Annotated in this window: 97 protein-coding genes, 2 pseudogenes and 2 riboswitches (1 of these 101 running past the window's edge); of the genes and pseudogenes, 41 read left to right on the top strand and 58 right to left on the bottom strand. The window is 70.3% G+C overall.

Going from position 1 to position 115,196, the window contains the following annotated elements:
* Positions 1 to 924 precede the first annotated feature (924 nt).
* Entirely contained in the window at positions 925 to 1,170 is a 246-nt protein-coding gene (locus ACIP8W_RS21345) for a LysE family transporter (RefSeq protein WP_401957926.1), read from the bottom strand.
* A 20-nt stretch (positions 1,171 to 1,190) separates the two neighbouring features.
* On the opposite strand from ACIP8W_RS21345, the gene ACIP8W_RS21340 reads away from it, so the two are divergent.
* Complete coding sequence (locus tag ACIP8W_RS21340; RefSeq protein WP_401957925.1) at positions 1,191 to 2,768, top strand: recombinase family protein; 1,578 nt, start codon at positions 1,191 to 1,193, stop codon at positions 2,766 to 2,768.
* Between the two features lie 65 nt (positions 2,769 to 2,833).
* Here the strand turns inward: ACIP8W_RS21340 and ACIP8W_RS21335 are convergent, their stop codons facing one another.
* Together ACIP8W_RS21335 and leuE are read right to left on the bottom strand one after the other, a co-directional pair.
* The gene (locus tag ACIP8W_RS21335; protein WP_401957923.1) at positions 2,834 to 3,604 is read right to left on the bottom strand and encodes a transposase; all 771 of its coding nucleotides are present in this window, start codon (positions 3,602 to 3,604) and stop codon (positions 2,834 to 2,836) included.
* Positions 3,605 to 3,899: 295 nt separating this feature from the next.
* The gene (gene leuE / locus ACIP8W_RS21330; protein WP_401957920.1) at positions 3,900 to 4,556 is read right to left on the bottom strand and encodes a leucine efflux protein LeuE; all 657 of its coding nucleotides are present in this window, start codon (positions 4,554 to 4,556) and stop codon (positions 3,900 to 3,902) included.
* 179 nt (positions 4,557 to 4,735) lie between these two features.
* Here leuE and ACIP8W_RS21325 point away from each other — a divergent pair, with 179 nt between their 5' ends.
* The gene (locus ACIP8W_RS21325; protein ID WP_401957939.1) at positions 4,736 to 5,644 is read left to right on the top strand and encodes a peptidoglycan-binding protein; all 909 of its coding nucleotides are present in this window, start codon (positions 4,736 to 4,738) and stop codon (positions 5,642 to 5,644) included.
* Positions 5,645 to 5,976: 332 nt separating this feature from the next.
* On the opposite strand, the gene ACIP8W_RS21320 is transcribed toward ACIP8W_RS21325, so the two are convergent.
* From ACIP8W_RS21320 to ACIP8W_RS21300, 5 genes are all read right to left on the bottom strand, one after another.
* Entirely contained in the window at positions 5,977 to 7,251 is a 1,275-nt protein-coding gene (locus ACIP8W_RS21320) for a hypothetical protein (protein WP_402204147.1), read from the bottom strand.
* A complete protein-coding gene (locus ACIP8W_RS21315; RefSeq protein WP_402204164.1) occupies positions 7,251 to 8,054 on the bottom strand; it encodes an RNA polymerase sigma factor in 804 nt (267 codons plus the stop codon). The genes ACIP8W_RS21320 and ACIP8W_RS21315 overlap by 1 nt, the downstream gene beginning before the upstream one ends.
* A 389-nt stretch (positions 8,055 to 8,443) precedes the next feature.
* The gene (locus tag ACIP8W_RS21310) at positions 8,444 to 9,085 is read right to left on the bottom strand and encodes a hypothetical protein (protein WP_402204146.1); all 642 of its coding nucleotides are present in this window, start codon (positions 9,083 to 9,085) and stop codon (positions 8,444 to 8,446) included.
* A 269-nt stretch (positions 9,086 to 9,354) separates the two neighbouring features.
* The gene (locus ACIP8W_RS21305; RefSeq protein ID WP_402204144.1) at positions 9,355 to 9,858 is read right to left on the bottom strand and encodes a hypothetical protein; all 504 of its coding nucleotides are present in this window, start codon (positions 9,856 to 9,858) and stop codon (positions 9,355 to 9,357) included.
* 188 nt (positions 9,859 to 10,046) lie between these two features.
* A complete protein-coding gene (locus tag ACIP8W_RS21300; RefSeq protein WP_402204143.1) occupies positions 10,047 to 11,681 on the bottom strand; it encodes a glycoside hydrolase family 20 protein in 1,635 nt (544 codons plus the stop codon).
* Positions 11,682 to 12,098: 417 nt separating this feature from the next.
* Here ACIP8W_RS21300 and ACIP8W_RS21295 point away from each other — a divergent pair, with 417 nt between their 5' ends.
* From ACIP8W_RS21295 to ACIP8W_RS21270, 6 genes are all read left to right on the top strand, one after another.
* A complete protein-coding gene (locus ACIP8W_RS21295) occupies positions 12,099 to 12,689 on the top strand; it encodes a 2-oxo-4-hydroxy-4-carboxy-5-ureidoimidazoline decarboxylase (protein ID WP_401957910.1) in 591 nt (196 codons plus the stop codon).
* A 168-nt stretch (positions 12,690 to 12,857) separates the two neighbouring features.
* Positions 12,858 to 13,238: a succinate dehydrogenase, cytochrome b556 subunit gene (gene sdhC, locus ACIP8W_RS21290; protein WP_401957908.1), complete on the top strand. Its 381-nt coding sequence runs from the start codon at positions 12,858 to 12,860 to the stop codon at positions 13,236 to 13,238.
* Between the two features lie 8 nt (positions 13,239 to 13,246).
* Positions 13,247 to 13,732, top strand: coding sequence for a succinate dehydrogenase hydrophobic membrane anchor subunit (locus tag ACIP8W_RS21285; RefSeq protein ID WP_401957906.1), 486 nt, complete (start codon positions 13,247 to 13,249; stop codon positions 13,730 to 13,732).
* A 22-nt stretch (positions 13,733 to 13,754) separates the two neighbouring features.
* Complete coding sequence (gene sdhA, locus ACIP8W_RS21280; RefSeq protein WP_401957904.1) at positions 13,755 to 15,509, top strand: succinate dehydrogenase flavoprotein subunit; 1,755 nt, start codon at positions 13,755 to 13,757, stop codon at positions 15,507 to 15,509.
* Entirely contained in the window at positions 15,509 to 16,297 is a 789-nt protein-coding gene (locus ACIP8W_RS21275) for a succinate dehydrogenase iron-sulfur subunit (RefSeq protein WP_401957901.1), read from the top strand. Before sdhA ends, ACIP8W_RS21275 begins: the two co-directional genes overlap by 1 nt.
* A gap of 129 nt (positions 16,298 to 16,426) precedes the next feature.
* The gene (locus tag ACIP8W_RS21270; RefSeq protein ID WP_402204140.1) at positions 16,427 to 16,993 is read left to right on the top strand and encodes a hypothetical protein; all 567 of its coding nucleotides are present in this window, start codon (positions 16,427 to 16,429) and stop codon (positions 16,991 to 16,993) included.
* An 81-nt stretch (positions 16,994 to 17,074) separates the two neighbouring features.
* On the opposite strand, the gene ACIP8W_RS21265 is transcribed toward ACIP8W_RS21270, so the two are convergent.
* Positions 17,075 to 17,572, bottom strand: a complete 498-nt coding sequence (locus tag ACIP8W_RS21265) for a peptidylprolyl isomerase (RefSeq protein ID WP_401957896.1) — start codon at positions 17,570 to 17,572, stop codon at positions 17,075 to 17,077.
* Between the two features lie 235 nt (positions 17,573 to 17,807).
* On the opposite strand from ACIP8W_RS21265, the gene ACIP8W_RS21260 reads away from it, so the two are divergent.
* From ACIP8W_RS21260 to ACIP8W_RS21250, 3 genes are all read left to right on the top strand, one after another.
* Positions 17,808 to 18,215 (top strand): hypothetical protein, encoded by a 408-nt coding sequence (locus ACIP8W_RS21260; protein ID WP_401957893.1) that lies wholly within the window; start codon positions 17,808 to 17,810, stop codon positions 18,213 to 18,215.
* Between the two features lie 152 nt (positions 18,216 to 18,367).
* A complete protein-coding gene (locus tag ACIP8W_RS21255; RefSeq protein WP_401957934.1) occupies positions 18,368 to 18,766 on the top strand; it encodes a thiol-disulfide oxidoreductase DCC family protein in 399 nt (132 codons plus the stop codon).
* A gap of 10 nt (positions 18,767 to 18,776) precedes the next feature.
* Entirely contained in the window at positions 18,777 to 19,508 is a 732-nt protein-coding gene (locus tag ACIP8W_RS21250) for a TetR/AcrR family transcriptional regulator (protein WP_401957891.1), read from the top strand.
* Between the two features lie 63 nt (positions 19,509 to 19,571).
* Here the strand turns inward: ACIP8W_RS21250 and ACIP8W_RS21245 are convergent, their stop codons facing one another.
* Together ACIP8W_RS21245 and ACIP8W_RS21240 are read right to left on the bottom strand one after the other, a co-directional pair.
* Positions 19,572 to 20,852, bottom strand: coding sequence for a metallophosphoesterase (locus ACIP8W_RS21245; RefSeq protein ID WP_401957932.1), 1,281 nt, complete (start codon positions 20,850 to 20,852; stop codon positions 19,572 to 19,574).
* A 33-nt stretch (positions 20,853 to 20,885) separates the two neighbouring features.
* Complete coding sequence (locus ACIP8W_RS21240; RefSeq protein WP_401957890.1) at positions 20,886 to 21,134, bottom strand: SCO4848 family membrane protein; 249 nt, start codon at positions 21,132 to 21,134, stop codon at positions 20,886 to 20,888.
* Between the two features lie 85 nt (positions 21,135 to 21,219).
* Here ACIP8W_RS21240 and ACIP8W_RS21235 point away from each other — a divergent pair, with 85 nt between their 5' ends.
* Positions 21,220 to 22,479, top strand: a complete 1,260-nt coding sequence (locus tag ACIP8W_RS21235; protein ID WP_401957887.1) for a D-alanyl-D-alanine carboxypeptidase family protein — start codon at positions 21,220 to 21,222, stop codon at positions 22,477 to 22,479.
* Here ACIP8W_RS21235 and ACIP8W_RS21230 read toward each other — a convergent pair.
* Positions 22,427 to 23,335, bottom strand: coding sequence for a YihY/virulence factor BrkB family protein (locus ACIP8W_RS21230; RefSeq protein ID WP_401957885.1), 909 nt, complete (start codon positions 23,333 to 23,335; stop codon positions 22,427 to 22,429). The two genes, ACIP8W_RS21235 and ACIP8W_RS21230, sit on opposite strands and share 53 nt — an antisense overlap.
* A gap of 133 nt (positions 23,336 to 23,468) precedes the next feature.
* Between ACIP8W_RS21230 and ACIP8W_RS21225 the strand changes: the two genes are divergently transcribed.
* Positions 23,469 to 25,028, top strand: a complete 1,560-nt coding sequence (locus tag ACIP8W_RS21225) for an FAD-binding protein (RefSeq protein WP_402204136.1) — start codon at positions 23,469 to 23,471, stop codon at positions 25,026 to 25,028.
* Positions 25,029 to 25,068: 40 nt separating this feature from the next.
* Complete coding sequence (locus ACIP8W_RS21220; protein WP_402204134.1) at positions 25,069 to 25,824, top strand: decaprenylphospho-beta-D-erythro-pentofuranosid-2-ulose 2-reductase; 756 nt, start codon at positions 25,069 to 25,071, stop codon at positions 25,822 to 25,824.
* Positions 25,825 to 26,071: 247 nt separating this feature from the next.
* Here ACIP8W_RS21220 and ACIP8W_RS21215 read toward each other — a convergent pair whose 3' ends face one another.
* Genes ACIP8W_RS21215 through ACIP8W_RS21200 form a run of 4 tightly spaced genes read right to left on the bottom strand, consistent with a single transcriptional unit; the run spans position 26,072 to position 29,105 of the window.
* On the bottom strand, positions 26,072 to 26,440 hold the full coding sequence (locus tag ACIP8W_RS21215) for a hypothetical protein (protein ID WP_402204132.1): 369 nt from the start codon (positions 26,438 to 26,440) through the stop codon (positions 26,072 to 26,074).
* Between the two features lie 46 nt (positions 26,441 to 26,486).
* Positions 26,487 to 27,065 (bottom strand): hypothetical protein, encoded by a 579-nt coding sequence (locus ACIP8W_RS21210; protein WP_402204130.1) that lies wholly within the window; start codon positions 27,063 to 27,065, stop codon positions 26,487 to 26,489.
* Positions 27,066 to 27,091: 26 nt separating this feature from the next.
* Complete coding sequence (locus ACIP8W_RS21205) at positions 27,092 to 28,942, bottom strand: alpha/beta hydrolase (protein WP_402204128.1); 1,851 nt, start codon at positions 28,940 to 28,942, stop codon at positions 27,092 to 27,094.
* A gap of 7 nt (positions 28,943 to 28,949) precedes the next feature.
* Positions 28,950 to 29,105 (bottom strand): hypothetical protein, encoded by a 156-nt coding sequence (locus tag ACIP8W_RS21200; RefSeq protein WP_402204126.1) that lies wholly within the window; start codon positions 29,103 to 29,105, stop codon positions 28,950 to 28,952.
* 73 nt (positions 29,106 to 29,178) lie between these two features.
* Here ACIP8W_RS21200 and ACIP8W_RS21195 point away from each other — a divergent pair.
* Positions 29,179 to 29,631 (top strand): annotated as a pseudogene (locus ACIP8W_RS21195) (SDR family NAD(P)-dependent oxidoreductase); the annotation flags it as partial.
* Between the two features lie 28 nt (positions 29,632 to 29,659).
* Here the strand turns inward: ACIP8W_RS21195 and ACIP8W_RS21190 are convergent.
* The 6 genes from ACIP8W_RS21190 to glyA all read right to left on the bottom strand — a co-directional run bounded on the left by ACIP8W_RS21190 (position 29,660) and on the right by glyA (position 35,959).
* Positions 29,660 to 30,139, bottom strand: a complete 480-nt coding sequence (locus ACIP8W_RS21190; RefSeq protein ID WP_401957877.1) for a hypothetical protein — start codon at positions 30,137 to 30,139, stop codon at positions 29,660 to 29,662.
* 91 nt (positions 30,140 to 30,230) lie between these two features.
* Positions 30,231 to 32,063, bottom strand: coding sequence for an alpha/beta hydrolase (locus ACIP8W_RS21185; RefSeq protein WP_401957875.1), 1,833 nt, complete (start codon positions 32,061 to 32,063; stop codon positions 30,231 to 30,233).
* Positions 32,064 to 32,072: 9 nt separating this feature from the next.
* A complete protein-coding gene (locus tag ACIP8W_RS21180) occupies positions 32,073 to 32,540 on the bottom strand; it encodes a hypothetical protein (RefSeq protein WP_402204124.1) in 468 nt (155 codons plus the stop codon).
* 284 nt (positions 32,541 to 32,824) lie between these two features.
* Positions 32,825 to 33,415, bottom strand: a complete 591-nt coding sequence (locus ACIP8W_RS21175) for a 2'-5' RNA ligase family protein (protein ID WP_401957870.1) — start codon at positions 33,413 to 33,415, stop codon at positions 32,825 to 32,827.
* A gap of 141 nt (positions 33,416 to 33,556) precedes the next feature.
* On the bottom strand, positions 33,557 to 34,570 hold the full coding sequence (trpS, locus tag ACIP8W_RS21170; protein ID WP_402204122.1) for a tryptophan--tRNA ligase: 1,014 nt from the start codon (positions 34,568 to 34,570) through the stop codon (positions 33,557 to 33,559).
* Between the two features lie 90 nt (positions 34,571 to 34,660).
* Positions 34,661 to 35,959 (bottom strand): serine hydroxymethyltransferase, encoded by a 1,299-nt coding sequence (gene glyA, locus ACIP8W_RS21165; protein WP_401957867.1) that lies wholly within the window; start codon positions 35,957 to 35,959, stop codon positions 34,661 to 34,663.
* A gap of 40 nt (positions 35,960 to 35,999) precedes the next feature.
* Positions 36,000 to 36,090, bottom strand: a riboswitch (ZMP/ZTP riboswitch).
* 112 nt (positions 36,091 to 36,202) lie between these two features.
* Here glyA and rocD point away from each other — a divergent pair.
* From rocD to ACIP8W_RS21120, 9 genes are all read left to right on the top strand, one after another.
* Positions 36,203 to 37,465, top strand: coding sequence for an ornithine--oxo-acid transaminase (rocD, locus tag ACIP8W_RS21160; protein ID WP_401957929.1), 1,263 nt, complete (start codon positions 36,203 to 36,205; stop codon positions 37,463 to 37,465).
* A 152-nt stretch (positions 37,466 to 37,617) separates the two neighbouring features.
* The gene (locus ACIP8W_RS21155) at positions 37,618 to 38,463 is read left to right on the top strand and encodes a hypothetical protein (RefSeq protein WP_401957865.1); all 846 of its coding nucleotides are present in this window, start codon (positions 37,618 to 37,620) and stop codon (positions 38,461 to 38,463) included.
* Positions 38,464 to 38,536: 73 nt separating this feature from the next.
* Complete coding sequence (locus tag ACIP8W_RS21150; protein WP_401956101.1) at positions 38,537 to 39,049, top strand: carboxymuconolactone decarboxylase family protein; 513 nt, start codon at positions 38,537 to 38,539, stop codon at positions 39,047 to 39,049.
* A gap of 567 nt (positions 39,050 to 39,616) precedes the next feature.
* The gene (locus ACIP8W_RS21145; RefSeq protein WP_401956100.1) at positions 39,617 to 40,153 is read left to right on the top strand and encodes a nucleoside 2-deoxyribosyltransferase; all 537 of its coding nucleotides are present in this window, start codon (positions 39,617 to 39,619) and stop codon (positions 40,151 to 40,153) included.
* A 51-nt stretch (positions 40,154 to 40,204) separates the two neighbouring features.
* Positions 40,205 to 41,092 (top strand): dihydroorotate dehydrogenase, encoded by an 888-nt coding sequence (locus tag ACIP8W_RS21140; protein WP_401956099.1) that lies wholly within the window; start codon positions 40,205 to 40,207, stop codon positions 41,090 to 41,092.
* On the top strand, positions 41,089 to 41,916 hold the full coding sequence (locus ACIP8W_RS21135) for a creatininase family protein (protein ID WP_401956098.1): 828 nt from the start codon (positions 41,089 to 41,091) through the stop codon (positions 41,914 to 41,916). Before ACIP8W_RS21140 ends, ACIP8W_RS21135 begins: the two co-directional genes overlap by 4 nt.
* Positions 41,897 to 42,283, top strand: a complete 387-nt coding sequence (locus ACIP8W_RS21130) for an ectoine synthase (RefSeq protein WP_401956097.1) — start codon at positions 41,897 to 41,899, stop codon at positions 42,281 to 42,283. The genes ACIP8W_RS21135 and ACIP8W_RS21130 overlap by 20 nt, the downstream gene beginning before the upstream one ends.
* A 22-nt stretch (positions 42,284 to 42,305) precedes the next feature.
* On the top strand, positions 42,306 to 43,649 hold the full coding sequence (locus ACIP8W_RS21125; protein ID WP_401956096.1) for a hypothetical protein: 1,344 nt from the start codon (positions 42,306 to 42,308) through the stop codon (positions 43,647 to 43,649).
* An 84-nt stretch (positions 43,650 to 43,733) separates the two neighbouring features.
* Complete coding sequence (locus ACIP8W_RS21120) at positions 43,734 to 45,224, top strand: MFS transporter (RefSeq protein ID WP_401956095.1); 1,491 nt, start codon at positions 43,734 to 43,736, stop codon at positions 45,222 to 45,224.
* Positions 45,225 to 45,312: 88 nt separating this feature from the next.
* On the opposite strand, the gene ACIP8W_RS21115 is transcribed toward ACIP8W_RS21120, so the two are convergent.
* Positions 45,313 to 45,759 carry an ATP-binding protein gene (locus ACIP8W_RS21115; RefSeq protein WP_402204118.1) on the bottom strand — a complete coding sequence of 149 codons (447 nt, stop codon included), beginning with the start codon at positions 45,757 to 45,759 and terminating at the stop codon, positions 45,313 to 45,315.
* A 261-nt stretch (positions 45,760 to 46,020) separates the two neighbouring features.
* Here ACIP8W_RS21115 and ACIP8W_RS21110 point away from each other — a divergent pair, with 261 nt between their 5' ends.
* On the top strand, positions 46,021 to 46,902 hold the full coding sequence (locus ACIP8W_RS21110; protein WP_401956093.1) for a helix-turn-helix domain-containing protein: 882 nt from the start codon (positions 46,021 to 46,023) through the stop codon (positions 46,900 to 46,902).
* 5 nt (positions 46,903 to 46,907) lie between these two features.
* On the top strand, positions 46,908 to 47,102 hold the full coding sequence (locus tag ACIP8W_RS21105) for a DUF397 domain-containing protein (protein ID WP_401956092.1): 195 nt from the start codon (positions 46,908 to 46,910) through the stop codon (positions 47,100 to 47,102).
* Between the two features lie 23 nt (positions 47,103 to 47,125).
* Here the strand turns inward: ACIP8W_RS21105 and ACIP8W_RS21100 are convergent, their stop codons facing one another.
* Positions 47,126 to 47,623 carry a VOC family protein gene (locus ACIP8W_RS21100; protein ID WP_401956091.1) on the bottom strand — a complete coding sequence of 166 codons (498 nt, stop codon included), beginning with the start codon at positions 47,621 to 47,623 and terminating at the stop codon, positions 47,126 to 47,128.
* A 210-nt stretch (positions 47,624 to 47,833) separates the two neighbouring features.
* Here ACIP8W_RS21100 and ACIP8W_RS21095 point away from each other — a divergent pair, with 210 nt between their 5' ends.
* Complete coding sequence (locus tag ACIP8W_RS21095) at positions 47,834 to 48,607, top strand: aminotransferase class IV family protein (RefSeq protein WP_402148502.1); 774 nt, start codon at positions 47,834 to 47,836, stop codon at positions 48,605 to 48,607.
* 75 nt (positions 48,608 to 48,682) lie between these two features.
* On the opposite strand, the gene ACIP8W_RS21090 is transcribed toward ACIP8W_RS21095, so the two are convergent.
* The 9 genes from ACIP8W_RS21090 to ACIP8W_RS21050 form a co-directional block, all read right to left on the bottom strand.
* Positions 48,683 to 49,645, bottom strand: a complete 963-nt coding sequence (locus tag ACIP8W_RS21090) for an ABC transporter substrate-binding protein (RefSeq protein ID WP_401956089.1) — start codon at positions 49,643 to 49,645, stop codon at positions 48,683 to 48,685.
* Position 49,646: 1 nt separating this feature from the next.
* Positions 49,647 to 51,605: an ABC transporter permease gene (locus ACIP8W_RS21085; protein ID WP_402204116.1), complete on the bottom strand. Its 1,959-nt coding sequence runs from the start codon at positions 51,603 to 51,605 to the stop codon at positions 49,647 to 49,649.
* Positions 51,602 to 52,822, bottom strand: a complete 1,221-nt coding sequence (locus tag ACIP8W_RS21080) for a glycine betaine/L-proline ABC transporter ATP-binding protein (protein WP_401956113.1) — start codon at positions 52,820 to 52,822, stop codon at positions 51,602 to 51,604. Before ACIP8W_RS21080 ends, ACIP8W_RS21085 begins: the two co-directional genes overlap by 4 nt.
* A gap of 56 nt (positions 52,823 to 52,878) precedes the next feature.
* Entirely contained in the window at positions 52,879 to 54,450 is a 1,572-nt protein-coding gene (locus ACIP8W_RS21075; protein ID WP_402148498.1) for a GMC family oxidoreductase, read from the bottom strand.
* Between the two features lie 174 nt (positions 54,451 to 54,624).
* Positions 54,625 to 56,127 carry an aldehyde dehydrogenase family protein gene (locus ACIP8W_RS21070; RefSeq protein WP_402148496.1) on the bottom strand — a complete coding sequence of 501 codons (1,503 nt, stop codon included), beginning with the start codon at positions 56,125 to 56,127 and terminating at the stop codon, positions 54,625 to 54,627.
* 200 nt (positions 56,128 to 56,327) lie between these two features.
* A complete protein-coding gene (locus ACIP8W_RS21065; RefSeq protein WP_401956085.1) occupies positions 56,328 to 57,317 on the bottom strand; it encodes a malate dehydrogenase in 990 nt (329 codons plus the stop codon).
* Positions 57,318 to 57,726: 409 nt separating this feature from the next.
* Entirely contained in the window at positions 57,727 to 58,740 is a 1,014-nt protein-coding gene (locus tag ACIP8W_RS21060; protein WP_402204113.1) for an XRE family transcriptional regulator, read from the bottom strand.
* 439 nt (positions 58,741 to 59,179) lie between these two features.
* On the bottom strand, positions 59,180 to 59,863 hold the full coding sequence (locus ACIP8W_RS21055) for a DUF3017 domain-containing protein (protein ID WP_401956083.1): 684 nt from the start codon (positions 59,861 to 59,863) through the stop codon (positions 59,180 to 59,182).
* Positions 59,864 to 59,895: 32 nt separating this feature from the next.
* Positions 59,896 to 60,759, bottom strand: a complete 864-nt coding sequence (locus ACIP8W_RS21050; protein ID WP_401956082.1) for a bifunctional methylenetetrahydrofolate dehydrogenase/methenyltetrahydrofolate cyclohydrolase — start codon at positions 60,757 to 60,759, stop codon at positions 59,896 to 59,898.
* A 16-nt stretch (positions 60,760 to 60,775) separates the two neighbouring features.
* Here ACIP8W_RS21050 and ACIP8W_RS21045 point away from each other — a divergent pair, with 16 nt between their 5' ends.
* On the top strand, positions 60,776 to 61,168 hold the full coding sequence (locus tag ACIP8W_RS21045) for a hypothetical protein (protein ID WP_402204111.1): 393 nt from the start codon (positions 60,776 to 60,778) through the stop codon (positions 61,166 to 61,168).
* A gap of 170 nt (positions 61,169 to 61,338) precedes the next feature.
* Here ACIP8W_RS21045 and purH read toward each other — a convergent pair whose 3' ends face one another.
* A complete protein-coding gene (gene purH / locus ACIP8W_RS21040) occupies positions 61,339 to 62,904 on the bottom strand; it encodes a bifunctional phosphoribosylaminoimidazolecarboxamide formyltransferase/IMP cyclohydrolase (protein ID WP_401956080.1) in 1,566 nt (521 codons plus the stop codon).
* On the bottom strand, positions 62,901 to 63,500 hold the full coding sequence (gene purN, locus ACIP8W_RS21035) for a phosphoribosylglycinamide formyltransferase (protein ID WP_401956112.1): 600 nt from the start codon (positions 63,498 to 63,500) through the stop codon (positions 62,901 to 62,903). The genes purH and purN overlap by 4 nt, the downstream gene beginning before the upstream one ends.
* Before the next feature lie 413 nt (positions 63,501 to 63,913).
* Between purN and ACIP8W_RS21030 the strand changes: the two genes are divergently transcribed.
* The gene (locus ACIP8W_RS21030; protein ID WP_401956079.1) at positions 63,914 to 64,837 is read left to right on the top strand and encodes a hypothetical protein; all 924 of its coding nucleotides are present in this window, start codon (positions 63,914 to 63,916) and stop codon (positions 64,835 to 64,837) included.
* On the opposite strand, the gene ACIP8W_RS21025 is transcribed toward ACIP8W_RS21030, so the two are convergent.
* Positions 64,827 to 66,701: a DUF6350 family protein gene (locus ACIP8W_RS21025; protein ID WP_402204108.1), complete on the bottom strand. Its 1,875-nt coding sequence runs from the start codon at positions 66,699 to 66,701 to the stop codon at positions 64,827 to 64,829. The genes ACIP8W_RS21030 and ACIP8W_RS21025 overlap by 11 nt on opposite strands.
* Before the next feature lie 116 nt (positions 66,702 to 66,817).
* Here ACIP8W_RS21025 and ACIP8W_RS21020 point away from each other — a divergent pair, with 116 nt between their 5' ends.
* On the top strand, positions 66,818 to 68,110 hold the full coding sequence (locus tag ACIP8W_RS21020; protein ID WP_402204106.1) for a sigma factor-like helix-turn-helix DNA-binding protein: 1,293 nt from the start codon (positions 66,818 to 66,820) through the stop codon (positions 68,108 to 68,110).
* 127 nt (positions 68,111 to 68,237) lie between these two features.
* On the opposite strand, the gene sucD is transcribed toward ACIP8W_RS21020, so the two are convergent.
* The 6 genes from sucD to ACIP8W_RS20990 form a co-directional block, all read right to left on the bottom strand.
* Positions 68,238 to 69,122: a succinate--CoA ligase subunit alpha gene (sucD, locus tag ACIP8W_RS21015; RefSeq protein ID WP_401956076.1), complete on the bottom strand. Its 885-nt coding sequence runs from the start codon at positions 69,120 to 69,122 to the stop codon at positions 68,238 to 68,240.
* A 21-nt stretch (positions 69,123 to 69,143) separates the two neighbouring features.
* Complete coding sequence (gene sucC, locus ACIP8W_RS21010) at positions 69,144 to 70,319, bottom strand: ADP-forming succinate--CoA ligase subunit beta (protein ID WP_401956075.1); 1,176 nt, start codon at positions 70,317 to 70,319, stop codon at positions 69,144 to 69,146.
* 281 nt (positions 70,320 to 70,600) lie between these two features.
* The gene (locus ACIP8W_RS21005) at positions 70,601 to 71,785 is read right to left on the bottom strand and encodes a VWA domain-containing protein (RefSeq protein ID WP_401956074.1); all 1,185 of its coding nucleotides are present in this window, start codon (positions 71,783 to 71,785) and stop codon (positions 70,601 to 70,603) included.
* Complete coding sequence (locus tag ACIP8W_RS21000) at positions 71,782 to 74,325, bottom strand: DUF5682 family protein (protein WP_402204161.1); 2,544 nt, start codon at positions 74,323 to 74,325, stop codon at positions 71,782 to 71,784. Before ACIP8W_RS21000 ends, ACIP8W_RS21005 begins: the two co-directional genes overlap by 4 nt.
* A 77-nt stretch (positions 74,326 to 74,402) precedes the next feature.
* Positions 74,403 to 75,587 (bottom strand): AAA family ATPase, encoded by a 1,185-nt coding sequence (locus ACIP8W_RS20995; RefSeq protein ID WP_401956073.1) that lies wholly within the window; start codon positions 75,585 to 75,587, stop codon positions 74,403 to 74,405.
* Positions 75,588 to 75,716: 129 nt separating this feature from the next.
* Complete coding sequence (locus ACIP8W_RS20990; RefSeq protein WP_401956072.1) at positions 75,717 to 76,148, bottom strand: MmpS family transport accessory protein; 432 nt, start codon at positions 76,146 to 76,148, stop codon at positions 75,717 to 75,719.
* Between the two features lie 133 nt (positions 76,149 to 76,281).
* Here ACIP8W_RS20990 and ACIP8W_RS20985 point away from each other — a divergent pair, with 133 nt between their 5' ends.
* Both ACIP8W_RS20985 and ACIP8W_RS20980 read left to right on the top strand, forming a co-directional pair.
* Positions 76,282 to 77,619 carry an SWIM zinc finger family protein gene (locus tag ACIP8W_RS20985; RefSeq protein WP_402204103.1) on the top strand — a complete coding sequence of 446 codons (1,338 nt, stop codon included), beginning with the start codon at positions 76,282 to 76,284 and terminating at the stop codon, positions 77,617 to 77,619.
* A gap of 79 nt (positions 77,620 to 77,698) precedes the next feature.
* Positions 77,699 to 79,390: a DUF5691 domain-containing protein gene (locus ACIP8W_RS20980; RefSeq protein WP_402204159.1), complete on the top strand. Its 1,692-nt coding sequence runs from the start codon at positions 77,699 to 77,701 to the stop codon at positions 79,388 to 79,390.
* Between the two features lie 15 nt (positions 79,391 to 79,405).
* Here ACIP8W_RS20980 and ACIP8W_RS20975 read toward each other — a convergent pair whose 3' ends face one another.
* Positions 79,406 to 79,819, bottom strand: a complete 414-nt coding sequence (locus ACIP8W_RS20975) for a cobalamin B12-binding domain-containing protein (protein WP_402204101.1) — start codon at positions 79,817 to 79,819, stop codon at positions 79,406 to 79,408.
* 343 nt (positions 79,820 to 80,162) lie between these two features.
* Here ACIP8W_RS20975 and ACIP8W_RS20970 point away from each other — a divergent pair, with 343 nt between their 5' ends.
* Both ACIP8W_RS20970 and ACIP8W_RS20965 read left to right on the top strand, forming a co-directional pair.
* Positions 80,163 to 81,182, top strand: coding sequence for an esterase/lipase family protein (locus ACIP8W_RS20970; protein ID WP_401956069.1), 1,020 nt, complete (start codon positions 80,163 to 80,165; stop codon positions 81,180 to 81,182).
* Positions 81,183 to 81,417: 235 nt separating this feature from the next.
* Complete coding sequence (locus ACIP8W_RS20965) at positions 81,418 to 83,052, top strand: M23 family metallopeptidase (protein ID WP_402204099.1); 1,635 nt, start codon at positions 81,418 to 81,420, stop codon at positions 83,050 to 83,052.
* A gap of 144 nt (positions 83,053 to 83,196) precedes the next feature.
* On the opposite strand, the gene pcrA is transcribed toward ACIP8W_RS20965, so the two are convergent.
* On the bottom strand, positions 83,197 to 85,752 hold the full coding sequence (gene pcrA / locus ACIP8W_RS20960) for a DNA helicase PcrA (protein ID WP_401956067.1): 2,556 nt from the start codon (positions 85,750 to 85,752) through the stop codon (positions 83,197 to 83,199).
* A gap of 360 nt (positions 85,753 to 86,112) precedes the next feature.
* A riboswitch (cyclic di-AMP (ydaO/yuaA leader) is annotated at positions 86,113 to 86,285 on the top strand.
* 7 nt (positions 86,286 to 86,292) lie between these two features.
* Between pcrA and ACIP8W_RS20955 the strand changes: the two genes are divergently transcribed.
* On the top strand, positions 86,293 to 87,732 hold the full coding sequence (locus ACIP8W_RS20955; protein WP_402204097.1) for a C40 family peptidase: 1,440 nt from the start codon (positions 86,293 to 86,295) through the stop codon (positions 87,730 to 87,732).
* Between the two features lie 147 nt (positions 87,733 to 87,879).
* Here the strand turns inward: ACIP8W_RS20955 and ACIP8W_RS20950 are convergent, their stop codons facing one another.
* Complete coding sequence (locus ACIP8W_RS20950; protein WP_401956065.1) at positions 87,880 to 88,233, bottom strand: hypothetical protein; 354 nt, start codon at positions 88,231 to 88,233, stop codon at positions 87,880 to 87,882.
* 263 nt (positions 88,234 to 88,496) lie between these two features.
* Between ACIP8W_RS20950 and ACIP8W_RS20945 the strand changes: the two genes are divergently transcribed.
* Together ACIP8W_RS20945 and ACIP8W_RS20940 are read left to right on the top strand one after the other, a co-directional pair.
* Positions 88,497 to 89,555 (top strand): NlpC/P60 family protein, encoded by a 1,059-nt coding sequence (locus ACIP8W_RS20945; protein ID WP_402153425.1) that lies wholly within the window; start codon positions 88,497 to 88,499, stop codon positions 89,553 to 89,555.
* Positions 89,556 to 89,708: 153 nt separating this feature from the next.
* The gene (locus tag ACIP8W_RS20940; protein ID WP_402204095.1) at positions 89,709 to 90,155 is read left to right on the top strand and encodes a hypothetical protein; all 447 of its coding nucleotides are present in this window, start codon (positions 89,709 to 89,711) and stop codon (positions 90,153 to 90,155) included.
* A gap of 11 nt (positions 90,156 to 90,166) precedes the next feature.
* On the opposite strand, the gene ACIP8W_RS20935 is transcribed toward ACIP8W_RS20940, so the two are convergent.
* Both ACIP8W_RS20935 and ACIP8W_RS20930 read right to left on the bottom strand, forming a co-directional pair.
* Positions 90,167 to 90,889, bottom strand: a complete 723-nt coding sequence (locus tag ACIP8W_RS20935; protein WP_401956062.1) for a LuxR C-terminal-related transcriptional regulator — start codon at positions 90,887 to 90,889, stop codon at positions 90,167 to 90,169.
* Between the two features lie 233 nt (positions 90,890 to 91,122).
* The gene (locus ACIP8W_RS20930; protein WP_401956061.1) at positions 91,123 to 92,421 is read right to left on the bottom strand and encodes a PspC domain-containing protein; all 1,299 of its coding nucleotides are present in this window, start codon (positions 92,419 to 92,421) and stop codon (positions 91,123 to 91,125) included.
* A 158-nt stretch (positions 92,422 to 92,579) separates the two neighbouring features.
* Between ACIP8W_RS20930 and ACIP8W_RS20925 the strand changes: the two genes are divergently transcribed.
* On the top strand, positions 92,580 to 93,953 hold the full coding sequence (locus ACIP8W_RS20925; RefSeq protein WP_402204093.1) for a PspC domain-containing protein: 1,374 nt from the start codon (positions 92,580 to 92,582) through the stop codon (positions 93,951 to 93,953).
* 156 nt (positions 93,954 to 94,109) lie between these two features.
* Here ACIP8W_RS20925 and ACIP8W_RS20920 read toward each other — a convergent pair whose 3' ends face one another.
* The 3 genes from ACIP8W_RS20920 to guaA all read right to left on the bottom strand — a co-directional run bounded on the left by ACIP8W_RS20920 (position 94,110) and on the right by guaA (position 97,916).
* The gene (locus ACIP8W_RS20920; protein WP_401956059.1) at positions 94,110 to 94,640 is read right to left on the bottom strand and encodes a DoxX family protein; all 531 of its coding nucleotides are present in this window, start codon (positions 94,638 to 94,640) and stop codon (positions 94,110 to 94,112) included.
* 154 nt (positions 94,641 to 94,794) lie between these two features.
* Complete coding sequence (locus tag ACIP8W_RS20915) at positions 94,795 to 96,090, bottom strand: hypothetical protein (RefSeq protein WP_401956058.1); 1,296 nt, start codon at positions 96,088 to 96,090, stop codon at positions 94,795 to 94,797.
* A gap of 242 nt (positions 96,091 to 96,332) precedes the next feature.
* The gene (gene guaA / locus ACIP8W_RS20910) at positions 96,333 to 97,916 is read right to left on the bottom strand and encodes a glutamine-hydrolyzing GMP synthase (protein WP_401956057.1); all 1,584 of its coding nucleotides are present in this window, start codon (positions 97,914 to 97,916) and stop codon (positions 96,333 to 96,335) included.
* Positions 97,917 to 98,260: 344 nt separating this feature from the next.
* Between guaA and ACIP8W_RS20905 the strand changes: the two genes are divergently transcribed.
* Entirely contained in the window at positions 98,261 to 98,575 is a 315-nt protein-coding gene (locus tag ACIP8W_RS20905) for a chorismate mutase (RefSeq protein ID WP_401956109.1), read from the top strand.
* A gap of 584 nt (positions 98,576 to 99,159) precedes the next feature.
* Complete coding sequence (locus ACIP8W_RS20900) at positions 99,160 to 100,239, top strand: LPXTG cell wall anchor domain-containing protein (protein WP_401956056.1); 1,080 nt, start codon at positions 99,160 to 99,162, stop codon at positions 100,237 to 100,239.
* A gap of 148 nt (positions 100,240 to 100,387) precedes the next feature.
* Here the strand turns inward: ACIP8W_RS20900 and ACIP8W_RS20895 are convergent, their stop codons facing one another.
* The 6 genes and pseudogenes from ACIP8W_RS20895 to ACIP8W_RS20870 all read right to left on the bottom strand — a co-directional run.
* Complete coding sequence (locus tag ACIP8W_RS20895; protein ID WP_402204090.1) at positions 100,388 to 102,286, bottom strand: GMC oxidoreductase; 1,899 nt, start codon at positions 102,284 to 102,286, stop codon at positions 100,388 to 100,390.
* A gap of 60 nt (positions 102,287 to 102,346) precedes the next feature.
* Positions 102,347 to 103,981, bottom strand: coding sequence for a succinic semialdehyde dehydrogenase (locus ACIP8W_RS20890; protein WP_401956054.1), 1,635 nt, complete (start codon positions 103,979 to 103,981; stop codon positions 102,347 to 102,349).
* Positions 103,982 to 104,144: 163 nt separating this feature from the next.
* Positions 104,145 to 105,878 carry a serine/threonine-protein kinase gene (locus ACIP8W_RS20885; RefSeq protein ID WP_402204157.1) on the bottom strand — a complete coding sequence of 578 codons (1,734 nt, stop codon included), beginning with the start codon at positions 105,876 to 105,878 and terminating at the stop codon, positions 104,145 to 104,147.
* Positions 105,879 to 106,260: 382 nt separating this feature from the next.
* Positions 106,261 to 109,530, bottom strand: coding sequence for a protein kinase (locus tag ACIP8W_RS20880; RefSeq protein ID WP_402204088.1), 3,270 nt, complete (start codon positions 109,528 to 109,530; stop codon positions 106,261 to 106,263).
* 260 nt (positions 109,531 to 109,790) lie between these two features.
* A complete protein-coding gene (locus ACIP8W_RS20875) occupies positions 109,791 to 111,647 on the bottom strand; it encodes a serine/threonine-protein kinase (RefSeq protein ID WP_401956052.1) in 1,857 nt (618 codons plus the stop codon).
* 372 nt (positions 111,648 to 112,019) lie between these two features.
* A pseudogene (locus ACIP8W_RS20870) lies at positions 112,020 to 112,205 on the bottom strand (glycerol-3-phosphate dehydrogenase); the annotation flags it as partial.
* Between the two features lie 188 nt (positions 112,206 to 112,393).
* Here ACIP8W_RS20870 and ACIP8W_RS20865 point away from each other — a divergent pair.
* Complete coding sequence (locus ACIP8W_RS20865) at positions 112,394 to 113,656, top strand: nucleotide sugar dehydrogenase (RefSeq protein ID WP_401956051.1); 1,263 nt, start codon at positions 112,394 to 112,396, stop codon at positions 113,654 to 113,656.
* Positions 113,657 to 113,853: 197 nt separating this feature from the next.
* On the opposite strand, the gene ACIP8W_RS20860 is transcribed toward ACIP8W_RS20865, so the two are convergent.
* Positions 113,854 to 114,978, bottom strand: a complete 1,125-nt coding sequence (locus ACIP8W_RS20860; RefSeq protein ID WP_401956050.1) for a GuaB3 family IMP dehydrogenase-related protein — start codon at positions 114,976 to 114,978, stop codon at positions 113,854 to 113,856.
* A 113-nt stretch (positions 114,979 to 115,091) separates the two neighbouring features.
* Positions 115,092 to 115,196: the final stretch of an IMP dehydrogenase gene (gene guaB, locus ACIP8W_RS20855; protein WP_401956049.1), read on the bottom strand. Its footprint extends 1,398 nt past the window's final position; 105 of the gene's 1,503 nt are visible here — the last part of the coding sequence; its start codon lies beyond the right edge, outside the window — the gene reads right to left on this strand; its stop codon occupies positions 115,092 to 115,094.

The following is a 115,196-nucleotide window of genomic DNA, read 5'->3' as shown; positions in this document are numbered from 1 at the left end:
ACGGCTCGAACATCTCCGCCGCGAAGTCCTCCAGATCACACCGGACCGCAGCCAACTCCTCACTCAGCACACCCGATCAACGACACGACCGATCAGGAGGACACGCCATCACAGACCGCACATGACCAAGCCCTACTAGGGACGGCCACCCCTTCGCGGTTCCACGACACCCCGCCGCGACGCCGCCTGCCGGGCTGTGGGCATGGCGCCGTCGCGCCAGTCACCACCGGCCGAAGGCCGCACATCCAGCCGGACCGCCCCCGGTCAGTCTTCTATTGTTTTCCGCAAAGCACTCGAAATATATTTGACATTGGAAAGGTTCTGCCCGAGATCGAACGGCGCCAGACGAAAACAGGGCCTGCCGCGAATCACCACCGACGTACCTTCTCCGCTTTCGCGAACTTCACGACCACGAGTTGCGCATACCCCGCCCCGTCCTGCGGTTTCCGAATAGCTCGAAGACTCCCCGAGAGGGACCCGGAATCAACAAAACGGAAATTACCCAAAGCATGCATGATGCTCAACGATATTTTCATCGCGCTCTTGGGAGATCCGGGGAGGGTGACGACCTCCTCATGACCGGAGGACATCGTTTCCGGCGTGACGGGGAACCCGAGGGATCGGATTTTACGCGCGTGCAGACAGCCGAACGTGAGCATGACCACGATAAACCCGGCCAGCAGGACACCGAAGGTGACCGCCGCGCAGCCCCCGCTTCACCGAGGGAGCGGAAACCCGCTTCGCCGGAGAAGCGGAAGAAAACGGCGATGAAACGCAAGGAACCCGGCGGCGTAGGCGGCTCCATACATCACGGAGCGCACGGCGACATAAACAAGAGACTTCATCATGATGATAAATCGATTCCCCGACATCGCCGGCCCGCACCGGGAAGGATCTCGGTGGACCGGGCCCCTGCGGACCGTCTCAGACGCCGCTCGCCGAGAGCTTCACCGCGAAGCCCAGGAACAGCGCACCCGCCGCCGTCGTCATGCCTGCCGAGAGGCGTTTGCGGCGGCGGAAGGCGGCGGCCAGGTGGGTGCCGCCGAATATCAGGGCGGAGAGGTAGAGCGCGCTGGCGATGTTGGCGACCAGGCCCAGCAGGACGAACGACAGCGCGGGGTGCGCGTAGTGAGGGTCGACGAACTGGACGAAGAACGTTCCAGAATCCAACTGCCTGTACGCTCGCGCCCATGACCGCTACGAAGACCGCTCCCGAGTGGACCCCTGACGAACTGGCAGAGCTGGCCGAACTCCAGGCCCGCAACGATGCGCTACCGGAGGGTGCGCCCCGTGGGCTCCTGTCGGTACGCCTGTCCATCCTCACGGAGGACACCACCAGCCCAGCGCGGCAGGAACTTGACCTTCGCCGCCATGCCATCCGAGAGGGCGTCAGGGTTGTCGGCGTGGCCAGGGACCTTGGGGTCTCCGCGACCAAGAAAGCGCCTTGGGAGCGTAAGGAACTTGGAGATTGGCTTAACAACCGGATACCTGAGTTCGACCTGATTCTGTTCTGGAAGCTGGACCGGTTCATTAGGCGAATTTCCGACCTACACGAGGTCATCAAGTGGTGCGAGAAGTTCGGGAAGAACCTGATTTCCCTGAATGACACGCTGGACCTGTCATCTCCCATGGCCCAGGCAATGGTGACATTCGTCGCGGCAGTTGCAGAGATTGAAGCCGCCAACACCAAAACCCGCGTTTCATCCCACTGGGAATACACTAAGCAGCAGGACCAATGGCGTATCGGTAAGCCATCGTATGGCTACAAGACTGGCAGGGTGCGCGGGAAACTCCGCCTAGTACAAGACCCCAAGCAAGCGCGGGCAGTGCGCTACATGTACCAAGCTGCGATGCGGGGGGTTCCGGCAAACCGAATCGCTAAGGTCCTAGACAGGGCCAAGGTTCCGACCTACAGCAACGGGAAATGGAACAACCAGCAAGTTCTCAGGACCCTTAGGAATCCTGCCGTCAAGGGGCTTCGCACCGAGGGAGGAACGAAGGCGGTCACCTACAAATCCACACCGGTACTGGACAAGAACGGTCAGGAAATCAGGGTCACGGATAACCCGATCTTGACTGATGAAGAGTTCGAGAACGTACAAGCAGCACTTGCCACCCGCTCGAAGAACAAGCGCCGTCATGAGAAGAACCGCCGTCCTACCAGGTTCCTCGGTGTCATGAAACACCAGTGCGGTAGAAACGTTAACGAAACGAACAACTACAAGGCACTTTCCACCGGCGAAGTGAAAGAGTATCGATATCTGCGATGCCCCGAGTGCCGGAAGCCAGGGTTTGTGACACCGGACCCTGAACATGTGTACTCGGCTCTGGCGCAAGCCGTCTTTGAGGCCCTGGGAGATTTCGAGGTGATCCGCCGCGAGTACGCCCGAGGCGACGAGAACAGGCGTGAGCGGAAGCGACTGGAAGACTCCATTGCCTACTACATGTCCGGGCTGGAGCCCGGCGGAAGGTTCGATAAGGCCGGATTCATTCGCGAAAAGGCAGATACCACGCTAGACGCTCTCATGAACGACTTGACGAAGATCGACCCGGAGTCCACAAAAGACAGGTGGGTCTACGAAAGCACCGGCATTACCTACAGCCAACATTGGAAGACCGGTGGTGTAGAAGCCATGGAAAAAGATCTACTGAGCGCCGGAATCACTTTTGAACTTGGAAAACAGGACGATGGTGAATTGTTGGGGCGATTGATCATTCCGCACGATGTTGAGAAGCGACTGATCAGGATGGACAACGACTGGACTTAAGGGCTGTCCCGTAAATGATCTTTGTGTTGTCTCGGGAGGAGTAGGCCGCGGGACGGCCCGCTGGCCTATCCGGCGAGGGCGAGGTTGTGCATCCGGGCGATGCCGAGCATGGCGTGGTGGACGCCGTCGCCTTTGAGGCGGCAGTCGCGGAGGATCTTCCAGGTCTTCATGCGGGCGAAGACGTGCTCGACACGGGCGCGTACATGTTTGTGGGACTTGTTGTGTCTCTCTTTCCAGTCCGGGAGTTCGGCCTGCCCGCGCTGTCTGCGGTGAGGGATGACGAGTCCGGTGCCCGGGTAGCCGCCGTCGGCGATCGTGAGGGTCTTGCCGACGGCGGCCTCGGCGCCGGATTCCTCCCACGCCTTGCAGTCGTTGCGGTTCCCGGCCAGCGGTCGGCCGACCACGACGACCAGGCGGGTGTCGGCGTCGATGACGACCTGGTGGTTGGTGGAGTACCGATAGTTCTTCGACCGCTCGGCGATCGTGTGGTCGCGGGTGGGCACCAGGGTGCCGTCGACGATGAGCACGGTGTCCTTGGCGAACCGCTTGCGGGGCTGGAGCGCGAGCATCGGCCCGAGGTGGTCGATGATCCGGTCCGCTGCCGACTTCGACACCCCGAACAGCGGCGCGAGCTGCCGCATGGTGAGGTTCGTGCGCCAGTACGTGGCGACCAACAACGCCCGGTCCTCCAGCGGAAGGCTCCACGGCCGGCCCTTGCGGACGGCTTCCGCACCCTCGCGTCGCAGCACGGTCACCAGCTTGCCGAACTGCCGCGGGCTCAGCCCGGTGAACGGGGCTATCCAGGACGGCTCCGACGCCGTGATCACACCAGCCACATCAAGATCATCTCACCCGTGACCAGCAGTTACGGGACAGCCCTTAGAGGGCTGGCAAAGCCTCTGAGAACTCAGGACGCCTCAGGGCCACTCACAGCCGTGACGGTGAGTGGCTGTCGCTTCCGCCTGCTGGGCGTGCTGACAAGGGCCGAGAACGGGGTGACCTTGGGGGGCTCCTGGGACTCCTTGGGGAGCCTCTTGGGCAGGCCGAGGGCTCCCAGTGCCTCATGCTGCTCTTGGAGGCCCATGCGGGCGAACAGGGCCGCAGCATCGTCAAGTTGAGACACGTCAGCCCCTACACGCTTGCCAGAGACAGCTTGACGGCGAACCCCAGGAAGAGCACCCCGGCGGCCGAGGTGGCCCCCGCACTGAGCGTCCTCCGACGACGGAACGCAGCAGCTAGACGAGACCCGCCGAAGATGAGCGCAGACAGGTACAACACGCTTGCCAACTGGGCGAGTACGCCCAGAGTCACGAAGCCCATGACCGGGTTGGACTCTGACACGAACTGCACGAAGAACGAGATGAAGAACAGGATCGCCTTCGGGTTGAGCAGGCTGATCACCAGGGCGCGCCGGTACGGGCGCTCGACCGCCGCCGTCTCCGGCGCCGCCTCCCGGACCGTTTCCGGGGTCGCCTGCTCGTTCCTCTCCCGCCACAGCGACCACGCCGAGCGGAGCATCCCGATCGCCAGCCAGGTCAGGTATCCGGCGCCCGCGTACTTGACGATGCCGAAGAGCAGCGCGTTGCCCTGGAGGAGCGAGGCGACGCCCGCCGCGGAGAGCACCATCAGTACGGTGTCGCCGCACCAGACGCCCGCGGCGGCCGTATAGCCCGCGCGGATCCCGCGCCGGGCCGCGACCGACAGCACGTAGAGCGAGTTCGGGCCCGGCAGGAGAACGATCAGAACGACGCCGACCAGGTAGGTCGGCAGGTCAGTGACACCCAGCATGGACCGGAGTGTGACATACACACCGGTCCGGATGTCAGGTGCGTCCGACCGTCGGACACCTGACCTCGATGGGTGCCCGCGCGTGAACATCGCCGAGTCCATGGGCCGCCGCCCCCGGAAGTGCTTCCCTTGTGTGCGTAGTGATGGTGCGTGTGATTTCCGAAGCGGAGGGGGACGAGATGCTCAGGACATCCGTACTGTGCAGAGGGCTCGCCACTGCCGCCGTACTGGCCGTGAGCGTCGGCTGTACGGTACGACCGGCCACCGCCGGTCCGGACGGCGACGCCAAACCGGGCGGAGGCGGGGCCGTGGGGGCGAACGTCGCCGCCACGCCCGTACCAGTTGAAGAGAGGGCAGAAGCGGCGGAAGAGGCCGAGACGCCTGCACCGACTCCCACGCCCACTCCTCCCCCTTCGCCCACCCCCGTCGCCGTGAAACCCGCCCCCACGCCCACCCCCGAAGCCCTCATGACCCCCGGTTCCACCAGCGATCAGGTACGGGAACTCCAGGCCCGGCTGCGGCAGATCGGTTACTTCGAGCGCTCCCCCACCGGCTACTACGGCACCCTCACCACCTCCGCCGTCGCCGCCTTCCAGGCCAAGCGCGGCCTTCCCCGTACCGGCGTGACCGATGTCGTCACCTGGCAGCGGCTGCTCGCCATGACCGAGGAGCCGTCCCGCGACGAGTTGCGGCCGCCCACCACCCAGCAGGTCGCCGCGCCGGATCCGCGGTGCGTGGAGGGGCGGGTGTTGTGCATCAGCAAGAACAGCAGCACGCTCTCCTGGATGGTCGACGGCACGGTGCTGTCGTCGATGGACGTGCGCTTCGGCTCGCAGTACACCCCCACCCGCGAGGGCGTCTTCAGCGTGGGGTGGAAGTCCCGGGACCATGTCTCGACGCTGTACGACACCCCCATGCCGTACGCGATGTTCTTCAGCGGCGGCCAGGCCGTCCACTACTCGGCGGACTTCGCGGCCCGGGGCTACACGGGCGCCTCGCACGGCTGCGTCAATGTCCGGGACCGGGAGAAGGTCGCCTCACTCTTCGACCAGGTCCGGGTCGGCGACAAGGTGGTCATCTACTGGTGAACGGCGCCGAGTTCGGAAGACCGCCGGCCCGCGCGCGACGACCGTCGCGGTGGAGGCCGGGGCCGTCACGGCCACCCGGATCACCCATGCCGGCCATATGCTGGCTCACTCCACGGCAGCGGCGACACACATCGGCGCGTTCTGGCCGTACTCACTTGTCTGCGGAGCTGATGAACTGATCCCGGAGACGGGAGAGGGCGCGGGCGGGACCGGGGGAACGTGTCCCGCCCGCGCCGAGTGCGCTGAGCCGCAGGTACGGGGGGAACCCCGGCTCGATGCGCCGCCGATGACCAGTCGGCTCACTCAGTACTGCGCCATGACCGGGAAAAACGTCACACCGGCCGGACGGACGGCAGGGGCCACGAGTCCTCCGGTACGTCCGGCATGCCCCCCGGATCGCCGCCCCGCGCGTCTTCGGGTGACCCCTCCGGGAGTGGCACGGAAGGCGTCGCGCTCACCGGTTCCGGCGCGGACGGCGGCGGGGAGTCCGACGGACGGATCGACGGGTGGTTCGGCGGTCCGGGCGGAGCCGGCCCGGGACCGCCCGGTGCGCCCTCGCCCTCTCCTTCCCCGCCGCCGCCCCTGTCCTCGCCGGGGCCGTTCCGGTCCCCGCCCCGGCCTCCGCCCGTACCCGTACCCGTACCGGTCGCCGGGTCGTCCAGCAGCCCGGCGCAGAAGAGCGCGGCGCCCCGGGGGCCGTCCGCCGCCGTCTCCAGGGCCTGCTTGCGCGCCCGGTCGAGGGCGCCGCTGCGGTAGACGCGGCAGACCTTGGCGTTCTCCCGGTACCACCGGCGGGCCTCGGCGTCGGCGCCGGGGCCCGGGCGGTCCCGGTGCCTTCCGGACGGGCCGATGGGGACGTCCACCGCACCGGGGCGCGCTTCGTCCGCAGCGCCGCTCTTCTCGGCCTTCCCGGACTTCTCGGCCTTCCCGGCCTTCCCGGCCTTCCCGGTGCGGCTGTCGTTCCCGGAGGGGGCAGAAGTACGTCCCGAAGAGCCACCCGCCCCGGGCACGGGCACATCCGCATCCCCAGCGACTCCCGTGCCCCCCGTGCCCTCCGCGGATTCCCTGCGGCCGCCCCCGCCCCTGCTCGCGTCCCCGGCCTCGGCCGCGGCCGCGACCTCCCGGTCCGGCGAGGTGGCCGCCGAGACGGAGTGGGCGGGGGCGCCGCCGGTCGCCGGGGAGAACAGCGCGGGGATCATGCCCACGGCCGCGGCCACGGCGACACCGCCCAGCGCGCACCCCACCACCAGCGCCCCCGGCGCCCGGCGCCGGGCGCCGCCCGGACCTCCGGGTCCGGGGGGCGGTGCGAGGGTCAGCCGTACGGTTCCCAGCAGATCCTGTACGGCCGCGCCCGGCCCGGACGTACGGCCGACCGCACTTCCACGGGCCGCGGCGGACTGCCGGAAGGCTGCCAGCGCGGCGGCTTCGCCGGGGAGTTCCCCGGCGTTCGTACCGTTTGCGTACGTAACGGACGCCATGTCCCGCAGGGCTTCGGAGAGCAGCTCCGTGCGGCCCCGGATACCGTCGTCCAGGGCCTCTACCTGCTCCCCGCGCAGCAGTCTTTCCGCCGCGTCTTTGTCGAGCCACGCGTCATGCTCGTCGGCCATCACATGTCATTCTGCGTCCGCAGGCGCGAATGCGTCACACCCGCGGACGCCGCGATCCCCTGGCTGAAGACCCGCCGCGGGGGTACGCCGCCGAGCCCCGCGCGACGGCCCCTGTCACCGTGGCCTGCCCGGCGGTTCGTATCGCCACCCATGTCGCCCATGTCGCCCGCGCCACCGGCCGAGCCGTCGTACGTACCGCTTTCCGAACCCGAAACCGCGTCCAGGCCCCCTCCCGAAGCCGCGCCCGGAACCTCGCCCGCCTCCAGCAGCTCCGCCAGCCGTTTGAGTCCCCGGTGCGCGGCCGTCCGCACCGCGCCGGGGCGTTTGCCCAGCGTCCGGGCCGCGCTCTTCGCGTCGAGTCCGACGACCACCCGCAGGACGACCGCCTCGGCCTGGTCCTGCGGCAGTTGCGCGATCAGCGCCATGGTCCGGCCGGTGGCCAGGGCCTCCATCGCCTCGTCCGCCGTGTCGGACTCGGCGGGCTTCCCGGCCAGCTCGGTCTCGTCGGCGCCGATGGCCGGGCGTCTGCCGCGCATCCGTATGTGGTCGAGGGCGCGGTTACGGGCTATCCGCGCCGTCCAGCCACGGAAACGGTCCGCGTCCCCGGTGAAGCGGCCGAGGTCGCGGGCGATCTGGAGCCATGCCTCGGAGGCCACGTCCTCGGCGTCCGCCTCACCGACGAGTGTCCGCAAATAGCCCAGAAGCCGCGGATGCACCGCGCGATACACAGTCCGGAAGGCGTTCTCGTCCCCGTCCTGTGCCGCGAGCACCGCGGCGGTCAGCTCCGCGTCGTCCCCCAGCACTCCCACAACCCGCCCTGAAACCCTGCCCAGCAGCCTGCCGCGCAAGCTGTCCTGAAATCGCGGTCGGTCACCGCCGCGCCCCCCTCGCGCCTACCCCATGCGCCCTCTGCACGCTACGGCCTCCCGGGGTCCGCGTCCACGCTTTGCACGCCGTTTGTACATATTTCAACAGCCTAGGGAACCCCTGGCACGACCCGCACCCGGGGGGTGGTGTGACAGAAAACGAGTCGCCGACGCTGTGTGGAGTACGGGGCCGTACTGCGGCTCCGGCGGAAGGCGACCGGGGTCTCTCCTGTGGGGGGTGGCGGCCCCGGTCGTCCTCCCTGCAACCCGGGCACATTCGTCCGAATACTTCCGGTCACACCCATTTACCTCACCCGCCTCTCGGTTCAGCTCCGCGCCCGCGCCCGTCGTGAGACCACCGCGCGCAGCACCCGCTGCCCCTCGACCGAGGTGTCCATGGCCTCGCGCAGTCCACCCGTGCCCTCCGTGTCGGCCAGGATCTCCAGGATCCGGATCTGCCTCCGCAGCTCCCCGGCGACCAGCGGGCCGATGCCGTCGCCCCCCTCAGAGGCGTCCACCGCGTCCGGCGCGCCCGCCACGTCCTCGCGCCGACGCGCCAGCTGATCCGGCGCGTCGGCGCCGCTGTCGCCCACCGCGTCGAGCTTCTGGTGGATCTCCAGCGCGACGACGGAGCAGGTGTCCGCCCAGGCGCGCAGCGGTTCGGCGGCCCAGTCGGCCGGCGCGGAGCCGAGCATGGTCCGTACGAGCGTGGTGGTGACGTCGACCGCCGCGGCATCGACCGCCGCGCCACCCTCGGCGATCTCGACGGCGATGGCGTCGTCCAGCGCTATCCGCGCGGCGGCCAGCCGCCGTGGCCAGTCGCGCTCACCGCTGACGACGGCCGCCCACAGGGGCCGCAGGACATCGGTCGCCTCGGAGAACAGCGGCAGACACCGCTCCAGGCAGGCCACGCCGCTCGCGGCGAGACCTCGCTCGTCGGCTTGTGCGATCAGCTTCACCAGGCTCATTCACATCTCCCGTCGCCTCGTGGGCGCAGCAGTGGCCAACACCGAGTCAGCACCGGTCACCGTCCGGGCCGCACCCGAGCCGTATCCGGGCAGCACCGCCTGGTACTGACCAGTACTGACCAGTACTGCGTCAAAGAGCGGGAAAACGTCACTCGCTCATCGCGCGTAGATCGTGTACAGACCACTCATACGTCACACGCAGACACCACGCAGCCGCCCCCGGGGCCCGCCCTCGCCCGCTCACTCAACAGCGGCGGACACACCGGGAGTTACCGGGACCCGGGAATCCCGAGCCCGTCCAGCAGCCGGAAGAACAGGTCCTCGGCGAGCGAGTCCGGCCACCGCGCGTGCAGTACGTCGAGGAGCGGGCCCGGATCGACCTCGCTGCCCGCCTCGACGGCCCAGTCGACGGCGCGCCGGGCCGCGTCCTCCTCGGGCAGGAACAGCTCTTCGAGCGCCATGCCGCTCGCGGAGAGGTGCCGGGCCATCGACTCCCTGGCCAGACAGGCGTACCAGGACCCGCTTCTGGGCGCCGCCGCCTCCACCGCCACGCACTCGCTGTCCATGACGAAGCCGAAGAGCACCGGCGATCCCATGGCGCGGGCCAGCGCGCCCATGTCGCCGACGTCGGGTTCGCTGGGGTGCTGCCACACCTGCCAGCCGCCCGGCCGCTGTTCGCGCAGGGTCAGCTCGCGGCGGACGGCGGCCAGCGCCGGCAGCTCGGCGAGCGGCCGCTCGCTCCGGCCGACGAGGAAGTAACCCCAGAACCCCATACCCGCCACTCCCCCGACTCCCCGCGCCCCACGTAGACGCTTCCACCCTCACCCGGGCGGGAACCGCCGGAATCCGGGCCGCGCGGACCTGCCACAAGGCCGACACCGGGCCATCACCCCGCATACGCAAGGGGAGGCGGGCCGTCCGCAAGAGGACGGCCCCCCTCCCTCACCCCGTACCGGACGCGTCACCCCGTACCGGCGCCGCCGCGCACCTTCCCCGCGAGCGCCGTGAACCCGCTCCAGCCCAGCGACGGCTTGTCCGGGTTCCAGGTCTTCTGCGCGACCGCCGCCAGCGGCAGCCTGATCCCCGCCGCCACCTGGTCCTGCGTCTGCGCGTTGGGGAAGTCGCCCCAGATCGCGAACATCCCGCCCTGTATCTGCTTCGAGTACGACGCGGGCACCGCCGCCGTCCTGCGCAGCACCAGCGGGGTCCACTGCTCGTAGATCCGCTGCCCGGTCGGGTAGACGAAGTTGTTGGGCTGGCCGAGCACGTAATACAGGTACTCGTCGTTGAAGTTCAGGACCTGGCGCCCGGCGCTCAGATACTCCTCCGGCGGCCGCATGCCCAGCTCCCTGCCAGTCCAGTACTGGACCTCCAGCGCCGGGTTCGCCTTGACGACACCGCCCCGGAAGAGGCCGTCGTTCCAGATCTTGAACTTCTTCTTGTACGAGGAGAGCGCCGCCGCCCGGTCGTTGGTCCAGCCGGTGGTCAGATCCTTGACCGTGGCGCCCTTCCCGTACTTCTGTACGGCGGCGGCCGCCAGCTTCGGGTACGACGCCTGCGGGTCACGGACCACCAGCGCCTGGTACTCGTCGGCGCCGAGGTTCCAGTACGGCCCCTTGAACAGGGCGGCGAACTCGCGGTCCAGCTCGTCCACGATCTTCGCCGACGCGGGCAGCGAGATGTCGATCGCGCCCTTCGTGGCCACCCCGTTGACATTGCGGAGCTGGAGGTCCGGGTGGGCGGCCAGCACCGCGCCGAGGTGTCCGGGCGAGTCGATCTCCGGGACGACGGTGATGTGCAGCTGGTCCGCGAGCGCCAGGATCCTCCGCACCTCGGCCTGGGAGAGATGTTGCGCCGAGACGATCTCGGGGTGGCTGGTGGACTCGATGCGGAAGCCCTGGTCGTCGGAGAAGTGCAGCCCCAGCATGTTCAGCTTGAGGTCGGCCATCTCGCGCAGCCGGGCCTCGATCCAGGCCGGGCTGTAGTACTTACGGGCGATGTCGAGGTTCAGCCCGCGCTGGACGCGGGCCGGGCTGTCGCGTACGACGCCCTCCGGCATCACGCCGTCGGCGCGTAGCGACTGCTTGAGCGTGCGGGTGCCGTAGAACACCCCCGCCTGGTCGGGCCCGGTGATCCGGACCCGGCCGCCGCTCGTGGTGAGGGTGTACGACTCGGCGATGCCCGCTCCGCTCGCGAGCGCCAGCTCCACATCACCGGCGCGGGCGGCGGCGGTGCCCCGGTAGGCGATCTTCAGCTCCTGGGAGAGCAGCTTGCCCTCGTCCGCCAGACCCTCGCTACCGGTGGCTATGACGACCCCGCTCTGCGCGCCGGGCCGCCAGCCGGGGCCACGGGCCGCCTCGTGGTTGCGTACGGAGGGAATGGCGCGCGGCGCGGTGGAGAGCGGATACGACCGGGTGGGCGAGGGCGGGGCGGCGGGGCCGGTGGTGGCCGCCGTGGCCTTGGACGCCTGTCTGTCGTCCGAGGCGGCGGGAGAGGAACCGGTGTTCCCACCTCCCGCGTCGCATCCCGCGACCGCGACGGCGGTGGCCAGCGCGACGACCGCGCCCGCCACCCGGGCTCCGGGGGATGACCGCATCACGTGAAACCTCCTGTGGACGATTTGGCGGCGAACGTGCGTACCGATTACGCCGAAGGTCCCACGCCGGCGCCCGCACCACGCACCTAAACGCTCCCATACGGGTGAAACGCGGGCGCCCGGAAGCGCGCGCCCAGGACCCTCCCGAACGCCCGCGCGCCCGCACAGCTCGCACCGGGCCCGCACACGGCTCGTACGGCTCGTACAGCTCGTACGGCTCGTACGGCGACACTCGCCCCCGTCGTACGGCGCCGGTCCTCCCGCTCAATGCGCCCAACTGCCCCTGCCCGCCCGTCCGTCCCTCTTTCAGCTGAACCCTCCCCCACCACGCAACCATCACCCCGCCGATCACGTCTGCCCATGCGTCCGGCCGGACGGCCGTTCAGCAGCCCCCCACGCCCGACACCGCCCCCCTCCGTGTCCGAGGAGCCCCCGCTGTCCCGCGCACCCCACTCCGGCGGCCCGAGCGGCCTCCGCCGTTTCAACACCGCCCCGCCCGACGCCGCCGAGGCCGCGCTGCTCACCTGTCTCGGCAGCCACCGCTGGGCCCAGCGGCTGGCCGCGCACCGCCCGTACCCGGATCTGGACGCGCTGCTCGCCGCGTCCGACGAGGCGGGGTACGACCTGTCGTTCACCGATCTCGCCGAGGCGCTGGCCGCCGAGTCCGCCCCGGGGCCGCCGCCGGGCGCCCCGTCCGCCGCGCGGACCGCGCTGAGCGCCGCGCACGCCGCGTACGAGAGCAGCTTCGGTCACGCGTTCGTGATCAGCCTCGACGAGCACCGTCCCGAGGAGTCCCTCGACCACGTGCTGGCCGGCATCAGGACCCGGCTCGGCCACGACCCCGATCACGAGCGCTCGGTCGCCGCCGACGAGCTGCGCCGACTCGCCCGAGGCCGGATTTCGCTGATGCTCGCGGAGGCGGAGCGGATCCACGAACAGCGTCGCGCCGGAAACGTGCGGGAATCGGACCATTCGGGATGCCCGGATAGCCCGTCCGTGGCCGTTTGATTGCCTGTTTGATCACACCTGGGCACCCGGCGTGAACGAACCGACAACTCGTCGCTACGATGGCCGGGGCCGGTGGACCGTACCCGGCCGGGCGCGACCGACACCACTGTGCTTGATTGAGTAGAAGATGGCGGCCGGCCCCGATCCCCGCTCCCGGAGGGTTTTTCCGTGCCGGCTGGAACGTTGTACCGCGGCCGGGAAGGAATGTGGTCGTGGGTGGCTCATCGAGTCACCGGCGTGCTCATCTTCTTCTTCCTGTTCGTACACGTGCTGGACACCGCTCTCGTCCGTGTCTCACCCGAGGCGTACGACGATGTCGTGGCAACCTACAAGACTCCGATCGTCGCGTTGCTTGAGTACGGCCTCGTGGCCGCAATTCTCTTCCACGCGCTCAACGGCCTGCGTGTCATCGCCGTGGACTTCTGGTCCAAGGGCCCGCGCTACCAGAAGCAGATGCTCTGGTCCGCCGTGGGCCTGTGGCTCGTCCTGATGGTGGGCGCCCTCTACCCCGTGCTCGGCCATGCCGTACGCGAAGTCTTCGGGAGCTGAGAGACCGCATGTCCACTGAGACTTCTTCCACGACTTCCGCGATCGGTTCGGTCGAGGGCGAGAGCCTGTACGACTCGGACTTCCCGGCTCCCATCATCGAGCCGCCGCGCAAGCGCACCTCGAAGACCCCGAAGTCGACCCGCGGCAACTTCGAGATGGCCGCGTGGCTCTTCATGCGTCTGTCCGGTGTCGTCCTGGTCGTACTGGTCCTCGGCCATCTGCTGATCCAGCTGGTGCTGGACGGCGGTGTGTCCAAGATCGGCTTCGCCTTCGTGGCCGGCCGCTGGGCCTCCCCGTTCTGGCAGGTCTGGGATCTGCTGATGCTGTGGCTGGCGATGCTGCACGGCGCCAACGGCCTGCGCACGATCATCAACGACTACGCGGAGCGCGCCAACACGCGCCTGTGGCTCAAGGGCCTGCTGTACACCGCCACGGTGTTCACCATCCTTCTCGGCTCGCTGGTGATCTTCACCTTCGACCCGAACATCCGCTAAAGCCGGGGCTGACGAGACTCTCATGAAGATCCATAAGTACGACACCGTCATCGTCGGCGCCGGTGGCGCCGGAATGCGCGCGGCCATCGAGGCCACCAAGCGCAGCCGTACCGCCGTGCTGACGAAGCTCTACCCGACCCGCTCCCACACCGGCGCCGCGCAGGGCGGCATGGCCGCCGCGCTCGCCAACGTGGAGGAGGACAACTGGGAGTGGCACACCTTCGACACGATCAAGGGCGGCGACTACCTGGTCGACCAGGACGCCGCCGAGATCCTGGCGAAGGAGGCCATCGACGCGGTCCTCGACCTGGAGAAGATGGGCCTGCCGTTCAACCGCACCCCGGACGGCACCATCGACCAGCGCCGCTTCGGCGGTCACTCCCGCAACCACGGCGAGGCCCCGGTCCGCCGGTCCTGCTACGCCGCGGACCGTACGGGCCACATGATCCTCCAGACGCTCTACCAGAACTGTGTCAAGGAGGGCGTGGAGTTCTTCAACGAGTTCTACGTCCTGGACCAGCTGATGACCGAGGTCGACGGGGTCAAGGTCTCCGCCGGTGTGGTCGCCTACGAGCTGGCCACCGGCGAGATCCACGTCTTCCAGGCGAAGGCCGTGATCTACGCGTCCGGCGGCACCGGCAAGTTCTTCAAGGTGACCTCCAACGCGCACACCCTGACCGGTGACGGCCAGGCCGCGTGCTACCGGCGCGGGCTGCCGCTGGAGGACATGGAGTTCTTCCAGTTCCACCCGACGGGCATCTGGCGCATGGGCATCCTGCTCACGGAGGGCGCCCGCGGTGAGGGCGGCATCCTCCGCAACAAGGACGGCGAGCGCTTCATGGAGAAGTACGCGCCCGTCATGAAGGACCTCGCCTCCCGCGACGTCGTGTCGCGCTCCATCTACACGGAGATCCGCGAGGGCCGCGGCTGCGGTCCCGAGGGCGACCACGTCTACCTCGACCTGACGCACCTGCCGCCGGAGCAGCTCGACGCCAAGCTGCCCGACATCACCGAGTTCGCGCGGACGTACCTGGGCATCGAGCCCTACACGGACCCGATCCCGATCCAGCCCACCGCGCACTACGCCATGGGCGGCATCCCCACCAACGTCCAGGGTGAGGTCCTCGCGGACAACACCACGGTCGTCCCGGGCCTGTACGCGGCCGGCGAGGTCGCCTGTGTCTCCGTGCACGGCGCCAACCGCCTCGGCACCAACTCGCTGCTCGACATCAACGTCTTCGGCAAGCGCTCGGGCATCGCCGCCGCCGAGTACTCCGCGAAGAACGACTACGTCGAGCTTCCCGAGAACCCGGCCGAGCAGGTCGAGGCCCAGGTCGAGCGGTTGCGCGAGTCCACGGGCAACGAGCGGGTCGCCGCGCTGCGCCTGGAGCTCCAGGAGACCATGGACGCCAACGTCATGGTGTTCCGTACGGAGCAGACGATCAAGACGGCCGTCGAGAAGATCGCCGAGCTGCGCGAGCGCTATCTGAACGTGTCCATCCAGGACAAGGGCCGGCGCTTCAACACGGACCTGCTGGAGGCCATCGAGCTGGGCAACCTGCTCGACCTGGCCGAGGTCATGGCCGTGTCCGCGCTCGCCCGCAAGGAGTCGCGCGGCGGTCACTACCGCGAGGACTTCCCGCACCGCGACGACGTCAACTTCATGCGCCACACCATGGCGTACCGCGAGGTCGGCGACGACGGCACGGCGTCGATCCGGCTCGACTACAAGCCGGTCGTCCAGACCCGCTACCAGCCGATGGAGCGTAAGTACTGATGGCTACCCCGACCATGGACAAGCTGGAGGCGCTGGAGGCGGACTCCACCTCCTCGCACCTCATCGCTGTCACCTTCCGCATCCGCCGCTTCAACCCCGAGGTCTCCGACGAGGTCCAGTGGCAGGACTTCCGGATCGACATCGATCCCAAGGAGCGGGTCCTCGACGCCCTCCACAAGATCAAGTGGGATCTGGACGGCACGCTGACGTTCCGGCGCTCCTGCGCGCACGGCATCTGCGGCTCGGACGCGATGCGGATCAACGGCCGTAACCGGCTGGCGTGCAAGACGCTGATCAAGGACCTGGTGTCGGTCGACAAGAACGGCGCGGTCACCAAGCCGGTCACGGTCGAGCCCATCAAGGGTCTCGCGGTCCTCAAGGACCTGATCGTGGACATGGACCCGTTCTTCCAGGCGTACCGGGACGTCATGCCGTTCCTGGTCACCAAGGGGAACGAGCCGACGCGTGAGCGCCTCCAGTCCGCCGAGGACCGCGAGCGCTTCGACGACACCACCAAGTGCATCCTGTGCGCGGCGTGCACGTCGTCCTGCCCGGTCTTCTGGAACGACGGGCAGTACTTCGGCCCGGCGGCGATCGTCAACGCCCACCGCTTCATCTTCGACTCGCGCGACGAGGCCGGGGAGCAGCGGCTGGAGATCCTCAACGACAAAGACGGCGTGTGGCGTTGCCGTACGACGTTCAACTGCACGGACGCCTGCCCGCGCGGTATCGAGGTCACGAAGGCGATCCAGGAAGTCAAGCGCGCGCTGATCACGCGCCGTTTCTGACGGTACGACAGGACGGCGCCGACTGCCGCTCCGGGGCCCGTTTCCGTACGTATCGCGTACGGGAACGGGCCTTTCCTGTGTCACGATCGAGGCTGCACGCAAGCAGGTTGAGGGGAAGCGGGGAGAAGAATGAGCGAGCCGAATCCGTACGCGGACGGTGAGTACAAGTGGGGACCGGCCCAGCCGCCGGGCACGCCCCCGCAGCCGTCGGGCGCGCCCGAGTACGACTTCCCCACCCCGCCCCTCGCCGACGGCCCCGCCCAGGGGTACGCGTACCCGCAGGGCCCGCCCGGGTACGGCTATCCGCAGTCCGGCACCCCGTACGCCCCGATGCCGGTGAGCGGGGGCGGCGCTCCCCTGCTCTCGCTCGGTGACATCAGCGTCATCGGCGACGCGATCATCACGCCCTCGGGGACGCTCCCGCTGCGGGGCGCGGTCTGGAACGCCACGGACATGTCCCGTACGGAGGAGAAGATCCCCACGGTCGCCATCGTGCTGGCGGTCGTCTTCGCCCTGCTCTGCCTGGTCGGTCTGCTCTTCCTGCTGATGAAGGAGAAGAAGACCACCGGCTTCATCCAGGTCATGGTGACCAGCGGAGGCAAACACCACTCGACGCTGATCCCCGCCCACCACCCGGGCGCGTTCCCGATGGTCATGGGCCAGATCAACTACGCCCGCTCGCTGAGCAGCATGTAAGCGGGCCTCCCGCCCGGGACGGACCGAGCGCGCCGGCCGACGGATGGACCCGTCCGATCGGCGCGCTCGTGGGGCTCTCGGTCAGAGCTGGCCGGAAGCGGCGATGGTGATCTTCGCGCTGGTCTTGCCGGACTGGGAACCGTAGCTCTCTATCTTCTCGACGAGCTTCATGCTGTCGTCGTCGGCCACCTCGCCGAAGACGACGTGCTTGTTGTCCAGCCAGCCCGTCACGATGGTCGTGATGAAGAACTGCGAGCCGTTGGTGTTCGGGCCCGCGTTGGCCATCGACAGCTGGCCCGGCTTGGTGTGCTTGAGCTGGAAGTTCTCATCGGCGAACTTCTCGCCGTAGATGCTCTTGCCGCCGGTGCCGTTGCCCGCCGTGAAGTCGCCGCCCTGGAGCATGAACTGCGGGATGACACGGTGGAAGGAGGAGCCGGCGTAGCCGAAGCCCTTCTCGCCCGTGGCGAGCGCGCGGAAGTTCTCCGCCGTCTTGGGAACGACCTCGTCGAACAGGTTGAAGTTGATCCGCCCGGCGGGCTCGTCGTTGATGGTGATGTCGAAGTACACGCGAATGGTCATGGGTCCATCCTGACACTTACGCCGAGCGGCCCGCCCACCCCCCTCGGTCACCCGCCCCGACGGCGCCGCCGTCCGGCCGTCCCTGGCCTGGGGCCCTTATACCCTCCCCGCTCGCCGCGACGCCGCACGCCCGAGCGCGTTTGAACATGTTCAAGGGCACGGCTTGAACATGTTCAAAAGGAGGTCTACAGTCCATGACGACGGGTTTTGAACACGTTCAAAGGGAGGGTGGGGCATGGACCTCACTGTTGTCGCGTACATCATCTACCTGGTGCTCAGCGTGGCGCTGACCGTGTGGGTGGCCAGGACGCTGAGCCGCAATGGGCGCATCTTTCTCTCCGATGTGCTCCAGGGGGACGAGAAGCTGGCGGACGCCGTCAACCATCTGCTGGTGGTCGGCTTCTACCTGGTCAACCTCGGTTTCGTCGCGCTGTATCTGAAGGCCGCCGACGGCGTCGGTGACGCCCGGGGGCTCTTCGAGGCCCTCTCGGTGAAGGTCGGTGTGGTGCTGCTGGTCCTCGGGGTCATGCATCTCGGCAATGTGTACGTACTCAACAAGATCCGGCGGCGCGGCCTCATGGAGCGCGACCAGACCCCGCCGGTCCCGCCGCAGGCGTGGACCGCGCCCGCCCCCGGGATGTGAGCGCGATGACCGGGTCACCCGTACAGCGGCTTCCCGTGGCGCAGATGCCCGCCCTGCGGGCGCCCGTAAGGCAGCGGCCCGTACAGCGGAAGTCCGCGCAGAAGTCCGTACAGCGGCGAAGGCCCGACCGGGTTCCGTCCGCCCGGACGCCGGTGAAGCGGCTGACGCTCCTGTACGACGCCCAGTGCCCGCTCTGCGTCCATCTGCGCCACTGGCTGCTGCGGCAGCGCCGGCTCGTACCGATCGAGACGGTGGCCGCGGGCTCGCAGGAGGCCCGGCGGCGGTTCCCGCGGCTGGACCACCGGGCCACGCTCAAGGAGATCACCGTCATCGGGGACGCCGGCCAGGTCTACCGGGACACCGCCGCCTGGATCGTCTGTCTCTGGGCGCTGGCCGAGCACCGGCCCAAGGCCCACTGGCTGGCCACCCCGGCCGGGGAGCCGTTCGCCCGGGTCAGCGTCCTCGCCGCCTCGAAGTGGCGGGAGCTGACGGCTCCGGCCTGCGACGGCCGGGCCGAAGCGGCGTGCGGAGCGGCGCCCCGGCCGGATTAGGCTCGGGAGCGTGAAGGACGAGAAGAACGACGTCGCGAAGAAGGCAGCCCCCGCCCCCAAGAGCGAGCAGACGCGCACGCTCATCCTCGAAACCGCGCTGCGGCTCTTCAAGGAGCGGGGATACGACAAGACGACCATGCGGGCCATCGCCCAGGAGGCCGGGGTCTCCGTGGGGAACGCCTACTACTACTTCTCGTCCAAGGAACACCTCGTCCAGGGCTTCTACGACCGGATCTCCACCGAGCACCGGCAGGCGATCCGGCCCGTGCTCGACCGGGAGACCGGGCTTGAGGCCCGGTTCGGCGGGGTGCTGACGGCCTGGCTCGAAGTGGCGGAGCCGTACCACGAGTTCGCCACCCAGTTCTTCAGGAACGCGGCGGACCCCGACAGCCCCCTCAGTCCCTTCTCCCCCGAGTCCGAGGCCACCCGCGAGGCGGCCGTCTCCGTCCACCGGGAGGTGCTGGCGGGCTCCCGGACGAAGATCCCGCAGGAGCTGGCGGACACGCTCCCCGAGGTGATGTGGCTGTCCCAGATGGGGCTGGTGCTCTTCTGGGTGTACGACCGCTCCGAGGGCAGCGAGCGCACGCGCCGGCTCGCCCTGCGCGGCGCCCGGCTCACCGCGCGGAGCATCGTGCTCTCCCGTTTCCGGGTGATGCGTCCGCTCGTACGGGAGATCCACGGCCTGTTCACGGACTTCCTCCCGGGGATGGCGCGCACCGCCGCGTCCCGGACCGCGAAGTAACGCGGCGACCGGATCCGGCAGCGGTCCCGAGGGCGGCGATCGGGCTCCATCGCCCGGCCTCGATCAGGTCCGGCGCGAGGCGAGTTGGACGACGGTGATGTCGGAGGACGCCCCGACCCTGACCGGCGGCCCCCAGGCGCCCGCGCCGCGCGAGACGTACAGCTGGGTGTCCTCGTAGCGCTCCAGCCCCGCCACGGTGGGGTTGGCGAGCCCGGCGATGAAGTTGCCGGGCCACAGCTGGCCGCCGTGGGTGTGTCCGGAGAGCTGGAGGTCGACGCCGTGGCGTACCGCGTCATGGATGACGACGGGCTGGTGCGCGAGGAGCACGGACGCCCTGGTCCGGTCGCGGTCGCCGAGCGCCCTGGCGAAGTCGGGCCCCTCGCCCTCGCTCTCGCCCGCGAGGTCGTTGACCCCGGCGAGATCGAACCCGTCGATCTCGACGCGCGCGTTCTCCAGCGGGCGCATGCCCAACTCGCGTACATGGTCGACCCATTGGGCGGCGCCCGAGAAGTACTCGTGGTTCCCGGTCACGAAGTACGCGCCGTGCCGGGCCCGGAGGTCGGCGAGGGGCTCGGCGGCCGGGCCCAGGTCGCTGACGGTGCCGTCGACCATGTCGCCGACGACCGCGATCAGATCGGGCTGGGTGCCGTTGATCGCGTCGACGACGCGCCGCGCGTGGGCGCGGCCCAGGATCGGGCCGAGGTGGATGTCGCTGACGACCGCGATACGGAACCCGTGGGCGGCCCGCGGCAGTTTGGCCAGCGGGACGGTGACGCGCTTCACGCGGGGGCCGCGCAGCACGCCGTGGGTGCCGTATCCGACGGTGGCGAGCGCGGCGGTGGCGGCGGCGCCGCCCACGACCCGGGAGACGAAGAGCCGCCGGGAGGGGGTGAGTTGCTCCGGGACCAGTGCCTCCGGGGCGGGTTCGGGCGCGGGTTCAAGCGCGGCGGCGGCCGGGGCGGGCGCCCGGGGGACCTCCACCGTCTCCCGTACCGCCTCCGCCGGGCTCCGCGTCATGGTCGCCGTCTCCGCCGGCCGGCGCCTGAGCAGGACCGGTCGTACCAGCTCCCCCACCAGCAGCGCCATCAGCAGATACAGCAGCACCACCAGCCACAGGAACCCTGGCCAGGCCACCGTCTGCTGCGCCCAGAAGGGCGCACCCAGCCTGTTGGCGCTCAGCGCGGCGACGGAGAATAGCGGCAGTACGACGACGACGGCCGTGCCCAGCCTGCGGGCGAGGCCGCCCGGCGCGGTGGTGTCCCGTACCAGACGGCGCCACAGATACCAGTGCGCCGAGGCGATCAGTGCGATCACCGAGAGCACCGCGAGAACGACTACGACCACCACGAACGAGCCCCTTGTCCCTGTACCGCTCGGCTATCCCTGTGTCTCCGCGCGGAGCGCGCGCACCCCGCGGAACCCGATGACGCCGATGCCCGTCCCCAGAAGAAAGGACACGATGGCGAGAGTCAGGTGCACCCAGAAGTACGCCGTCGGATCACCGGCGCCGTCGAAGGCGAGCCCGCTGCCGTCCTTCCACAGGTTTTTAGCGAAAGTGATCCAGATGAACCAGCTCCACACCCCGAAGGCGAGCAGGAACCAGGACACGGAACGGCTGAGCTTCATGGACTCAGTATCGCCGCTGTCCCCCGCTCACTCCCGGCGGGGTCCCGGGGAGCGGTCCGGTTACCGGCCCTGTACGTTCACGATCGTGCCCGCTCTGAAAAAAACCGTGCTGACGGTCGCCGCCGCCGCACTGCTGCCCGCGCTGACCGCCGTACCCGCCGCGGCGGACGGCAGGACCGACGGCACCGACACCAAGCAGCCCAAACCGCCCGCCTCGATGTCCACGATCGGCGGAGCGAAGCTCGGGCTCGCGGGCACCCAGGTGAATCTGGGCGCCGGGGCTCCCGTACTGCCCAAGAAGGTCAGCGGGCGGTCCTGGATCGTCGCGGACGCCGAGACGGGCGACGTACTGGCCGCGCACAACGCGCACTGGCGGCTGGCGCCCGCCTCCACGCTCAAGATGCTCTTCGCGGACACCCTGCTGCCGCGGCTGGACAAGACCGAGACGCACAAGGTGGCGCCCGCCGAGCTGGCGGACATGGGCGCGGGCAGCAGCCTGGTCGGGGTGAAGGAAAACCTGAGCTACACGGTTCACGATCTGTGGCTGGGGGTGTTCCTGAAGTCCGGCAATGACGCCGTCCACGTGCTGTCCGCCATGAACGGCGGGATCCCGAAGACCGTCCAGGACATGCAGAAGCACGCGGAAGAACTCCAGGCGCTGGACACCCATGTCGTCTCGCCGGACGGCTACGACGAGAAGGGGCAGGTCTCCAGCGCGTACGACCTCACGCTGATCGCCCGCTCCGGGCTCCAGAAGAAGGACTTCCGGGAGTACTGCGCGACCGCGACGGCCACGTTCCCCGGGGAGCAGAAGAAGGGCAAGAAGCGCGAGTCCTTCGAGATCCAGAACACCAACCGGCTGCTGACCGGCGCCAACGGGGTGGAGCAGTACAAGGGCATCGCCGGGGTGAAGAACGGCAGCACCACCCACGCGGGGACCACCTTCACCGGGGTCGCCGACAGGAACGGCAAGAAGCTGCTGGTCACCGTCATGAACCCGTCGTCCACCGAGCCGCAGGCGGTCTACCGGGAGGCGGCCAGGCTGCTGGACTGGGGCTTCGCCGCGACCGGCAAGGCGATCCCGGTCGGCGAACTGGTGCCGCCGCGATCCGCGGTGACGGCCAGTTCGCCGAGCCCGACGCAGGCGGGCGGCGGGACGGAGGAGAGCACCGGGCCCGCGCAGGACGCCAAGACGGTCACCGCCTCGAACAGCGGCGGCTCGGGCGGGGCCGGCACCGCGCTGGCCGTCGCGGGCGGCGCGCTGGTGGCGCTGGCGGGCGCGGTGTTCCTGGTCAACCGGCGCTGGCCGCTGCCCGATCTGGTGCGGCGCCGCCCGCGTCCGTAAGGGCCTCGCTGTCGGGCGTCGCCGTCCAGGCGGCGCAGAACAGCAGCAGCTTCGACGTGAAGTTGATCCACAGCATCAGCGCCACCGGCACCCCGAACGCGCCGTACATGCTCTTCCCCGCCACACCGCTTATATAGCCGCCGAGCCCCAGCTTGAGCAGTTCGAAGCCGACGGCGCCGAGCAGCGCGGCGACGAGCAGCCGGTGGCGCGGCGGGTCGACGCCGGGCAGCAGGGTCAGTACGTACAGCAGGAGCAGGAAGGCCGCGAGGACGGCCACCGCCAGGGCGGCGATCCGCAGCAGCACTCCGCCCGCGCCGCCCTTGGGGATCCCGAGGAGGTCGGCGCCCCGGCCGACCGCCGTGGAGCCGAGCGCCGAGGCGCCCAGGGAGGCGAGGGCGACCGCGCCGAGGCCGAGGAGGATCAACGCGTCCTTGGCCTTGAGCAGGAGCGGGTTGCCGTCCTTGCCGTCGTCCAGCTCCCAGACGGCCCGCAGGCACTCGCGCATCGAGCCGATCCAGCCGACGCCCGTGAACAGCAGCAGCGCCCCGGCGACCCCGCCGACCGTGCCCGCGTCGGCGACGAGCCCGTCGATGTCGAGCTGGTCGGAGATGCCGGGGACCTGCTGCTCGATGCTGTGCCGCACCCGGGCGAGCTGTCCGTCGCTGAGCAGCGCCGCGCCGATCGCCGCGCCGACGGTGATCAGCGGGAAGAGCGCGAGGAAGCTGATGAAGGTGATCGCGGCGGCCAGCCGGGTCCAGTGGACCCGGTCGAGCGTCTCGTACGAGCGCCAGGCGTGGGTCCGCGTCAACCGGACGAGGAGCGGTCCGACGACGGGGAGTTTCTTCAGCCAGTCCATGCCGAAGACCTAACCAGGTACGGGCACGCGTGTGCGGGGCGGGCGCCGTTCAACCCCGTATGCGTACGCGTTCATCCAAGCGGCCCAACAAATCCGACAAAGAATGAGCTATGGGGGCGATACGGTCACCTCCATGTCTGCCGACACCGAAGCCGCCACGGCTGCTGCTCCTTACGACGACCGGTCCGACGGCCGCCGGTTCATGGACCTGTTCGTCGACCGGTACGACGACGGGTCCGACGAGCCCGACGGATCCGACTGGCCCGACGACGACTGGCCCGACGACGACCGGTACGACGACCGGTACGACGCCCGGTACGACGACGACCGGTTCGTCTCCCTCACCGGCTGGGGCCGCACCGCCCCGACGACGGCCCTGCTGGTCCGCCCCCGCTCGTACGACGAGACCGTGGCGGCCGTACGCGACGGCGGGGCCCGTGGCACCATCCCGCGCGGTCTCGGGCGCGCCTGCGGCGACGCCGCGCAGAACGCGGGCGGCTCGGTCCTGGACATGACGGGCCTGGACCGGATCCGCGCCATCGACGCGACCGCGGGCGTCGTCGTGTGCGAGGCGGGGGTGAGCCTGCACCGGCTGATGGAGGTGCTGCTGCCGCTGGGCTGGTTCCTGCCGGTGACCCCGGAGACCCGCTATGTCACGGTCGGCGGGGCGATCGGCGCCGATGTGCACGGCCGCAACCACCCGGCGGCGGGCGGCTTCTCCCGCCATGTGTCCTCGCTCGACCTGCTCACCGCGGACGGCGAGCGGCGTACGGTCCTGCCGGGCACCCCGCTCTTCGACGCCACGGCGGGCGGGCTCGGGCTGACCGGGGTGATCCTCGGCGCGACCCTGCGGCTGCGGCGGGTCGCGACCTCCCTGATGTCCGTGGAGACGGAGCGGATCACGGACTTCGACGCGCTGCTCGCGGGACTCGCCTCGACGGACCGCCCCGGCGCGTACGCCGTCGCGTGGATCGATCTGACGGCGCGCGGGACATCACTGGGGCGCTCCGTCCTCACCCGCGGCGATCACACCCCGCTGAACGCGCTCCCGGCGCGCGCCCGCCGCCACCCGCTCACCTTCCGGCCGGTCTTCCGGCCGGGCTCCGGGGAGGGGCGGCTGGGCGGGCCCGTTCTCGTACCGTCGTCGGGGCTGCTCGGACGCGCCACGGCCGGGCTCTTCAACGAGCTGTGGTACCGCGCCGCGCCCCGGCACCGCACCGGCCGGCAGCAGCGGCTGCCCGCGTTCTTCCACCCGCTGGACGCCCTTCCGCAGTGGAACCGGATGTACGGGCGCGACGGCTTCGTCCAGTACCAGTTCGCCGTCCCGTACGGGCAGGAGGAGACCCTGCGGCAGATCCTGGAGCGGATCGCCCGGCGCGGCGGTCCGGTGCTGCCCGCCGTGCTGGGGCGGTTCGGCGCGGGCGGTCCCGGGTGGCTGTCGTTCCCCGCGCCCGGCTGGACGCTCACCCTGGACCTGCCCGCCGGACGGCCGGGACTGGGCCGTCTCCTGGACGAGCTGGACGACGAGGTGGCGGCGGCGGGCGGCCGGGTCGCGCTCGCGAAGGACGCCCGGCTGCGGCCGGAGCTACTGGCCACGATGTACCCACGGCTGGCGGAATTCCGGGCGCTGCGGGCCGCGTTGGACCCGGGCTCGGTCTTCGTCTCGGACCTGTCGCGCCGGCTGTCGCTGTAACCCCCGCCCGACCCCCTGATCCCTTTTGAGGAGCACCACGATGAAGGACGCCTTCGGCACCCCGCAGTCCCTGCTGATCCTCGGCGGTACGTCGGAGATCGGGCTCGCCACCGCGCGCCGGCTGATCGCCCGCCGGGCCCGCACCGTCTGGCTCGCGGGCCGCCCCTCCGCCGCCCTGGACACCGCCGCCGTCCGGCTGCGGGCGCTGGGCGCGGAGATCCGTACCGTCGCCTTCGACGCGCTGGACCCCGGCTCGCACGAGGAGGTGCTCGGGAAGGTCTTCGCGGAGGGCGACATCGACATGGTGCTGCTCGCCTTCGGCGTCCTGGGCGACCAGGCGCACGACGAGGAACGGCCGCTTGCGGCGGTCCGGGTGGCGCAGACCAACTACACCGGCGCGGTCTCGGCGGGACTGGTGTGCGCGGGCGCGCTCCAGGCTCAGGGCCACGGTTCGCTGGTGGTGCTGTCATCGGTGGCGGGCGAGCGGGCGCGCCGCGCGGACTTCATCTACGGGTCGAGCAAGGCGGGCCTCGACGCGTTCGCCCAGGGCCTGGGCGACGCCATGCACGGCACGGGGGTACAGGTCATGGTCGTACGACCGGGGTTCGTACGAACGCGAATGACCGCCGGGCGGGACCAGGCGCCGCTGTCCACCACCCCGGAGTCGGTGGCCGCCGCCATCGAGCTGGGACTGCGCCGCCGCTCGGAGACGGTGTGGGTGCCGGGGGCGCTACGGGTGGTGATGTCCGGGCTGCGACACCTGCCACGCCCGGTGTTCCGCCGGCTGCCGGTGTGAGCGTCCGGGCGTGCCTCCGCCCGTCTTGAACCCCGGCAAGATCGTTTCACGTCCACCTTGGTTGCCGGACGCGTGCGTCAGCTCGAAAGAGGCGCGTCGCCCGACCAGAACGTCGACCGCACATTCGGCGCCGGCAACTCCTGCTTCGAGTAATCCGGGCCATTCGGCTTGCTGGTCGGCTGAGCAACCTCGGACTTCTCCACACATGGGGTGGTGACGCTCAGGTGGGCCTGACCATTGGGACCGATCAGGACTTCGAGCTGGAAGCTGTCCTGCGTCTCGAAGTGGCCACAAGCCCGTTCGGACTCGTGGCGACAAGCTTGTAGCCCTTGCTCTTCCAGTGGCGTTCCAGCACGCCGAGAAAGTTGCCACGCCGTTCGGCAGAGATGATCGTCATGACGGAACGATCACGGTCCACATAGCAGCCACCCGGCATGGAGTACCTATGTGTCCACTGAACGGGAGGTTTGATGGCCACAAACGCCTCGTCCAGGATCCTGTCCGCTCTGTCGGCAGCCTCTTGCAGGTTCATCTTCGATTGGTTTTCCTTGCTTGAGAACACGCCGCCCGTCGCACTGCACCCGGAAAGAAACAGAGCCAGCGCCGCGGCCTGCAACCCTTGCCCTCATCTCGGCACCTCCCTCGTAGCATTGACCTTTCTGTCAGCTCCCCCCAGTCGACAAAGCGGAGGAAACCGGGGCGATTGACGACCAAAAGTCGGAGCGGACATATGGAAGCCCCTTGGAAGCAGGATCATCGGGATCGATGGTTTCCCGGGGAGCTTCGGTCACCTCCGATTCCGTCACACACGGTGATGACACCCGGAACTGAGCCTGCCCCTTGTAGCCAATCTCCAAGGTGATCTTGAAACCGTCATGGTCGGCAAATACCGCAGGCATGTCCCCGCTGTTTCGAACTGCCGTGATCACGTATCCCTGCCGCTTCCAGTAACGTTCGACGACGCCTAGAAAATTTCCACGTCGCTCCGCTGAAATAATCGTCATCAGGTAAAGTCTACGGGTTACCTTGCCAGTCCCCGTGCCATCGTTCTTGAAGTCCGTGCAGCTGGAGTCACTGGACGGCCCTCGGCTCGCCACAACAGGCGGATCAATCGATTTCAAAGTGCCATCAAGAATGGCTTCAGCCCGATCGGCCGCCTCCTGCATATTCACCTTCTTCTCCTTTTCGTCGGCGTCATTACCGGAACCAGCAAGGCTGCAGCCCGCAACAGAAAGAGCCATCGCCGTAAGCAGAAAACCGCGGAACCTCATCGATGATTCTCCGAAATTACAAGATCGGGACGTCCTGCAACAATAGCCGCAATATTGTCCGCAGAAAATTCATCCTTATTCGGGTTGAAGTAGTTCGAATGCGCCGGCGTCGGACCCTGCCCATCGATCACCGGCAGCGGCCCGTCATCCACCTTGAAACGCTGGGCGCCGAAAGCCTCACTGGCCAGATCTTTGCCGAACCAGATGTCGTCGTCCCCCTGGTCTGCAATGTCCCCGAGAAAATATGCACCCACCGGCCCTCCAGTGAGGAATCCCGCCGCGCCAGCGACGACTTCCCGCTTGGAGGGGAGGAAGCTTACAGGATCATTATCGGCAGCCCCTACGAACACATGCCCCTTACCCACTCCAAGATCCTCCGCCTTGTCCACGCCCACACCCGGGCTCCCGAGAAGCACAATATCGTCGACTCCCGGAATTCCCCCCAGCTCTTGCGCGGCCGCACCCACCAGACGGGATCCATAAGAATGACCGATTGCGGTCAGATGCGGATCCTCATGGCCGTTGGTCGCGGCAAGCCCACCCATGAAAGAATTGTAAGCCGGTGCGCCTTTTTCCGCACTCTCAGCCGACATGACATCCATATTCGCCAGCAGGGTTTCCGCGTCCGGACCCAACTGCGGAGCATCGTAACCCAGCCACACGACAGAGGAACTTGATGGATCTTTATCCCGGGCTCCAATCGCAGTGTCCCGCGCGCGTTTTACATCATTTCTCGCGAATTCCTCATCCAATGCCGTACCGAGCCCCGGAGCATACGCCGAAACATTCTTTGAAGCATCTGGATTGCCGAAGGCCACGATTGCTCGCCCCCGACCTTCGTCACTGACTCCCAGCAAATACATTGGCGGCTCTTTAGGATCAGAAAGTCGTTTCGTGGCGTTCTCCCCCAACTGCCACTGAATCTCCTTCAGTCCATCCAGTTGAGATTTCGCCCTGTCGCCATCCTGAACCGAAAGCTGGGCAATCAACAGCTGAATATTTTCGCGGTTCACTTCGTCCCGGACCATTGACGGGATCCCGTCCAAGTTGCCGATGACTTCCGGGAAGGCCGTCTTGTACTCCTCGCGCTCATCGTCACTGAGGCCGTCCCACCACTCCTTGCGGTCGGCGGGTGACTTGTCCAGCGGAATGCGATCCGCGATGTAGTTACTCGCGGCAGATCCCACAGCATCGACGTCGGACGCTACGTCCGCCCATGTCTTGGTGTCGACGTTCAGCCCCTGCGCTGCCTTTAGCTTGTTCAGCACCCTGCTGTACCGATCGTCGATCGCCCGGGCTTCCCGTACGGCGTGGGCGATACGGTCGGCGATGTCCACGGCTTTGGCGTGGTGCGGGTTCGGGTTCTTGAACCGGGGGTTGCCCTGCAGCAGCCCCGGTGATTGAAATCCTGTGTTATTGCCCGTGATCAGGCCGCTGTTGCCCAGAAGCGTGCCGCCCGGGATCGGCTCACCGGTGAGTTCGTTCTTACCACCGGCGGGATACGTGACGGTGCCGTCCTTGTTGACGGCGTAGGCCAGCGCGGCCGCATCGTCCAGGGCCTCGGTCAGGCGCCGCTTGGGAGCGGTGATTTCGGACGAGAAGCCGTCGAGGGCTCCGGTGATCAGGCCGCACTCGACCTGGGCGTAGTGGAAATTCTCCGACAGTTTCCGAAGTTGCCCGAGTGCCGCGTCCGTGGCCTCGCCCTCGTTGGCCTTCCGCATGGCCACGGTGATCTGCTTGTCGATGCGCTCCTTGGCCGCGTCGGCCATGCCGCTGATCGCGCGGTACCCGTCCGCCGCCTCCGTGTACTCGGTCGGTTCGAGCGCCTTGAGTGTCAGGTGGTCCACTTCTCGGTCACTGCCCCTTGGTCCGGCCACCGCCGGCGGGCGGGGCCTCGTAGTACTGGGTCTTCAGCTTGGCGATCTCGGCCTTGACGGCCTCGTCGGTCCGTAGCTGGTCGTTGCCCGTCTTCTCCAGTACGCCGGAAAGCCCGTCGCACACCCCGCTCACGTCTTTGACATAGCGCTTCCAGGAGTCGTAAACATCCTGCTGCGCCGCTGCGGTCAGGCACCCGGAATCCTTCGACGAGGAACGGCCGCTTGCGGCGGTCCGGGTGGCGCAGACCAACTACACCGGCGCGGTCTCGGCGGGACTGGTGTGCGCGGGCGCGCTCCAGGCTCAGGGCCACGGTTCGCTGGTGGTGCTGTCATCGGTGGCGGGCGAGCGGGCGCGCCGCGCGGACTTCATCTACGGGTCGAGCAAGGCGGGCCTCGACGCGTTCGCCCAGGGCCTGGGCGACGCCATGCACGGCACGGGGGTACAGGTCATGGTCGTACGACCGGGGTTCGTACGAACGCGAATGACCACCGGGCGGGACCAGGCACCGCTGTCCACCACCCCGGAGTCGGTAGCCGCCGCCATCGAGCTGGGACTGCGCCGCCGCTCGGAGACGGTGTGGGTGCCGGGGGCGCTACGGGTGGTGATGTCCGGGCTGCGACACCTGCCACGCCCGGTGTTCCGCCGGCTGCCGGTGTGAGCGTCCGAAGTCAGCCCAGCAAGGATTCTCATTTCTCGGAGTAGATGTCGGTACCCTTCGGGGCCCGATAACAGCGCGAATCAATATCGACGCTGATGATCTGCTTGAGACCTCCAGACCTCTTCCTGGCCCATTCGATGGAGATCACATGATGACTTTCTGAATTAACCGCCGAAATCTCGGGATTTTGGGCGGACGAATTCGTCACATCGTCTTTTATAATCTTCCAGCCATTCCTGGGAAGCTGTTCACGCAAATTCTGCATGGCTTCTTCGAAGGTCCCCTTGCGTAGATCGTAGACCGACCAGGGGTGGCGGATGGTGTAGTACCTCTCCAGATCGGGGTCGACGGCTTCACAAACGTTTACGCCCGCTCCCACCTCGGTCGTTTTCCCCTCGATTCTCATCCAATCCAGGAGCCTGCTGGAGATATCATTCACCTCCTGCTTGGCCGCCTGAATCTTTCGCACCTCCGGCTTATATCCAAGCCTGTCCTCGTCGGTTTTCATGGATGAACAACCCGCCAGAATCAGAGAGAGTGACGCAATACAGGAAATAGAAAAAAACCGCCGCGAAGTTCGCATATTCACCAAGGAGATATTATTCAAGGGTCACACCTTCATAATCGCCAACAATGACGCGGGCCTGATTCTTCAAACTGACCGACGCATTCCCGTTGCCGCCCATATCCCAGTAGCCACTGTGACTCGTGGAGTCGGTCTCCATGATGTTGGCCCCGAATTCGGGGTCGGTCGGCACGACCCCGTTGTCACCCAGCCCCACGAGTCGCCCGCCATCGGGTACCTGATCGTCGAAGAACGAAGCGCCCATGGCCCACATGTGACCTTTTGGGATGCCGAGGTCCGCAGCACGGTCCGCCTGCATGCCGGGGCTTCCTGCCACGAGGACGTCATCCACCGGCAACGGACCGTCCGGCCAGCCGCCGGACTTCGCGGCATCCCCGATCAGTGTGCTGCCATAGCTGTGGCCGATCAGCGTGGTGTGCGCGAAGTTGTTCGGCCCGGACGCGCTCTGGTGAGCGATACGGTTTCCGTCGAGAAACTCACGCAGAACCGGGCCACCCTCCGCGGCGTACTTGTCGTTACTGGCTTCGGGGACGAGATCGCCCTTGTCTGTGGGATACGCAGAGCGCGGAGCATCGTAGTCAAACCACGTGATGGTCGAAATCTTCTGGTCCGGTGCCTGTACGTGGCTTTCCTTCCACAGGTTGTCGCCCCGTGAAAGGTCACCGCTAATGCCTTCCAGGTCGGTTCCGGTGCCTGGCACATAGATCGCAGTGTGGTCGGCGGTGTCGGGGTTTCCGTTGGCAAGGATGACCTTTCCGTCGCCCCTTCCCACAGGGTCGAACCCCAACAGGTATGCCTCAGGAAGACCGTCCCGGCCCGTGGCATCGAAGCGGCTCTGGATGGCGTCCATGCCCTTGAGTCGCTGTTCGAGAAGCGTCTGCTTGTCCCCGTATCTCTCGTTCCACTCCACCCACTCCTGGTTCGCGGCGATCGGGTGGCCGACTGCGTCGGTCACAACGGACACGGGCTCTGGAGGGATGGAACTCAGTTCCAGCTGGTACTTCGCCCTGGTCTCCGAGAGGACGGTGCGGTTGGCCTCGTCACGGATGTCGGAGGGCAGCCCGTCCAGGGCGCCGACGATGCCAGGGTGCACGGCAAGGTAGTCGGCTCGCTGCTCGGGGGTGAGGTCCTCCCACCACTGCGCGTTGTCCTCGGCGTCGCCGTCCTTGGGCGGGTCCTTGATGGTCTCGAGGTACCGCTCGGCCGCCTTGAGGACACCACCGGTGTCCTTCTTCGCGTCTGCCCAGTCCCGCTCCGAGACGGTGAGGTCGTCGTCAGCCTTCAGCGCTCTCAGCTTCGGCGCCCATTTCTCGTCGGCCTCCGCAGCTTCCTTGAGGGCGTTGGCGATCTGGTCAGCGTATTCCTGCGCACGACGGTAATGAGGATTGGGGTCGAAGTTGGCCGCCTGGCGGCCCACCGCAGACGCCGTCGAATCCGTGAGACCACTCACCGTGCCGCCCTCGGGAAGCTTGCCGTCAGCCTTCTCCCCACCCGGCGGATAGCTGACCGAGCCGTCAGAATTCACAGTAAGCCTTTCTGCCCGCGCCCCCTCGACCGCCACGTCCAGCTTCTTCTTGGCCGCCTCCAGGTCATACGAAAACCCTTTCAGCGCCGTGCTGACCACCCCACATTCAACCTGCGTGTAGTGGAAATTCTCCGACAGTAGCCGCAGCTGATCGAAGGCCGCCTCTGCGGCCTCGCCTGCCTGCGCCTTCCGCATGGCCACAGCGATCTGATTGTCGAGGCGGTCCTTGGCCTCGGCTGCCATGTCACCCGTCGTGCGGTAACCGTCCGCCGCGTCCGAGAACTCGGACGGTTTAAGGGTTTTGAGCGTCTTATAATCCACGATTCCCGATCACCGGCCCTTGGACTGGCAGTCGACGGCGGGCGTGTCCTGATACCCACTCTTCAGCCTGGCGATCTCGGCCTCGATCGCCTCATCTGTCTTCAGCTGATCATTGCCCGCCTTCGTCAGCACCGCCGCGAGCGCGCCGCACCGCTCACCCACAGCCTTGACATAGCGCTTCCAGGAGTCGTAAACATCCTGCTGCGTCACTGCGGTCAGGCACCCGGAATCCTTGCCGAGTCCCTTCTGACCGTCCTCCAGCTCCGTCAGTGCCTTGGTGATGTTCCCCCGCAGCGAGCCGACACCTTCCCCCGCCTTGGTCCACGCGGCCTTGTCGGACCTCAGGTCACCGGCACCGCCGCCACTGCCACCGGAGCTGGTGCCGCCCTGGTCAGCGGGCAGTTGGTTGAGCCGCGTCTGCGTGGTGTGGCGCTCGCCCGCCGCGGTCTTGAGCTGTTCCCACTCGTCCCACGCCATGCGTGGCCTCCCTCCCGGTGGCTCGTCGGGTCATCACGAGCCGATGTGAACGTGCGGCAGTGACAACGTGTGGCAGTGACGTCGCGTCGGTCGAGGAAAACCGTAGCGCCCGTTCCTCACGTGCCCCATCCGCACCGGTGACCATCGCGCATGAGTATCCGCACTCATGCGGGACCAGGGCTCAGGGGCTCCGGGGCGCTTCCGGGGGGAGAGAGATCATCCACCAGCGAGAACCGCACCGGGGCGGTCTCCGAACGATCCTCATGGGTTCGAGGTCGAGCTGCTCAGGGGCTGAGCGAGGCGGGCCGGTCGGCCGGGGTGGACTGGGGCGGCACTGCCGAGGGGTCCCCGCCGCCACCGAACGCGTACTCCTGGAGCTTGCGCCAGACGCCGTCCGCGCCCTGTTCGTACAGCGCGAAGGAGGTGCAGCTCCACTCCGCCGCGTACTCCGACAGCTCCGCGAACGCGCGGTCCATCGCCTCGTCGTCGATGCCGTGCGCCACGGTCACATGCGGGTGGTACGGGAACTGGAGCTCGCGGACGAGCGGGCCCGAGGCGTCCCTGACCCGCTTCTGGAGCCAGGTGCAGGCGGCGGCGCCCTCGACGAGCTGGATGAAGACGACCGGGGAGAGCGGGCGGAACGTACCGGTGCCGGACAGCCGCATCGGGAAGGGCCGTCCCGCCGCCGCGACCGTGGCGAGATGCGCCTCGATCGCGGGCAGCGCGGACGTGTCGACCTCGGTGGGCGGCACCAGCGTGACGTGCGTGGGGATACTGCGCGCGGCGGAATCGCCGAAGCTCGCGCGGCGCTCCTGGATCAGGCTGCCGTACGGCTCCGGGACCGCGATCGAAACGCCGAGCGTTACGGTCCCCACATCGTTCTCCTCAGTCCGTGTGTCGGTGATTCGGTCGGGTGGATCCGGCGCCGCCGCGCGGCGGTGCTGTCCGTCAGTGTGACGGTCGCGCCGCCGGACGGCCAGCGGCCGTCGGCGCCGGGCGGGCCGTACTGGGCGGTATCAGTGCTTCGCCGGCACGAGTCCGATCCTGTCGTACGTCCGCGCCAGCGTCTCCGCCGCGACCGTACGGGCCTTCTCCGCGCCGGTCGCCAGGACCGCGTCCAGCGTCTCCGGGTCGTCCAGATACTCCTGGGTGCGGGTCCTGAACGGTGTGACGAATTCGACCATCGCTTCGGCCAGCTCCGTCTTCAGCGCGCCGTACCCCTTGCCCTCGTACCGCCGCTCGAGATCGGCGACCGAGGTACCCGTGAGGGTGGAGTGGATGGTGAGCAGATTGCTGATGCCCGGCTTGGTCTCCGGGTCGAAGCGGATCTCCGTGCCGGTGTCGGTGACCGCGCTCTTGATCTTCTTCGCCGTCACCTTGGGGTCGTCCAACAGGTTGACCAGGCCCTTGGGCGTCGACGCCGACTTGCTCATCTTGATCGTCGGGTCCTGGAGGTCGTAGATCTTCGCGACCTCCTTGACGATGTACGGCGCCGGCACGGTGAACGTCTCGCCGAAGCGGCCGTTGAAACGCTCGGCCAGGTCGCGGGTCAGCTCGATGTGCTGGCGCTGGTCCTCCCCGACCGGGACGGCGTCCGCCTGGTAGAGCAGGATGTCCGCGACCTGGAGGATCGGGTACGTGAAGAGGCCGACCGTCGTGCGGTCCGCGCCCTGCTTCGCGGACTTGTCCTTGAACTGCGTCATCCGGGACGCCTCGCCGAAGCCTGTGATGCAGTTCATGACCCAGCCGAGCTGCGCGTGCTCGGGGACATGGCTCTGGATGAAGAGCGTGCACCGCTGCGGGTCGAGACCGGCGGCGAGGAGTTGGGCGGCCGCGAGCCGCGTATTGGCGCGCAGCTCGGCGGGGTCCTGCGGAACGGTGATCGCGTGCAGGTCCACGACCATGTAGAACGCGTCGTGGTTTTCCTGCAGCGCCACGTACTGCCGCACCGCACCGAGGTAGTTCCCGAGGTGGAACGAGCCTGCGGTGGGCTGGATTCCGGAGAGCGCGCGAGGACGATCAGTGGCCATGCCCATCATTGTCTCAGGTGCGACTGACAGCTTGTGGACACCGCTCTGTCCGCCCCCGCGCGCGGTCCGGATCACCCGGTCCCGTACGGGTTACACCGGCAGTCCGGGCGCCGGGTACGCGGCCATCAGCTCCGCCACCTCGGCGCGGATCACGGCGAGCGCGTCCTCGTCGCCCCTGCCCGCCGCGGCGACCCCCCGGTCGATCCACTCCGCGACGGCGCCCATGTGCGCGACGGTGAGTCCCCGGGAGGTGAGGGAGGGCGTGCCGATCCGGATACCGGAGGGGTCGAACGGCTTCCTCGTGTCGTACGGCACGGTGTTGTAGTTGACGACGAGCCCCGCCCGGTCGAGCGCCTTGGCCGCCACCTTGCCGGGGACGTGCCTGGGCGTGAGGTCGACCAGGATCAGATGGTTGTCCGTACCACCGGAGACCAGGTCGAAGCCGCGGTCGAGCAGCTCCCGCGCGAGCGCCTTCGCGTTGGCGACGACCGTCTCCGCGTACGCGCGGAAGGACGGCCGGGCGGCCTCGTGCAGGGCGACCGCGATGGCGGCCGTGGTCTGGTTGTGCGGGCCGCCCTGGAGGCCGGGGAAGACCGCCTTGTCGATCGCCCTCGCGTGCGACTCGCGCGACATCAGCATCGCTCCGCGCGGACCGCGCAGCGTCTTGTGGGTGGTCGTGGAGATCACATCGGCGTACGGCACGGGCGAGGGGTGCGCGCCGCCCGCGATCAGGCCCGCGATATGGGCGATGTCCGCGACGAGGATCGCGCCGGACTCCTCGGCGATCTCCCCGAAGGCGGCGAAGTCGATGGTCCGGGGAAGCGCCGTACCGCCACAGAAGATGATCTTCGGGCGCTCCTTGAGCGCGAGCGCGCGCACCTCGTCGAAGTCGATCAGCCCGGTGTCCGCGCGCACCCCGTACTGAACGCCCCTGAACCACTTCCCGGTCGCCGAGACACCCCAGCCGTGGGTGAGGTGGCCGCCCATCGGGAGGGCCATGCCCATGACCGTGTCGCCGGGCTCGGCGAAGGCGAGGTACACGGCGAGGTTGGCCGGGGAGCCGGAGTACGGCTGGACGTTGGCGTGCTCCACGCCGAAGAGGTCCCTGGCTCGGGCGACGGCGAGGGCCTCGACCTGGTCGATGACCTGCTGGCCCTCGTAGTAGCGACGGTTCGGGTAGCCCTCGCTGTACTTGTTCTGGAGGACGGTCCCGGAGGCTTCGAGGACCGCCGGCGAGACGTAGTTCTCGCTGGGGATCAGGCGCAGGGTCCCGGCCTGGAGCCGCTCCTCGGCGCCGACGAGCGCGGCGATCTCGGGGTCGGCGGCGGCCAGGGCGGGATGCGGGTGCTGCGCGGGGTGTGCGGCGGGCGCGGTCACGGGTGGCGTCATGGTGTCCTCCGGGACGATCCGTTGTCGGTCGGTCGTGGTCCCGGGGTGCCCAGGCGGGCGGCACCTCGTGCGTTCTGCCGCGCACAGCTCCCTCGCGGTCCGTTCCGCGTGCGCCAGTCGCCGTGCGTGCGGCCCATCCTAGGGGCCGTTTCCGTACGGATGCGGAGGTTTCCCCCGCCACGCCACGAGCAACGATAGAAAACGGGCACAGCGCCCTGACCGATCGGAGAGCCCGTGTCATCCATGCCGTCCGCGTCACCCGCGTCATCGGCGTCATCTGTGTCACCCGTGTCCTCGGTGTCCTCGGCGACGGAGCGCGCCATCGCCTCCGCCGAGGCCCACAGCGCGCACAACTACCACCCGCTCCCCGTCGTCGTCGCCTCCGCCGAGGGCGCGTGGATGACCGATGTCGAGGGGCGCCGCTTCCTCGACATGCTCGCGGGCTACTCGGCGCTCAACTTCGGCCACGGCAACCGCCGGCTCCTCGACGCCGCCAGGGCGCAGCTGGAGCGGGTCACGCTGACCTCCCGCGCCTTCCACCACGACCGCTTCGCGGAGTTCTGTACGCGGCTGGCCGAACTGTGCGGCATGGAGATGGTCCTGCCGATGAACACCGGCGCGGAGGCGGTCGAGACGGCCGTGAAAACCGCCAGGAAGTGGGGCTACCGCGTCAAGGGCGTACCGGACGGCATGGCGAAGATCATCGTCGCGGCCGACAACTTCCACGGCCGTACGACCACGATCGTCAGCTTCTCCACCGACCACGAGGCCCGCGCCGACTTCGGCCCGTACACGCCGGGCTTCGAGATCGTGCCGTACGGGGATCTCACCGCCCTGGACCGCGCCATGACCGAGAACACCGTGGCCGTCCTCCTGGAGCCGATCCAGGGTGAGGCGGGGGTCCTGGTGCCGCCCGCCGGTTATCTCGCGGGCGTACGGGAGCTGACCCGGGCGCGGAACGTGCTCTTCGTGGCGGACGAGATCCAGTCGGGCCTGGGCCGTACGGGGCGTACCTTCGCCTGCGAGCACGAGGGCGTGGTCCCCGACATGTACGTCCTCGGCAAGGCGCTGGGCGGCGGGGTGGTGCCGGTGTCCGCCGTGGTCTCGTCGGCGGAGATCCTCGGCGTGTTCCGGCCCGGCGAGCACGGTTCGACCTTCGGCGGGAACCCACTGGCCTGCGCGGTGGCCCTGGAGGTCGTCGCGATGCTGCGGACCGGCGAGTTCCAGCGGCGCGCCGCCGAGCTGGGCGAGCACCTCCACCACGAGCTGGGGCTGCTGGTCGGCGGCGGCGCGGTGGAGGCGGTACGCGGCCGGGGGCTGTGGGCCGGCGTCGACATCGCGCCGTCGCTCGGCACCGGCCGGGAGATCTCCGAGCGGCTGATGGACCGGGGCGTCCTGGTGAAGGACACCCATGGTTCGACGATCCGGATCGCCCCGCCGCTGGTGATCGACCGGGAGGACCTGGACTGGGGGCTGGAGCAGCTGCGGGCGGTGCTCGGGGTGTGACGGAGGCTTTGTGGCGAGGAGCCTTGTGACGGAGGGCCTTGTGACAGAGGGCTTGTGACAGAGGGCCTTGCGACGGAGGGCTTGCGACGGCTTGGTGGCGGAGGGCCTCCGGCGGAACGGCGACGGCATACAGTCTCTTTGTGCTACTTGGGATGATCTGCGCGCTGGGTTCCGCGGTCTGCTTCGGCACCGCCTCCGTACTCCAGGCCGCCGCCACGCGCGCCACCACGCCGGGGACGGGGTCCGGGGTCGACCCGGCGTTGCTGCTGCGGGCGCTCCGGCAGTGGCGGTACGGCGCCGGGCTGGGCCTGGACGGGGCGGGGTTCGTCCTCCAGATCGTGGCGCTGCGCTCGCTGCCGATCTACGCGGTGGGGGCGGCGCTGGCCGCGAGCCTCGCCGTGACGGCGGTGGTCGCGGCGCGCGTCCTGGGCGTACGGCTCAGCTCCACCGAGTGGGCGGCGGTCGCGGTGGTCTGCGGCGGGCTCGCGATGCTCGGGCTGGCCTCGGGCGCGGAGGGCGGCGGTACGGGTTCGTCGGCGCTGCGCTGGTCCCTGCTGGGCGTCGCGGGCGCGGTCCTGCTGGCCGGTACGGTCGCGGGCCGCCTCCCGGACCGGCCGCGCGCCCTGGTCCTGGGGCTGGGGGCGGGGTTCGGGTTCGGGGTGGTCGAGGTGGCGGTACGGCTCATCGACTCGGCGGACCTCGCCAACCCGGCGCTCTACGCCCTGCTGCTGGGCGGCGGCGCCGCGTTCCTGCTGCTGACCTCGGCGCTGGCGCGCGGTTCGGTGACCACGGCGACGGCGGGCATGGTCCTCGGCGAGACGATCGGCCCGGCGCTGGTGGGCGTGGTGTGGCTGGGCGACCGTACCCGCCCCGGCCTGGAGTGGCTGGCGGTGACGGGCTTCGCGGTCGCGGTGGCGGGCGCGCTGGCCCTGGCCCGCTTCGGCGAGGCGCCGGAGGCGGAGGGCACGGGGGCCTCCGGCGTCACCCGCGCGGGCTAAGCGCGCCGTCCCTTCTCTCGTGGGTCACCGCGCCGTCCGTACGTGGCCGCGCCGGGGCCGTAGCCTCGCGCGAATGACGACACCCGCCACCCCTGAGCACGCCCCTGAACGCAACCCCGAGCACACCCCGCGCCTGGCCTGGGCGAAGTCCGCCCCCGACGTCTACAAGGCGATGCTCCAACTGGAACAGGCGTCCCGGCAGGGCCTCGACCCCGTCCTGCTCGAACTGGTCAGGATCCGCGCCTCGCAGCTCAACCACTGCGCGTACTGCCTCGACATGCACACAAAGGACGCGCTGGCGGCGGGCGAATCGGTGCAGCGCATCGTGCAGTTGAGCGCGTGGGAGGAGTCGCGGCACTTCTACACGGAGCGGGAGATCGCGGCGATCGAACTGACCGAGGCGGTCACGGTGCTGACGGATGGTTTCGTACCGAACGAGGTCTGGGCGCGGGCGGCCGCCCACTTCGACGAGACCGAACTGACCCGTCTGATCACCGCGATCACGGTCATCAACTCCTGGAACCGCTTCGCGGTGGCGACCCGTATGGTCCCGGGCCACTACACGGCGGGCTCGCTCAAGCACTGAGCCCGGCCACGCCCCAGCGACGACGGCAGCGAGCCCCGGCGGCGGAGGGCCCGGCTCCCGGCCGGGCCCTCGATCCGCAGGGCATCCGGATCCACATCCGCAGGACATTCGCATCCGCAGGACATTTACACGCCGGACGATCCGCACGCAGGACGATCCACACCCGGAACAGTCGCCCGCGCAAACATCCGCGCAGCAGCGCGTCGAGTGCGCCGCCGACAAACCGTCGAATACAGACACATTCCGCTTCCGTCAAGTATGCATTCCAAGCCATCTGGATCTCACCATCAGGAACAGAATAGTTACTTTGCGTGCATCTCCAGGAAATCAAGAGAGTCCATTTATGATCTTCTGCGACTTACCTAATTATAGGCAAGTCGCACTATTTGTCATGGTGTGTGGCGATTATAAATCACTGCGAAATTGCATATGCCAGCCCGCGATATCACCGAGAGTGGATCCATTTCCTCCCCCTGTCCTTGACGTCTCAACAGAAGACCTTTTAACGTCAGAACAGTTGACGAAGAAATGCCGTGGATTTCCACGAGCCCGAAAAGGATGGAACCCATGCTCGACAATGCTTCCGAACCTCTCGCAAATGTGGACATCTTCATAGGCGGCCCCATTCAGCACGCAATTCTTCCGGATGGGTTCGCAGAACAGCTGCGCGACGCCATATCCACGGCGATCCTGCATGTGGAGGAGAACGGCGGGAATGTATTTTCGGCGCACGTGGCAGAGAAGTTCGGTGTGGACACGGCATCGTTCACCCCGGACCAGGTGTCTGTCCGCGATTTCCGGTGGATGACAAAATGCGATGTTTTTGTTCCGATCCTTCCCGTTCTCCCCGATGAGACCCTGCTCCGCACCGATGGAACACATGTGGAGCTGGGATGGGCCACCGCGCTCGGCCGGCCGATCGTCATGGTCACCAAGCAGCCGTTCGTGGACTCGGCGAGCCATCTCCTCAAGGGACTGCACCAGGTGGGCGATGTCCGGGTCATCGACTTCGATGAATTCACCAAGAACCCGGAGTGCTTGATCGACAACATTCTTGCTGCCACCAAGAGGACGCGGCAGGTCCTGGAGAACGGCGCCGTCTGAAGAGCAACTCCCGCTCGATCCATCTCTTCGATTTTCACAGGGAGGTCTTCGATGGCACGCGTGGATGTTCTTGGGCTGACGCTCAACAACCCCGTGATCGTGGGGTCCGGTCTGCTCACCGACCAAGAACGCAACATCCGAAATCTGCTGGCCGGCGGCGCCGGCGCGGTCGTCACCAAGACGATTCACCCGAACCCGCCGAAAGGGCTGAACGAAAGGATCATCCGGTTCGAAACCGGAATGATCAACAGCACGACTTATTCCAAACGCTCCGTTGAATTCTGGATGGGAATGCTCCAGGGTTTCGCGGACGAGGAACTTCCCGTCATCGCGTCCTTGCACGCCGACAGCCCCGAGGAGCTGGGCGCCCTTGCCGAGCGGGTCGCGCTCACCGGCTGCCGGGCTCTGGAGCTGGGCATCTCGTGCCTGAACGAGGAGGACGGCCTGGAAGACACCCCGGACCGTGTTCGCGCCTACGTGGCAGAGGTCCGGGGCCGGACCTCGCTGCCCTTCTCGGTGAAACTGGCCGCGGGCGAGGGGCTGGTGGAGCGCGCGACCGCGGCGGCCGACGCCGGAGCCGACGCGATCACCCTCAGCGATACCCTGCCCGCCCTCGTGGTCTCCCCGACCAGCGGCGAACCGGAACTCGGCGGTGTGTTCGGGTATTCGGGCCCCGGCATCAAGCCTCTGGTGCTCGCGGCCATATGGCGGCTGCGCCGGCTCGGTTTCACCCTGCCGATCCTCGGCAGCGGCGGCGCCATGACCGGCCGTGACGTCATGGAGTTCCTCGGCGTGGGCGCGAGCGCTGTTCAGGTCTACACGGCTCTGCACACGAACATGCACGAGACGCTGGAGCGGATCGTGCGGGAGACCGAGGAGCTCGGCGCTGTTTCCGACCGTACGGATCAGCAGGCTCTCCCGCGACTGGCGGCGTCATGACTCCCCGGTCGAGGGGACACAGCCTCTCGGATCTCCCCAGTGCGCAGGTCGTCGAGAAACTCCAGGGCCGCAATGTGGTGTGGCCGATCGGGGCAACCGAGCAGCACGGTCCGCACCTGCCGCTGTCGGTCGATACCGTAATCGCCGAGGAATTCGCCCGCCAGATCGCCTACGAACTGGGCGGGTTCACCGTTCCCGCGCAATCCATAGCCGCTCGGTCACTGCCCCAGAGCGGGGGCGGGCTCGCTTTTCCCGGCACGCTGCATGTCAGCGGTGAGGCCCTTATCCGCTTCCTGAGAGAAGCGGCCCGGTCGCTGATGCTGCTTCCCTTCGAGCGGCTCATCGTGGTCAACGGCCATTTCGAGAACGAGCCGTTCATTTTCGAGGCGCTCGACGCTCTCCGTCAGGAGGGACAGGCCGAGGGCAAGGAAATCATCGCGTTCAGCTGGTGGAGTCTGGTCGAGGACTCATGGCTCCGGGACGAGGTCGCCGATTTCCCCGGCTGGCACGCGGAGCATGCGGGACTCACCGAGACGAGCCTGATGCTCTACCTCCGTCCCGACCTGGTGGGAGAGTTGCGGCCCGACCACGACCATCCACCGCGTGCCGGTATCTACCTGCACCCCGTGGATGTGGACCGCAGCACCAATAACGGGGTCCTGTCGTCCACCTCCGGGTCCAGCGCCGACCTGGGAGAAAAAATCTTCTGGCATGTGGTGGCCCAGGCGATTTCTCTGGTCCGCGACGGCGAAGGACTGCTCCGGGACGCCGATATTCATGATATTTCGAGCACAGAGGATGCACATGTACGTCCGGAAACTTAAAGATATCGAAGGCACCGACTACGACGTCGACTGGGGCAACGGAAAGAGCTACCGCCTGCTGGTCGAGTCGGACGGGATGGGGTACGGCGTCTGCCACACCGTGGTCAGGGCCGGTACTGTTTCTCTTCTCCAGTATCAGAACCACCTCGAAGCCTGCTACTGCCTGGCCGGAGAGGGCGAAGTCGAGGACATGGCGGGCAACGTCTACCAGATACGCCCCGGCGATATCTACGTCCTGGACCAGCACGACCGCCATTACCTCCGCGGCGGCGCCACCGAGGATCTCGTACTGCTCAGCATTTTCAACCCGCCGCTCAAAGGCACGGAGCGGCACGACCTGACCCGGTCCGAAGCATCCACTTATTGAGCCCTCCGAAGAGCGGTCGAGAATGGAGGAAATCATGCAGAAGCGCGAAACCATTCCCGTGGTATGCGTTTCCAACGCCATCGATACACTTCGCGGAATAGCCGAGAGAGCTTCCGGCGAAAACGCCGAAGAGATACTTACGGGCTGTTTCCCCCAGCAGGACCAGGCGATCTTCTGGCATCCTGTGGACAAACTCATCATCACCTCTTCACCGATCGTCGGACTTGACTGGCAGTCAGATTTCCTCGGCTTCCCGGGAATCGTGAACGACAGCCCGAGCACATCGTCGAACGTCTCTCTCTTCGCGGACATCATGGCCGACCCCCCGCTCCTGGCCCGTATCGCGCAGTACGCCGGCGAGGGCCGGGAGCTGATCCTGATACCGCATACGACGACCCCTGAACTATGGGCCTTCGCAGATATCATGCGGACCGAATTCGGCATCACCGTCACGCTGCCGGAGAGCAGCGAGGACCAGAGTCTGCGCAACCTGCTCGACACCAAGAGCGGGCTGCGGGACCTGGCCGTATCCGTGGGGCTGACGGACGGCCCGTGCCGTATCGCCCGGGGGACGCACTGCCGGGGCACGGCGGAAGCGGTGTCCGCGGTCTCCGGGATGCTGGCGGCCGGTCTCTCGTGCATCGTCAAGGCGGACAAGGGCGAGGCCAGCGTCGGGCTGCTGCGCTTCGAACCGGGCCACGGCGAGGACGAGATCACCCGAGCGATCGAGGAGAGCCCCTATTACGGGGACGATCCCATCGTCGTCGAGGAGTACATCGCCGGGGAGGGCGTCGTCTTCCCTTCCGTCGAGTACGTCGTACCGGATGTTCCCGGTGAGGCGCCGTACCTGACACACGCCTGCGAGATGCTGTTCGACGGCCCCACCCGGCTGGTGGGTAACGTCACTTCGGATTCACTGGCCCAGCAGGCGTGGTATCCGCACTTCCTGTCGGGCAGCTCGGTCATCGCCGAGGAACTCCAACGCCGGGGATATCGAGGACATTTCGGAATCGACGCCGTCGCCCGGCCCAGTGGCGAGGTGTTCATGCTGGACCTCAACGCCCGGCGTACCGGATCCACGCATGTCCACGACTTCGGTCTTCACTTCTTCGGCCCCGACTACCTGAAGTCCTGGACCATTGGGAACTACGACTTCCCCGGGCTGCCCGGACAACCCTCGGTGGACGAAGTAATCGGCCTGCTGGGGCCCTTGGTCCGATCGCCCCTGCGGGCGACAAGTGGTGTGATGCCCTGCGAACTGTCCGGTCTCGCCACCGGACGGATCGGCACCATCATCTATGCCCCGTCGATGGCAGAGTTCCATGACCTGGTAGACCAGGTCCATGAAAGAATCCGGCAAGGTTGAGGTCTTAGCATGAGCCCAGACAACAGGGCTGCCGACAACAAGCGTTGGCTTATTCTCGCGACGGTCTCGGGATGTTTTCTCCCCGTGGCCGCGGATGCGACCATTCTGAATGTCGCGGTACCGTCGCTGACAGAGACACTCGGGGCCTCGGCCCGCGAACTGCTCTGGATCGTCGACATCTACCCCCTGGTCATGGTGGGGCTGGTTCTGGTCACCGGCCCCCTGGGGGACCGCATCGGGCACCAGAAGCTGCTCATGATCGGGCTCGGTGTGTTCGGCGCGTCCTCCGGGCTGTCCGCCCTGGCGACCACCCCTACCGCACTGATCGCGGGACGGGCCGCGCTGGCCGTCGGCGCGTCGATGATCATCCCGGCCACCCTGGCGATCATCCGGCAGGTCTTCCACGTCCCCCGGGAACGCGCCTTCGCGATCGGCATCTGGAGCGCGATCGCCGCGAGCGGCGCGGCGGTGGGGCCGGTGGTGGGCGGTCTGGTCCTGGAGTACTACTGGTGGGGCGCCGTCTTCCTCATCAACATCCCGGTCGTCCTGGCCGCGCTCTTCCTCGTGTTCGTACTGCTCACCAACGAGACGGCCGAGGACAAGGAACCCTGGGAGGCCACGTCCCCCGTCCTCGCGGTGGTGGGAACCGTCGGCATCGTGTACGCGGTGAAGTCGGCGGCCCACCAGGGCTCCCCGCTCGTCGAGACGTTAGTGACGGCGGTGATCGGGCTCACCGCGACCGGACTGTTCGTACGGCGCCAGCTCCGCTCCGAACAGCCCATGCTGGACCTCGCGCTCTTCCGTGAGGGGAACTTCCGCGTCGGCGTACTGGCAGCGACCCTGCCCGTGTTCGTACTCGTCGGTTTCGAACTCCAGTTGGCTCAGTACCTTCAGTTCGTGTTCGGCAAGTCCCCTTGGGAAGCGGGCCTGTTCCTGCTCCCCATGCCGATCGCGGCGTTCGCGGCGGCGCCTCTGGTCGGGTATCTCTCCTCGCGGTACGGACTGTCGGTCATCATTCCCGCCGGTCTCGTACTGGCCGCCCTCGGGTACGCGGGCATCGCCCTGTGGGCCGACGCCGGCGCCTCGCTGGCCCTCAGCTGCTGCCTGATCATGATCGGCGCGGGCCACGGAGGCGTCCAGGCCGTCGCCTCCGACGCCATCATGACCGGCGCCCCGCCCCAGCGGGCCGGCGCCGCGGCATCGATCGAATCGGTGTCGTACGAAGTGGGGGCCGGCCTCGGCATCGCGCTGCTGGGCAGTCTGACGTCCGTTCTGTACGGTCAGTCCTTCGCCCTGTCCGCCACCGTCGAGGCGGCGGTTCCGGACAAGGTGTCGGACTCCATCGGTGAGGCGATGTCCGTCTCCGACACAATGCGGAACGACGCGGGCGAGGCCGTCGCCGTCGCCGCCAAGGGGGCCTTCGACAGCGCCTTCCAGGTAACAACGGTCGTGGCGACGCTGCTGGTCACCCTCACCGCGGTGACGATCGCGCTCATGATGCGGCGCGCCGCTCCCGTACAGGGAGAACCCGTACAGGGAGAACCCGAACAGGGCACCGCGCAGAAAGTGCTGTGACGCCGTACCTCCGGGTCACCCACTGAACCCCTGACGCCCCACACGGCCCCCGTATCCCGAGCCCAACGCCCGGTATGCGGGGGCCCGTTCATGGAGCCGGGATCCACAGCTCCGCGAAGACGGTCTTGCCGACCGTACGGGGCTCGACGCCCCACCGGTCCGCGAGTTCCTCGACGATCAGCAGCCCCCGCCCGAAACACTCGCCCTCCCCGGCCACCCGCGCCACCGGCATCCGCTCCTCGCGCGCGTCGCCGACCTCGATCCGCAGGACGTCCGTACGCAGGACGATCCGCACCTGGAACAGCCGCCCGCGCAGACACCCGTGCAGCAGCGCGTTGGTGGCGAGTTTGCTGACCAACAGCTGCGTCGACCAGACCAGTTCGGGGTGCCCCCACCCGCCGACCAGCCGCCCCGCCCGCTGCCGGGCGAGCGGGACGCTGCTGGTCAGGGACTCGTATGCCCGGTTGTCCTCGTACAGGACGACCGGCACCCCGTCGAACTCCTCGGCCCCGGCGACCTCTTGGCCTGCGGTCATGGACGCGTACCTCCTCGTGCGGTGGGTTGCCCGTACGGCGGACGCGACCGGCGGTGGCAGTACCGGGCGCCGCTGCGCTGGGGCAGGGCAGGACGGTGCACTTCCGCCGGGGTGGCGCCGCTGTGTGAGCGAGTCGTCACCGACGGTAGAACCGCTTGGGGATGCCAGCAACCCCACCTGCCGGAAATATCTACTCGAACGCGCTTGTCCCTGACGGCCTATCGGTTGCAGACTGGGGCGACAGCGCGGAGGAGAGAGTCAGTGCCTGAGATCCGGACCGACCGAGGGACCTCGGTCTCCACCGTGCTCGCCCGGAGGCTGGGTGGTGAACTGCTGCGCATGCGGGAGACGGTCGGGCTCAGACAGCCGCACGCAGCCGAGGCGCTCGGCGTCTCCGTCGCGAAGATCGCCAAAGTGGAACGGGGCTGGGTCCCGGTCCGCGACCTGGACGTCAAAGCGCTGTGCGAGTTGTACCAGGTAGGCGACCCCGGGACGGTCGCGAACCTCCTCGCGCTCGCGAGGGCGGACCGGGACCGCCGTAAAGCCAAGGGTTGGTGGAAGCAGTACGCGGAACTGGGTACGCAGGTCGAGTACGCGGCGCTGGAAGATGTCGCCGCGCACGTACGCACCCAGCAACTGAACGTCATCCCCGGACTGCTCCAAACCGCCGACTACGCACGCGCCTTGGCCATCGGCTGCGAGGCATGGTCCGGACCGGACGAGATCGAACGCGTCGTACAAGCCCGCCTCGCCCGCCAGCAGCGGCTCGAAGGCGAGAACCCCCTCCAGCTGTGGGCCGTGATCGCGGAAGGCTCGCTGCACCAGCAGGTGGGCGGCCCCGGCACGATGCGCGCCCAGCTCACGCACCTGTTGAAGCTCACCGGACGTCCGAACATCAAGGTCCAGATACTCCCCTTCTCGTCCGGAGCCCACGCCGGTCTGGGAGGTGCCTTCAACATCCTGTCGTTCGCCGAACCCGGCGCGCTGGACGTGGTCTACCTGGACACGCCCGCGTCTAACCTGTGGGTGGAGAGCGAGCAGGACGCGGCTCGTCACACAGCCATCTTCGAGCACGTCGTGCGCAACTCCTTGCCGTCGTCCGCCTCACAGGCGCTCATCGGGCGCGTACTCAAGGAGCTTTAGCCCACATGTCACCGTACGAATTCACCAAGTCCAGCTACAGCATCGGCAACGGCGAGTGCGTCGAAGTCGCCACCAACCTCCCCGGCACCGTCGCCATACGCGACTCCAAACACCCCACCGGCCCCCTGCTCCACCTCACCGCCACCACCTGGACCACCTTCCGCGACGCCTGCGCGACTGTGGACGCACGAAGGCCCTGAGGCGGAGCTTCCGGCCCGGAGGTTCAGGCGGGGAACGAGATGCCGACGCCGCCTCGGGTGTCCGCTCCGTACCGCTGCTTCTCGCGGTCGAGGTCGAGCGGGCCGATACGGGACCGGGCGGCGCGGGCGTCGTCGTCGAGCAGGTCCGCCGGGATGATCCAGGCGACCTCGAACTCCAGGCCGTCGGGGTCGTGCGCGTACAGGCTCTTGGTGGTGCCGTGGTCGCTGGCGCCGACCAGCGCGCCCGCCTCGGCCAGCCTGGCCTGGTACATCTCCAGGTCGGAGAGGGTCTCGACCTCCCAGGCCACGTGGTAGAGGCCGACCGTGGTGCGTCCGGCGGCGCTGTCGCCCGCTGCGTCGCCGAGGGCGAACAGGCCCAGGTCGTGGTCGTTGGTGGAGCCGGGGGCCTGGAGGAAGACCGCGCGGTCCGGCATCGACATCACCTCGCGGAAGCCGAGCACATCGCGGTAGAAGGCGGCGCTGCGCTCGACGTCGCGGACGTACAGAACTGCGTGGTTCATGCGGTTGATGGGCAAAGCGGCACCCTCGATCTGGACGACGACATGGAGAATGAACAGAGTTAATTGAAGTTTAAAAATTTAACAGTTCCCCTGAGCAACCGCATGGAGTTACGGAGAGCGGGATGCCGGGAAAAGGGCGGCCGACCGACCGTGGGCGCTCTGTCGGACGCTTGTTCCGCAACGGCCCGAGGGGGCTGCCATGCTGGCGGGATGGCAGAGCTGAACGGAAAACCGGTCGGGGTCGAGGCGCTCCAGAGCCTGGCCCTGACCAACTACGGGCACTTCACCTCGATGCGGGTCGAGGACGGCCGGGTGCGCGGGCTGTCGCTTCACATGGAGCGGCTCCAGCGCGACTGCGAGACGCTGTTCGGGGCCGAGCTGGACCCCGAACGGGTCCGCGACCTCGCCCGCAGGGCGGTGCCCTCGAACGGGGCAGCCGTCGTGCGGGTGACGGTCTTCGACCCGGACCTGGACCTGGGACACCCCGGCTCGGCCGACGCGCCCCGCGTACTGGTCACGTCGCGGCCGGCCGCCGGTCTGCCGCTGCCGCCGATCCGGGTGCGGTCGAGGACGTACACCCGGGACCTGCCGGGCGTGAAGAGCGTCGGACTGTTCTCCAGCCTCCACCACCGCCGTACCGCACAGCTCGACGGCTTCGACGACGCGCTCTTCGTCGACGGACGAGGAGCCATCTCCGAGGGCGGGACCTGGAACATCGGGTTCTTCGACGGCGACCAGGTGATCTGGCCCGAGTCCGACTGTCTTCCCGGTGTGACGATGCGCCTGCTCCAGCACTCCCACGCACACGTCACCCGTCCCGTGAACCTCGCCGATCTCCCTCGTATGCGGGCGGCCTTCGCGACCAACGCGGCGGTAGGCGTCCGGGCCGTCAGCGGAATCGACACCATCGTCCTGCCCGAGACCCACCCGGTGATCGACGCCCTGCGCAAGGAGTACCTGGAGGTGCCGGGCGAGTTGCTGTGAACGCCGTGGCGGAGCAGGCCGGCGCTCCCCCAGCGCCGGGGCGCGAGGTCCAACAGAGCGCGCCCCGGCGGGTGTTCATTTCCCGAGCCACTCCTTCCAGACCGGGCCGTTCGCCTCGACCCACTTCTCCGCCGCCGCCTCCGGGGTGAGCTTCCGGTCCGCGATCATCATCGCCACCTCGTTCTGCTCCTTGGTCGTCCAGCGGAAGTTCTTCAGCAGCTCCGCCGCGCCGCCGCCCTTCGCCGCGAAGTCCGCGTTCAGGAACTTCCGGAGCGGGGTGTGCGGATAGGCGCACGCGACCTTCGCGGGGTCGGCGTCGCAGCCCTCCGTGTACGCGGGCAGCTTCACCTCGGTCATCGGGACCTGCTCGGAGAGCCACTGCGGGGTGTACCAGTAGGTGAGGAAGGGTTTCCCCTCCTTGGCGAACTGCTTGAGCTGGGTGATCTGTGCCGCCTCCGAGCCCGCGAAGACGACCTGGTAGTCCAGGTTCAGGTTGTCCACCAGCGCCTTGTCGTTGGTGACGTACGACGGCGAGCCGTCCAGCAGTTGGCCCTTGCCGCCGCTCTCGGGGGTGCGGAACCGGTCCGCGTACCTGTTGAGGTTGCGCCAGTCGGTGATGTCCGGGTGCCGCTTCGCGAAGTACGTCGGTACGAACCACCCGATGTGGCCCGTGACCCCGAGATCGCCGCCCGGGGTGATCGTCTTCTTGTCGGTGACGTAGCGCCGCTCCTGGTCGGGGTGGCCCCAGTCCTCCAGGATGGCGTCCACCCGGCCCTGGCTGAGCGCGTCCCAGGCGGGGACCTCGTCGACCTGGACGGTGTCGACGCGGTAGCCGAGTTCGTGTTCGAGGAGGTACGCGGCCACCGCCACGTTCGCCTGCGCGCCGACCCAGGACTGTACGGAGAGGGTGACGGTCCTCGCCCCCTTGGCGTTGGCGTACGGGGACGCCTGCTGGGTCATATCGGCCGCGCCGCAGCCGGTGACGGCGAGCAGCGCGCCCGCCGACGCGAGCGCGGCGGCCTTCAGGGACGTACGCATGTCATGCTCCCTTCCGTCGTTCGGTCGGCTGGGTCACCCGGTCGAGCATCAGCCCCAGGCAGACGATCGCCACGCCCGCGACCAGCCCCGTCGCCAGGTCGCCCTGAGCCAGGCCGAAGAGCACGTCGTACCCGAGCGCTCCCCCGCCGACCAGACCGCCGATGATGACGACGGCGAGGACGAGGACCACGCCCTGGTTGAGCGCGAGACGCAACGCCGGTCCGGCCAGCGGCAGTTGGACCTGGCGCAGCTGCTGGCCGCCGGTGGCGCCGAGGGAGCGCGCGGACTCCAGCGCGGCCGGGTCGACCTGGCGCAGCCCCTGGGTGGTGATGCGGATGACGGCGGGCAGCGCGTAGACGACGGCGGCGGCCACCGCCGGGGCGCGGCCGATGCCGAGGAGGGCGACGACCGGGATGAGGTAGACGAACTGCGGGAGGGTCTGGAAGACGTCCAGTACGGGCCGGAGCAGCGCCTCCACCCGGGGGCTGCGCGCGGCGGCGATCCCGGCGGCGAAGCCGATGACGAGCGTGACCGCGACGGCGGCCAGCACCTGCGACAGCGTGTCCAGCGACGGCTTCCACACACCCAGCACCCCGATCGCGGACATCGCGAGTACGGCGGTGAGCGCGGTCTGCCAGGTCCCGATGGACAGCGCGAGCCCGGCGACGATCAGCAGGACGGCCCACCAGGGCAGCCCCTGGAGCGCGCCGCGCAGCGGGTCGAGGACCCAGGTGGTGAAGCGGCCCGCCCAGTCGGCGGTGCCGCCGATGACGGGGACCCCGGAGTAGAGGTGGTCGGTCATCCAGCCGACGGCGTGGTTGACGGGTTCGGCGATGGGCACGTTCCACGATCCCGGCCAGTCGAGCCGCCCCGCGAGCCGCCCGCCGAGCGCGACCAGCACGGTCCCCCCGGCCACCACGGCCCAGCCGGTACGGACGGAACGCGAGCCCGGAGAAGCCGAGCCCCGAGCACCCGAGCCCGCCGCCGCTGTCGTCCGGTCCAGCACCACCGCCAGCAGGACGATCGGCAGCCCGGCGGCGAGCGCCGCGCCCACGTCGACCGAGGCGAGCGCCTGGTAGACCCGGTCGCCGAGGCCCCCGGCGCCGATGACGGAGGCGATCACGGCCATCGAGAGCGCCATCATGATCGTCTGGTTGAGGCCCAGGAGCAGCTGTTTCCTGGCGAGCGGCAGCCGCGCGGTCAGCAGCCGCTGCTTCGCCGTCGCGCCCAGCGAGGAGACCGCCTCCATCACCCCGCCGTCCGCCTCGCGCAGCCCGAGCGCGGTGAGGCGGGCCATCGGCGGAGCCGCGTACACGACGGTGGCGAGGACCGCCGCCGGGACGCCGATGCCGAAGACCAGCACCACGGGCAGCAGATACGCGAAGGCGGGCAGCACCTGCATGGTGTCGAGCACCGGGCGCAGCACCCGGTGGAGCCGGTCCGAGAGCCCGGCGGCGAGCCCGAGCGCGGCCCCCAGCACCACGGAGGCGGCCACGGCCACGACCATCAGCGCGAGCGTCTGCATGGTCGGCACCCACATGCCCAGCAGCCCGCAGACGGCGAACGCGGCGGTGGTGCCGACGGCGAGCCGTACACCCGCCACCCGCCGGGCGATCAGTCCGGCGCCCACCGTGACGCCCGCCCAGCCCACGGCGAGCAGCAGGAGGTAGACGCCGCGCACGGACAGGACGACGGCGTTGCTGATGTGACCGAAGAAGTAGAGGAAGAGGGGGTGGTGGTCGCGGTTGCCGACGATCCAGTCGCCGGCGTCGCCGAGCGGTCCCGTCAGGTCGACGGTGAGCGCGCCGGGCCAGGTGGTGGCCCCCGGCCAGCGGGTGAGGGCGAGCGGTACGAGGACGGCGGCGAAGACGGCGAACAGCAGCAGCTTGCCGCGCGCGGGTTTCCCGAGAGCGGCGAGGAGTCCGCCGCGCGCGGCCGGAACGGTGGTGGCCGTGGTCATCGCGCCACCCCCTCCCCGGCCGCCGCGCCCGGCGGGGAATCCGCCGAGGGATCCGGCAAGGAGTCCGCCGGCAGCTCCGCCGGGCGGCCCGCCGGGGGATCCAGCGGCCCCGCCGTCCCGTCCCATGAACCCGCCACCACGTTCAGCAGCAGCTCCCGGTCGACGACGCCGACCAGCCGGCCGTCCTCGACCACCCGCGCCGTCGGCTCCCCGGAGCGCACGATGGCCTCGATCGCCTCGGCGGCGGTCGCGGTCGGCCCCAGCTCGGGACCGGAACCGGTGTCGCCCGGCAGCGGGGCGCGCATCGCCGCCCCCAGGGTGATGACCTGCTCGCGCGGCACATCGCGGACGAAGTCCCGTACGTACGCGTCGGCCGGCCGCCCCACGATCTCCTCGGGCGTGCCCAGCTGGACCACACGGCCGTCGCGCATCAGCGCGATACGGTCGCCGAGCCGCAGCGCCTCGGTCAGGTCATGGGTGATGAAGACCATCGTGCGCCGCTCCTCGCGGTGCAGCCGGATCACCTCCTCCTGCATATCGCGGCGGATCAGCGGGTCCAGCGCGCTGAACGGCTCGTCGAACAGCAGCACCTGCGGATCCACCGCCAGCGCCCGCGCCAGCCCGACCCGCTGCTGCTGGCCGCCGGAGAGCTGGCCGGGGCGCCGGTCCTCCAGCCCTTCGAGCCCCACCTTGCCGACGACCTCGGCGGCTCTCTCCCGGCGCTCGGCGCGGCCCATCCCCTGGATCTCCAGGCCGTACGCGACATTGTCGAGTACGGAACGGTGCGGCAGCAGACCGAAGTGCTGGAAGACCATGGCGGCCCGGTGGCGGCGCAGTTCGCGCAGGCGCGCCCTGTCCATCGACAGGACGTCCTCGCCGTCGATGGCGATGGTGCCGGACGTCGGTTCGATCAGCCGGGTCAGACATCGGACGAGGGTGGACTTGCCGGAACCCGACAGCCCCATGACGACGAAGACCTCGCCCTTGCGGACGTCGAACGACACATCGCGTACGGCGGCGGTGCACCCGGTGGTTGCGCGCAGCTCGGCCGCGGTGAGCGCGGCGAGAGCGGAATCGGCGGGGACCCGTTCGGGTTTGGGGCCGAAGACCTTCCACAGGTGGCGTACGGAGAAGACCGGCGGGCGTTCCGCGACCTCGGGCGCCTCGGCGGCGGGCACGGGCCGCGCCTCCGTGCTCGTACCCGTACCCGTACCCATGCTCGTGCTCACACCGCTCGCGCCGTTCGTACCGCTCGCGCTGTCGTCGATCCCGCTCATCGGCTCGGACCTTTCTCGTCGTCGGTCGCGTCGATCAGCAGCTCGGCACACTTCTCCCCCACCATCAGCACTCCGATCATGGGGTTCACCGCGGTCATCGTCGGGAAGACGGACGCGTCGGCGATACGGATCGACTCCAGCCCCCGGATCCTCAGGTCGGGCCCGACAACGGCGAGTTCGTCGGTGGTGGCACCCATCCGGCAGGTGCCCGCCGGGTGGTAGACGGTATGGGCGCAGGCACGGGCGTACGCGCTCAGCTCCTCGTCGGAGGTGACCTCGGGCCCCGGCGCGACCTCCCGCTTCAGCCAGCGCGCGAGCGGCGGCGCGGCGGCGATGCGCCGGGCGAGCCTGATGCCGTCGACAAGGGTGCGGCCGTCGTAGTCGTCCTCGTCGGTGAAGTAGCGGAAGTCCAGGGCGGGTTTGGCCTCGGGGTCGGCGCTCGTCAGGTAGAGCCGGCCCCGGCTGCGCGGCTTGGGGATGTTCGGGGTCATCGACACCCCGTGCTCGGGGCGTTCGTATCCCAGCCGTTCCGGATTGTCGGTGAACGGTATTTGGTAGAAGTGGAACATCAGATCCGGCCCCTCGGCCTCCGGATCGCGCCGGACGAAGAGTCCCGCGTCGGAGTCCATCGCGGAGTTGTCCGGGATCGGCCCCTCGGTCTCCCAGACGATCACCGACTCGGGGTGGTCGAGCAGGTTCTCCCCGACGCCCGGCAGATCGTGCACGACGGGGATGCCCAGCCGCTCCAGATCGGCGCGCGGCCCGATGCCCGAGTGGAGCAGCAGCCGGGGGGTGTCCACGGCGCCCGCGCAGACGAGCACCTCGCGGGCGGCGGTGATCAGCCGCTCCCGGCCGTCGGCGGTCCGTACCCGTACGCCCGTGGCGCGCGCGCCCGTCAGCTCCAGCTTGAACGCCCAGGTCTCCAGCAGGAGTCGGAGGTTTGGCCGGTCGAGGAAGGGGTGGAGATAGGCGACGGAGGCGGAGGAGCGCTTGTTGTTCTCCGGGTGGTAGGCGAGGTCGAAGAAGCCGGCGCCCTCATGGAAGGGCTTCCTGTTGAAGCCCTCGACGCGCGGGACACCGAGCGCCGACTGCGCCGCGTCGACGAAGTCGCGGGCGATGGCGTTACGGTCCCGCTCGTCCACCGGCACGATGTTGTTGCGCAGCCGCGCGAAGTACGGGTCCATCGCGGCGGCGTCCCAGCCCTCGGCCCCGGCCGCCGCCCACTCGTCCCAGTCGGAGGGCAGCGGCTTGAACGCGATGAGTGTGTTGTGCGAGGAGCAGCCGCCGAGCACCCGGGCCCGGCTGTGCCGGATGTGGGAGTTGCCGCGCGGCTGCTCGGTGGTCGGATAGTCGTAGTCCAGCTCGCCGCCCAGCAGCCCCATCCAGCGCCGGAGCGTGAGGACGTCCTCACGCCCGACGTCGGTGGGGCCGCCCTCGATGACGGCGACGGTGACGTCCGGGTTCTCGGTGAGCCGTGAGGCGATCACCGATCCGGCTGTGCCGCCCCCGACGACGACGTAGTCGTACTGGTCCTGCTCCTGATGTTCGCTCTCGGCCGTGGATCCCATAGCAGTTCCGCTCCTCTGCTGGAGTTGGCGCGTTCCGTGTTCCGGGGTCGTCCTTCGCGAGGGCCGGTGGGCGGGACCGCCCCGGGGCCTCGGCCGTACCGGGCCCGAACGTCCCCGGGCCCGGCCGCCCGCTGAGCCCTGCCGCCCTCTCGGCCCGGCAGCCCTCCGGGCGCGTCAGCCCGCGAACCAGCGCACCGGGCGCGGTTCGAGGTTCTGGTAGACGTGCTTGGCCTCGCGGTACTCCGCGAGGCCGGCGGGGCCCAGCTCGCGTCCGATGCCGGACTTGCCGAAGCCGCCCCACTCCGCCTGCGGGAGATACGGGTGGAAGTCGTTGATCCAGACGGTGCCGTGGCGCAGCCGCCCTGCCACCCGCCGCGCGCGCCCCGGGTCCCCGCTCCAGACGCCGCCCGCCAGCCCGTACTCGGTGTCGTTGGCGAGGGCGACGGCCTCGTCCTCCGTGCGGAAGGTCTCCACCGTCAGGACGGGCCCGAAGACCTCCTCCCGGACGACCCGCATCTCGCGGTGGCAGCGGTCCAGAATGGTCGGCCGGTAGAAGTAGCCGCCCTCGGGACGTACGTCGGACGGGTCGGGACGTTCACCGCCGGTACGGAGCACCGCGCCCTCGGCCAGCGCGGACACCACGTACTCCTCGGTCCGCGCGAGCTGCCGCGCGGAGACGAGCGGGCCGCACTCCACGCCCGGCTCGGTGCCCCGGCCGAGCCGGATCCGCTCGGCGCGGCGGACGAGTTCGGTGACGAAGCGCTCGCGCAGGGACTCCTCGATGATCAGCCGGGAGCCGGCGGAGCAGACCTGGCCGCTATGGATGAAGGCGGCGTTGAGCGCCTGGTCGACGGCGGTGTCGAAGCCCTCCTCGGTGGCGCAGGCATCGGCGAAGACGACGTTCGGGTTCTTGCCGCCGAGTTCGAGCGCGACCTTCTTCACACCGGGGGCGGCGGCCTGCATCACCTTCGTACCGCTGCTGAGTCCGCCGGTGAACGAGACGAGGTCCACGTCCGGGTGGGCGGCCATCCGGGCGCCGACCGGGTCGCCCGCGCCGGTCACCAGGTTGGCGACGCCGGGCGGCAGACCGGCCTCGGCGAGCAGGTCGATGAGGTCGACGGTGGTGAGCGGGGTCAGCTCGCTCGGCTTGACGACGAAGGTGTTGCCCGCGGCGAGCGCCGGGGCGATCTTCCAACTGGCCTGGAGCAGCGGGTAGTTCCACGGGGCGATCAGCGCGCAGACCCCGACGGGCTCGTGGACGACCACGCTGTGGACGGTGTCCGAGCCCGCGTCGACGACCCGGCCGCCGCTCTCGTTCATCACCAGATCCGCGAAGTAGCGGAAGGCGTCGGCGACACAGTCGACGTCGGCGCGCCCCTCCTCCAGGGTCTTGCCCGAATCCCTGCTCTCCAGCAGGGCTATCTTCTCCCGGTTGCGGATGAGCAGATCGGCGGTCCGCCGCAGCAGCCCCGCCCGCTCGGTGACCGGGGTGCGGGGCCAGGGACCGTGGTCGAACGCCGCGCGCGCGGCGGCGACGGCGGCGTCCGCGTCCTCGACGCCCCCCTCGGACACGACGGCGAGAACCGTCGCGTCGGCGGGGTCAAGGATGTCCCGCGTGGCGCCGGAGGCGGCTTCACGCCATTTTCCGTCCACATGAATCGTCTGTTGTGCCGACACGTCGCGTATCGCCTTCCATTCCCGGAATATGCTCCACCAGCGATGACTGGGGATTCCGGCACCTGCCCCCGGGGGTGGAAAGCATGCGTACCGGCTGTCCGAAAGTGCTCGGCGTCACGCGTTTCAAGCCACTGGGCACCACACACGACGGAACGCCCCCGGCGAGTGCCGAGGGCGTTCCGTCATATGCGTACAAACGATCAGATGAGACCCAGCTCGCGCACCGCGTCGCGCTCCTCGACCAGCTCCTGTACGGAGGCGTCGATGCGGGTCCGCGAGAACGCGTTGATGTCCAGGCCCTGGACGATCTCGTACACGCCGTTCTTGGTGGTGACGGGGAAGGAGGAGATCAGGCCCTCCGCCACACCGTAGGAACCGTCCGACGGGACACCCATCGAGGTCCAGTCGCCCTCGGCCGTGCCGTTGACCCAGGTGTGGACGTGGTCGATGGCCGCGTTGGCGGCGGAGGCCGCCGAGGACGCGCCACGGGCCTCGATGATCGCCGCGCCGCGCTTGGCGACGGTCGGGATGAAGGTGTCGGCCAGCCACGCCTCGTCGTTGACGGCCTCGGCCGCGTTCTTCCCGGCGATCTCCGCGTGGAAGATGTCCGGGTACTGGGTGGCGGAGTGGTTGCCCCAGATCGTCAGCCGCTTGATGTCGGAGACGGCCGCGCCGGTCTTGGCGGCGAGCTGCGAGATCGCGCGGTTGTGGTCGAGGCGGGTCATCGCGGTGAAGCGCTCGGCCGGGACGTCGGGGGCGGCGGCCCGCGCGATCAGCGCGTTGGTGTTGGCCGGGTTGCCCACGACGAGGACCTTGATGTCGTCGGCGGCGTGGTCGTTGATGGCCTTGCCCTGCGGCTTGAAGATGCCGCCGTTGGCGGCGAGCAGGTCACCGCGCTCCATCCCCTTCGTACGGGGGCGGGCGCCGACCAGCAGCGCGACGTTCGCGCCGTCGAAGGCGACGTTCGGGTCGTCCGTGATCTCGATACCGCTGAGCAGCGGGAACGCACAGTCGTCCAGCTCCATCGCGGTGCCCTCGGCGGCCTTGAGTCCCTGCGGGATCTCAAGGAGACGCAGCTTGACCGGCACATCCGCGCCGAGCAGATGGCCGGAGGCGATGCGGAAGAGCAGCGCGTAGCCGATCTGGCCGGCCGCGCCGGTGACGGTGACATTCACGGGAGTGCGGGTCATGGCGATCTCCGTAAGACAGCTGGCGGTGGCGGGGGTCCCTGCCCCTGGTGCGGAATCTCCCCGGCCCCGACGACCGGTCCATCACCGGCCTGAATCTTGACGTGAAGAGATATCCGGCGATCAGGCTATCCGACCCGGCCGGACCGCGCCCACGCCCCCCTTTGTTGCACGGCTCACGCGGGGGCGGGGAGTACGGCTGCGCCCTGCGGGGGCGGGGGTACGGGGGCGTCACGCACGGCGGGTGCCAGTGCGTCACGCGCGGCGGATACGGGGGCGTCACACGCGGCGGGTACGAGGGCGTCACACGCGGCGGGTACCAGTGCGTCACGCACGGCGGATACGGGGGCGTCACACACGGCGGGTACCAGTGCGTCACGCGCGGCGGGTACCAGTGCATCACGCGCGGCGGTCACTCCGCCGACGTGCACCCCTCCACGCCCGCCTTGAGCGTCGCGCACGCCTTGGCGCTCTTGGCGTCCGGCACCGCGGTCATCGGGGTGTACGCGTCGTTGGTCGTCTCCACCGCGCCGGTCTGCTCCTCCCCGGTGGCCCGGACCGAGCTGATCCGCACCTCGTCGCCGGGGGCGGCCTGGGTGATCCTGGCCCAGGCGGAGCCACAGGTCTTGCTGTAGCGGACCTCTATCAGGCTCGTACCGACCCTGGCGCTGTCGACGGTCTCGGCGAACTCGCCGCCGCAGCCCATCTCCTCCGGGTCCTGGCCCGTGCAGTCGTCACCGCCGCACTTGACCCCGGCGGGCAGCTTCGGCGCGCTGGTGGTGGGCGCGGCGGACGGGGACTTGGCGGCCGTACCTGCGTCGCCGTCCCCGCCGATGTCGGTGAACAGCAGCGCGGCGCCGACCACGGCCAGCGCGCCGACGATGCCCGCGCCGAAGATCAGCCCCTTGCGCCGGCCCCGCCCCGGTCCGGCCCCGGCCCCGGGACCGCTCGCCGCCGCCCGCCCGGCCGGCGGCGGTACGGAGTGGCCTCCTGGCCGGGATCCCGCCGTACCGAGATCGACGGTCCCGCCCGGGGGCCCGGCACCGGCTCCGAGCGCGCCCGCGGACCCGCCCGCCGCGCCCCGGCCGAACTCGCCCAGGGCCGATCTGGCCTGCGAGATCCGTATCGCTTCCATCGTCATGTCGTGCCGCATCTCCGAGCGGCCCCAGGCGCGTTCGGCCAGCTCCCACATCGTGGTCAGATGCGTCTGGTTGGTGCCGGTCACCTCGGCCAGCGCGATGATCGCGCGCTTGGGCGCGAGCAGCCGGCCGTTCAGATAGCGCTCCCACGACGTCTTGCTGTAGCCGGTCCGGTCGGCCACCGCGGCGATGCTCAGACCGCTGCGGTCGATGAGTCCGCGCAACTGGCAGGTGAACTCGCCGACCTCCGGGTCGAGTTCCTCCGGTAGCGCCTTCCAACGAGGCATTGAGCCTCCCCCTTGTCCCCCCGCACGTGCCTGATGTGCCCCGCGCTCTGCCCGTCTCCGGCCGTCCCCGCCTCCCCCGGCGGAGCCCCCCGGCTCTTTCCCCTACCGCCCTCGCGGGCCGCCCGTTTCGAACGGGCTGTCCATAGGGATGCACCGAGTCAGGATGCCAGTTCCTCGGCGAGCGGCGCATGGAAGCACTGACGAGCCGTCTCCGCGCCCCGTCGCACGCCGACTCAGTCTTCCGGCTCCCAGTCTCCCATCCGTTGCCCGATGATCACACCATGGCGGAATGATCACTTCCGCGCCACAGACCCCCACGGAACCTCGAACCGTCCCGGCCGGGTCCCCGACGCCGATCCCGCTGCGGAAGAAGGACGGCGCCCATCCTGATCCCGGGGGAGAGGATGGGCGCCGTCACGCACAAAAGAAGCCGGGCCGGTTACGGAACCGTCGAGTGGACGATGTCCTCCAGGAACGGGATCTCCAGCCACGGTTTGGGCTGCGTCATCAGCGAGAGCAGTACGATCGCGACGCCCAGCAGCCCGTACGTGAGCATGTCGGTGAAGCGCGAGCGCACGGCCAGCATGCCCACGGAGGGCAGTACGCGCCGCAGGACCGCGCCGCCGATGAGGGCGAGACCGATCAGTATCGTGCCGACACGGACCGCCTCGGCGAAGGGGTGCACTCCGACGATCAGCAGCCCCAGCCCGATCGTCCCCAACACGCTGAGCAGCGGCCACTGCCGCACCGGCGCGGCGGCGTCACCGGGAGCGGCCCGGCCGCCGCCCTCGGGACGCGCGGTGTCCCGGGTGAGCGAGAACCGGCTGCCGGGCTCGGGGCGTTCCGCGCCGGAGCCCGTACCGGTGTCCGCGCCGGAGCCCGTACTCGTTTCCGTACCGGAGTCCGTACCGGCACCCGCACCGGTGTCCGCGCCGGAGCCCCTACCGGCACCCGTACTCGTTTCCGTACCGGAGCTGTCGGCACCCTCACCGGCCTCGGAACCCCTGGAGCCCTTGGAGTCCTCGGAGCCCTCGGGGGCCTTGTCGGCGGTTCCGGCGAGCCCGGCGGGCCCTGCCGCCCCGGCGTCCGGGGCCGCGTCGCCCGTGCTCGTACCAGCGCCCATGAGTGGTGCCCCTTTCCGGATCCGGCTCGCGCTCAGCCCGCGTCCGCCGCGGCGCGCTCGGCCGCCTCGACGACGTTGACCAGCAGCTGGGCGCGGGTCATCGGGCCGACGCCGCCCGGGTTCGGGGAGATCCAGGCGGCCACGTCCGCGACGCCCGGGTGGACATCGCCGACGATCTTGCCGTCGGCGTCACGGCTGACGCCGACGTCGAGGACGACCGCGCCTTCCTTGACGTCCTCGGGGCTGATGATGTTCGGCACACCCGCCGCGGCCACGATGATGTCGGCCTGCTTGAGCAGCGCCGGAAGGTCGCGGGTGCCGGTGTGGCACTGCGTGACCGTCGCGTTCTCGGTCTTGCGGGTCAGCAGCAGCGGGATCGACCGGCCCACGGTGATACCGCGGCCCACCACCACCACATGCGCGCCCTTGATCTCGACGCCGTGGTGACGCAGCAGCTGGATGATCCCGTACGGGGTACAGGGCAGCGGCCCCTCCACGCCCAGGACCAGCTTGCCGAGGCTCATCGGGTGCAGCCCGTCCGCGTCCTTGGCGGGGTCCATCAGCGACAGCACCCGGTTGGTGTCGATGCCCTTGGGAAGCGGCAGCTGGACGATGTAGCCCGTGCACTCGGGGTTGGCGTTCAGCTCCTCGACCACGGCCTCGATCTCCTCCTGGGAGGCCGTGTCGGGCAGTTCGCGCTGGATCGAGGCGATGCCGACCTGGGCGCAGTCGCGGTGCTTGCCGTTGACGTACCAGCGACTGCCCGGGTCGTCCCCGACCAGCAGGGTCCCCAGACCGGGGGTGACTCCACGCTCCTTGAGGGCCGCCACGCGGACGGTCAGATCGGACTTGATCGCGGCTGCGGTGGCCTTGCCATCGAGAATCTGGGCGCTCATGCCCCCATCCTCGCGGATGAACCCTCCGCTGTTCCAATCCGCTGCGCTCAGAGCCGGGCGAGGTTGCACTTGCACAACACCTGCGAAAAGTCCCTGGACAAAATTTTGTTGTCAGTACCACGCCACCACCGCCGAGGCCCAGGACGTCGCGGCGCTCGGCAAGGGCCTGATCGTCTTCCTCGCGCTGCTGCTCGTGCTCTTCGCCGTGCTGTCGGCCGTCCTCGCGGTCAGGATGAAGTCCGGCGGGAACGCCACCCGCGTCTGCTCGATCATCTACGGCTCGTTCGTCGTCCTGAGCGGCCTGATCTCACTGCCCGGCGGCATCGTCACGCTGGTCTTCGGCATCCTGATCATCGTCTTCGCGGCGAAGGCGGACAGCGCCGCCTGGTTCCAGCGTCCGCGCCACTGATACTCCGGGGACGCGCGGGTGACGCTCCGCGCGGCACACCGGGCCGTACGCCGCCGGAAGATCGCTTGCGCGAATCCGCGCATCCGCGCGTGCGGAAGCGCCGAAGGCCGTAGCACCCGCCGGACAGGCGGGCGTTACGGCCTTCGGTGTTCGTACGAAACCGCTGTCGGTCAGTGGAAGAAGTGCCGCGTCCCGGTGAAGTACATCGTCGCGCCCGCCTTCTTCGCCGCCTCGACGACCAGCTCGTCACGGACCGAACCGCCCGGCTGCACCACGGCCTTGACGCCCGCCGCGAGCAGGATCTCCAGCCCGTCGGGGAACGGGAAGAACGCGTCCGACGCGGCGTACGCGCCCTTGGCCCGCTCCGCACCCGCGCGCTCGACCGCGAGCTTCGCGGAGTCGACGCGGTTGACCTGGCCCATGCCCACGCCCACCGACGCGCCGCCCTTGGCGAGCAGGATCGCGTTGGACTTGACCGCGCGCGACGCCTTCCAGGCGAAGGCCAGCTCGCGCAGCTCGTCCCCGGAGAGCGCCTCGCCGGTCGCGAGCGTCCAGTTGGCCGGGTCGTCGCCCTCGGCCTGGAGCCGGTCGGTGACCTGGAGCAGCGCGCCGCCGCCGATCGGCTTGACCTCGACCGCGGCGGAGGGGGCGTCGGGGCAGCGCAGCACGCGGATGTTCTTCTTGCGGGCCAGCACCTCGACCGCGCCGTCCTCGTAACCGGGCGCGATGATCACCTCGGTGAAGATCTCCGCGACCTGCTCGGCCATCGCGACGGAGACCGGCCGGTTGACGGCGATGACCCCGCCGAACGCGGACAGCGGGTCGCACTCGTGCGCCTTGCGGTGCGCCTCGGCGACATCGGCACCGATCGCGATCCCGCACGGGTTGGCGTGCTTGATGATCGCGACGCAGGGCTCGTCGTGGTCGTACGCGGCACGGTGCGCGGCGTCCGTGTCCGTGTAGTTGTTGTACGACATCTCCTTGCCGTGCAGCTGCTCGGCCTCCGCGAGACCGCCTTCGGCGCTGGTGTAGAGCGCGGCGGGCTGGTGCGGGTTCTCGCCGTAACGGAGCACGTTCTTACGGGTGTACGTGGCGCCCAGGAACTCCGGGAACCCCTCGGCGTCGGCATCCGCCGCGTAGTCCTCCGCGAACCAGGAGGCCACGGCCACGTCGTACGCGGCGGTGTGCTGGAACGCCTCCGCCGCGAGGCGCTTGCGGGTCGCGAGGTCGAACCCGCCGTCCTTGACCGCGCCCAGGACGTCCGCGTACCGCTCGGGGCTGGTGACGACCGCGACCGAGGGGTGGTTCTTGGCGGCGGCGCGGACCATGGAGGGGCCGCCGATGTCGATCTGCTCGACGCACTCGTCGGCGGAGGCGCCGGAGGCGACCGTCTCGCGGAACGGGTAGAGGTTCACGACGACGAGGTCGAACGGCTCGATCTCCAGCTCGGCGAGCTGCTCGCGGTGCGAGTCCAGCCGGAGGTCGGCGAGGATGCCCGCGTGGACGCGCGGGTGCAGCGTCTTGACCCGGCCGTCCAGACACTCGGGGAAGCCGGTCAGCTCCTCGACCTTGGTGACCGGCACACCCGCGGCGGCGATCTTCGAGGCGGTGGAGCCGGTCGAGACCAGGGTGACGCCCGCCTCGTGCAGCCCACGGGCCAGCTCTTCGAGGCCGGTCTTGTCATAGACGCTGACCAGAGCCCTACGAATGGGGCGCTTCGTACCTTCGGCGGTCACTGGATCGTTACCTTTCGTCCCTCAATGCGGTAGCCGTGCCGGGCCAGACGCCCCACGACCTCGACGAGCAGCCGTCGCTCGACTTCCTTGATGCGCTCATGGAGAGCGTCTTCCTCGTCCTCGTCCCGTACCTCGACCACACCCTGCGCGATGATCGGGCCGGTGTCGACACCGTCGTCGACGAAGTGGACCGTGCAGCCGGTGACCTTCGCTCCGTAGGCGAGCGCCTCGCGCACACCGTGGGCACCGGGAAAACTGGGGAGCAGGGCCGGGTGCGTGTTGACGAGCCGGCCGCCGAAGCGCGCGAGGAACTCCTTCCCCACGATCTTCATGAAACCGGCCGAGACCACGAGGTCCGGTTCGTACGCCGCCGTCGCCTCCGCCAGCGCCGCGTCCCACTCGTCCCGCGTCCCGTAGTCCTTCACCCGGCACACGAAGGTCGGCAGCCCGGCGCGCTCGGCGCGCTCCAGACCGGCGATCGACCCCCGGTCCGCGCCGACCGCGACGATCCGCGCCCCGAAGGCACCGGGGTCGTCGCCGATGGCGTCCAGCAGGGCCTGAAGGTTCGTACCGGATCCGGAGACCAGCACCACCAGCCGGGCGGGACGTCCCTCGGGGGCCGGCGCGAGGAAGGTCGCCGGGGAGCCCTGGGAGGAGGACGTCGGGGAGGCAGGGGGCGGGGAGGCCACAGCGGGCGCCTTTCTGGGAGCGAGCACAGCCTCGCGGGTCGTGCGGCTTGGGGGCCGTACAGCCGGCCGTACGGCTTTGTACGTACGACACACTGGCGCGGCCGTACATCTTTGTGTGGTCCTACGAACGAGTCACGTTCCCCCATACGGGGAACTCTACGAAGGAGCCGACCGTCAGCAACGATACCGGCACACCGAGCGGCCCCCACGGGACGGGGGCCCGGCCGGGAGGTAGCGTCTGGGGACGGGCTCCGTCTCCGGGACGGGCCATACGAGACAAGACCCCCGCGCGCAGGGTCTGAGGGGAAGACGTTCACCAGATGCAGGACCGACGCCGCCGCACGGCGCTCCACCTCCCGCCGCCCTCCGGGCCGGTGCTGCTGCCGCGGGAACGCCAGTCCCCTTCCACGGGTTCTGCCAGTTCCACGGGTTCCGCCGAGCCCTCGGGTGACTCGGCGCGTCCCGGTCCCTCCGACGACAACCCGTTCGCGCCGCCGCCCGAGGGCCGCCCCGACCAGCCGTGGCAGCCCCGCCACCCCGAGAACGGCGACGCGCCCGACAGCGACTCCGGTTCCGGGGGCGGCCCGGCCGGCTGGGGCAGCCAGTGGAGCAACAGCCAGCCCGGCCGTTCGTCGGGCGGCTTCGGCAGCCGCCCCGGAGGCAACGGCCAGAACGGGCAGGGCGGTCCGGGGAGCGGCAAGGACGGCCCCGACGGCGGCCGGGGCACCGGACTGCGCTGGGATCCGACGGACCCGGCCCAGCGGCGGGCCCGCTACTCCCTGCTCGCCGGGATGTGGGCGTTCTTCTTCGCCCTCTTCGACTTCCCCGAGGTCGCGCTGCTGCTCGGCTCCCTGGCGATCTACTGGGGCGCCAGCGCCCTGCGCAGCCGGTCGAAGAAGCGGTCGGAGCAGTCCGCCGGCGCCGACAACGCGCTGACCGGCGGCGCCGCGTCCTCCGTACCGGCGGCACAGACCGCGGAGTCCGGGTCCGGGTCGGAGTCCGGGCAACGGGACCAGGAACGCCCGGCGGGCCCCTCGTCGACCAGGCCCCTGACGACGGCGGCGGTGAGCGGGCTGGTGACGGCCGGTGTCGCGCTGGCGATCGTGGCCGCGACCTTCACCGTGCAGCTGGTCTACCGCGACTACTACACCTGCGTGAACGACGCCCTGACCAAGACGGGCCAGCTCTCCTGCAACGATCTGCTGCCGCACTCGCTGGAGCCGATCTTCGGCGTCAAGGAGTAGGCACCACGGAGCCGCCCTCCTCCTCGCCCGAGCCGGCGGGCGGCTCCACCGCGGGCACCGGGGCCGGGACCTCCACGGGCACCTCGGCCGGAACCTCTGCCGGGGCCTTGGCCGGAACCTCTGCCGACACTTCCGGCAGGATGTCCGGCGCGGTCTTCGGTGGGGCTTCCGGCGCGGCTTCCGATGACGCTTCCGATGGCGCTTCCGATGGCGCTTCCGGTAGGGCCTTCGGCTCGGCGTTCGGCTCGGCCTCCCGGGGGACTGCCGGTGGAACTTCCCGTGGGACCGCCGCAGCCGGAATCACCACGGCCGCAACCGCCGGGGCCGCCTCTGCCGAAGCCACCGTGATCACCGGAGCCACCGGAATCAGCGGAGCCACCGGAGCCACCGGAATCACCGAAGCCACCGGAATCACCGGAGCCACCGCCGGGAAGTCCGCCATCAGCCCGCCCGACGCCACCTTGATCGCCGCCCAGCGCGCCTCCCGCGCACCGCTCCCGTGCCAGGCCCCGGAGTCCCCCGGCCCACCCTGCGCCCCCAGCACCCCCGGCGCCTCCGGCACCTCCCGCACCCCGCGCGTCCGCAGCCGCCAGGCTCTCAGCAGCAGCGCCCCCGGCAGGCCGAGGCCCACCGTCCAGGCCAGCGCCGCCACGCCCGTCCGCCACCACACGGGCCCGAAGAGCGCCAGCCCGTTCGCCCCCAGCGGCCCGCCCGCCATCCCGGCGAGCGCTGCCGTGAGGACCGCGCACACCACTCCGCCGAGGGCCGCCGTCACCGCGGTCTCCCCCGCGCCCCACGCCTCTTCCCGTACGGAGTAGGGTGGCGCCGCCCTGCGCACGGTGAACCAGGCGACCGCGAGCCCCGCGGCGACGGGCACCGCCCCCGCCGCCCAGTTCAGCGGGGTCCCCGGCCCGCTCGGGACCGCCGCGAGCAGCGGGAAGGACGGCAGTACGGGGGTGCCGACGACCCCGAGCGGGGTGGCCGTCGCCGCCGTACCGAGCGCGAAGCCGGGGCCGAGGCCGTACGCCGCGCCCCACATCGCCGCGTTCGGCACGAGCACCAGCCCCAGCAGCAGCACGGCGCACCGCCCCGACCAGTCGCCCGCGAGCCGCTCGAACGACTCCTGCGCCGGGCCCCCGTGGAGCGCGAGCGACACGCCGACAAGCAGTGCGCCGCCGCCCAGCAGCAACAGCGCGGCCGCCGCCCCCGACCGCCCGGCGACCGCGCTCCTGCGCCGCGCGCCCGGTGACCGTACGGTACGGACGAGGGCGGCCCGTACGGCACGGGGCAGCCACCGCGGGAGCGGATCGCGCGGACGGCTGCTCGCCGTCCAGGCCCCGGCGGTCGCGGACAGCACGGTCAGGACGGGGAGCGCGAGCGCCGCGCCGATCGGGCGGGCGGTGAGCGGCCCGCTCGCCGCGTAGAGCACGGCGGCCCCGCCGACCAGCAGATATCCGCCGCCCACGGTGCATACCGCGCCCAGCCCGGTGAGCTGCGGCCGGCCCTCCTGGGGGTCGAGGGTGTCCCTGGCCGCCCGGTAGACCAGCCAGACCGGCATGGCCACCAGCAGCATCGGCACCAGCCCGAGCGGCGCGGGCGACCCCGAGAGGGTGTCGGGGCGCACCAGTTCGACCCCGTGGGCCAGCAGCCACAGCCCCGCCGCCACGTGGAGGGCCCCGCCGACCCCGCTGTCGGGGTACGCCGAGCTGATCCACATCACCATCACGAGCACGGCGAGAGCGCCGAGCCCGAGGCCCGCCGCGAGGGCCCCGCGGAGGAAAGAGGTGGTCAGCGCGGCGGCCCGGCCGCGCTCCACGGCCGAGGCCGAGGACAACGGCGTGCCACGTCCGGTCAATTGGGTCACGTCGCCATGCTGCCCACGACACGCGCTTTATCCACGTAACAGGCGAATGGTCGCCGTGTCGCTCAATATACGTTTATGTGCTTTTTTGCTCAGTACCGTGCTGCGGGGAGCCCCACATGACGCAGAACACCACGCAGAGCACCGCCGTCGCGCTGCCTCCCCCCAAGGAGCGGCGCAGGCTGCGCGAGGCCAAGTCGCTGACCGAGAAGGAGGTGGCGACGGCGATGGGGGTCACCCGGGCGACGGTCCGGTCCTGGGAGACCGGCCGCACGACCCCCCGGGGGCGCAAGGCTGAGGCGTACGCGAAGCTGCTGTCCGGCATCGAGACGGAGCTGAGGACGGAGGCCACGCGGGCCGAACGCGCGGAACGCGCGGCGGTACGGGCCGCCCAGGAGCGCTCGGCGGCCCGGGACCACCACACGTACGAGTCGCGGATCCAGGACCGTACGGCGGAAACCGACCCCGCACCCCCGACCACCGAAACCGAAACCGAAACCGAAGCCGACGCCGACGCCGACGCGAACACGGACACGGACGTCAGAGCCGATACCGGGACCGAACCCGGTACCGCCGTCGGCGCCGAGCGGCCCTCCACCGCCACACCCGATCAGGCGTTCGACGCGCTGTACGCCTTCGCCGCGCCCGCCCTCGTACGACAGGCGTATCTGCTGACCGGCCGGCGCGCGCTGTCCCAGGAATCCGTGGAGCGCGCCTTCCATCTGGCCTGGCAGCGCTGGCCGGAAGTCGCGGTCGACCGCGATCCGGCGGGGTGGGTACGGGCCGCGGCGTACGAGTACGCCATGTCGCCCTGGCACCGGCTGCGCCGGGCCCACCGGCACCCCGACCCCGCGGCCCCCGGTGGCGGGCGCGAGGGACCCGGCGGGCGGGCGCTGCACGAGGCGCTGCTGGCGCTGCCGCCCTCGTACCGCCGCACCCTGCTGCTCTACGACGGGCTGGGGCTCGGTCTGCCGGAAACCGCCGCCGAGACGGAGGCGAGCACCCCGGCCGCCGCGAACCGGCTGATGCACGCCCGGGGCGCGGTCACGGACCGGCTGCCGGAACTGGCCGATCCGGAGCTGCTGCACGAACAACTCGGCGTGCTCGCCCGTACGGTGGAGCCGCCGGCCCTCTCGCCCGCCCGTTCCGTACGGTCCGGCAGCGAGCGGCGGGCCAGACTCTGGACGCGGGCGGCCATCGCCTTCACGGTGCTGATCGTCGGAGCGACCGGGTTCACGCTGGCGACCGCTCCGACCCGGTACGACCCGCCGCAGGCCCCCGGCGAACGCGTCGGCGGGGTGCCGGTGCCCAGCGGTCCGCAGCGGCTGAGCAGCCAGGACCTGATCCTGCGCGACCAGCTCAGGAACGAGCCGATGAACGGGCCGCACCGGCTCGTACCGGAGGCGCTCTGACCGCCACCCGGGACGCCGTGGACGTACCACGCGCGTGGGCCCGCACCCCGGAGTTCGGAAAGGGTGCGGGCCCACGCGCGGGTCGCCGTAAGAACGATGAAACGACGGAGAACGGAAGAGCCCGGGCTCAGCCGGCGAGGATGGCGCGGGCGAGCCCGGCCGTCTCGGTCGGCGTCTTGCCGACCTTCACGCCTGCGGCCTCCAGGGCCTCCTTCTTCGCCTGGGCGGTGCCGGACGAGCCGGAGACGATGGCGCCGGCGTGGCCCATGGTCTTGCCCTCGGGGGCGGTGAAGCCCGCGACATAGCCGACGACCGGCTTGGTGACGTTCTTCGCGATGAAGTCGGCCGCGCGCTCCTCGGCGTCGCCGCCGATCTCGCCGATCATCACGATGAGGTCGGTCTCGGGGTCGGCCTCGAACGCGGCGAGCGCGTCGATGTGCGTCGTACCGATGACCGGGTCGCCGCCGATGCCGACCGCGGACGAGAAACCGATGTCGCGCAGCTCGTACATCATCTGGTAGGTCAGCGTGCCGGACTTGGACACGAGACCGATGCGGCCGGGCTTGGTGATGTCGCCCGGGATGATGCCGGCGTTGGACTGGCCGGGGGTGATCAGACCCGGGCAGTTCGGGCCGATGATCCGGGTCTTGTTGCCCTTGCTGCCCGCGTACGCCCAGAAGGCGGCGGAGTCGTGGACCGCGATGCCCTCGGTGATCACGACGACCAGACCGATCTCGGCGTCGATCGCCTCGATGACGGCGGCCTTGGCGAAGGCCGGCGGCACGAAGACGACGGAGACGTCGGCGCCGGTCTTCTCGATGGCGTCGGCCACCGAGCCGAAGACGGGTACGGCGGTGCCCTCGAAGTCGACGGACGTGCCGGCCTTGCGCGGGTTCACGCCGCCGACGATGTTGGTGCCGTCAGCGAGCATGAGCTTGGTGTGCTTCATGCCGGTGGCGCCGGTCATCCCCTGGACGATGACCTTGCTTTCCTTGGTCAGGAAAATAGCCATGGTGTTGGAGTCCCTGTCCCTCTACTTGGCCGCGGCCAGCTCGGCGGCCTTGTCGGCCGCGCCGTCCATGGTGTCCACGCGCTGCACGAGCGGGTGGTTGGCGTCGGACAGGATCTTGCGACCCAGCTCCGCGTTGTTGCCGTCGAGGCGCACGACCAGCGGCTTCTCGACCTTCTCGCCCTTGGTCTCCAGCAGCGCGAGAGCCTGGACGATGCCGTTGGCGACCTCGTCGCACGCGGTGATGCCACCGAAGACGTTGACGAACACGGACTTGACGTCCGGGTCGCCGAGGATGATCTCCAGGCCGTTCGCCATGACCTCGGCCGAGGCGCCGCCGCCGATGTCGAGGAAGTTGGCCGGCTTCACGCCGCCGTGCGCCTCACCGGCGTACGCGACGACGTCGAGGGTCGACATGACCAGACCCGCGCCGTTGCCGATGATGCCGACCTCACCGTCGAGCTTGACGTAGTTGAGGTTCTTGGCCTTGGCGGCGGCCTCCAGCGGGTTCGCCGCGTCCTTGTCCTCCAGCGCCTCGTGCTCCGGCTGGCGGAAGTCGGCGTTCTCGTCGAGCGAGACCTTGCCGTCGAGCGCGATGATCTTGCCGTCACCGGACTTGATCAGCGGGTTCACCTCGACCAGGAGGGCGTCCTCCTTGATGAAGACGGTCCACAGCTTCTGGAGTACGTCCGCGACCTGACCGGCGATGTCCTCGGGGAACTTCGCGGCGGCCACGATCTCGGCGGCCTTCTCCGGCGTGCAGCCCTCGTTGGCGTCGACCGGGATCTTGGCGAGCGCGTCGGGGTTCTCCTCGGCGACGACCTCGATCTCCACGCCGCCCTCGACGGAGGCCATGGCCAGGAAGGTGCGGTTGGTGCGGTCCAGCAGGAAGGAGACGTAGTACTCCTCCGCGATGTCCGCGGTCTGGGCCAGCATCACCTTGTGGACCGTGTGGCCCTTGATGTCCATGCCCAGGATCTGACCGGCCTTCTCGACGGCGTCCGCCGGGTCGGAGGCCAGCTTCACGCCGCCCGCCTTACCGCGTCCGCCGACCTTGACCTGCGCCTTGACGACGGCCTTGCCGCCGAGACGCTCGGTCACCTCGCGGGCGGCCTCAGGCGTCTCGATCACTTCACCGGCCAGCACCGGTACACCGTGCTTGGCGAAGAGGTCCCTCGCCTGATACTCGAACAGGTCCACGCGCGTCCGTCCCTTGTCTTTTAAAACCGCAGCCTGGTGATCGCGGGTTCGTTGTCTGCGTGGGCGTGCCGCGAAGGGCAACGTGACTGCGCTGTCACTGAGGGAGGCGTACACGGTGTCCGGTACGCGGCATGTCCGCCTCGCAGGTTATCCCCGTGGGCCGTGGGTCCCTAAATCTCTGATCACGGATGAGCGGTGATACCTGTCACAGGCGAGCGGGGCCTGCGGGGCACAGGTCACCCATCGGGGGGGCACAGGTCACCGCCGGAGCGGCCCGGGTCTCACCTCCGGAGCGCCGTGTCGGTATCGGGTACGGGCAACGGGCGCTTCTCGATCGCCGCCGCCATCACCTCCGGGAAGAGGTCCGGCGTACACGCGAACGCGGGCGCTCCCAGGGCGGCGAGAGCCGCCGCGTGGTCGCGGTCGTACGCGGGCGTGCCCTCGTCCGAGAGCGCGAGCAGCGCCACGAATTCCACGCCCGCCGCCTTCATCGCGGCGACCCGCTTGAGCATCCCGTCGCGTATCCCGCCCTCGTGGAGGTCGCTGATCAGCACGACCACGGTGTCGGCCGGGCGGGTGATCCTCGACTGGCAGTACGCGAGCGCGCGGTTGATGTCGGTGCCGCCGCCGAGCTGGGTGCCGAAGAGCACGTCGACCGGGTCGTCCAGCTGATCGGTGAGGTCGACGACCGCCGTGTCGAAGACGACGAGCCGGGTGGCGAGGGAGCGCATGGACGCCAGGACCGCGCCGAAGACGGAGGCATGGACGACGGACGCGGCCATCGACCCCGACTGGTCGACGCAGAGGATGACCTCCTTCCTCACCGACCGCGAGGCCCGGCCGTAGCCGATGAGCCGCTCGGGGACCACGGTGTGGTGCTCCGGAAGGTAGTTCTTGAGGTTGGCCCGGATCGTACGGTCCCAGTCGATGTCCCGGTGGCGCGGTCTGCTGATCCGCGCCGACCGGTCGAGGGCGCCCGTCAGGGTCGCCCGGGTACGGGAGGCGAGCTTCTTCTCCAGCTCCTGAACCACCTTGCGCACGACGGCCCGTGCGGTCTCCTTGGTCGTCTCGGGCAGCACCTTGCCGAGTGAGAGCAGAGTGCCGACGAGATGGACGTCCGCCTCGACCGCCTCCAGCATCTCCGGTTCGAGCAGCAGCCCGGAGAGCCCCAGCCGGTCGATCGCGTCGCGCTGCATGATCTGGACGACGGAGCTGGGGAAGTACGTACGGATGTCGCCGAGCCAGCGCGCCACGGACGGCGCGGACCCGCCGAGCCCGGCGGAGCGGCCCCCGCGCCCCCGGCTCGCGGCCCCGGCGCCCGGCGCCGACCCGTAGAGCGCGGTGAGCGCGCCGTCCATCGCCGCGTCCGTACCGGAGAGCGGGTGTCCCGTGCCGTCGGCGCTCTCCCCACCGAGCACCATCCGCCAGCGGCGCAGCCGCTCGTCCGCCGTGCTGTCCCCGGTCATCCCGGCACCCCCGCGAAGTCGTCGTGATCGTGGCTGTGGTCCTGGCGACCGGCCCGGTCATGGCTGTGGCCAGGGCTGTCGTCCAGGCCAGGGTTGCGGCCGGGGTTGCGGCCGGGGCTGTGGCTGTGGCCGGGGCTGTCGTCCAGGCCAGGGTTGCGGCCGGGGCTGTGGCTATGGCCGGGGCTGTGGCCGGTGCCGTGGCCAGGGCTGTCGTCCAGGCCAGGGTTGCGGCCGGGGCTGTGGCTATGGCCGGGGCCCAGCAGCAGTCCCAGCACCGGCAGTACGGCGGCGGCGCGCGCCTCGTCGAGGCCGGGGCCGAAGCCCGGCGCGGTGGCGGCCCCGGCGGACCCGGGCCCCGGGGCGGTCCCCGGCCCGCCCCGGATCAGCTCGCCGAGCGCGCGGCGCACACCCGGCTCGTACGCGGAGAACGTGCGCCGCAGCAGCGGCAGCACATCCGTGAACGCGTCCGCCGGTACGCCGGTCAGCCAGGCGTCGAGGAGCCCGAGCAGGCGTTCGTCGTGGACCAGGAGCAGACCGCCCCCGGAGGCGGACGCGCCGCCCGCGAACCCCTCGACCCAGGCGGCGGCGTCGGCGGGCGGGGCGCCCGGCGACAGGGCGAGCCCCACGAGCCGGGCGGCCCGGTCCTCGGTGAGCCGTCCGTCGTCCAGGAGCAGCCTGGCGGCCCGGCCCCGGATCGCCCCGGGCACGCTGTCCCGCCCCGCGAGCCGGTGCAGGACGGCTTCCCAGCGCCCGCCCAGATCCCGGCCCCGGCTGTCCGGGAGGAGGCGGATCGCGGTGTGGACGGCCTCCAGGTGCTGCCGCATCGCCCGGGCACCGTCCGCGTCGAGCCCGGCGCAGGCGGGCGGCAGGCCGACACAGATCCGCTCGGCGAGCCCGGCGGCCACGGCGCCGAGCGCCCGCGTGTCGGTGGACCGCACGTCTCCGTACCGCAGGGAGCGGGCCAGCGCGGGCAGCGCCTGGGCGAGGTGGCCGACATCCGCGTCGAGCGCGGCCCGGTCCGCGAGGGCCCGCATCACCACGGGCAGCGCGTCGGGCAGCGCGGCCGGCAGACAGCGCTCGGCCAGCTCCGTGACCTCGGCGAGCGTGGCCGACGACACGGCCAGGGAGCGGGCCTTCGCCGTGGCGGCGGCGAGCACGGTGGTGCCCCACACCCCGGCCTCCGCGACCTGTACGTACAGCTCGGGCTCCCAGGACAGCCGCCAGCTCTCCCGGAAGGTGCCGGTGCCGCCGCGCCCGGTCGCGGGCTCGCCCCAGGAGACGGCGAGCAGCCGCAGCCGGTGCAGCAGCGTGCTCCTGGCCGTGTCGGTCTCCTTACGGAGGTCGAGGTCCAGCTCGCGTCCGCCCGCCTCCGGTTTGAGGCGCAGCGTGCGCTGGAGCCGGGTCAGGTCGCGCTGGAGCGGCACGGCGGGCGCGGTGTCGGGGACCTCGCCGAGCACGTCCCCGACGATGAGCCGGTCCCTGATGAGCCCCATCGGCAGGTCGGATCCCTCGCACAGGACCGCCCTGACCGCGTCGGTGGTCTCGGTGAGCCCGGCCAGCGGGCGCCCGCGCATCGTGGCGAGGGCCCCGGCGAGCCGTACCGCCTCGATGACATGCGCGGAGGAGACGATCCGGTCCTCCTCCCGCAGCAGCCCGGCGACCTTGGTGAGCCAGCGCTCCACCGGCCGGTCGGCGGCGCCGAAGAGGTGTCCGTACCAGCCGGGCGATTCGATGCCCGCGCCGTAGCCGCTGTGCCGGGCGAGCCTGCGGTGGGTCCAGGGCACCCAGGTGATGTCGGCCTTGACCTTGGGAAGCCCCTTCAACAGCGCGCGGTCGGCGGTGACCGTGGTCCTCCGGCGGAGCGCGGGCACATGCCAGGCACCGCAGACGACGGCGACCGCGTCGTCCCCGAACTCCTTGCGCGCGGCCCGCAACTGAAGGCGCATCCGGGCCTCGCGGACGAGGTCGCGCGCGAGTCCGCCGTCGCCGTACTCCTCGCGCAGCGCGCCCATGGCCTCGGCGACCGCCGCGAACGGCGCGAAGGGGTCGGCCGCGGCGCCGGCCGCCCGGTGCTCGACGACGTCCTCCCACCAGCGTTCCGGGTCGTCGTACCCGGCGGCCTCCGCGAGCGCGCCCAACGGGTCGAGCGGCGCGCTCCGGGGCGTTTCCGGCCCGTCCGGGGCCTGGTCCGCTGCGGTCTCCGGGGCCTGCTCCGGGTCGAGGGCCGGGTTTAGCGCGAGCGAGTGCGCCGCCGGCAGGTCGATGAAGCGCGCCGGTACGCCGTGGGCGAGCGCCCAGCGGATCGCGACCCACTCGGGCGAGAACTCGGCCAGCGGCCAGAACGCCGCCCGGCCCGGATCGTCCACCGCGTGGGCGAGCAGCGCGACGGGCGGCCGCATCGACTCGTCGGCGGCGAGCGGCAGCAACGCGTCGCCCTCGGGCGGCCCCTCGACCAGGACGACCCGGGGCGCCGCCGCGTCGAGCGCCCGGCGCACCGCCCGCGCGGAGCCCGGCCCATGGTGCCGGACCCCGAGCAACAGCGGCCCGCCCCGGGGCAGTCCGGCGCCCCCCGGGGCTGCGGCGCGCTGTCCGGCGGTGCGCGGCGCGCGTGTCGTGGTCACGCGCTCACCTCGCGGCAGGCCCGGTAGAAGTCCTTCCAGCCGTCGCGCTCCCGGACCACCGTCTCCACGTACTCCTGCCAGACCACCCGGTCGGCCGCCGGGTCGCGGACGACCGCGCCGAGGATGCCCGCCGCCACATCGTCCGGCCGCAGGACCCCGTCGCCGAAGTGGGCGGCGAGTGCGAGGCCGTTGGTGACGACCGAGATGGCCTCGGCCGTGGAGAGCGTCCCCGAGGGGGACTTGATCTTCGTACGGCCGTCGGTCGTGACGCCGTCGCGCAGTTCGCGGAAGACCGTGACGACACGGCGGATCTCGTCGCTGCCCTCGGGCCCGGTCGGCAGGTCGAGCGAGCGCCCCATCTGGCCGACGCGCCGGGCGACGATGTCGACCTCGGCCTCCGGTGTGGCGGGCAGCGGCAGGACGACGGTGTTGAAGCGGCGGCGCAGCGCGCTGGAGAGGTCGTTGACCCCCCGGTCGCGGTCGTTGGCCGTGGCGATGAGGTTGAAGCCGCGTACGGCCTGGACCTCCTGTCCCAGCTCGGGGACCGGCAGCGTCTTCTCGGACAGGATCGTGATGAGCGAGTCCTGCACATCGGCGGGGATACGGGTCAGCTCCTCGACCCGCGCGGTCAGCCCTTCGGACATGGCCCGCATCACCGGACCGGGCACGAGGGCCTCGCGGCTGGGGCCGTGGGCGAGCAGGCGCGCGTAGTTCCACCCGTAGCGGATCGCCTCCTCCGGCGTACCCGCCGTGCCCTGCACGAGGAGGGTCGAGTCACCGCTGACGGCCGCCGCGAGATGCTCGGAGACCCAGGTCTTGGCGGTGCCCGGCACGCCGAGGAGCAGCAGCGCCCGGTCGGTGGCGAGCGTGGTGACGGCGACTTCGACGATCCGTCGCGGCCCCACGTACTTCGGCGTGATCACGGTCCCGTCGGGGAGCGTGCCGCCGAGGAGATAGGTGGCCACGGCCCAGGGCGACAGCCGCCAACGGACGGGCCGCGGGCGGTCGTCGGCCGCCGCCAGCGCCTTCAGCTCGCCGGCGAACGCGTCCTCGGCGTGCGGACGCAGCACCTCGGCGGTGTCGGCGGGGTCAGCGGGGTCGGTCCCGGCGGTTTCGGTGCCTACGGCCGCCGTGGCGATTTCGGGCCGGGTGTTTTCGGGTCGGGTTTTGGGCGCGGTCATGGATCCCCCTCCAGATCGTTCGACCTGATGTGGATCCCACCGTGCACCACGCCACTGACAATCGACCGTGTCCACAGGTCAGCGACGTGATGCCGGTGTTGGCGCCGAAGCCGGTGCCGTGCCCGGGAGTTACTCGACGATCGGGGAGATCGCGATGCAGCCGCCCACCGCCGCCTTCTCGGTGTCGGACTCCTCCTTGATGACCTTGCCCTTGTAGATCACCTTGCAGGTGACCTCGGCTCCGCTGGGGTCCAGGGCGACCGGGATCACGGCGGGCGGCATGATGCCGCGCAGCGTGACCGTCTTCGTCCACGGCAGGGTGGGCTTCTCGACCGTTTCGAGGGTCGGGTTCGTGGCGCTCCCCTTCCCGTTGTGGAACTCGATCGTGTCGATGTTCTTGCCCGTGACCTCGTAAGTGACCTCGTACGGCTCGTTGACCGCCTTGTCGACCTCGTCGGTGACGGCCTTGTCGATCTCGTCGGCCATGGAGCAGGCGCTCAGCCCCAGCGCGAGGCCGGTGACGGCGATGGCGGTGACGGCTGCGCGGACAGTGCGGTTCATCGGCGGTTCCCCCGGAATGGTGGTATGAAAAGCTGACACACGGTAGCAAAGAAGAGGCAAAGCGGCATAGTTCAAAACCTGACGGAATGGCAGGTCAGGGCGATTGTCAGTGGTGGGTTCTAACGTCGTACCCATGAATCAGACGGGGGTGCGCTGGACGACGGATCAGGTGCTGGCTCTGGCTCCTGACGCCGCGTCACGCACGGCGGGGACCAAGCTGGGCGTGGCCGGGCCGTGGTCGGAGACGGGCGCGGGCTCGGCGGGCGCCGTGTGGGGGCTGTGCAGAGGCAGCGGCAGCACGCCGTATCGGACGGTGGTGGACACCACGGGCCCTGCCTCCACGTGCAGTTGCCCGAGCCGGAAGTTCCCGTGCAAGCACGCGCTGGGGCTGCTGCTGCTCTGGGCGGCGGACCGCCGGGCCGTGGCCCAGGCCGAGGAGGTGCCGGACTGGGCCGGGACATGGCTCGCGGGACGCCGCGAGCGCGCGGCGGGCCGGGCCGGGGAGGCCGCGGCGCCCGCGGATCCGGCCGCCGCCGGACGCAGGGCGGAGCGCCGGGCCGAGCGGATCACCGCGGGGGCCGTGGAGCTGGAGCAGCGGCTGACGGATCTGCTGCGCGGCGGGCTGGCCTCGGCGGAGCAGCCGGGGTACGGAATGTGGGAGGAGACGGCGGCGCGCATGATCGACGCACAGGCGCCGGGGCTGGCGGGCAGGGTGCGGGAGCTGGGCGCGATCCCGGGATCGGGCCCCGGCTGGCCGGTGCGACTGCTGGAGGAGTCCGCGCTCCTGCATCTGCTCAACGCGGCGTGGCTGGGCCGCGACCGGCTGCCCGAGCCGCTGGCGGCGACGGTCCGCACCCGGGTCGGTCTCCCGTCGTCCGCCGGGGGCACGCCGGTGCGGGACCACTGGATGGTGCTGGCCCAGGACGACTCCTGGGACGGCAGGCTCGTCACGCGCAGGATCAGGTTGTACGGGCGGGACTCGGGGCGTTCCGCGCTGGTGCTCTCCTTCGGCGCGGCCGGCCGGTCGCCGCAGTTGGGGCTGCCGGTGGGACTGATGGTCGAGGCCGAGGTGATACCGCACACGGGCGCGGGGCAGTTGCGGGCCGACTGGGGTGCGCAGTTCGGCGTGCCGAGCCCGATCGAGGAGCCGCCGCCCGGCGGGTCCACGCGCGCGGCGATCGAGGCGTACGGCTCCGCGCTGGGAACCGATCCCTGGCTGGAGTCGGTGCCGGTGACGCTTCGCGATGTCATACCCCTGCCCGTGATGGGCGGTGACTGGCAGCTGGCCGACGCGGACGGCGGATCGGCGCTGCCCGTCGCGCCCGCCGCCCTGTCGCGCCCCGGGCTGTGGAAGTTGGCGGCGCTCTCCGGCGGCGGGCCGGTCACGGTGTTCGGCGAATGCGGCCATCGCGGCTTCCATCCGCTCACGGCCTGGTCGCCGGAGATCCCGGGGACGGTCCCGCTCACCTGACCCGGTGGCCCGATCCACTCGCCCTCCCCGTTGTTTTCCCGAGGATCCGATGCCTGTGATTGTCCGTACGGAGGACCCGATGACCACCGCCGCCGCCAGCACCACCGGCACCACCGCCGGTACGACCCGCCCGGCCGGCCCCTGGGAAGAGTTCGTCACCTCGGCACTGCTCGGCACCGACCGCCGCACCCCACCGGCGGACGCCCTGACCGCCCTCGACGGCCTCTCCGCCACCGCGTCCCCCGGCAAGGACGCGCCCGTGGCCCTGTTGGACGCCGCCGCGCTCCACACCGTACGGCGCAGGGCCGGGCTGCTTCCGGCGCGCGCCGTCGAGCCGCCCGAGGCCGCGCCGTACGACGGCCGGGCGCCGCTGCCCGAGCGGGCGGGCGGGCGGCTCGTACAGCTGCTGGCCGGCCGTTCGGCGTCCTCGGGCGGGAGCGGCGGGCGGCGCGGCTCCGCGCCCGACCTCACCGAGCTGCTCCCGCAGTGGCTCGCCGCCGCCAATGAGCACGGGTACCGCCCACCGGCGACCGTGCTCCCCGCGCTGCTGAACGCGGCCCGCGCGCGCACCGACCTGCGGCCACCGGCCCTGCGGTTCGCCGGACCGCGCGGGCTCTGGCTGGCCGGGCTCAACCCCGAGTGGAAGTTCGCCCTGCGCGGCGCGTCCGGCGGCCGCGCCCTGCCCGGCGCGCAGGACCCCGCGGCGGTCCGGCGGCTCTGGGAGGAGGGCCTGTTCGCGGAGCGGGTCGCCCTGCTCTCCGCCGTGCGGGCCCGGGACGCGGAAGCGGCGCGGGCGCTACTGGCCTCGACATGGGCGACCGAGCGCGCCGAGGACCGGCTGATGTTCGTCGACTCCCTGCGGACCGGGCTGTCCCCGTCGGACGAACCCTTCCTGGAGCAGGTCCTGTCGGACCGTAGCCGCAATGTCCGCGTGACCGCCGCCGAGCTGCTCTCCGCGCTGCCGGGCTCGGCGTTCGCGGGCCGGATGGCCGCCCGTGCGGCCACCTGCGTGAGCATGGACCGGACGGGTGGTGGGCAGGTCGTCGTGGTCGAGGCGCCGCACGAATGCGACGCGGACATGCAGCACGACGGAGTGATCCCGGTCCCGCCCCCAGGCCGGGGCGAACGGTCCTGGTGGCTGGGGCAGTTGGTGGAAGCCGCCCCGCTGGACATCTGGCCCGGCAGGCTGGGCGGCCGCACTCCGGAGGAGATCGTCGCGCTGCCCGTCCTGGACGACTGGGCGGACGAACTCCACGCCGCCTGGTGCCGGGCCGCGGTCCGGCAGGGGGACGCCTGCTGGTCCGCCGCCCTCCTCGGCCCGCCGTCCGCGCCCCCGGCCGCCGGCCCCGGCACCCCGTCGCTCGCCGAGCGGGCGAAGCTCCTGGCCACGCTGGAGCCCGCCGAACGGGCCGGGTGGGTCGCCGAGTTCATATCCGACCACGGCCTGTCGGAGGCGTTCCAGCTGCTCGGCGTCTGTGCGGTGCCCTGGGCGCGGCCGCTCGGTCGCGCGGTGGTGGACGCCCTGGACACCGCGAGGGACGCGGGCAGCTATCCCTGGAGTTTCAGCGGGGTCATGGGCCTCGCCGAACGCTGCCTGGACCCCTCGGAGGCTGCCCGGCTGGAACTCCTCACGGCCACCCCCGAGGATCCGGAGGACGCCTCACCCGGCGCGGGCGGCTACTGGTCGGAGGCGTTCCGGCGGCTGGTCTCCACCCTGCGGCTGCGCGCCGCCATGCTGGCGGAGCTGGCGGAACACCCGGACAGGGCCTGACGGCACGACGCTCCGTCAGGCATCCGCGGAGTGGCGGACATTGGCGTTGACCCAGGTGACGATCGCCGTCGTGGTCGCCCCCGGGGTGAAGATCTCCGCCACGCCCAGCTCCTTCAGCGGAGCGATGTCCGCCTCCGGGATGATCCCGCCGCCGAACACCTTGATGTCCGCCGCGTCCCGCTCCTTCAGCAGCTCGATCACCTTGGCGAAGAGCGTGTTGTGGGCTCCCGAGAGGATGGACAGACCGATCGCGTCGGCATCCTCCTGGATCGCGGTGTCCACGATCTGCTCGGGCGTCTGGTGAAGCCCCGTATAGATGACTTCCATACCGGCGTCGCGGAGCGCCCGCGCGATCACCTTGGCCCCGCGATCGTGGCCGTCCAGCCCCGGCTTGGCCACCACCACACGGATCGGACCTGTCACACCCATCACTGCCTCCACATACCCGACTGCGCCACCGCCGGCGCGGGTCCCCGCGCCCCGGGTCCCCTCCGGGTCCGGCCCCCGCACTTCGGCCCCGATCCCCGGGAGGTGAACGAACGTTATCCTCCGCAGCATCCCGCAACCAGCCGTTTCACGACGGCAGGCGAGGGGGAAATCACACGTGGGACATATTCGCTCCACGTCGTTCCGTCATCACCCGGCACCCCCGGTCCCGGGCGGGGACGACCGCGAGGGGAGCCGCGGCGAGGAGCCGCCACGCGCGCGGCGCCCCACAAGAGAGCGCACGGGGGCGGAGCCGCCTCCCGTGTGCCGCTTCGGAGGTCTGCCCATGAAGATCTCGCCGCTCTCCGTCACCCTGCCGTTCCCCCCACTCCCGCACCTCCCGCAGTCGCTGCTGCGCCAGGTGAACCGCGTACGCCGCACCTCGCTCCCCGGAACAACGTTCCCCCGGACCGCACTCCCCGGGACCACGCCCTCCCCGACCGCACCCTCCGGAGCGGCGCTCTCCGAAACGGCACCCTCCCAAACCCCCCTCCCCGGAACCGTGCTCCGCGCGGCCGCGCTCGATCTGGTGGTCCTCACCGGCCATCTCCTCCTCTACCCGACGGGCATCCCCCAGGAGCGCCCCATCCCCTCGCTCCCGCCGGAGGCCGAGCGGCTTCCCACCGAGGGCCGCGCCCAGCCCCCGGTCGCCCTGCTGCACGGCTTCGCCGACAACCGCTCGGTCTTCGTCCTGTTGCGCCGCTCCCTCTCCCGGCACGGCCGACGCCCCCTCATATCCCTCAACTACTCACCGCTGACCTGCGACATCCGTACGGCCGCCGAGCTGCTCGGCCGCCATATCGAGGAGGTCCGCGCCCGCACCGGCCACCGCCGGGTCGATGTCGTCGGGCACAGCCTCGGCGGTCTGATCGCGCGTTACTACGTACAGCGCCTGGGCGGCGACACGCGGATACGCGTCCTGGTCACCCTCGGCACGCCCCACGGCGGCACAACCGCCGTCCCGCTCGCGGGTGTCCATCCGGTCGTACGGCAGATGCGCCCCGGGTCGGCCGTGATCGAGGAGTTACGGCTGCCCGCGCCCGGCTGCCGTACCCGGTTCGTCAGCTTCTGGAGCGATGTCGACCAGCTGATGGCGCCGGTCGGGACGGCCCGGATCGACCACCCCGACCTGTCCGTGGAGAACGTACGGGTCAGCGGCGTCGGCCACCTCGCCCTGCCGGTCCACCCGGGGGTCATGGCCGGCGTCCTGCGCGCTCTGGAGTCCGACGTGCCGTCGGCGGCCGAGGAGGCCGATGGGGAGACCATCGCCCGGAGGTCCGCCGACGGATCCGTATCCGTCGCGTGACCTCGACGCCACCCCTTTTCTCGAACAACCTTCGAACGTAAGGCCAAAGCTGCGTCCGCAGACCGCCGAAACACGGCCGAATGCCCGTTTCCGCAGGGCCCGGAAACCTCAGAAGATTGTCGCCGTCGCATACCGCCGGGTACAGTCGCGCCACTGCTTTCCCCTCTGGGACCCTCTCCGCTCAGGACCGGATCCCGGACACCCTGGTTCTGCTGCCGAGGCGAGAGAGAAGTTGGTGAACGACCAGCACGCCCACGCCGGGTACGCCGCACATGACGGCTACCAGAACGGCAGCTTCGAGACGGATCCCCTCTTCGGCGGCATCCCGGACGGCCAGGCCGGCCCGGATGCCCATGCCGGATACGAGAGCCCGCAGGCCCACGCCGGGTCGTACGACTCCGGCCAGTGGGGCACCGGCGCCCATCAGACGGTCGGCTACGACACATACGGCACCCCGCAGTACGACACCAGCGGTACATGGGCCGCCGTCACCGCCGACTCCGCCGCCGCCCCGGCCGACGTCGCGGGCCAGTGGGACTCGGGCGCCTGGCCAGTGGCGGATCAGCCGAACGGCGCAGGCGGGGCAGAGCAGTTCGACAACTCTCCGTTCTCCAGTGGCGAGTTCGGCTACGACGCGGCGGGCACGGCCACCGGCCAGACCGCCACCGTTGCCGACACCTTCGACCCGGGACAGTTCAGCCCCGAGCAGTTCAACGCGGAGCAATTCAACCCGGAGCAATTCAACGCCGAGCGGTTCGGCCCCGAACAGCTCAGCTCCGAACCGCTCAAGACCGAGCCCCTCGAATACGAGGCCACCGCCCAGTGGACCGTGACCTCGTTCGACTCCGGTGCGTACGACACCACCGCCTGGAACTCCGCCGGGGCGACCCAGGATCCGCAGGACACCGTCCTCGTCGAAGCCGTCGCACCGGACCAGTACCACCCCGGATCCTCGTACGAGACCGCCACCGAGAGCGAGCGCGAGCCCGACATCGCGGCAGACAACTTCCCCGGTCCCGAGTCGCTGCACATGGCGGCGACCATGACCGTACCGACCATCGATGTCACCCCCCGCACCACCGGCCGGACCGGCGGCAATGGGAGCGGTGGCCGAGGCCGTCGCCGTACCCCCGCCAAGCGCTCCGCGCTCCTCACCGTCGCCGTCCCCTCCGCCTGTGTCATGGGCGTCGCGGGCATCGCCGCCGCCTCCGTCGGCGGGCTCGGCGCGCTGAGCGGCGAGGACACCAAGGACGACAAGATCACGACGGCTTCGGCGCCCGACGAGAAACCCGCCGTGGCCGTGGCCGCCGCCGCCAACGAGAAGCTGAATTCCCAGCTCGCCACCCTCAGCGAGGGCGCCCGCGACTTCGGCGACCGCGCCAGCCGCACACAGGAGCGCATCGACCTCCAGGCCCGGCAGGAAGCAGACCGGAAGAAGCGCTTGGCGGAGGCCATCCGCAAGGAGGCGGAGCGCCCCAAGTTCGCGCTCCCCGTCTCGCAGCACGGGCTCAGCGCGTACTACGGCCAGGCCGGCGTCAACTGGATGTCCATGCACACCGGGATCGATTTCCCCGTGTCGTACGGCACGCCCGTGATGGCCGCGACCGACGGCACCGTACGGACGCAGTACAACAGCGCGTACGGCAACATGGCCATCGTGACCTCCCCCGACGGCACCGAGACCTGGTACTGCCATCTCAGCAGCACCAAGATCCGCTCCGGTACGGTCAAGGCCGGGGACGTCATCGCCTACTCGGGGAACTCCGGCAACTCCACCGGACCGCACCTGCACTTCGAGGTACGGCCGGGCGGCGGCTCCGCCATAGACCCGTTGCAGTGGCTGCGCACCCACACGCTCGACCCGACGTAACGCCACCCGGGCATCAAGCTCGACCCGACGTGAAGAAGCGAGCGGACCGGGGCTGCTCCACAAGGAGGAAGCCCCGGTCCGCTCGCTTCTGTTCCGCTCTGTTCCGCTCTGTCCTTCGATAGCCCTACAGGCTCCCGAAGGCTCCTACAGCTTCTCGACCGGCGCGTAGCGCAGCAGCAGCCGCTTGGGCTTGGTGTCCCCGAAGTCGACCGTCGCCTGCGCGTCCGCGCCCGCGCCCGTCACCTCGACGACCGTGCCGAGGCCGAACTGGTCGTGCGTCACCCGGTCCCCGGCCGCCAGCGAGATCACCGGCTTGTCCCCCGCCGTACGCCGGGTGGCGAAGCCCGAGGCGCCGCCCGCCCTCGACCGCGAGGCGGACGAGGAGAGCGAGGACGTGATCCCCGACGTCGGACCCGCCGGGATCTGCGCACCGGTCCGCTTCCACTCCAGGTGCTGTACCGGAATCTCCTCGAGGAACCGCGACGGCGGGTTGTACGCAGGCTGTCCCCAGGCGCTGCGCATCGACGCCCGCGTCAGATAGAGCCGTTCACGGGCGCGCGTGATGCCGACGTACGCGAGCCGCCGCTCCTCCTCCAGCTCCTTCGTCTGGCCGAGGGAACGCATGTGCGGGAAGACGCCGTCCTCCATGCCCGACAGGAACACCACCGGGAACTCAAGGCCCTTGGCCGTGTGCAGCGTCATCAGCGTGATGACCCCGGAGCCGTCCTCGTCCTCGTCGGGGATCTGGTCCGAGTCGGCGACGAGCGCCACCTTCTCCAGGAACTCCGCCAGGGTGGGCGTGGCCGTGGCAGCGGCGTCACCGGCGTCCGTACCGTCGTCCCCCGTGCCCGCCGCACTCGCTCCGCCCGAAGCACCCGCCGCCTGGCTGCGCTCCTGCTCGAACTCCAGCGCCACCGCCGCGAGTTCCTGGAGGTTCTCGATACGGGTCTCGTCCTGCGGGTCGGTCGAAGCCTGCAACTCCGCCAGATACCCCGTCCGCTCCAGCACCGCTTCCAGGACCGTCGCCGGGCCCGCGCCCGACTCCACGACCGTGCGCAGCTCCTCCATCAGCGTGTTGAAACGCTTGACCGCGTTCGTCGAGCGCGCCGCCATGCCGTACGCCTCGTCCACCCGCCGCAGCGCCTGCGGGAAGGTGATCCTCTCCCGCAGCGCGAGGGCGTCGATCATGGCCTCGGCACGGTCCCCGATGCCACGCTTGGGCACATTGAGGATCCGGCGCAGCGGTACGTTGTCCTCCGGATTGGCCAGGACCCGCAGATAGGCCAGCACATCGCGGACCTCCTTGCGCTCGTAGAAGCGCACTCCGCCGACGACCTTGTACGGCAGGCCGACCCGGATGAAGATCTCCTCGAAGACCCGGGACTGCGCGTTCGTACGGTAGAAGACGGCGATGTCGCCCGCCTTCACCTCGCCCGCGTCCGTCAGCCGGTCGATCTCCTCGGCGACGAACTGCGCCTCGTCGTGCTCCGTGTCCGCTACGTAGCCGGTGATCTGGGCGCCCGCGCCGGCCTTCGTCCACAGATTCTTCGGGCGGCGGCTCTCGTTCCGCTCGATGACCGCGTTGGCCGCGCTGAGGATCGTCTGGGTGGAGCGGTAGTTCTGCTCCAGGAGGATCGTCGTCGCGTCGGGGTAGTCCTCCTCGAACTGGAGGATGTTACGAATAGTGGCGCCCCGGAAGGCGTAGATCGACTGGTCGGCGTCCCCCACCACGCACAGCTCCGCCGGGGCCCTGTCCCCGCCCGAGGGGCCCACCAGCTCGCGTACCAGGGTGTACTGGGCGTGGTTGGTGTCCTGGTACTCGTCCACCAGGACATGGCGGAAGCGCAGCCGGTAGTGCTCGGCGACATCGGGGAACGCCTGGAGCAGATGGACGGTGGTCATGATGATGTCGTCGAAGTCCAGCGCGTTGGCCTCGCGCAGCCGCGACTGGTACATCCGGTACGCCTCGGCGAGCATCTTCTCGAACCCTCCCCCAGAGCCTTCGGCCTGGGAGGTGCCCCCAGCCACCTGACCGGCGTAGGTCTCCTCGTCGATCAGCTCATTCTTCAGATTCGAGATCTTGGCGCTGAAGGATTTCGGCGGATAACGCTTCGGGTCGAGATCGAGATCGCGGCAGACCAGGGCCATCAGCCGCTTGGAGTCGGCGGCGTCGTAGATCGAGAACGACGAGGTGAATCCGAGCTTCTTCGACTCGCGCCGCAGGATCCGTACACAGGCGCTGTGGAAGGTCAGCACCCACATGGCGTTGGCACGCGGGCCGACAAGCTGGCTGACGCGCTCCTTCATCTCACCGGCGGCCTTGTTGGTGAAGGTGATCGCCAGTATCTGGCCGGGGTGGACAGTGCGGGTCCCCAGCAGATGCGCGATCCGGTGGGTCAGGACACGGGTCTTGCCCGACCCGGCCCCCGCCACGATGAGCAGCGGCGATCCGGTGTGCACGACGGCGGCGCGCTGCTCGTCGTTCAGCCCTTCGAGCAGCGCGGCGGGGTCCACGACCGTACGCGGAGCACCGTCCCGGTGGTACGGATCACGCGCCGGGGGCAGGTCGAAGGCGCCCTGGAAGAGGTCGTCGGGCACCTGCTCCGGGGCATGGCCGTCCGGGTCCTCGGGCGGCGGCGGGTGTTCGTCGCCGGAGGGCTGGAGGTCCGCCAGGAAACTGTCGTCAAAGAGGCTGCTCATCGCTTCCCGAGTCTAGGCGGCCCCACTGACAACCCGCGCCCGCCTTCGAAAGTCCTCGCGGGATTCCGGACGCCCGGATCTTCACAGGCTCCGGTTTCCACGATCTCCACGGGACCCGGCACTCGCTCTTTCACGGATTCCGGCGTTCGATCACCGCGCACCCCCGCCCCTCATGCACAGCGACCATGGAACCACGGAGCGTGACGCTATACCCCTCATTACTCGACCCTGCACCCGACTCCCGCAAATGGTCACGAAAATGTTTCGGGCATATCGACCATCCACCTTCACATCAGCGGCACAATTTGGCTAGCGTGCTCGAACAGGCAGCCCGTTCCCACAACGGCGACCCACGCCACGCGGGCAGCCACGCCGAATTCGGCTTTCCACAGGGAAGTCCGAAACCGGGGACCCACTCTGCACGACGGGGTGAATCGGGCCGTACGTCGCCGTACGTTCAAGGCCCGTAGGGCAGCCTTCCGTTCCGCCCGAACCCGACAGCTAACCCGGTAGGCGGTCCAACGGAAGGAGATGCCGGCCTTGGCGTCGCATCGCAAGTCGCGCAACCGTAGCGAAGTAACCAACTCCCCCGCCGTCGGGTTCCCGACGGCTGCCCTCGCCTCGGTCACGCTGCTGTCGACGCAGGGCGCGGAAGCCGCGCCCGCCGTATCGAATCCGTCCATCGAAGAGGTACAGAAGAAAGTCAACGACCTGTACCGCCAGGCCGGGAGCGGAACTTCCCAGCTCAGCAAGGCGAAAGAGATCACGGCGGAGCAGAAGCGGGCCGCCGAACAGATACGCGGCAATGCGCCCAAGGGCGCGGGCAAGGTGAGCGAGCAGCGGCGTAGGCCCCCGTCGTACGCCGAACAGGTCGAGGCGATGGAACGGTTGACGGAGCGACGGCAGGAGGCCGTCTCCGCGATCCCGCCCCAGCCGCAGTCGCCGCCCCGGCCCATGTCCCCACCGCCGGCCGCGCCTTCGCTCCAGGTCCCGCCGCCTGCCGCGCCTTCGCTCCAGGTCCCGCCGTCGTCCCCGCCGATGCCACAGACCCCGCCGCCGCCCTCGCTCCGGGCGCCGCAGGCCGCCGTGGCACCGGAGCGGCCCGCCGAGAACACCGAAGTCCCGGCCGACCCCCAGAATTCACTGCGGGTCAGCAAGGAAACCGTTCAGAAGAAGCTCACCACCGCGCGCGCCCTGCTGTCGAAGCTGACGGCGGAGGAACGGACGCGGGTGGCCACGCTGGAGCTCAAGAAGGAAGCCGAACGCCGCCGGGCCAAGGCCGAGGCCGAGGCGGCCGGACGCGAAGGACAGCCGCCCCAGCTCCCGCCCCCGCCGCTGTCGACCGACACCAGTACGGGCATCAACATCAGCGCCATCAGGAGCACCGGCACGATGCCGGTCGTGGGCGCGGGTACGGGCGTCGGCCCGGCGGTGGCCGCCCCCACGCTCCCGGCCCCGGCCGTGGCGGCGCCGGTAGCGCCTCCGGTAGGCCCTCCGGTAGCGGCTGCCCCGGCTCCCGCCCCGGTCGTACCTGCGGTTCCGGTTCCGGTTTCACCCTCGGCGCCGGCCGCCGCTCCGGTGGCGGCCCCTCTCGCGGGTGCCACCGCCGAGTGCCCCGCCGACGCCTACGCCGCCAAGGCCGCCAGGGTCATCGCGTTCGCGGCCGGCCAGATCGGCAAGCCGTACGTCTGGGGCGCCTCGGGCCCCAGCTCGTACGACTGCTCGGGCCTCACCCAGGTCGCCTGGCGCGAGGTCGGTGTGCAGCTGCCGCGCTCCACCTGGGAACAGGCGAAAGCCGGCGCGCACATCGCGACGGACGATCTTCTCCCCGGCGATCTGGTGTTCTTCTACGACGATGTCAGCCACGTCGGCATCTATATCGGTGACGGCATGATGATCCACGCGCCGAAGCCCGGATCGAACGTCCGCGAGGAGTCGATCTACTACATGCCGATCTACGGCAGCGTCCGCCCGGCCTGACAGAAACAGGCCTGACAGAAGAGGCCCGACAGAAGAGGCCCGGCGGAAACCTGGCAGAAAACAGGTCGGCCGAGAAACAGGCCGGGCAAGAAGCAGGAAGGCCCCCGATGTCACGGAGCATCGGGGGCCGCTGATTTGAGCGGTGGCTCAGGTCCAGAGCGTGGCGATGAAGATATTGACCACCGTCAGACCACCCACCGCGCCGAACAGCGGCTTCGGGAGCACCTCGTCGTCCCGCTTCACATAGACCAGGCCGAGGATCACGACCAGGATCGCCAGCTTGACACCGATCTTGATGCTGTTGACCGCCTGGCCGTCGGCCTGATTGAGGCCCACCAGAGCCATTCCCGTGATCAGCATCGTCAGCGCGCCGTGCAGCATCGCCGGGCTGAAGCGGGCCGTTCCCGCGCTCATCGACTTCATCTGGGTCAGAAAACCGCCGAGCAGCGAGGCTATGCCGATGATGTGAAGAGCAACGAAGACATTGATGAGTACGTCCATGATTCGGAGCCTAACCGTGGGTATTTCGCCGTTCTTCGGTGAGGTCACCCTCAGTCTCCGTTTCGGTCCCGTCCAGCCGGAAGTCGCGCCTTTTCAAGATCAACTCGGTCGGGAAACGCCATGGAACCGCCACCTCCGACCAATACCCGTCAAGCCGATGCCAGGCCGTGACCTTGGGTCATAACGTCCTCCCAGGTGGCCGCCGTACCCGTACCACCTGTTCCCGCACGGACACCTGACGCACGAAGGACGTGGACCGCCCCGTGGCAGCGCACCGAAAACCCAAGCAGCGCCCGTTCACCGCCCGGACGGCCCGTACCGCCGCCACTCTCGCGCTCGCCGGGGCGGCGACCGCGACCGCCTCGGGCAGCGCCGTACACGCGGAGCCCGCGCTCACCGCCGCGCAGGTCAAGGCCAAGGTCGACAGGCTGTACGAGCAGGCGGAGGCCGTCACGGAGCGGTACAACGGAGCGAAGGTGAAGGCCGACCAGGCCCGCGCCTCGATCGCCGTGCTGCGGGACGAGGCCGCCCGTGGGACGGAGCGGCTCAACGCCTCGCGCGACGAACTCGGCTCGATCGCCGCCGCGCAGTACCGCTCCGGAGGGCTCGACCCTTCCGTACAGCTCGGTCTCAGCTCGGAGCCCGAGCACTTCCTGGAGGACGCGTCATTCGCCGAACGCGCCGGTACCCGCCAGGCAGCCGTGGTCACCGGGATCCACCGGGAGCTGTCGCGGATCGCGGGGCTGCGCACGCGCGCCGACCAGCGATTCGGGGATCTCAAGGCGCGGCAGGCCGAGCTGTCCCGGCACAAGTCGGCCATCCAGTCGAAGATCGGTTCCGCCCGCCGACTGCTGGACCGGCTCACCGCCGAGCAGCGCGCCCAGTACGACCAGCAGGGCCGGGACGACCAGCGGGGACAGGCATCGGACCGGGCGCCGGAGGCGCAGTCGGCGGGCGCTGTCCGGGCACCCAACGCCCGTGCGGCGGCCGCTGTCGCCTTCGCCTACGGCGCGATCGGCAAACCGTACGTCTGGGGCTCGACCGGGCCCGGTTCCTTCGACTGCTCGGGGCTGACCCAGGCCGCCTGGCGCTCCGCCGGAGTGTCCCTCCCGCGTACCACCTACACCCAGATCAATGCCGGGCAGCGCGTCAGCCGGGACCAGCTCGCCCCTGGTGACCTGGTGTTCTTCTTCTCCGGTATCAGCCATGTCGGAATGTATGTCGGCGGCGGGCAGATGATCCACGCGCCTCGGCCGGGTACGGCGGTGCGGCTCGCCCCGATCGACCAGATGCCGTTCGCGGGGGCCACGCGCCCCGTGTAGCCCCTTCCCCGAGGCGGTCCATGCCCCGGCGACCCATGTGGACGTGCCGGGGTGCCCCGGCCCCGCCCCCGGGCCACGATGAGCATCATCGCAGCGTCGGCCCGAGGGATGCCGGTCCCCAGGGCCCCAGGGGGACAGGCCAGGAGGGAAACCGTGGGACGAGTGACCGCCACCGCTGTCCGCACGGCGGCTCTCGCCATGGGTTCGTTCTTCGTCCTGGCGCCTGTGGGCGTCACACCCAAGGGCTGCGGCGACCTGTCCGGCGGCCGTCTCTGCGTCGAGGGCCCGGTCGGCGGATCGGGCACCTTCACCACCCGGTACGTCCGGAAGGCGGGCGGCGCCGATATCCCCGTACGCCTCGGCTATCAGCGCAGGGACGCGCGCATCACCGCGTTCCCCGGGTGGTTCGGCACGGAGCGGACCCGGCAGGGCCGCGCCGAACTCGCGGGCGCGATCGATACCGAGCCGGGCGAGTGCATCCGGGGTGTGCTGGACGGGACGGGCTGTACGTCACCCGCTGGCACTGCTCATAGGACGGCTCATGGCTGCTCATGGCTGTTCATGGCCCTGCTCATGACGCTCGGACCGGCCTCGCTCTGACCGGCCCTCGCTCAGACCAGCCTGCGCGCGGTCGCCCAGCGGGTCAGCTCGTGCCGGTTGGACAGCTGGAGCTTCCGCAGGACCGCGGAGACATGCGATTCGACGGTTTTCACCGAGATGAAGAGCTGCTTGGCGATCTCCTTGTACGCGTACCCCCGCGCGATCAGCCGCAGCACCTCGCGCTCCCGCTGGGTGAGCCGGTCCAGGTCCTCGTCCACCGGCGGAGCGTCCGTCGACGCGAAGGCGTCCAGGACGAACCCGGCGAGCCGGGGCGAGAAGACCGCGTCGCCCTCCTGCACCCGGAAGATGGAGTCGACCAGATCGGTGCCGGTGATCGTCTTGGTGACATAGCCGCGCGCACCGCCCCTGATCACGCCGATGACGTCCTCGGCGGCGTCCGAGACCGACAGCGCAAGGAAGCGCACCGCGTTCTCCGCCGTGCCCATCAGGGGCGCGCAGCGGCGCAGCACCTCGACGCCGCCACCGCCCGGCAAATGGACATCGAGCAGCACGACCTCGGGGCGGGTCGCGGTGATGACGGTGACCGCCTGATCGACGTCGGCGGCCTCGCCGACGACCTCCACGCCCGTCTGTTCGGTGCGGCCGATCTCGGCCTGCACTCCGGTACGGAACATACGGTGGTCGTCGACCAGCACCACCCGTACGCGGCGGCCGTCCCCGGCCGGGGACCCGCCCTCCGCAGGAGTGCCTTCGGCCTGTACGCCCTCGGTCATGGTCTCTGCCCCTCGCCCTCGTCGCTCCGCCGCCCGCGCGGCATTCGTACCGTACGGTCCCCGGTCGTCCGGCCGACAGCCGGCGGCCGGACGCGGTCCGCGTGAGCCGGCCTGTCCCATCCGCCCCGGCGCATTCATGTCTCAACCGCCCGGACTGACGACAGGCGCCGTCAGCCTGTCCGCTCAACCCACCGTTCAATCCGCCGTTCGATCCGTCCGTTCAGTCCGCCCGTTCAGTCCGCCCGTTCCATCTCCAGCTCGACTTCGGTGCCGCCGCCGGGCACCGAGCGCAGCCGGGCCGTCCCGCCGTTGCGCTGCATGCGTCCGATGATCGACTCCCGGACGCCCATCCGGTCGTCCGGCACGGAGTCCAGGTCGAACCCGGGCCCCCGGTCCCGTACCGAGAGGAAGACCGTACGGCCGTCCACCTCGGCGAATACCTGGACCGCGCCGCCCTCGCCACCGTACTTGGCGGCGTTGACCATCGCCTCGCGCGCGGCCTGCATCTGGGCGGCCAGCTTCTCGTCGAGCGGGCAGTCGCCGACGACGACCACCTCGATCGGCACTCCGTGGTAGTCCTCGACATCGGCTGCCGTCCGCTTGACCGCCTCGGCGAGGGTGCTGGGCTCCTCGTCCTCGTCCTTGCCCGTGCCCTCCGGTCTGTACAGCCAGGCGCGCAGCTCCCGTTCCTGGGCGCGGGCGAGCCGACGGACCTCGCCCGGCTCGTCGGCGTTGCGCTGGATGAGGGTGAGGGTGTGCAGCACGGAGTCATGGACATGGGCGGCTACCTCGGCGCGCTCCTGCGCGCGGATGCGCATCAGCCGCTCCTCGGAGAGATCCTGGGTCATCCGGACCAGCCAGGGCCCGGCGAGCAGCCCGACCCCGGCGACCACGGCGATCGCGCCGGTCAGTACGTTGCCGAACTGGGCCGCGGAGCCGCGCACCACCATGAAGACGGCCAGGCCGAGGCCGACCAGAGCGACACCGGCGACGCCGCGCGCGAGCTGGAGCGTCCGGCGGTGGCTGCCGACCTCGGTCCAGCGGGCGCGGCGCGCGTTGTCCGCCTGACGCCAGACCAGGACCACGCCCGCGCCGATCAGCAGTGCCGGCCAGATGTAGCGGTCCGCCTCACTACGGCCGAGGCTGACGTTGCCGATAAAGACACCGGCCCCGATCACCAGCGCCACCAGCGCGAAGACCTGGCCCCGGTCGGGCTTGCGGAGGCGGCGTCTGCCGTCGGGGCTGGTCTCGAAGACGGAGCGCGGCTCGGCGGCCGTACCGCCGACACCGAGCGGGACGACGATCCAGAAAACCGCGTAGAGCAGCGCGCCGAGGCCCTGGGCGAGGAGCAGCCCGAGGAAGACCAGCCGCACCCAGACGACCGGCAGCCCGAGATGTCCCGCGAGCCCCCGCGCGACCCCGCCGACAAGCCTGCCGTCCGCGCTGCGGTACAGCTTGCGTGTCGGCGGCTCCTCCGGCACAGGGGCACGGGAGGAGCCGGTCGCGGAGGCGCGGGGCGGGGCTGCTGGCATGTCATCGATGGTCACACGGTAGAGCGGCTCGGGGCATCAGGGTCGGACCCCTGACGCGACCCTGATCCCGTCCCCGGTGGTTCCCAGGGGTCAATATCAGGGGCAGACCGGGGTCGATACGGCTGGAGCCGGGGCGGTCCCACCGTCACCATGGACATATGACCCAGCCGCCGCCTCAGCAGCCTCCCGCGCCGCCCGCAGCGCCGCCCCCGGCGCCGGGCTCCGCGTCGCCGCCGCCTCCGCCGCCCTCCGCCACCCCCTCGCCCGAGCCCCCGCGGCTGCGCCGCAGCCCGCGCCAGAAGGTGTTCGCGGGCGTGTGCGGCGGGCTCGGGCGGTACTGCGACGTGGATCCGGTGATCTTCCGGATCGTGATCGGGGTGCTGACGGTGACAGGCGGGATAGGACTGATCTTCTACGGCTTCGCCTGGCTGCTGATCCCGCTCGACGGCCAGGAGGAGAACGAGGGCCGCAAGCTGCTGTCGGGCCGGGTGGACGGCGCCTCGCTGATCGCCGTGCTGTTCGCGCTGATCGGCTGTGGTCTGTTCCTGTCGATGCTGGACAACGGCGGGATGCTCGGCTTCGCGGCGATGCTGTCGATCGCCGTCGCGGGCGCGGCCGTCTGGTCACAGCGCCGCCGGGTGGTCCCGTCGGACGGCGTGCCGCTCGATCCCTCGACGGCGCAGGCCGTCGCGGAGGCCCCTCCGGAGACCAAGGCTCCGCCGCCGGCCGGTACCCCGTCGTGGTGGCGCGACCCCATCGTGAAGGACGGGCGGACGGGGCCGAGCAGTCCGGGTCCGGCCGGTACGGACTATCTGTGGGGCCCCGACAGCCCTGTGACGGTCCACGCGCAGCCGTGGCGGTGGCACACGGGCGCCACTCCCCTGCGGTCGCCCCGGCTCCGTGTTTCACGCGGGATAGCCGGCCGGGTCTTTCTGCTGGCCCTGCTGGCGGCCGGTCTGGGGACGGGGCTGTCCTGGGACCATCAGCCACTGGGTACGAGCCTGGAGATCGGGCTGGCCGCCGCGCTCGTGGTGTTCGGTCTCGGTCTCGCGCTCAGCAGCCTGCTGGGCCGGACCGGTCTGGGGACGGTCCTGCTGACGCTGATCACGGCGGGCCTGCTCACCGGGGCCGCCACCGTCCCGAAGGATGTCACCACGGAGTGGCACCGGCAGACATGGGCGGCTTCCTCGGCGGCCGATGTGAAGCCCCGGTACGAGCTGCGGGCGGGTACGGCGGTCCTGGATCTGAGCGGGTTGACGGTCCCCAAGGGCCGGACGGTGCACGCGTTCGCGGAGGTGGGCGCCGGAAAGCTCAAGGTCGTGCTGCCGAAGGGGATGATGGTGACAACGGAGGCCCATGTCGGGTTCGGGGAGATCCGCTTCCCCGATCAGTCGACGAGCGAGGTGAATATCTCCCCGGACCGCACGCGTATGAGCACCATATCGCCGGTCGGCGCGGACAGGACGGGCGAGCTGGAGCTGAAGCTGGAGGTCGGCCTCGGCCAGGTGGAGGTGGCCAATGCCGCGTCATGACTTCAAGCCGGGCCGGCTGATCCTGGGCCTGACCGCGTTGGCCTCCGCCGTGCCCTATCTGGGCGAAGCGGCGGGCGCCTGGCACGCGCCGTGGTTCACGGCGGTCGTGGTGATGGCCTGTGGGCTGTTCCTGGCGTCCGCCGTGACCTTGACGTACTACCTCGTACGGCGCCGCCGACCGGACAGGAACGCGTCCAGCGAGAGCACCGGGGCCCCGGCGAGCACGAAGGGCAGCCAGGCCATGAGATAGGGGAGGTCGTTGCCGTAGTAGTACGGGGTGCTCTGCCAGCTCACCGTCAGCCATAGGCTCAGGGAGATCAGGACGCCGCCGGTCGCGGCGATCCGGGTGAACACCCCGAAGAGGACGCCGAGGCCCACGGCGAGCTCTCCGAAGGCCATGGCGTATCCGAACCCGGCGGGGTTCTTGAGCGCCAGATCGACCAGCGCGGGTATGGCCGAGCTGCCCCGGACCCCACGCATCAGTTCGCCGACCGATCCGGTGCCGGTCGCCGCGAAGAAGCCGCCCTGGGTGAACTTGTCGATCCCGGCGTAGACGAAGGTGACGCCGAGGAAGATCCTCAGCGGGAGCAGCGCGTAGCGCGTGGCGTTCTCCCGCAGGCCGCCGCGGTCACCGCCGCCCTCGCCGACGCCCAGCCCATAGGTGTCCGTCCGGTAGCCAAATGACATCGCCGGTCCGCCTTTCACTGTTCTACGACACTACGGACGCCCAGTGAACCAGTCGATCAGCATTCTGGAACAAGACAGTGGACAACAGACAGGATCGGTAATCACACCAATCGGCTCAGTAATCGCGCCAATCCGCTCAGTCCATCGAATCCGCTCAGTCCATGACGTCGATGATGACGCGGTTGGTCTCCACTCCAGCCGCCGTCACCACCTGTACCTCCACGGATCCGGGCTCGACCTCCACCGGGACGGGCACGGTGAGGGTGGTGTCGGCCGGGTTGGCGAAGCCGCCGGGGACCGGCACCAGCGGTACGTGCACATGGACCGGGCCGATCCGGACCACCATCCGCGCCAGCCGGTCCGGGGTCCCCGCCCCGGGCGGGACGAATCCGACGCCGCGGATCTCGATGTCGTCGCCGGTACGGATGGGTGCGTCCAGATCGCCCGCCTCCCTGGCCCGTACCACCGACAGGACGACGGGCCGCCCGCCCTCCGCGTACTTCCCGGCGAAGTAGGTGGCGGCGGAGACGGCGACGAGCAGGGCGAGCGCCCAGGGCAGATCGGGCAGTTGCTCGGGCCGCCGGGCCAGCCGGACCGCGCAGAAGAGCGCGGCGGCGGCGTTCACCAGGACGTACTGCACATCGGTGAAGCTGCCGCGTCCGCCGTCGTCACAGAGCAGATCGGCCGGGCGGGGCCGTTCGGCCCGTACCTTCTGGAGCCGCTGGGAGAGCACCCGCACGGACACCACCCGGCGTGCGACCACGGCGACGGCGCTCACCACGGCCAGCACCGTCACCAGGGCGGCGCCCCTGGCCAGGCCGAGCCCGGCGATCAGTTCGTCGCGCCGGGCGGGCTCGGAGGCGCCCGCGAGCTGAAGGGCGAGGAAGAGCACGGAGAAGACGGCCAGGAGGATCCAGGCGGAGGCGACGGTCCGCGAGGTCGACAGCCGGTTGTCCTCACCGATCAGCGGTGCCAGCAGCCCGCCCCGGGCCCGGTGCAGCCAGGCGGCCGCGCTCAGCGCCCCGGCGGTCAGCGCGGCGGCGACCAGCCCGGCCGTCCGCGCGGCCGACCAGCCCGCCCCGATCGCGGTCCCCGTCTGGGCGAACGCGAGCACGACGACCCCGCTCCACAGCACCAGCAGCGTGTGGAACCGGACGGCGCGCAGCCACGCCTCGCCCGCCTCCCGGCTCCGCTCGGCCACCGCGCGCGCCGACTGGGTCAGTTCGTCGGACACCCACTGCCGGGTGGCCCCCGCCGAATGGGCCACGGCCCCGGGCAGCCCCTGCCCGGCGGCCAGTTCGTCCCGTTTCACCAGGAACGCGGACACCGCCCGCCGATGGCCCTCCCGCGCCCCGTGCGGACAGCCCCCGCACCTACAGCCACCGCCGTGTGCGCCCACTCCCGCCTCTTGCACCGCCACGCCGTCTGCCGCCTTCCCCGCCCCGCCCATGAACTGCCTTACAACACAGGGGAATTGTCCCGCACGAGGAGAGGCATAAGTGAAGTTTGCCCGGTGGGAGCGGGTGACAACATCGTTACGGTGTTGACCCTCCGCCCCCAGCGGCCGCATCAGCCACACGGGCGACGCCGCAGGCCCTACGCGCGACGCCGCCGCCCGAACAGATGGGCGACGGCGTCGGCGTTCACAGCGAAGGGCGGCCGATCAGGCGGCCGACCCGAGGCCCGGAGGGGTCACTCCCACTCGATGGTCCCCGGCGGCTTGCTCGTCACATCGAGGACCACGCGGTTGACGTCGGCGACCTCGTTGGTGATGCGCGTGGAGATCTTCGCGAGCACGTCGTACGGCATCCGCGTCCAGTCGGCGGTCATCGCGTCCTCGGACGAGACGGGCCGGAGCACGATCGGGTGGCCGTACGTGCGGCCGTCGCCCTGGACGCCCACGGACCGCACATCGGCGAGCAGGACCACCGGGCACTGCCAGATGTCCCGGTCCAGACCGGCCGCGGTCAGCTCCTCGCGGGCGATCGCGTCGGCCTCGCGCAGCAGGTCGAGACGGTCGCGCGTGACCTCACCGACGATACGGATCCCCAGGCCGGGGCCGGGGAAGGGCTGGCGCTGGACGATCTCGTCCGGCAGGCCGAGCTGCTGCCCGACCATCCGGACCTCGTCCTTGAACAGCTTGCGCAGCGGCTCGACGAGTTCGAACTCGATGTCGTCGGGGAGCCCGCCGACATTGTGGTGGGACTTGATGTTGGCCGTGCCGGTGCCACCGCCGGACTCGACGACGTCCGGGTACAGCGTGCCCTGGACGAGGAAGGCGACGTCCTCGCCCTCCGCGCCCGCCTCGGCGATGATCTCGGCCTGGGCCTGCTCGAAGACCCGGATGAACTCACGGCCGATGATCTTCCGCTTCTGCTCGGGGTCGGAGACCCCGGCCAGCGCGTCCAGGAAGCGGTCCTGGGCGTCGACCACCTTGAGCTGGACGCCCGTCGCGGCGACGAAGTCCTTCTCGACCTGCTCGGTCTCGCCCTTGCGCATCAGACCGTGGTCGACATACACGCAGGTCAGCTGGGATCCGATGGCCTTCTGCACGAGGGCCGCGGCCACGGCCGAGTCCACGCCGCCCGACAGCCCGCAGATGGCGCGCTTGGTGCCGACCTGCTCGCGGATGAGCGCCACCTGCTCGTCCACCACGTTCGCGGTGGTCCAGGTCGGCTCGATGCCGGCGCCCCGGTACAGGAAGTGCTCCAGGACCTGCTGCCCGTGCGTGGAATGCAGCACCTCGGGGTGGTGCTGGACTCCGTACAGCTTCTTCTCGTCGTTCTCGAAGGCGGCGACGGGGACGACGTCCGTGGACGCGGTGACGGTGAATCCGGCGGGCGCGGCGGAGCAGGCGTCGCCATGCGACATCCAGACGGCCTGCTCGGCCGGGGTGCCCTCGAAGAGGGTGGAGCCGGTCCGTGAGACACGCAGCTGGGTACGGCCGTACTCCCGCGCCCCGGTGTTGTCGACGGTCCCGCCGAGGACGGTCGCCATCAGCTGGAAGCCGTAACACATGCCGAAGACGGGGATGCCCGCCTCGAAGAGCGTGCGGTCCACGGTGGGCGCGTTCTCCGCGTACACCGAGGAGGGACCGCCGGAGAGGATGATCGCCCTGGGGTTCTTGGCCAGCATCTCGGCCACGGGCATCGTGGACGGCACGATCTCGCTGTAGACCCGGGCCTCACGGACACGGCGGGCGATGAGCTGGGCGTACTGCGCGCCGAAGTCGACGACGAGAACGACGTCGGGGGCGGCGGGGGGTGCTGCTGGCACGGGGGCGGCCTTCCGGCGGTGAAGAACAGGTCTGGGTTCTCCCGATTCTAACGGCGGCCGGGGACGCCTCGCGGACAGCTTTTCGTCTCACCATCCGAACCCGCGTTGCCCCGCGCGGGCGCGCCTGGTCCATACTGACCGCATGCGCACCCAGCTGACCTACGTCTTTACCTATGGCACCGGCCCGTCCGGCTGCCATGGTCGTGCTGCTTGAGCTGACAAGCGACTTCGACAGGCGCCCCGGGCCGACAAAGGCCCGGGGCGCCTGTCGCGTTCGGGGCCGTACGGCCTCCGGGGCTCCTCCCCTCCCGACCCTGACCACCAGGACCGGCGGGACCACCCGGATCACAGAAGACCAGGACCACCAGGAGCCCGACATGACCATCACCGAGAACACCGGCGCCCGTACGGACGAGGCGGCCACGCTCATCGGCGACGCGCGCGAACGTATCGACACCCTCGACGACCGGATCCTCGGCCTCATCCAGGAGCGGCTCGCGATCTCGTCCGTCGTCCAGGACACCCGGATGGCCTCCGGCGGCCCCCGCGTCAGCCTCTCCCGCGAGATGGAGATCCTCGCCCGCTACCGCGACGCCCTCGGCAAACCGGGTACGGCGCTGGCGATGACCCTGCTGGAGCTGAGCAGGGGCCGTATCTGAGCGGTACACCCCCGGCATCCGGGCGACGCCCCTCCTGCCGCAGCCGTACGGAAACCTCCGGCCCCGGATCTCACCCGTACGGTGCGTGACCGCCCCACCCCGGCCTTCGTTGGACCGTACGGGCGCGGAGACAGCACAAGCACAAGCAGCCGTGGCTCCGCCGGGGCGTGCGACGCACTGCAGGTGCGCCGTGGGACCTCGCCCCGGCGCCCGTGACCGGTCGGCAGGGGACAGCCGCCCGGTCCCACAGAAGACGGCCGGTTCCGGGGACGCCCGGGACCGGCCGTCCGCTTTCCCCGGTGAGGTCCCAGGCGAGGTCCCCGGCGAGTTTCCCCAGGTGAGGTCTCCCGGCGAGGTCCCGGTTCCTCCCGCCTTCTCCCGCTTCTCCCCCGAAGGCCCGGCCGCCGAATATATGCGTGATCCAGGACGCATAAAGATTTCGTCAAGAAGGCCACAACCATTATCGGGTGTCGCAGGTCTTGCATGCGACACCAACGGCCTCACCCATCACCCCCATAAGGGAAGGGCCCCACGACTCCGCACCGTCATCCACGCGGTGCGCCGGACTTCGCTGAGGTCTTTTCATGAAGCTTCGCCGCGCTATGGCCGTCGCCGCAGCGACCGCCGTCATAGCTCCCGCCGCCTTCCTCGCGGCCCCGGCCGCCTACGCGACCGACGACACGAACACGCAGACCTCCACAGAGTCCGCTTCCCCCGGCCCGTCCGACACGGCGACCGAGGACACGGAGACCGGTGGCGGCACCGGCGAGACGACCGAGCCCACCGACGAGGTCCCGGCCCCCACCACCGAACCGACCGACGAGCCGACCGAGCCCACGGAGAACCCGCCGGTCGATCCGACGGACGACCCGACCGACGAGCCCACCGCCGAGCCCACGGCCGAGTCGCCCGCGCCCTCGACCAGCCCCACCACCCCGCCGAGCGCCGAGCCGACCGAGCCCGCCGAGTGCCTGATCGACGAGGAGGACGAGGACTTCGACCTCGACTCCGCGCTGGAGCTGGGGATCAGCGGCCTGCCGGGCAGGATCACCGCGGGCAGCGGCTGGCACGCGTTCACCCTGCGCGCCACCAACACCTCCGACAAGGCGCTCGGAAAGATCGACTGGGCGCTGTTCATCGACAACGAGTCCTTCGACGAGGACGAGTCCAAGTGGCTCGGCACCTTCACCCAGGTCGAGTTCCAGGACAAGAGCGGCAAGTGGCTGTCGGCGGGTGAGCTCGGCACCGGCATCTACATCGGCGACACCACCCTCGGCGCCAAGGCGTACGTCGACCTCAAGCTGCGGCTGAACATCGGCGCCAAGGCCCCGGCCGGTAACGGCTACGCGGTCGGCCTCGCCGCCTACACGGACTCCGACACGAACTGCACCCTCCCCTCCTACTCCGACTGGGAGTTCGAGGTGCTGTCGGCCGGCTCGAAGAACGACAACCCGGGCAAGCCCAAGCCGGGCACCGGTGCCAAGCCCTCGGAGACGAAGCCGCAGGGTGGCGCCAACCAGCTGCCGCCCACCGGCAGCCTCGCCGAGACCGGTTCCTCCTCGATGGTCCCCGTCATCGGCATGGTCGGCGGGATCGCCATCGTCGCCGGTGCCGGTGTGATGTTCGCGATGAAGCGCCGTCGTCACGGCGACTCCGCCGTGTAACGCGTCACACGCGACAACAAAGCCAAGAGGCGCTGCACTCGGAGGGGGGTGCAGCGCCTCTTTTCCGTACCGGCGCAAGAACAGCCGCTCGCACCGCCGCGAAACGCCATGAGCAGCCATGAACAGCCACGAACAGCCGCAAAGGGAACTACCGCTTCCTGCGGTCCTTCTGCGGCGGAACCGCCGGCATCCCCAGGAACGGAAGCCGCAGCGCCGCGAAGGCATCCGCCGGGACCGCCGGGGTCAGCGGCTCGACCGGCACCGGCCCGGCGTAGGGCGCGCCCTGTTCGGGGCGGGGGTCGGGCTGCCCCTTGTTGGGCCAGAAGGACATCGCGCGCTCGGCCTGGGCGGTGATCGTCAGAGACGGGTTCACCCCCAGGTTCGCCGAGACCGCCGAGCCGTCGACCACGGAGACGCCGGGGTGTCCGTACAGCCGGTGGTACGGGTCGATCACGCCCTCCCGCGCCGACGCGCCGATGGCGCAGCCGCCCAGGAAGTGGGCGGTCAGCGGGGTGCCCATGAGTTCGCCGACGTTGCTGCCCGCGAAGCCGTTGATCTCGGCGGCGATCAGGGTCGCGGCCCGGGTCGCCTCGGGGATCTGCTGGGGGTTGGGGGCGCCGTGCCCCTGCCGGGCGGTGAGCAGGCCCTTGCCGGGGCCGGTCGGCCTGCGGTACGTGGTCAGGGAGTTGTCCAACGACTGCATGACCAGGCCGATGATCGTCTTCTCCGACCAGCGGTGGTTGGAGAGCGAGCGGAGCAGCAGCATCGGATGGCGTACGGCGTTGCCGAGCCAGCCCCGGATCCGCCGGTCGCCGTGCGGCACCTGGAGGATGGACAGCGCGCCCATCGCGTTGGAGCCCTTGCCGTAGCGCACCGGCTCGATGTGGGTGGCGTCGTCCGGGTGAATCGAGGAGGTGATGGCGACGCCCCGGGTGAAGTCCGCCTTCGGCGCGCCGTGGCGTGCGCGGTAGCGCCGGTCGTCGGTCTGCGCGCCCACCAGCGCCTCGGAGTTGGTACGGGTCAGCTCGCCCAGCCGGTCGGAGATCCGCGGCAGCAGGCCCTGGTCCTTCATGGTGTGCAGCAGCGTCTGGGTGCCGTACGTTCCGGCGGCGATCACGACCTGCCGGGCGCGGAGGGTTTTCGTACGGCCCTTCCGGCGCCCCTTTCCTCGTGCGTCGGTCGGGACGGTGAGCACCCGGAAACCGCCCGCCCGGTCCTCCGTCACCGCGACCACCGAGGTCATGGGGTGGATGACCGCGCCGGCCCGTTCCGCCAGATACAGGTAGTTCTCGGTGAGGGTGTTCTTCGCGCCCCGCCGACAGCCCGTCATGCATTCGCCGCACTCGACGCAGGCCCTGCGCGCGGGGCCCGCTCCGCCGAAGTACGGGTCGGCCGCCTCCGCTCCGGGCTCCGCCCTGACCGTACCGTCGGCGTCCCCACCGTCCCCGAAGAAGACGCCGACCGGGGCGAGGTGGAAGCTGTCGCCGACGCCCATCTCCTCGGCCGCCGCCTTCAGATGGACGTCCGAGGCGGTCATGGTCGGGTTGAGCCGTACGCCGAGCATGCGGGTGGCCTGGTCGTAGTACGGCTTCAACTCCCGCTGCCAGTCGGTGATGGCCGCCCACTGCGGGTCTTCGAAGAACGCGGCGGGCGGTACGTACAGCGTGTTGGCGTAGTTGAGCGAGCCGCCGCCGACCCCGGCGCCCGCCAGCACCATCACATGGCCGAGCAGATGGACGCGCTGGATGCCGTAGAGGCCGAGGGCGGGTGCCCAGAGGTAGTTCCTGAGGTCCCAGGAGTTCTTGGGGAGGGTCTCCCGGGTGAAGCGGCGGCCCGCTTCCAGGACACCCACCCGGTAGCCCTTCTCGGCCAGTCTCAGCGCGGAGACCGAGCCACCGAAACCGGACCCTACGACGATCACGTCATAGTCGTAGTCGTAGTCACAGTCGTGATCGTCGCGGCCATGACTGTTGCGGCCATGACTGTTGCGGCCATGACCGTCGTGGTCGTCGTGACCGGCTCCTCGGACAGGACCGTCCTGCGGCATTGGCTCTCCTCGTCGACACCTACGGCGTACTGATCTACGGCGTACTGAACGGCGAGCCGGTCACCGCAGCCGCAGCGCCTTCATCGCCCGCAGGCCGCGGTTCATGAAGGCCGCGTGCCGCTCGTCGTCCATCCCGAACCCCGGAGCCATCTGCACCAGCCGCTGCCGCGCCACGGTCTGCGACTCGGTGTACTTGAGAATGCCCTCGGAGCCGTGCCGCCGGCCGAGACCGGAATCCTTCATTCCGCCCATCGGGGAGCCCACGCTGCCGTACGCCGCCGCGTACCCCTCGTTGATGTTGACCGTGCCGGTCCGCAGCCGGGTGGCGAGGGCGTGGCCCCGGGCCGCGTCCTTCGTCCAGATGCTCGCGTTGAGTCCGTACGGTGTGTCGTTGGCCAGGTCGATCACCGCGTCCTCGTCGCCGAAGCGGTAGAGGGAGACGACCGGGCCAAACGTTTCCTCCGTACAGACCGCCATCGGCGGCACGACACCGTCGAGGATCGTCGGCTCGTAGAAGTACGGTCCGATGTCCGGGCGGGCGACGCCGCCCGCGACGACCGTGGCGCCCTTGGCGACGGCCTCGTCGACATGGCGGACGACCGAGTCGAGCTGGCGGTCGCCCGCGAGGGAGCCCATGTCGGCGCCGTAGGCGAGGGAGCCGCCGAGCCGCATCGCCTTCGTACGGGCGGCGAACCGCTCCACGAACGCGTCGGCCACCGACTCGTGGACGTACAGCCGCTCGATGGAGACGCAGAGCTGGCCCGCCGAGGAGAAGCAGGAGCGCACCGCGCCCGCCGCGGCCTTCTCCAGGTCCGCGTCGGCCAGGACCAGCATGGCGTTCTTGCCGCCGAGTTCGAGCGAGACGCCGACGAGCCGGTCCGCCGCGCCCCGGGCGACCTCGCGGCCGGTACGGGTCGAGCCGGTGAAGGAGACGTAGTCGGCGTGGAGCACGACCTCGGGGCCGATGACCGGCCCCTCCCCGATGACCACCTGGAAGACCTCGGCGGGCAGTCCGGCCTCGATCAGCAGGTCACGGGCCCACAGCACGGTGAGCGCGGTCTCGGTGTCGGGCTTCATCACGACGGCGTTGCCCGCGACGAACGCGGGCAACGCGTCGCCTATGGAGACTTCGAGGGGGTAGTTCCAGGGCGCGATCTGGCCGATGACCCCGCGCGGATGGCGCAGCTCGGTGACCTTGGTCAGCAACGGCATGACGCCGAGGTGGCTCTTCGCCCGCAGATACGCCGGCGCCCTGCGCCCGTAGTGCCTGGCCGCGACGGCGACGGACTGGACCTCCTCGTGGGCGTGCAGCCTGGCCTTGCCGGTCTCCAGCTGGATCAGGTCGAGCACCTCGGCCTGGCGCTCCAGGAGGAGGTCGTGGAAGCGCAGCAGGACCGCGGCCCGGCGCCGCACGGGGGTGGCGGCCCAGCCGGGCTGGACGGCGCGCGCCCGGTCGAAGGCGTGCGCCACGTCCTCGGGGGTCGACTCGGGCAGCTCCGCCAACCGCGCCCCGGTGAAGGGCGTGTGGTGTGCGGTACGGCCGGAACCGGCCACGCCCCGGATGAGCTGGGCGACCACCTCGGGGGTGACCACATCGGCGGCGGTACGGGCCCCCGCGGGGGCGGCGGCGACCGGGTTCGTACCGAGGGAGCCGGGGGTGGCAGGAGCGGCGGCGAGGGCCTGCGAGTCCGTCATGGGGCCGAGGGTATGCCGCTTCCAGCGCTTTGGATACCCGAGGGTAACCCTTTTCGGGCCACCCGCCGGAGGCCGCGGCGGGCCCCTTTCGCGACCCTCCGCACCCCGCCCGGATACCGCCGGTGACCACCCGCGGATAACCCCTGATCAGCCGCGCGCCCGCTCAGCCGGATTCCTCCGGCGGCGGCTGCCAGCTGCGCAGTACGGCGTCGAACTGCTTGCGGGTCGCGGCCCAGTCGTCCTCCGGGCCCGACATGAAGATCGCGTACTCCGTGGCGCTGTCGTCCGAGAAGTAGATCTGGTCGATCGCGCGCCGCGGGCCCGGGTTGCCCGTCCGCTCGGTCCAGGCGAACTCCCAGAGGGCGGACTTCTCGTGGTCCCGGAAGGCGTTGTCCCGCAGGCTGATCCGCCGGTAGTCGGGGAGTCGGCCGAGGCTCTTCTCCACATTCAGCATGTGCAGCCGGGGGGTCTCGAAGTCGGGCGAGTCGATGGTGATCCGCAGGAGATGGCGGCCCTTGTCCGGGGTGTAGTCGATGTGGGAGCTGTCCGTACGGCGCTCCCAGCCCTGGGGGACGTTGAGGCTGAAACCCTCCTCGGCCTCGATCCGGGTCCAGCCCTCGGAGACGGCCACCTCGTCGCCGCTGACGCCGCCAGTGGCGCTGTCCTGGGAATCGCCGCCTGCCGACACACCCATCGACGACGTCGAACCGCTCGCCGTGTCGCTGCCGTCCTCGTACTTCAGCGCCGCGAAGACCACCCCTCCGCCGAGAACGGCCGCGAGTACGACGACCGCGATCCTCTTGCGCCAGTGGCCGCGCGGGCCGCGTCCCGCGACATAGGTGTGCGCGGTCGGGTGCGTGTGGGAGAGAGGGGGAGGTACGGACGTACGTTCTTGCGTACCGGAGTGCGGACCGGAACGCGAGCCGGAGTGCGAGCTGGAGTGCGGACCGGAGTATGCGCCGGAGCGCACTCCCAGGTCCGCGGTCCCGACGTCTCCGTCACCGCTCCCCTCCCCTGTACGGGCGCTCGGCCGCGTCGGCTCGGGCGGCGGCGCCAGGTCGGTGGTGACCTCCTCCACATCGCCGTCCGCCAGTACGTTCACCACCGGGGCGCTCCCGGTCTGCAGCCGGTCCGCCGCGCCGCCCGCCGCGCCCTCCAGCACCTCGCGCAGCATCCGCTCGCCCTCGGCCACCGTGGGCCGCGCGTTCGGGTTCTTGCGCAGCAGCGCGGCGATCACGGACGCCAGCGGTCCGGCCCGGTCGGGGTGGACCGGCTCGTCACCGACGATGGCCTGCATGGTGGAGAGCGGTGAGGTACGGCGGAAAGGCGAGACCCCCTGCACGGCCGCGTAGAGCGTCGCCCCGAGCGACCAGAGGTCGGAGGCCGGTCCGGGGTCGTTGCCGCGTACCCTTTCCGGCGCCAGATAGTCGATGGAGCCGACGAGTTCACCGGTCCGGGTGATGGTCGAGTCGCCCTCGATCGCCGCTATCCCGAAATCGGTGAGCAGAACCCGGCCGTCCCCGGCGAGCAGGACATTGCCGGGCTTCACATCACGGTGCAGCACCCCGGCCGCGTGGGCCGCGCCCAGCGCGCCGAGGACGGCGAGACCGATCCTGGCCGCCTCGCGGAAGTCGACCTCGCCCTGCTTCACGACATCGGCGAGGGAGGGGCCGTCGACGTACTGCATGACGATCCATGGCCGGCCGTCGTGGTCGAGCACGTCATGGACGGTGACCACGGCCGGGTGGGTGATCCGCGCCGCCGCCCGCGCTTCCTTCTGGGTCCTCCGGTGCAGTACGGCGCGGTCGGCCTCGGAGACATAGCGTCCTGCGGTCAACTCCTTGATGGCGACGGTACGGTGCAACACCTCGTCGTGGGCGCGCCATACCCGGCCCATACCCCCGCTGCCGATGGACTCGCCCAGCCGGTAACGCCCGGTGAGCACCGGCCCCGCGTCCACGCCCGTATCCGCGCCCACACCTGTTCCCTCTGTTGTGTGTTCCACGTCCCACCCCGTTCCTCAGAACACAGGTTCGGAACACAGGCTACGGAGGGCACCAACCTGCGCGGCACCTAGGGCCACCTTCCACCACCCCACCGTGATACGCGGGCCGGGACCCGCGCACCGCCCGGACCAGCCATGAACTCGGCCTGAATACACGGCAGTACGCGCACCGCTCCCGGCGCGGGCCCCGCCGGGACGTACAAGAGATACGGGACGGTCACCACACCCGCACTCCGTCAGCACACCCCGCACACAGGCCCCGTGGGGGCCGGGGTCAACCGGTGACCCGGTAGGCGCCCGTCGCCTGCTCGTAGATCTCGTCGACCTTGTCCTTCTGGCTGTCCGGTCCGATGACCTGGATGATGTGATAACGGCCACTGACGATCATCGCGAGATTTCGCACGAAGACCGTCCCACCGCTGCTGTCCTGCCAGGTGTACTGACCCTCCGCCATGGCCTGGCGCCCCACATCGACCCGGCGCACCCCGGACGCGGTGGCCCAGGAGGAATCCCGGAAGGGCTGCAACTCCCGTTCCTTGTCGCGCTGGTAGGCCACGGGGTCCTCGCCGTTGTCCGCCACGCTGTCCCGGCCGGGCACGACGATGAGCGTGAAATCGCCGCCGACATAACGGACTTGACCGCTGTCGTTGATCGGGCGGCGCTGCCAGTCCTTGTCGACCGCGACCCGGAAGCCCTCGGGGTCGTTACGCAGCGTGTATCCGTCGGGGATGCTCTCCGCCGGGTCGGACGTCTGGGGCGCGGAGGTGTTCGGGTTCTTCGGGCTGTCGGAGGCGGACTCCTCCGCGGCCGGTTCCTCGCTGTCGTCGGAGTCCTGGGCGCCCGGTGTCAGCGGCGCTCCGGACGCGCCCGGATTCGCCTCGCCGACGCGCTGCCCCTGCTGCCGCGCAGGGGACTTGGGCATGAACATCACGGCGTACACGATGACCGCGACGAGCATCAGGAGTATCAGCAGCAACAGCGTGCGCCCCAGTGCGCGGGGGCCTCGGCCACGCCCCCGCTCGGCACGGTCCAGCCGGTCGGGCCGGTCCAGCCGGTCGGGCCGGTCGAACCGCTCGGGCCGGTCGAACTGCTCCGTACGGTCGAACCGCTCCGTACGGTCAAGCCGTTCGGGCAGCTCCTCGGCCGCGGACCGGCCGCCCTCCGCGTGATCCGGGAGGTCCCGGCGGTCCGCGTACCCCTCGTGGCTCTTGAGGTCCGCGCGCTCCTTGCCGTCCTTGCCCTTCTTGTGGCGGTGGCGTCCGTGCTCGGCGTCCCGGCCCCGGCGCCGGCCACGCCTGCGCACCAGCTCGCCCCGGCGGCGCACGATCGGCAGCCGTGTCTCGTCGGACGGCACCGGTACGACGTCCAGACCGGCCTCCGGCTCCGGAGCCGACCGTACGAGCGACCGCAGCCAGCCGCGCAGCTCCTCGAAGTCCGGCCGCTCCGTCGGGTCCTGACGCAGCAGCGACTCGACGACCGGACGCAGCGGGCCGCACTCCTCGGCGAAGGCGGGCGGCTCGGCGCAGACCAACTGCACCAGCTCGATCGCGCTCTCCTCCGGATACGGCGCGTGCCCCTGCACCGCGCGGTACAGCAGCGCGCCCAGCGCCCACAGGTCGGTGGCGGGCCCGATGGGCGGCGCCAGCTGCCAGTTCCCGTGGACGGGACCTGCCTGCTCGGGCGCCCAGCGCTCGGTGACCGCGCCGACGACGGCGATACGCGCCTGCCGGGCGCGCTCGGCGGCGAGGGGCGTGGCGGGGCCCCGGTACGCGGGCAGGTGACCGCCCGCCACGATGTCGTCCCAGCGTCCGCCGCCGACGCCCCGGGCCGCGGCGGCGGGCAGCTGCGCCGACCGGCGCTGCGAGTCGGCGCGCAGCGCGTCGCGGGCGCCACCGGGCCGGCCGCCCGCGCCGCTGGACCCGGAGTAGGGCGCTCCGCCGCCACGGGCGACGACGACACCGGAGCCGGAGCCCACACCGGAGCCTCCGCTCGTACCGGAACCAGTGCCTCCGCTCGTACCAAAGCCCGTACCGAAGCCCGCGCCGCTTCCGCCCGGCACCGGGATGCCCGAGGTGGCGCCGTCCGCCGGGCCGCCCGCGCCATGGCCGAACCCCGCCGAGCCCGGTACGTACGGGCTGCGGCCGCCCCCGGCGGGCAGGGAGCCCGCCGCGTCGCCCCACGGCGCCGGTCCGTCGCGCCAGGTGCCGGACAGCCTCGGCCGGTACGGGGTGGGCGGGTCGTCGTCCTCGTCGAAGTCGGCGTCGATGTCGGCGTCCGCGTCGGGATCAGTGGCCGCTCCCTCGGTACGGGGCCGCGCCCACCAGTTCGGGTCGGGGCTACCGCCCTGCGGCGGCTCAGGCCGCTCCTCCCCCGCCGGTTCCGGCAGGGGCGGCAGCGGGGTCGCCCCGGAGTTCTGGTCCTCGCCGGCGCGGGCGGCGGCCCGCGCTCCCGCGCGGTACGCGGCGATGGCCCCGGCGCGCGCGGCCCGGATGTCGCCCGAGGCGCTCCCGCCCGGCAGCGCGGGCTGGCCGCTGTACGGAGCGGGGACGCCCGGCGTGCCGTGGTGCGGGCGGGGCATGGCTCCCGAGGTGCCGGACGAGGTGCCCTCCCCGTACGGGCTCGGGGCGGGGCGCCCCTTCTCCAGCGAGGCGCGGCCCGGCGAACCGGGCACGCCCGCCGTCGTCTCCGGTGCGTACGGCGGGGCCTGCGCCCCGCTCCGGTCCGGCGGCGCGAACTGCCCGCCGGGACCCGACCCGGAACCGGACGCGGGCGCCCCCTCGGAAGCGCTGCCGGGAGCAGCCCCGGAACCGGTCCCGGGACCGGCCTGTGGCTCGTACTCCGCCGGCGTGTACCCCGGCGGAAGCTCCGTCCCCACCGGCCCCGCCCGTCCCACGGATCCCACCGACCCCACCGACCCCGGCGCGTCCTCGTCGAGGTCGACCGGATCGAACGGCTCCGGTACCGGCGCGTATCCGCACAGCGCCTCCTCGGCCGCGCCCGCCGCGAGCCCGGTCAGCACCACCCGCCCGTCGTCGCAGACCAGGACCGTACGGACCGTGATGTTCCGGTGGGTCCAGCCGTGCGCGTGCACCACGCGTACCGCCGTGAGCACGTCGGAGGCGATCTCGGCCGCCCGGAACGGGTTCAGCGGCTTCTCCGCGAGCAGCGCGGCCAGCGGCCTGGCCGCGACCAGTTCGCTCACTATCCAGAGCGAGCCCGCCTCGGCGAACACGTCGAAGACCTGGTCGAGCCGGGGATGGTCGGGGATCTGGGCGGCGCTCTGCGCGGCCTCGATGGCCCGTCGTACCGCCGGATCCGTGTGCTTGCGCACCGAGGAACGCCCGGGGACCCGGCGCGGCGCGGCGGTGCCCTCCGCGTCGACGACCTCGGCCTCCACCACCTCCGGCAGCGGCACCTGCCGGACGAGGACTTCCTGCCCGCTGTACGTGTCGAAGGCGCGGGTCTCGACGAGTTCGTACTCGTCGGAGGGCGGCAGGGGCAGGCGATAGCGGTCGGCGAGCACCCGCCCCGCGTATTCGTCCACGACGCCTCCCCCACAAGTACGCTGTCTACCGGTCCCGGAGACCCACGAAACCGTCAATTCCGGTCATTTACCGGCACATTGTGGATGCGTACGGTTCGCGAGTTCTCACGATACGTGGCCACGGGCCAACATGCCGCAGGGTCTCGGCAACCCGCTGGGGAACGTTGGCCTCCGCTTGAGGGAACCTCTTCCCCCAACGGCCGGAACCCATTCGTCCGGTTCTTCGGTCCGCACCGACCGCCGTCGGGCCGTCGGTTTCCTCAGTCGGTCGACGCGAAGGTCTTGAACGCGGTCTCACGCAACGTCTTGCACTCCGTGTCGTCCCACTCGCTCGCCTTGCAGGTGATCATGATCGAGTAGCCATGGGTGTCGTCCAGCTTGAAGCCCCGGTTGAGCACCCGGACCCGCTCGCCGCCCTGGTCGCGCTCGAACAGCCAGTCGGCGACGCTCGGATAGCCGTTGTACTCGACTTCCTTGATACTGATGAGCTTGTAGCCGTCGCTGCTCTTCCCGACCGAGGGCTCCGCCGCCCGCCACGCCGCCGCCGCGTCGTCCGTGGGGGTGCCGGTGTAGTCGCCCTGGACCCGGGGGAAGCCGCCGCTCGCGCTGTAGATACCACCGGAGTTGCTGCCGGCTATACCGGTCTTGCGGAATCCCTCGGGCATCGCCATCGAGAAGTGGAACTGGGCGTCGCTGACCGTGGCGTACCCGCCGGGGAGGTCCTCGCCGGCGGCGCCGCCGGAATCCTGGCCCTCCGCGCCGGAACCGGAATCCGAACCGGAATCCGAGCCCGCGTCGGACGCGGAGTCGCTCGCGCTCTCCCCGCCCGTGGTGGCGGCCGCGCCCTTCTCGCCGGTGGGGCTCTTGCCCGGAGCGGGGTCCTCGCTCGTACCGCTGCCCTTGGAGCCGTCGGCGGCACCGGCCGAGACCGAGGTGTCGTCCTTGGCCTTGCTGTTGCTCCCCGCTCCGCCCGTCTCCCCGTTCAGGGCGATGACCAGGACCGTGGAGATCAGCGCGATCGCCGCGACGACCGCGATGATCACCAGCGTGCGCCGGGGCACGATATCGCCGAGCGACGCCTTCGACCGCGCCGGGTGGGCGGCGACGGGCCGCGGGCCGCCACCGGCCACCGCGCCGACCGCGGAACGCTGCCCCGGGATCCGCTCGGGCGGCGCGGGCGGCAGCGGAACGGCCCGGGTGGTGTCGGGCGCGGGCTCCGGCGCCTGCTCCGGCGCATCGATGATGTCCTCCAGGAGTCCCCGCGCGCCCGCGTCGTCGAGCCGCCGCTCGGGGTCCTTGACGAGCAGCCCGTAGATGACCTCCGTCAGCGGGCCCGCGTTCTTGGGCGGGTCGAGCGGTTCGGTCATGACGGCCGTCAGCGTGGCGATGGCCGAGCCCTTGTCGTACGGCGGAGCGCCCTCCACCGACGCGTACAGCAGCCCGCCGAGCGACCAGAGGTCCGCGGCGGGGCCCGGCTTGTGACCGCGGGCGCGCTCGGGCGAGATGTACGAGGGGGCGCCGACGAGCATGCCGGTCGAGGTCACCGACGGGTCGCCCTCGACCTGGGCGATGCCGAAGTCGGTGAGGACGACGCGCCCGTCCTCGGCGATCAGCACGTTGGACGGCTTCACATCGCGGTGCAGAATGCCCTCGCGGTGCGCCGAGCGCAGTACGTCGAGAATGGCGAGCCCGACCTCGGCGGCCCGCCTGGGCGTCAGGAGCCCGTCCTCGCGCACGGCTTCGGCGAGGGACTTGCCCTCGACCAGCTCCATGACGATCCAGGGCCGGTCGTCCTCCTCGACGACGTCGAAGACCGTGACCGCTCCGTTGTTGCGGATCCGCGCGATGGCCTTGGCCTCACGCAGGGTACGGGTGATCAGCCGGCGCTTCTCGTCCTCGTCGATGCTGGAGGGGAAGCGCAGCTCCTTCACCGCGACCGTACGGCCGAGGGTCTCGTCCAGGGCCCGCCACACCGTGCCCATACCGCCGCGCCCGAGCACGCCGCTGAGCCGGTACCTGCCTGCGAGCAGGCGCCCTTCCGGGGTGCCCTCGGCGCTCTTCCCCTCGTCCCGCCGAGGCTCCTGCGCCGTGTCCCGCGACTGCTCCGACTCCGACATGCGTCCCCTCTGCGATCCCTGATCCTGGCCCGCGCCCGCCGTCCGCGCGGTGCTGTAACGCGCCCTGGCAGAGCGTCCATTGTCCCCCACTCCGGGATCACGACTGCTCCCGGGTCCGCCGTCCGGCAGGATCGGACCGGAGGAGGGCACCCCCACCATGCCACTGCCCGAGACCCGGCCCAACACCCCACCAGCCATAAGCACGTTCGATTCATCGCACATGACCCTGTTACGGATGTGACGAGTGTGACGGATGAAACGTGAAGAGTCCCCGCCGAAAGCCCGAGAAGCCCAAAAAGCCCCACAGGCCCGAGAAGCCGGTTGGGGCGGGAGGCAGCACCAAGGGGACGGAGGAGGATTGAACCCGCGCCAGATCGGCACAGCATCCGGAGCCCCCGGCCGCGCGGCGTCCGCCGTCCGGCCGGCCCGGCGACTCCCGCTCCGCCTCCACCCGCTTCTCGCAGTGCGCGACTTCCCGCCCGATCCGGCCCTTGCCCCGGCCGAGGACCGGCGCCATCGCTCCGCGCACTCCCTGGCACTGAGGGTGCCCCGACCGAAGGCCGCCGGACGCTCCGACAGAGCGCCGGGCACACCGATGAGCCGACCACGCCGATCAACAGACTTCCCGGCCGCGCCCTACCGCATAACGGTCATATTTACGCCTAGTCTGACATTGCGCACGCCCGTTCTGTCCACCGGGCTTGCGACCACTGTCCACTCCGGCCAAGGGAAGGACGGCCACCGCCATGCCCGCAGATCTCGCCGTCATCGGACTCGGCCATCTCGGCCTGCCCCTCGCCCAGGCCGCCGTAGCCGCCGGGATCGACACCATCGGCTACGACACCGATCCGCGGCCCGTCGCCGAACTGGCCGCCGGCCACCCCCCGGTCGAGGGCTCGCTCACCGCCGCCGAGATCCGCCGGATGCTCTCCGGAGGCTTCAGGCCCACCACCAACCCGGCCGAACTGGGCCGGGTCCGCACCGCCGTGATCTGTACGCCCACCCCCCTCGGCGCCGACCGCACCCCCGACCTCGCCGCGGTCGGTGAAGCGGCCCGCGCGCTCGCCGCCCGGCTGCGCCCGCACACCACCGTCCTGCTCGAATCGCCCGCCGCGCCCGGCACCACGGAGGGCTTCCTGCGGACCGTCCTCGAAGAGGGCTCCGGGCTGCGCGCCGGACGCGACTTCCACCTCGCGTACTCCCCCGGCCGGCTCGACCCCGGCAACCGCGTCCACGGCTTCGCCAACACCCCCAAGGTGATCGGCGGCCTCACCCCCGCCTGCACCGAGTCGGCCGCCGCCTTCTACAGCCGCCTCACCGACAAGGTCGTCCGCGCGCGCGGACCGCGCGAGGCCGAGACCGTCAAGCTCCTCGAAACCAACTTCCGGCATGTGAACATCGCGCTGGTCAACGAGATGGCCGTCCTCTGCCACGACCTCGGCGTCGACCTCTGGGACGTCATCCGCTGCGCCGAGACCAAACCCTTCGGCTTCCAGGCATTCCGCCCAGGACCCGGCGTCGGCGGCCACGGCGTGCCCATGGACCCCAGCTATCTGCCGCACGCGGGCCGCACCCCCGGCCATCCGCTGCGCATGGTCGGCCTCGCCCAGGAGATCAACACCCGGATGCCGCAGTACGTCATCCAGCGCTGCGCCACCCTCCTCAACGAGCACGGCAAGTCCGCGCGCGCCGCCCGGATCCTGCTCCTCGGGGTCACCTACAAGCCCGATCTCGCCGACCAGGAGAGCTCACCGGCCGCCGAGATCGCCTGCCGACTGATGGACCTGGGCGCCGGTGTCAGCTACCACGACCCGTACGTCCCCGACTGGCGCGTGCGCGACGTGCCCGTACCCCGCGCGGACTCCCTCTACGAAGCCGCGGCCAACGCCGATCTGACGGTGCTGCTCCAGCACCACCGTACGTACGACCTCCAGGGCCTCGCGGTCAAGGCGCAGCTGCTCCTCGACACCAGGGGCGCGAGCCCGGCGGGCGCGGCGTACCGGCTCTGACGGACGGAGGAGCCGCCCGCCCCTCGGGAGCTTCGGAACAAGTCGGAACAAGTCGGAACAATGAAGAAGGCCACCTCTTAAAGAGGCGGCCTTCTTCTCACGAACTGACGAACTCACGAACTGACGAACCCGACGAACCGACGAACCTGACGAATCGACAAGCCGACGGACAGCCAAGCCCGACAGCAATCGGCGATCTAGCGGCGGTGCTGCGAGTCCGCCACCGTCACCTCGACGCGCTGGAACTCCTTGAGTTCGCTGTAGCCCGTCGTCGCCATGGCCCGCCTCAGCGCGCCGAAAAAGTTCATCGACCCGTCGGGGATCCGCGAGGGGCCCGTGAGGACCTCCTCCGTCGTCCCGACGATGCCCAGGTCCACCAGCTTGCCGCGCGGCACGTCCTCGTGGACGGCCTCCATGCCCCAGTGGCGGCCCTTGCCCGGCGCGTCCGTCGCCCGCGCCAGCGGGGAACCGATCATCACCGAGTCGGCGCCGCACGCGATCGCCTTGGGCAGGTCGCCGGACCAGCCGACCCCGCCGTCCGCGATGACATGCACATACCGGCCGCCGGACTCGTCCATGTAGTCCCGCCGGGCCGCCGCGACATCCGCCACGGCGGTCGCCATCGGCACCTGGATACCCAGCACGTTGCGGGTGGTGTGCGCCGCGCCGCCGCCGAAGCCGACCAGCACGCCCGCCGCGCCCGTGCGCATCAGGTGCAGGGCGGCGGTGTACGTGGCGCAGCCGCCGACGATGACCGGGACGTCCAGCTCGTAGATGAACTGCTTCAGGTTCAGCGGTTCGGCGGCCCCGGAGACATGCTCGGCGGAGACCGTCGTACCGCGGATGACGAAGATGTCGACCCCGGCGTCCACCACGGCCTTGGAGAACTGCGCGGTCCGCTGCGGCGAGAGCGCGGCCGCCGTGACCACGCCCGAGTCCCGCACCTCCTTGATGCGCCGGCCGATCAGCTCTTCCTTGATCGGCTCGGCGTAGATCTCCTGGAGCCTGCGGTTCGCGGTCTCCTCGTCAAGACCGGCGATCTCGTCGAGCAGCGGCTGCGGGTCCTCGTACCGGGTCCACAGGCCCTCCAGGTTCAGTACGCCCAGACCGCCCATCTCACCGATACGGATCGCGGTCCGCGGGGAGACCACGGAGTCCATGGGCGCGGCCAGGAACGGCAGCTCGAACCGGTAGGCGTCGATCTGCCAGGCGATCGAGACCTCCTTCGGGTCCCGGGTACGCCGGCTCGGGACGACGGCGATGTCGTCGAAGGCGTACGCCCTGCGGCCGCGCTTGCCGCGCCCGATCTCGATCTCAGTCACGATGTGTGGCCTTTCCCTCTAACGTCTGCCGTCCAGTATCCCTGCCGCCGTCCCGCCCAGGGGGCCCTGGGTGAAATCGGCCGCACGGGACCCCGTGAGCCACGGGCGGAGCGTCAGCTCCTGGTGTAGTTCGGGGCCTCGACCGTCATCTGGATGTCGTGCGGGTGGCTCTCCTTGAGTCCCGCCGAGGTGATCCGGACGAAGCGGCCCTTGCGCTC

This window comes from Streptomyces sp. NPDC088554 (assembly GCF_044752945.1).
Lineage (GTDB): Bacteria > Actinomycetota > Actinomycetes > Streptomycetales > Streptomycetaceae > Streptomyces.
Note: the sequence above shows the minus strand (reverse complement) of the source record. Positions and strands in the feature narration are given on the sequence as shown.

Coding starts and splice junctions, on each gene's coding strand:
- ACIP8W_RS21150 (WP_401956101.1), top strand. CDS start 38,537: ATGACGACACCCGCCACCCCTGAGCACGCCCCTGAACGCAACCCCGAG.
- ACIP8W_RS21230 (WP_401957885.1), bottom strand. CDS start 23,335: ATGGACTGGCTGAAGAAACTCCCCGTCGTCGGACCGCTCCTCGTCCGG.
- ACIP8W_RS21050 (WP_401956082.1), bottom strand. CDS start 60,759: ATGAGCGCCCAGATTCTCGATGGCAAGGCCACCGCAGCCGCGATCAAG.
- trpS (WP_402204122.1), bottom strand. CDS start 34,570: ATGGCCACTGATCGTCCTCGCGCGCTCTCCGGAATCCAGCCCACCGCA.
- ACIP8W_RS21225 (WP_402204136.1), top strand. CDS start 23,469: ATGTCTGCCGACACCGAAGCCGCCACGGCTGCTGCTCCTTACGACGAC.
- leuE (WP_401957920.1), bottom strand. CDS start 4,556: ATGCTGGGTGTCACTGACCTGCCGACCTACCTGGTCGGCGTCGTTCTG.
- ACIP8W_RS20995 (WP_401956073.1), bottom strand. CDS start 75,587: ATGACCGCGCCCAAAACCCGACCCGAAAACACCCGGCCCGAAATCGCC.
- ACIP8W_RS20920 (WP_401956059.1), bottom strand. CDS start 94,640: ATGTCATTTGGCTACCGGACGGACACCTATGGGCTGGGCGTCGGCGAG.
- ACIP8W_RS20900 (WP_401956056.1), top strand. CDS start 99,160: ATGAAGCTTCGCCGCGCTATGGCCGTCGCCGCAGCGACCGCCGTCATA.
- ACIP8W_RS21300 (WP_402204143.1), bottom strand. CDS start 11,681: ATGCGGTCATCCCCCGGAGCCCGGGTGGCGGGCGCGGTCGTCGCGCTG.
- ACIP8W_RS21055 (WP_401956083.1), bottom strand. CDS start 59,863: ATGGGCGCTGGTACGAGCACGGGCGACGCGGCCCCGGACGCCGGGGCG.
- ACIP8W_RS21310 (WP_402204146.1), bottom strand. CDS start 9,085: ATGAGCCTGGTGAAGCTGATCGCACAAGCCGACGAGCGAGGTCTCGCC.
- ACIP8W_RS21270 (WP_402204140.1), top strand. CDS start 16,427: ATGAGCGAGCCGAATCCGTACGCGGACGGTGAGTACAAGTGGGGACCG.
- ACIP8W_RS21140 (WP_401956099.1), top strand. CDS start 40,205: ATGGCACGCGTGGATGTTCTTGGGCTGACGCTCAACAACCCCGTGATC.
- ACIP8W_RS20895 (WP_402204090.1), bottom strand. CDS start 102,286: ATGCCGCAGGACGGTCCTGTCCGAGGAGCCGGTCACGACGACCACGAC.
- ACIP8W_RS21005 (WP_401956074.1), bottom strand. CDS start 71,785: ATGACCGGGGACAGCACGGCGGACGAGCGGCTGCGCCGCTGGCGGATG.
- ACIP8W_RS21065 (WP_401956085.1), bottom strand. CDS start 57,317: ATGACCCGCACTCCCGTGAATGTCACCGTCACCGGCGCGGCCGGCCAG.
- ACIP8W_RS21090 (WP_401956089.1), bottom strand. CDS start 49,645: ATGCGTACGTCCCTGAAGGCCGCCGCGCTCGCGTCGGCGGGCGCGCTG.
- ACIP8W_RS21145 (WP_401956100.1), top strand. CDS start 39,617: ATGCTCGACAATGCTTCCGAACCTCTCGCAAATGTGGACATCTTCATA.
- ACIP8W_RS21260 (WP_401957893.1), top strand. CDS start 17,808: ATGGACCTCACTGTTGTCGCGTACATCATCTACCTGGTGCTCAGCGTG.
- ACIP8W_RS21060 (WP_402204113.1), bottom strand. CDS start 58,740: ATGCCTCGTTGGAAGGCGCTACCGGAGGAACTCGACCCGGAGGTCGGC.
- ACIP8W_RS20890 (WP_401956054.1), bottom strand. CDS start 103,981: ATGACGGACTCGCAGGCCCTCGCCGCCGCTCCTGCCACCCCCGGCTCC.
- ACIP8W_RS20985 (WP_402204103.1), top strand. CDS start 76,282: ATGAATCAGACGGGGGTGCGCTGGACGACGGATCAGGTGCTGGCTCTG.
- ACIP8W_RS21105 (WP_401956092.1), top strand. CDS start 46,908: ATGTCACCGTACGAATTCACCAAGTCCAGCTACAGCATCGGCAACGGC.
- ACIP8W_RS20950 (WP_401956065.1), bottom strand. CDS start 88,233: ATGGACGTACTCATCAATGTCTTCGTTGCTCTTCACATCATCGGCATA.
- ACIP8W_RS20925 (WP_402204093.1), top strand. CDS start 92,580: ATGACCCAGCCGCCGCCTCAGCAGCCTCCCGCGCCGCCCGCAGCGCCG.
- ACIP8W_RS20935 (WP_401956062.1), bottom strand. CDS start 90,889: ATGACCGAGGGCGTACAGGCCGAAGGCACTCCTGCGGAGGGCGGGTCC.
- ACIP8W_RS21125 (WP_401956096.1), top strand. CDS start 42,306: ATGGAGGAAATCATGCAGAAGCGCGAAACCATTCCCGTGGTATGCGTT.
- rocD (WP_401957929.1), top strand. CDS start 36,203: ATGCCGTCCGCGTCACCCGCGTCATCGGCGTCATCTGTGTCACCCGTG.
- ACIP8W_RS21210 (WP_402204130.1), bottom strand. CDS start 27,065: ATGGCTCTTTCTGTTGCGGGCTGCAGCCTTGCTGGTTCCGGTAATGAC.
- ACIP8W_RS21135 (WP_401956098.1), top strand. CDS start 41,089: ATGACTCCCCGGTCGAGGGGACACAGCCTCTCGGATCTCCCCAGTGCG.
- ACIP8W_RS21100 (WP_401956091.1), bottom strand. CDS start 47,623: ATGAACCACGCAGTTCTGTACGTCCGCGACGTCGAGCGCAGCGCCGCC.
- ACIP8W_RS21305 (WP_402204144.1), bottom strand. CDS start 9,858: ATGGGGTTCTGGGGTTACTTCCTCGTCGGCCGGAGCGAGCGGCCGCTC.
- glyA (WP_401957867.1), bottom strand. CDS start 35,959: ATGACGCCACCCGTGACCGCGCCCGCCGCACACCCCGCGCAGCACCCG.
- ACIP8W_RS21045 (WP_402204111.1), top strand. CDS start 60,776: ATGAACCCTCCGCTGTTCCAATCCGCTGCGCTCAGAGCCGGGCGAGGT.
- ACIP8W_RS21085 (WP_402204116.1), bottom strand. CDS start 51,605: ATGACCACGGCCACCACCGTTCCGGCCGCGCGCGGCGGACTCCTCGCC.
- pcrA (WP_401956067.1), bottom strand. CDS start 85,752: ATGAGCAGCCTCTTTGACGACAGTTTCCTGGCGGACCTCCAGCCCTCC.
- ACIP8W_RS21285 (WP_401957906.1), top strand. CDS start 13,247: ATGTCCACTGAGACTTCTTCCACGACTTCCGCGATCGGTTCGGTCGAG.
- ACIP8W_RS20975 (WP_402204101.1), bottom strand. CDS start 79,819: ATGGGTGTGACAGGTCCGATCCGTGTGGTGGTGGCCAAGCCGGGGCTG.
- ACIP8W_RS20885 (WP_402204157.1), bottom strand. CDS start 105,878: ATGGGCCGGGTATGGCGCGCCCACGACGAGGTGTTGCACCGTACCGTC.
- ACIP8W_RS21220 (WP_402204134.1), top strand. CDS start 25,069: ATGAAGGACGCCTTCGGCACCCCGCAGTCCCTGCTGATCCTCGGCGGT.
- ACIP8W_RS21075 (WP_402148498.1), bottom strand. CDS start 54,450: ATGGGATCCACGGCCGAGAGCGAACATCAGGAGCAGGACCAGTACGAC.
- ACIP8W_RS21130 (WP_401956097.1), top strand. CDS start 41,897: ATGTACGTCCGGAAACTTAAAGATATCGAAGGCACCGACTACGACGTC.
- ACIP8W_RS20915 (WP_401956058.1), bottom strand. CDS start 96,090: ATGGGCGGGGCGGGGAAGGCGGCAGACGGCGTGGCGGTGCAAGAGGCG.
- ACIP8W_RS20980 (WP_402204159.1), top strand. CDS start 77,699: ATGACCACCGCCGCCGCCAGCACCACCGGCACCACCGCCGGTACGACC.
- ACIP8W_RS21030 (WP_401956079.1), top strand. CDS start 63,914: ATGCAGGACCGACGCCGCCGCACGGCGCTCCACCTCCCGCCGCCCTCC.
- ACIP8W_RS21020 (WP_402204106.1), top strand. CDS start 66,818: ATGACGCAGAACACCACGCAGAGCACCGCCGTCGCGCTGCCTCCCCCC.
- ACIP8W_RS21340 (WP_401957925.1), top strand. CDS start 1,191: ATGACCGCTACGAAGACCGCTCCCGAGTGGACCCCTGACGAACTGGCA.
- ACIP8W_RS21095 (WP_402148502.1), top strand. CDS start 47,834: ATGGCAGAGCTGAACGGAAAACCGGTCGGGGTCGAGGCGCTCCAGAGC.
- ACIP8W_RS20930 (WP_401956061.1), bottom strand. CDS start 92,421: ATGCCAGCAGCCCCGCCCCGCGCCTCCGCGACCGGCTCCTCCCGTGCC.
- ACIP8W_RS21265 (WP_401957896.1), bottom strand. CDS start 17,572: ATGACCATTCGCGTGTACTTCGACATCACCATCAACGACGAGCCCGCC.
- ACIP8W_RS21180 (WP_402204124.1), bottom strand. CDS start 32,540: ATGGCGTGGGACGAGTGGGAACAGCTCAAGACCGCGGCGGGCGAGCGC.
- ACIP8W_RS20990 (WP_401956072.1), bottom strand. CDS start 76,148: ATGAACCGCACTGTCCGCGCAGCCGTCACCGCCATCGCCGTCACCGGC.
- ACIP8W_RS21115 (WP_402204118.1), bottom strand. CDS start 45,759: ATGACCGCAGGCCAAGAGGTCGCCGGGGCCGAGGAGTTCGACGGGGTG.
- sdhA (WP_401957904.1), top strand. CDS start 13,755: ATGAAGATCCATAAGTACGACACCGTCATCGTCGGCGCCGGTGGCGCC.
- ACIP8W_RS21325 (WP_401957939.1), top strand. CDS start 4,736: ATGCTCAGGACATCCGTACTGTGCAGAGGGCTCGCCACTGCCGCCGTA.
- ACIP8W_RS21190 (WP_401957877.1), bottom strand. CDS start 30,139: ATGAAAACCGACGAGGACAGGCTTGGATATAAGCCGGAGGTGCGAAAG.
- ACIP8W_RS21240 (WP_401957890.1), bottom strand. CDS start 21,134: ATGAAGCTCAGCCGTTCCGTGTCCTGGTTCCTGCTCGCCTTCGGGGTG.
- ACIP8W_RS21155 (WP_401957865.1), top strand. CDS start 37,618: ATGATCTGCGCGCTGGGTTCCGCGGTCTGCTTCGGCACCGCCTCCGTA.
- ACIP8W_RS20875 (WP_401956052.1), bottom strand. CDS start 111,647: ATGTCGGAGTCGGAGCAGTCGCGGGACACGGCGCAGGAGCCTCGGCGG.
- ACIP8W_RS21275 (WP_401957901.1), top strand. CDS start 15,509: ATGGCTACCCCGACCATGGACAAGCTGGAGGCGCTGGAGGCGGACTCC.
- sucD (WP_401956076.1), bottom strand. CDS start 69,122: ATGGCTATTTTCCTGACCAAGGAAAGCAAGGTCATCGTCCAGGGGATG.
- ACIP8W_RS20865 (WP_401956051.1), top strand. CDS start 112,394: ATGCCCGCAGATCTCGCCGTCATCGGACTCGGCCATCTCGGCCTGCCC.
- ACIP8W_RS21320 (WP_402204147.1), bottom strand. CDS start 7,251: ATGGCCGACGAGCATGACGCGTGGCTCGACAAAGACGCGGCGGAAAGA.
- ACIP8W_RS20970 (WP_401956069.1), top strand. CDS start 80,163: ATGAAGATCTCGCCGCTCTCCGTCACCCTGCCGTTCCCCCCACTCCCG.
- ACIP8W_RS21080 (WP_401956113.1), bottom strand. CDS start 52,822: ATGGGTACGGGTACGGGTACGAGCACGGAGGCGCGGCCCGTGCCCGCC.